We start from the raw sequence: 115,343 nt of genomic DNA, 5'->3' as shown, positions 1-115,343 counted from the left end.
CTCGCCGACCGCGACCGGCGCGCCGCCCTCGCCGAACTCCGCGAGACCGCCGCCGTGCGCGCCCCCCGGCAGGAACAGCTCACCCGTGAGGACCTCCGGACGCTGCACCGGCACGGGGTGGCGATCGGCAACCACAGCGCCGGTCACCCCTGCCTGGACACCTGCGACGACGACACCGTCCGCGACGAGGTCGCCCGCGCCCACGACGCGCTCACCGGCTGGCTGGACGGCGAACCGCCGACCGCCTTCGCCTACCCCAACGGCAACGTCGACCCGCGGGCCGAGGCCGAACTCCGGCGGCTCGGCTACCGCGTCGGCTTCCTCTTCGACCACCGGCAGGACCGGCTGCTCCCGCCGAACCCGCTGCGGATCAGCCGCCTGCGGGTCAACTCCACCACCGGCCGGGACCGTTTCGACACCATCCTCTCCGGCCTCCACCCGGCCGTGCACCGCCTCCGCGGCGGCGCCTGAGCGAGACCCCGGCCGGGACGCCGCGCAAGGCCCCGTGGAAGGGGCGGCAGACCGGTACCCACCGGCCCCCGTCCGTTCCCGGCGGCCGCGGGGCGGCCACCCGGTCTTTTGTTGTCGCCATGACATGGAATCCACAGCGCGCCGCCGCCTCCTCGCCAACCCGGCGCGCACCGAAGCCCCGTGCGCCCGGTCGGCTTGTGCCGAACGCCGCCACCAGCCGTCCGGATTCCGGGAGAATACGGACCGGCCCGCGACCGGCCGCCGGCCGGCGGTGCACCGGGGGCGGGAGAAACCTGGGGGCAGGAGACGTGGGGGCAGGAGACGTGGGGACGACGCACACGGATGCGGCGGGATCGCTGTCGGCCGTCCCGGGGCCGTCCGGGGTGGGGGCGGTGCCGGTCCGCTACCGGACGGCCGCGCTCCCGCCGGACGTCGTCGACGGCTGGCGGGAGCTGGCGGCGGGCGAGCCCGGCGGATCGTGGTTCACCACGCCGGAGTGGGCGCTCGCCTGGTGGGAGACGGTCGGCGCCCGCGAGGGCTCGGGGGCGGACGCGGGCGAGATCGTGGTCTGGCGGGAGCCGGACGGCCGGGTCTCGGCGGTCGTCCCGCTGCTGCGGACCACCCGGCGGCTCCACCCGCGGGCACCGGTCGCCGTCCCGTGCCTGACGCTGCTCGGCTCCGGCCCGGGCGCCGCCGACCACTGCGGGTTCGCCGTCGCCCCGGAGCGCCGGGCCGAGGTGGCGGACTGGCTGGTCCGGCGCGGCCGGCGCGCCACCCTGCTGCTCGCCGACCTCGACCCGGACCAGACCGACCTGCTGCCGCCGGGCGCGGTGGAGATCGGGCGCACCCCCTGCCCGCGCGCCGATCTGACCGCGGGGCCCGACGCGCTGGGATCACGCCAGTTCCGCGCCGACCTGCGCCGCTACGGCCGGAAGCTGGCCGCCGAAGGGATCACCTTCCGGTGGGTGCCGCCGGCCATCGCGGACGCCGAACTGACCGAACGGTTCGAGCTGTTGAAGGCGGCGGTGCGGCTGCACCGGCTGCGCCGGGCCGCGCTCGGCAAGCCCACCACCTTCGACGAGGCCCGGGCCCCGCTGCACGCCCGGGTGATCGAGCGGGCCGCCGCGACCGGCCGGGGCGAGGGCCCGGCCTTCCTGGTCGCCGAGCGTGAGGGCGCGGTGGTCGGCGTGCTCTACGGCTTCCAGTGGCGGGACGCCTTCGCCTACTACCAGATCGGCTGGGACCAGGCCTGGGCGCCGCTGCGGCTCGGCACGGCGGTGATCGCCGAGGCCGTCCGGGCCGCCGCCGGGCAGCGGCTGACCACCTTCGACTTCCTGCGCGGCACCGAGACGTACAAGTACCGCTTCGACGCGGTCGACCGGGAGGACGTCTCCTGGCTGGTGCCGCACGGCGCCTCGGGTGCCCTGCTCGGCCTCAAGTACCGGGCGAAGGCGGCCCGCCGGAGCTGACGTTCCGCCGGCTCGACCGGCTCGGTCAGGCCCGTCGGGGTCGGCCGGACGGGGAGGCCGCTCAGTACCGGCCCTTCAGCCAGTCGGCGAAGGCGTCCAGGGCGGGGGCCGGGTCGCGCCGGCCGAGGCCGATCCGGAACCGGTCGGCGGGGGTGGGGGTCAGCTCGGAGCGGTAGATCGAGGCGGGCAGCAGCAGGACGCCGGCCTCCTCGACCAGCCCCGTGCAGAACGCCTCGACGCCGTCCGGCCCGAGGTAGCGCGGGTACGCGACGCAGCCGCCGTCCGGGGCCCGCCACTCGAAGAGGTCCTCGAAGCGGGCGAAGAACTCGTCGAACAGCGGGAGGTTGGCCTCGATGACGGCCCGGTTGCGGGTCAGGATCCGCTCGCGGGCGTTGATCGCGATCCGGGCCAGGACCTCGCTGGGGGCGGAGTTGCAGATCGTGGTGTAGTGCTTGGCGCGCTCCAGCCGGGAGCGCAACTCCCGGTCACGGCAGGCGATCCAGCCGATCCGCAGACCGGGCAGGCCGAGCGACTTGGAGGTGACGTTGAGCGAGAGTCCGCGCTCGGAGAGGTCGGCGGCCTGCGGCAGCGTACGGGCCCGGTCGCGCTCCAGGCCCCGGTAGACCTCGTCGCTGAAGAGGTGGATGCCGCGCTCGTCGCAGAGTTCGGACAGCCGGACGAAGTCGGCGGCGTCGATGACCTTCCCGGTCGGGTTGTTGGGGAAGTTGACGGAGACCACGCGCGTGTTGGGGCGCAGCGCGGCGGTGAGTTCGTCGAGGTCGAGCGCCCAGTCCCGGGCGGGGTCGAGGGCGACGCCGGTGACCTCGCAGAGGGAGAGCGGGATGGTCTCCGCGGACTGGTAGTTGGGGGTGAGGACGACGGCGTGGTCGTCGGGGCCGAGCAGGACCTGCATGGCGAGGTTGAGCGCTTCCTGGGCGCCGCCGAAGCAGATGACGTCGTCGGCGTCCACCCGGTCGTACATGCCGGCGACGGCCCGGCGGAGCGCGGGGTCGCCGAAGGTCTCGGTGTAGCCGAGGGTGAGGGTCTCCCAGGCGTGCCTGTCCTCGGGGCCCGCCAGGGCGAGGAGTTCGGACATCGTCATGGTCTGCGCGTCGGAGGCGGTGAGGTGGTGGCGGGCGGTGAACTCCCAGCGGGAGAAGTAGGTTTCCAGTCGGAAGTCGGGCAGCTTGGTCATCTCTCGGTCCTCGGTGCTCGGTTCTTCGGTGCGCGGACCGGGGCGGTCGCGGGGGCGGGGGCGGGGGCGGCCGGTGCCGCGGCGACCCCGGCGGTGTCGGGGGCAGGGGCGGGGGCCGGGGCGGGCCCGTCGCGGAGTTCGGCGAGCAGGGTGTAGACGGTGGACCGCGAGACCTTGAGCGCGGTGGCGACGGCCGGCACCGCGCGGCGGACGGCGAGCACCCCGGCCTGGTCGAGTTCGCGGAGCACGGCGAGCCGGTCGTCGCGGCCGAGCCGGTCCGGCGGGCGGCCGTGGGCGCGGACGTAGCCGCCGATGACGTCGTTCATCCGCTCGGTCCAGTCGTGCTCGAAGAGCGGTTCGGGGCGCGGTGCGGTGGGGGCGGCGAACCCGGCCAGCAGGGCGGCGGCGTGTTCGAGCGGACCGCGGTCGAGGTTGACGCAGAGGACGGCGGCGGGGTGTCCGTCCCCGTCGCGGAGCACCGCGCTGACCGAGGAGAGCCGGCGGCCGTCGGGGAGCAGCTTCGGGTAGGGGCCGTAGACGTCGGGGGCGGCCTGGTCCAGGGCGTCGAGTTCGCCGAGCAGGGACGGGTCACCGGGGCCGCGACCGCCCATCGGGTTCCAGATCGCGAGCACCTCGTCCCGGACGGCGTCGTGCAGCACGACCTCGGCGTACGGCCCGAGCAGCAGGGCCACCGCCTGGCAGGCGGGCGCCCAGGTGCGGGCGAGCTGGTCGGGGCTCTCTGCGGTCATGTCCGGACTGTACGTCCAGCCTGGACGTTTCGTCCAGCACACACACTCGGCGCGGCCCGGCCCGGGGCGGGGCGGGGCGGGGCGGCCCGGCGCGGCCGGGAACGACGACGGGCCCGCCCCGGGCAGGGGCGGGCCCGTCACCGGAGGATCAGTCGCAGGTGATCGCCAGGAGGGAGGACCGGCAGGTGCGGCCGGCCGCGTCGTTGGCGGGGACGGTGTCGACCGGGGCGCCGGCCGTGCGGGTGGTGGTGACGGTGAAGGTCCGGCCGAGGTTGAGCAGGCTGACCTGGACGGTGAAGTGCCGTGTGACGGAGGCGCCGACGGCCAGCGGCTGGGCCGAGGCGCAGGTGAGCTTGCCGGCCGCGATCGTGCAGTCGGTGCTGGAGGAGGTCATGCCGGTGGGCAGGGTCGCGGTCACCGTGGCGGCCGTCACCTGGCCGGGGCCGTTGTTGGTGAGGGTCACGGTGTAGTCGACCCGGCCGCCGAGCAGGCCGGGCACCGGTGTGGCGGCGAGCGCGACGGCGAGGTCGGCGGTGGGCGCGGTGTACTCGAAGCGGTCGGCGGCCACGGCCGCGCTGGTGCCGCCCGGCGTGGTCACCCGGACGTCCACGGGCCCGGCGGCGGCCGCGGCGGGCGCGGTGGCCGTGCAGGCGGTGTCGGTGCAGGAGAACGAGGCGGCGTTCCCGGCGGCGCCGAAGCTGACGGCGGTGGCGCCCGCCAGGTCGGTGCCGGTGACGGTGACGACCGTGCCGCCGGCCTGCGGGCCGCTCGCCGGGCTGATCGCGGTCACCGCCGGCACCGGCAGCGGGAAGCCGAGGACGGTCACCGTGTCGGCGCCGAAGTCGGCGAGGTAGCCGCGGCGGCCGTCGGGGGCGAGTGCCAGGGTGAAGGGGTTCGCCCCGACCGGGACGGTGGCGGTCACGGCGCCGCTCGCGGCGTCCAGCACGCTGAGCGTGGAGTCGGCGTAGTTCGAGGCGTACGCGTACCGGCCGTCCGGGGCGACCGCGACGGAGTACGGGTTGGCGCCGACCTGCACGGTCGCGGTGACCGCCTCGGTGGCGGTGGACAGCACGCTCACGGTGGAGTCGCCGCCGTTGGCGGTCCAGAGCCGGGAGCCGTCCGGGGCGAGCGCCAGCCCGAAGACGCCGTGGCCGACGGGGATCGTGGCGCTCACCGTGTCGGTGGCGGTGTCGATGACGTCGACCTGCTGGGCGCCCGAGGCGGCGACGTAGACGTGCGCGCCGTCGGGCGCGACGGCCACCCCGTGCGGCTCGGCGCCGACCTGCACGGTCGCGACGACGGTGTTGGTGGCGGTGGACAGCACGCTCACCGTGCCGTCGCCGGCGTTGCTGACGTACGCGCGGGCGCCGTCGGGGGCGACGGCGACCCCGAAGGCGCCGGCGCCGGCCGCGACGGTGGCGGTCACCGCGCCGGTCGCGGTGTCCACCACGCTGACCGTGCCGTCGAGGTGGTGGGTGAGGTAGGCGTGCCCGCCGTCCGGCGCGAAGGCGACCGCGTAGGAGCCGGTGCCGGCGGTGAAGGTGCCGGCCACCGCGCCGCTGGCGGTGTCCAGGACCGTCACGGCGCCGCTGCTCTGGCTGGTCACGTAGGCCCGCCCGCCCCCCGGGGCGAACGCGACGCCCGCCGGGTAGGGCGCGACGGCGACGGTGGCCGTCACGGCCGGCGGCGGTGCGGCCGCGGCGGCGGCGCCGGGCTGGGCCAGCAGGGCCGCCGTGGCCGCACCGGTGACCGTCACGGCCGTCACGGCCGTCCGGAAGCGGCGCGGGGCTGGGCGTTGTCTCACGGGAAGTCTCCAGACTCGTCGAATCGGTGCGCGTGACGGCGGTGCCGACCGGAGTGGTGCCGGTGGTGGCGGTGCCCGTCACGGCAGCGCTCGTCACTGCGGTGCCGGACGGGCCGCCCGACGGGCGGCCCGGGGGGACGTCCGGACCGCCCGAAGCGTAGAAGGCCGACTGACTGAGTGTCAGGAGATGACCATGATTGTCTTGAAGTATTCAAACCCGGTCAGCCGGTCGTCACCCGAACCTTCAACCGCGGCCCGGCACCGGGGCGACGGCCTCGACGAAGCCGCGCAGGTCGGCGAGGTAGCCGTCGGCGTAGACCGAGCGCGGCGCGGCCACGGCGGTGAGCAGACCGCGCAGCGAGCCGTCCTCGGCGTACGGGTGGGCGATCCCGTGGGTGGCGCCCGGATACTGCCGGACGGTCAACTGCCCCGGCGCGGCGATCAGCCGGCGGTAGCCGGCCTCGGTGTCGGCGATGTCGACGTTGCGGTCCCGCCCGCCGAGGGCCAGGAACACCGGCACCTTGAGCGCGGCCAGGTCGGCGGTGGCGTCGGAGGTGTGGTTCCGCTGGATGAACCGCCAGCGGTCCGCCGTGATGCCGTCGAGGTCGCCGCCGAGCAGGGCGCGCGCCCGCTCGTACGGGGTGCCCTTGCGCAGCTGTTCGTTGACCCGCTCGCGGCGGGCGAGCGCGGCGTCGATCCGGTCCTGCGGGGCGTGCTCGTCGGCCAGGTCGGCGAGCAGGTTGTAGCGGCCCTGCTGGAGCCAGTTGACCGCGGTGCCGACGGCGATCACGAAACGGACCCCGGGCACCCGGGCGGCCACCTCGGGCATCACCCACCCCGCCTGACTGGCACCCCAGAGACCGATCCGTCCCGGGTCGATGCCGGGCCGGGCCGTGGCCCAGGCGATGGCGGCGGCGGCCTCGGCGGCGCGGTCGTCCATGCTCTGGTCGAGCCAGTTCCCGGGGGCGCCGCCGACGCCGGGCTTGTTCCAGGAGAGCGAGGCGTAGCCGGCCCGGGCCAGGGACTCCCAGATCGGCCGGTAGAAGGTGTCGTGGGTGGCGTCGACCGGGCCGTCCCCGTGGACGAAGACCACCAGTCCGTACGGCCCGGCGCCGCCCTCGGGCCGGGCCAGCACGCCGTCCAGCGGCTGGGCGCCACCGGTGATGGTGACCCGTTCCTCGCGCAGGTCGTAGCTGTTCTGGTAGGCGACCCAGCCGCCCGCCCCGCAGGCCGGCAGGACCAGCGCGAGCAGCGCGCCGAGCACCCACCGGAGCCGTCGGCGAGGTGTTCGCGGTGAGGTACGAGGTGTTCGCGGTGCCGTCCGAGGTGTTCGCGGTGCCGTGCGCAGTGCCATGCGATTCCCCCTTGATCTATCGTTTTCGAAACTCTCGTATGAAGTTCGATAGTTTGGAGCGTACTACACTCGCCGGAGGGCACCAGCCGGCCCGCGGACACCGGAGAGGAACGGCAGCGATGACGGAGGAGGAACGGCCCGAGGTCGCCACCCGGACCCTGGTCGAGGGCATGGTCCGCGCGGACGGCACCGTCGACGCGGGCGAGCTCTACGCCGTGGCGGGCGAACTCGGCATGACCGACCAGCAGGTACGGCTCTGCATCAAACGGATGGCCGCCGACGGGCTGCTCGTCCAGGAAGGCCGCGGCAGGCGCGCCGTCCTGCGCGAGACCGAGCAGGCCAGGCGGTCCGCCGAACCCGAGGTGGACTTCGTCCGCCACATGTACGCCCAGGACGCCGGACTCGCCCCCTGGGACGGGCGGTGGCACCTCGCCGCCTTCGCCGTCCCCGAGTCCGCCCGCACCGCGCGCGACGCCCTGCGCGAGACCCTGGTCCGGCTCGGCGGCGCCGCCGTCCAGGGCGGGGTGTACGCCGCCGCCAACGCCTGGGAGCCGTACGTCGAGGCCGAGGCCGAACGGCTCGGCGTCCGGGACTGCGTCACCCTGCTCACCACCACCGACCTGCGGATCGCCGGCGAGAGCGACCCGCTCGCCCTGGCCCGCCGGCTCTGGCCGCTCGACGAACTCGCCGACGGCCACCGGCGCCTGGCCGCCGTCGCCGCCGACCGGCTGGCCCGGCTCACCGCCCCGGCGACCGCGCCCACCCGCATCGAGCGCCTCGCCATCGCCCTGGAGCTCGCCGCCGAGTTCACCCGCGCCACCACCGCCGACCCGCTGCTGCCCCCCGAACTCCTCCCCCGCCCCTGGCCCGGCGCCGAGGCCCGCGCCCTCACCGCCGACTGCTGGCGCCTGCTGCGCCGCACCGAGCACGAGGACACCGCGGCCGGGCACCGCTTCTTCCAGCGCTACGACGAGGTCATGGCCGAGATCACCGGCGAGACCAGGGGCTCCTGACCCGCCGCCACGCGCCGGGCCGACGCCGCGTCAGCGGCCCGGCGTGCGGGACGGCGGCGGCGGGCAGTTCCCCGTGCGGCCCGGCGTGCGGGACCGCTGACGCGGTCAGCCCCCGTGCGGCCCGGCCGGAGCCGCGCCGCCGCCGCTCACCACCCGTCCAGCAGCGCGCCCAGGCGTGCCGCCGACCGGGCGCCCCGGGCCTCCGGTGTGTCGGCGGCGTCCGCCCCGCCGCCGGGCCCGGGACCGCCCCGCACCCCACGCGTGCGGTGCGCGGCGGCCAGGTCGTGGACCCGGCCGGTGAGGGATGCGGCGACGGCGGTGTAGCGCTCCGGGTCCGTGTGGAACGCGAAGGCGGCGGCAGGCAGCAGGACGCCGGCGGTCGGAGGTACCGACGCGGGCATCGGCGACCGCCGCAACAGCGCACCGGCCGCCGCGCGGACCTGGGCGTCCACGGTCGCGGGGAAGAGGCCGAGCAGGGTGCCGCCGCCCAGCGCGGCCAACGGGGCGGACAGCAGGGCGCGGACGGTGGGCCGCAGCCCCTCGGGCGCCGGAGCGCCGCCCGACCTCCCGGCGTGCCCGGCCCAGTGGGCGCGCAGTTCCCCGGCCGCGTCCTCGTTCCCCGCCGCCGCCAGGGTGTCGGCCACCAGCGCCACCCGGACCCGGGGGGTGGGGTAGCGCGGGCTCGGCGGCCCCTCCGGGGTGAGGGCCACGAACTCCGCGAGCGTGAAGGCGAATCCGGAGCCGCCGCACAGGGTGCCGTACAGGTCGGCGAACACCTCCGGCAGCAGGTCGGCCCACCACTGCGGGTCATCCGTCTCCAGGCGCAGCACCCCGGTCAGCTCGTCCGTGAGCCGGAACGCGTCCAGGACGCAGTGACCGACCTCGTGGGCGGCCAGCACGGCCTCCGGCAGGTGCCGGGACTGGACGAAGGGCAGGCCCACCACCGGCACCGGCAGCGCGCGCAGCAACTCGCCCACCTTCGCCTCCCGACCCTCGGGCATCAGCCGCGGGAGCGCGAACGGGACGGCGTGCGGGGTGAGGTGCACCAGCGGCGGCTCCACCGGGAGGACGTCCGCGCCCGGCACCGACCGGGCCGCGGTGAGCGCGGGGAGGTAGCAGGACCAGACGAAGTCGTCCGCCAGCCGGAGGAAGTCGCCGACCGACCGGTCGTGGCGCTGCGTCAGCGCGTCCCGCATCCGGCACCACACTTCCTGCAGGAGGCCCAACTCGGCATCGGCCCGCCGGCCTTCCCCCTCCCGCACCCGGCCCAGCAGCGGGCGCAGCGCGGCGTCGACGGCCCGGACCTGGCTGTGGTGCTGCGGGAAGTCGGCGCCGGGGTCGGAGCCGTCACCGCCGCCGTCCTGCGCGCCGGCCCCGGCGGTGAGGGAGAGCCAGTGGTCGAGATCGGCGGCGAGCCCGTCGGCGCGCGCCCGCAGGGCCGCCCGCCTGCGCTGCTCAGCGACGCTCATGGCCGGGTCCCTGCGGTGGACGCGCGGGGGCGACCGGTGCGGACCGCGGCGGTCACGGCGGACAGGTCGGTCACGGCGGGCGGGTCGGTCACGGCAGCGTCCAGAGCGGCAGCAGGAGGTCGGTGGGCAGCGCGCTGAACAGGGCGGGGAGCGCGATGGTCGGCGGGCCGGGAGGCCGTAGCTGCTCCCGTACCAGTTCCCTGACGGCCGCGGCGGGGTGCACTCCGGTGACGAGCCCGTGGACGAACTGCCGCCGGGCCCGCTCGCTGTCGGCGGGGCGCCGCAGGAACGGGCCGATGGCCAGGACCGCGGTGTAGTCCCCCCGGGCGAGCACCTCCGCGGCGAACAGGTTGCGCCAGACGAGCTGGCGCATCGCCTCGTCGTGCGATCCGGGGTCGAGTGCCTCAAGGACGAGGACGGCCTGGGGAGGCGGCTGCCGTCCGAGGAACTCCGCGAGTCCCGCCGCGTCGCTCTCGCCCCGGGAATCCCAGCGGGCTCTCAGCTCGGCCCCCGACTCGATGAAGGTTCCCTGCAGGTGGACGAGCTGCGGGCCGATCGCATGGTCGTCGGAGCGCAGCCTGCGGGTCGGGTCCGCGACCCGGACGTACCGTTCTCCCTCGTAGAGCGGCAGCAGCGGCTGCATGGGCGCCCGGCTTCCGGTGTGTTCCCAGGAGCCTTCGGAGCGGGTCCTGGCGAGGACCCCGACCCGGACGGTGGAGGCGGGTCGGCGCCACAGGCCCGCCACGAACTGCCGGGGGCCGAGAGGCAGCGGCTCGCCGGGGAGCGCGTCCCGCCGGTGGCCGAGCAGGACCGCCCGGAGCCGGTCCAGCGCGGCCTGCTCCACCCGGCGCTCGCGCGGCCCCCGGTAGACGTAGCACCGGTCGGGCCGGAGCGCGAGCTCCGCCGTGGTGCCGGCGACGGCGGCCTCCCACGGGGCGGCGAGCAGGGTGCGCTCGTCCGCCGCGGCCTCCAGGCGGAGATCGCGGACCTCGCCGGGCACGGTCAGGCCGGCCAGTGCCCGGCGCACCAGGGTGCCGGCCTCCTCCGCCCAGGTCCGGACGTCGGACGACAGGGCCGCCTGGAGTCCGTCCGGGCTTCGCAGCCATTCGCCCGCGCGGGCTTCCGTCCGGTCCACGCCCACCCGGGCGCCGGGCCCCGTGGACACCAGGAGTTCGGCCCCGAAGTGGGGCGGCGCGGTCACGAACCGGCCCTCGACGGAGAGCACGAGGACGTGTTCCCGCCACTCGACGGCCGCCGCGTCGGTCCGGGGGTTGCCGGCCGAGGGGACGAACGCGGGCTCCGGGTCCAGGCCCAGCTCCTGGTACAGGCGGTCGGCGAACCCGACGAACAGGTCGATCTCGGTGTCGGAGGCGCCCCTGCGGATCTCCGTCCTGGCTGCCAGACCGGCGCATCGGGCCTTGGTGACACTGGGGGCGCGGTACTCCAGCAGGGCCCAGGCCCGGGTGACCGTCCGCCGGGCCACGTCGTCCCGCCCCCAGCGGAGCGCCCGCAGCGTCTGGTGGGTGAGGACCACGGCCGCCGCCTCGGGGGCGGCGGGGTAGGCCGAGGCCAGGTCGTCGGGGAGGTCCGGCGGGAGCGGCTCGATGTCGGTCGGGTCGGCGTCGAGCAGGTCGGCCGCTTCGAGGTCGAGGCAGTGCAGCCAGACCGCGCCCTCGGTCCGGGCCAGCACCCTCGCGCAGTCCCGGGCCAGCCGGACCGCCTCGTGGGGCCGGTCGAGCACGCGCAGAAGTTCGGCGAAGGTCAGTCCGAGGGCCGCCGTGTCGGGGTCGGCCGTCCACTCCGGCTCCGGCCGGCAGAGACCGGTCAGCCGGTCCGCGGTGGCCGCGGAGACGTTGAGCGGCCGACGCACGTCACGAAGGCGTTCCAGTGCCACGAGACGGGCCTCCGGCAGCCCCACCGGACCGAGCGCGTCGAGGAGTTCGCGCACCAGGTGCTCGTCCAGGGCGGGGCCCGCGACCACCAGCGCACCGAGCAGCCAGGACACCCGCTCGACCGGCGGCGCGGCCGACCTCGCCGCGGACTGCGGCCGGGTCAGCTGCCACGACGCGGCCTCGGACCACCAGGCGAGCTCGGCGAGGAGCGGGGCCGGGAGGTCGGGGGTGACGCCGTGCGGGGTGGGGCCCGCCAGCCGCAGCGCGCGGTGGATCAGCTCCGAGGCCTCGTGGCGGCTCCCACCGGCGATGACCAGCGCTCGCGCGGTCCGGGCCAGGAGGATCATCAACTCGTACTCGGAGGCGTCGCTCTCGCTCATGGCGTGCCGGAGCGGGAGTACCGCCTCGCCCGGCGCCCGCAGCGCGGCGTACGCCTCGCCGCGCGCCACCAGGGCCCGGTGGCGGTCCGCCCGGTCGCCCTCGTAGCGGTAGCCGCCGTCCAACGGGCCGCCCTCTGCGAGGACGAGACCGGGCCGGTGGAGCCGGAGCGCTGCCACGGCGGCCGACCCGGCCGTCCGGACACGCTGTTCGGGGTCGAGGTCGCCGTGGGCGGTCAGCACCGCTTCGGGGTGGCCGACGGCGAGGAGCAGCCGCAGGTACAGCCCAGGTTCGGTCCGCACGTCCAGCCGCGGCAGCCAGGCGGCCGCGTGGCCGACCCAGCCGGCGTCCAGCAGGCGCTCCACCGCCTCGACCGACCGCTCCGTCAGGGGGCCGTGGCCCGGCGTCGAGAGCCGGTCCGCCAGTTCGAAGGAGTCCTGGGCCCGGTCGCCGTCCCCCTGCGCCAGCAACGCGGCGCCGGTGACGTACAGCATCCGCACCGCCTCGCCGCGGTTCTCGGACCTCTGGTGCCGCTCGGCGCGCGCAAGCCGGGCCAAGGCCTCCTCGGCCCGGCCGAGCCGGACCAGCAGGGTGGCCGCGGAGACTTCCGCCACACCCATCGGTTCGGAGTACGGCAGCTCCGCCAGCAGGCCGGCGGCCTCGTCCAGCCGGGCGAGCCCGCGCTCCTGCTCGGCCCGGTCGGCGGCGTCCTCGGCGTGCCGGCCGAGCAGCAGCAGGGCTCCGACCCGGACGGCCGGGGGGACGTCCACCTCTTCCAGCAGCTCCGGGGACACCAGCCACTCCGCCAGTTCCAGCAGTTGCGGATCCCACTCCGCGGGGCCGCCCGGACCGAGCAGGAGGGCCCAGGCCGCGGCGCCGTCCTGCGGGTCCGCCGAGAACCGGTGGTAGAACTCCTCCAGCTTCCAGTGCTGCCAGCGGTGCGGCTCCTCCTCCGCCCGCCGGGCGAAGTACTCGGCGAGGTCGCGGTCGAGCAGCCTGAACACCTCGTGGTCGGCGAGCAGGCGGCGCAGCGGGCGGCGGACCGTCCGGTCCAGCACCAGGGCGTCCGGGTCGTCCGGGTCCCGGTCGACCCAGACGGCGTCGCCGGCGTACCGGGTGAGGGCCGCCCAGAGCGCGGGGAGCTCCCCTCCCTCGTCGGTGAAGCCCGGCACGGCCCGCAGGAAGATCGGGATGTGCAGTTCCTCGCGGTCGTCCAGCCCGGGGTCGTCCGCCGTGCCGCTCCCCCGGATGCCCAGGCGGAGGTGCGGGAGCATCACCTCCTCGACCACCCGCAGGGTGAGCCGCCGGGGGATCACCCCGTACCGGAGCAGCCAGCGGATCCGGTCGTCGTGGACCCGTTCCAGGACGCGGTCGATCGCGTAGAGCAGCCCGGGTCCCGAGGAGGCGCGGATCTGCTCGGCGGTGAGGTCGGCCGCCAGGTCGGCGAAGAGGGCGAGGGTGTACGGCAGGCCGTCGCTGCTCTCGACGACGGCCCGGCGAAGTTCCGGGTCGGCGACCTCGCGCACCTCGCGCAGGTACGCGTCGGCCTCCTGCGGGTCGAAGAGTTCCAGCCGCACCGGGACGGCGGGCAGCGGCAGGGCCTGCGCCAGGTCGTACCGGCCGGAGAGGACGATCCGCAGCCCGGGGGCCTCCAGGGCGCCGGACAGCACCTCCGCCAGGTCGCGGAGCTCCCCGCCGTCGCGGAGGAGGACCTCCTCCAGGGTGTCCAGGACCAGGACGGCCCGGGTGTCCCGGCGTCGGAGGGCCTCGGCGAGGACGGCAACGAAACGTCGCCGGATCGAGGCCCCCCGGTGTCCCAGGGCGGCACGCCCGGCGAGGCGCTCGGCGGCCTCCGGGCTGCGGTTCCTCGGGAGTGCCGCCAGGTCCTCGGCGTGCTCGTGGAGGAGTTCGTCGAACGGCGCGCCGGGGAGCTGCTCGTTCAGCTGTGCGGCGGCCTCCAGCAGGAGCAGTCCCGGGTGGGCGATCGCCAGGGCCGGGTCGCAGTGGTCGAAGTCCAGGTGGGCGCAGGGCACCGGGACCGGGCGATCCTGGCAGTGCCTGGCCATGAACCAGCGCAGCAGCATGGACTTGCCCGAGCCTCCGGTGGCGTGGATCCGCACGGCGGCCGGGCCGTCCTCCGCCAGCAGGGCCCGCAGCGGCCGTTCGGCGTCCTCGCGGCCGTAGTAGCCGGCGGACCGGTGGTACGCGGGCCGCCAGAGGGCGCGCGAGCGGACCCGGACGCGGGCCTCGGCGACCGTCAGGCCGAGCGGTACCGGGAGGAGCGGGGCGACCTGCGGGTCCGTGACGGCGTTCACGAGGTCCTGGCAGTAGGCCAGGTCGAGCTTCCGGTCGGCAGCGCCGAAGGCGGCGCGGAAGTCGCCCGGATCGAGCTCCCCCGCGATCGCGAGCTGTCGCAGGTAACCGGGTTCGTCGTCGGCTCCGGCGTAGTGGAGGGCCAGTGCCGATGCGAGCCGCCGGAGCGGATCGGGGGCCCGCCCGCTCGGCGGTTCACCGTGCCACCAGTCGTCCCAGCAGGCGAAGCGGAGCAGTTCGGCGATCCGGTGGTGCCCGGGCCGGGCGGCGTGTTCGAGCAGGCCGTGGCCGAGCAGGTCGGAGATCGCCACTGCGGCGCCACCGGTGAGGACCGTGCGGTACAGCTCGCCGGTGAAGTCGGGGACGACGCTGCAGTTCCGCAGGACGGCGCGCCATTCGGCGCTGATCCCGTCCAGGAGGACGCGCTCCAGCGGATCGCCCTGCCCGATCCGCTCGCCGAGTCCGTCGAACGAGGGCCGCCGATCGGTCATCGGGACCTCCGCCGCAGTCCGTAGATCTTCATTCCGTCGCGGAGCAGGCCGGGAGTCAGGCCTTGACGGCCGGCCAGGATCTCCATGATCACGTGCCAGTCGTGGTGGTCGTCCGCCGCCAGACCGCGCGCCCGGCCGTAGTCGCCGACCACGTCCTTGACCACGTCGGCCGCGAACGGGCCGAGCGGGATCGTCCGGGCGGTGTCGCGCAGCGGGTACGGCACCAGCTCCGACTCCTTCTCGTTCACGATCAGGACCACCCTGGCACGGGTCCCCGCCCGGACCGCCAGCGGTTCGATCAGGTGCGGGACGATCAGCTGCGGGACGGCCAGCCGTTCCAGTTCGCCGAGCCCGGCCAGGGCGAGGACCAGCCCGGACTCCTCGCCGAGCTCGTGCAGGGTGTCGGCGAGGCTGCGCAGTGCGGTGAACCGGCGGTCGGGGACGTGGCCGACGCTGTTCCCGGGCACGGTCTCCTGCCAGACGCGATCGGTCCCCAGGGACAGCCAGGGCCGCTCGTCGTCGGTCGTCCAGCGCTCGTGCAACTGCGCAAGCCGGTGTTCGAGCAGCAGGAGGTGGGGGCTCTGCGGGTGGTCCTCGCGCAGTTGCCGGACGATCACGCCGACCAGGTCCAGCCAGGTCGCGGTCCGGCCGAGTGCCCGCAGGTCGATCCAGAGCGTCACGGCACCGTTGCGGTGCCAGGTGTGCAGGGCGGACCGGACGAGGGTCGCCTTCCCGGTCGCCGGCCCGCCGGTGACGACGGTGACCGGTGCGGCCGGGCCCGTCGGCGCGAAGCCGTCGAAGAGCCGGCGCCGTTCGCCGACCCGGTCGACGGCGTGCCGCAGGTTCCACCTCGCGTCGGCGAAGCGGGCGTCGGCCTCCGCGGCGCTCCGCAGTGCGGCGGAGCGTTCGAGGGCCGCGGCGGGATCCGCCCGGACCGCGAGCAGCGGCCTGGCCCAGTCCGCCCGGTCCACGCGGGCCAGGAGCAGCGCGTGGCGGGCGGACCGCACGGCGAGGTCGACGGCCTCACCCCGGCCGAGGGCGGCGTAGAACTCCCCGGAGAACCGGCAGGCGGCCTCCGACTCGATGCTGCCGCTGATGGCGACCACGGCCGCCGCGCCCCCGTGCAGGAGGGCGGCCCGCAGCGGCTCGGCCGCCTGCCCTCCGGTGTCGCAGGCGTTGAGCACGACCAGGCGGGGCCGGTGGGCGGCGAGGAAGGCGCCGACGACGGGTGCGGTGATCTGCCAGGGCTCGCTCCGGGGCGGGCGGATCGTCAGCACACCCTGCTCCCCTCCCTCCCGCTGCTGGTGGCCGATGAAGTGCAGGACGTGCGGTGTCGTGCTCCTCAGCGCCGCGGCGAGTTCCTCGGAGGTGGGGGTGCGCACCACCTCGACGTGCCACTCGCCGACGCTGTCCCCGAGGCCGGCCCTGATCCGCCCGATCTCCTGGTCCGCCCTGATCATCGGATCCGTCTCGCCCACCACGACCAGTACGCGCAACGGTAGGTGCAGGGCGCGGAGCTCACAGGCGGCGAGGACGGACTTCGGCCGCTCGATCCGGGCGAAGGTGAGCCCCGGCCCCCCGCCGACGCAGAGCGAGGCGTCGTCCTCGGCGTCGGCGACCAGCTCCCAGGGCAGCGCACGGAGTCGCTGCGGCCGCACGTCCAGCAGGGCCAGGGCGGCGCGGCCCTCCGTGTGAAACCGCCGCACCTGGTCGATCCAGGGCCCGAAGAGGCCGGTCTTCTCCAGGGCTCGCCGCAACAGGCCCGCGACGGTCCGTACGTCCTCGACCAGCGGTGTGTCGGCCGCGAACACGTCCTGGCAGCAGAGCAGTTCCTCGGGAGGCAGGAAGTCCCCCGTGAACGCCCGGCCCTGGTGGAGCGAGCCGGGCAGGCCGCTCCCGTGGTCGGGGCCGACGGCGAGGAGGGTCGGATGGCCGCCGTCGGCCTCCGGTTCACCGATCCGGATCAGTGTCGTGAAGGGCGGGAGCCACCCCAGGGTGTCGGCGTCCACCTGGCTCAGCCGGCCCGCCGCTCCTGCAGCGCCCGCGCGAACTGCTCCAGTTCGACCATGCTCCACGATCTCGGTGCCGCCGCGGCCGGCCGGGCGCCTTGGGCTCCCCTCGGCAACTCGGCCCCCTGCCCGTCCGTGCCGCCGCGTTCGGCGTCGGCGCCGAGCGAGATGGCGGTCAGCAGCCCGTTCAGGATCTCGGTGTCGCCGCGCGCGGCCTCGGCCGCCGCGCCCTGCCGGCCGGCCTCGGCGCGCGCGGCCGCCGCTTCGTCCCGGGCCGCGTTCAGTGCGCCGCGCTGCACCGTCCCGCCGAACGCCAGTCCGGCGGCGGCGAAGACGATGGCCTCCAGCCCGGCGAAGAGGAACACCAGGCGGTCCCAGTTGGCGTCGCCGCGCTTCATGGCGAGGAAGACCATCATCGCCGTGTAACCGGCGAGCACCACGCAGATCAGGGCGTAGATCGTCCGGTGGATCGGCGGCGAGTCGGCGGAGGCCCGCGAACCGGCCGGCTCGCCCGGGCCCCCGTCCTGCCCCGGGCCCTGACCCTGCCCCGGGCTCTGGTCCCGCCCCGGCGCGGCCCTGCCCTCCCCGGCCCCGGCCTCCGTGTTCGGCATTCCGCGCACCCCTCTGTCCGCACAGGATCGTCCGGCGCTCCACTGCCCCCGCGCCGACGGTGAGGCGAGTATGCCAGAAACGGCCCGCCTCTCGATCTCCGCTGCCCACACGGTGAATTGGTGCGTCGTCAGTTCGATTCGCCAGGTGCGCCGGCGTCCGCTCCGCCCTCCCGCCGACGGTGCGTCGACCCCTCCCCGTCCAGACCGCCGCCGGGTTCCGCCGCAGGGTCCCGGCGGCGGAACTCGGCCGGGCCGCAGCCGTGGTGCTCACGGAACCGGCGGGTCAGGTGGGGGTGGTCGGTGAAGCCGGCGGCGGCCGCGATCTCGGCGAGCGGCAGCCGGGTCCGGCGGACCAGGTGGCCGGCGACATCCAGCCGGACCGCCGCCAGCTCGGCCTGGAAGGTCGTCCCGACCCGGGCGAAGGAGCGCTGGAGGGTTCGCGGTGCGACGCCCACGGCGGCGGCCAGCGCGGCGAGCCGCCAGCCGGCCGCCGGCTCCCGGGCGATCAGCTCACGCGCCGCGCCCACCAGGGCGTCGGCGGGCGGCGCGGCAGGCGGCCGCCGCGCGGGGACCGGCGACCGGCCGGGCGCGGGCGGGTCGGCGGCGGGCGACTCGTCCCAGCGCAGCCGCCAGCCCCGGACGGCGGGCGCCGCCCCCGGCCGCCAGGGCGCGTCGGGCGGCAGGACGGCCCCGCCGGGGGCGAGCAGCGCCACCTCGACCGGCCGCCCGGCCACGGCCGTCACGGCAGCGGTGTGCACGGCGCAGACGAACACGCTCTCGACCGGTACCGGATCCCGTCCCAGATAAGGAAGATGACGGACCGTCAGCACGCCTCGCCCGAGGGTCGCGCGGGTGCGGTGACCGGCATGGAGCCAGGGCTCGACCGGCCGTGAGCGGGCGACCAGTGCGGCCACGTCGGGCACCGTCATCAGTGCGCGCAGCAGCGGGTCACGGGGCTGTTCGAAGAGCAGTCGCCCGGCGTCCGACACGGCCTCGCGACCGCGGCCGAAGAGCGCGCCGAGCAGTTCCCGGTGCACGCCCTCGGGCACCGGCGCGCCCTCGGCGAGCAGCCGGCGGACCGTCCGTGCGGCCGGTCCGAGCGGCCCGGTCCCGTGCCGGAGCAGTGCGGTGAGCGCGGCGCCGGCCAGCTCCGGGTGGACGGTCCGCGCCATCTCGCGTACGGCGGTGGACACGGCGCGATGCTACCGGCGGCCGCGCCGGACCGGCGGGGTGGTGGTGGCGCGCTGGTACAAGCAGGCGCCCGTCTCCGGCGCCAGGCTGGCCGCCATGGACGTGAACGGAAAGCGCATCCTCGTCACCGGCGGCACCAGCGGGGTCGGCCTCGCCCTGACCGAGGCCCTCACCGCCGCCGGGGCCCTGGTGGTGACCTGCGGACGGCGGGCGGACCGGCCGGGAGCCGCCCTCAGGTCGTTCACCGCCGACCTCGCGGTGGCGGGCGAGGCGGTCCGGGTGGTGGACCTCGCCGCCGGGTTCCTCGGCGGACTGGACGTCGTGGTGGCCAACGCGGGCGTGCAGCACCTGATCGACCTGACCCGGGGCCCGGACCCCGAGGTGCTGGCCCTGGCCGAGCAGGAGCTCGCGGTCAACCTGCGGTCGGTGGTCGAGCTGGCCGCCGCGAGCTGGCCCCACCTCACGGGGGCCGCCGGACGGGCCGCCGAAACGGGCACCGGACGGGATTCCGGGCGGAGTTCCGGGCAGGCCGCCCGCCGTACGGGCGGGGTCGCCGTCGGCGGCCCGTCCGGCGGCCCCGGTCACGGGACCGCGTTCGTCGCCGTGACCTCGGGACTGGCGTACGCGCCCAAGAAGTCGGCGCCGGTCTACTGCGCGACCAAGGCCGCCGTGCACACCCTGGTCCGGTCGCTGCGCTACCGGGCCGAGGACGAGACGCCGTGGCTCCGGGTGCAGGAGGTGGTGCTGCCGCTGGTGGACACGCCGATGACGGCGGGCCGTGAAGGCGCCGCCCGGAAGATCCCGCCGGCCGACGCCGCCCGGGCGATCGTGCGCGGACTGGAGCGCGGCCGGCCGGTGGTCGCGGTCGGTGTCTCACGGACGCTGCTGGCACTGCTGCGGGTGCACCCGGGCACGGCGTACCGGATCCTGCGGAACAGCTGAGTCGAGCACACCGGACCGGTGTGGCCCCGCGGCCTCGCGGCCCCGCGGTCCGGTGTGCCGGGCAGTCCGCGGTCAGCGGTCAGCGGTCGGCCGGTTCAGCGCTTGACCGCCACGCCGCCGTACATCGCGATGTTCTCGTCCCGCACCGGCGCGGCGTCCGGGTCGGGGTTCCAGTGGTGGACCAGCGTGACACCGGGGTCGAGCAGGTCGTAGCCGTCGAAGAAGGCGAGGGTCTCGGCCCGGTCCCGGATCTGCAGCGGGATGCCCCGGGCGTTGTACTCCCGGCCGACGCCGCCGACGCCCACCGGGTCGGTGTCGCCGGTGAAGACGGTCAGGGCGAGGAAGCTGCCGGGGGCGAGTTCGTCCATCAGCCGCCGGACGATGCCCTGCGGGTCGTCCTCGTCCAGCACGAAGTGCACGATCGCGATCAGCGAGAGCGCCACCGGCTGGGAGAGGTCGAGCACCTCGCGCAGTCGCGGCGAGCCCAGGATCGAGTCGACGTCGCGCAGGTCGGCGTCCAGGTAGGCGGTGCGGCCCTCCGGGGTGCTGGACATCAGGGCGCGGGCGTGGGTCAGCACGATCGGGTCGTTGTCGACGTAGACGACCCGCGACTCCGGGGCGACGCCCTGGGCTATCTCGTGCACGTTGGGCGAGGTGGGGATGCCCGTCCCGATGTCGAGGAACTGCCGCACGCCGTGCTTCTCGGCCAGGTGACGGACCGCGCGCTCCATGAAGGTGCGGGTCGTCCGCATCGAGACCGGCAGGGCCGGCCAGGCCTTGACCGAGGCGTGGGCGGCGACCCGGTCCGGTTCGAAGTTGGTCTTGCCGCCGATGAGGTAGTCGTACACCCGGGCCGAGTGCGGGACGTCCATCCGCAGGTCGACCCCCGTCCAGTCGGACTGCTCCCCGCCCCGGTCACCTGAAACCCAGTCAGCGCGCGACATCCTCGCCCTCCCCTAACCCCGTTGTCGGTACAGTGTCACCCGGGCCCGCCCCGGCCATCGGCCTGGGCGGCGGACCCATGGTGCGCATGGTAACCGTAACCCGGGGGCGGCGTCGGCGAGTTCCACGCCCCCACCACGCCCCCGCCGCACCCCCTCCGCGCCCCTGCCGCACCCCGCCGGCCCGGACCGCACCGCCGTCCGCACCGGCCCCACGCCACCCGGAAGCCCGCCCGCACCCTGCCCGCACCACTGCCCGAGCGGGCAGCGCAGACAGCAGGCGGCGGGCGGCGCGGGCGGCGGGCGACGCGGGGCCGCGCCGCACCCCGCGTGCAGAAAATTGGAGTCCTGCAGTCGCATTCGCTAGCCTTTCGAACGTGAGGCTGACCAAGAGCACCGACATCGCCCTCCGCATCGCCATGCGGCTGGCTGTCCTCGACGAGGAGGCCAATCCGACCACCCGCGAGGTGGCCGAGGCGGTGGGCGTGCCCTACACCCACGCCGCCAAGGTGGTCAGCCGACTGCAGCACCTCGGCGTGGTGGAGGCGCGGCGCGGCCGGGGCGGGGGCCTGACCCTCACCACGGCCGGCCGGACCGGCTCCCTCGGGCTGCTGCTGCGCGAACTGGAAGGGGTGGGCGACGTGGTCGGCTGCGAGGACGAGCCGCCCTGCCCGCTGCGCGCGGCCTGCCGCCTGCGCGGGGTGCTGCGCACCGCACAGGAGGCGTTCTTCGCGACCCTCGATCCGCTCTCGATCGGCGACCTGGTGGCCGCCCCGACCGGGCCGGTCCTGCTCGGCCTCACCCGCAGACCCGCCGACTGACACCCCGCCCCACCTCGCCCCACCCCCGCGCCCCCGCACCCCTGCGGGACCCCGCACCACACGGCACCATCCCCGCCCGCGCATCCGCACGGGCAAAAATACGACTCTCAGATACCAATTTGGAGCGCCCCAGATGCTGTCCGCCAAGTCCGCCGAGGTCGTCGAAGCCACCCTGCCCGTCGTGGGCGGTGCGATCGGCTCCATCACCCCGCTCTTCTACGACAGGATGTTCGCCGCCCACCCGGAGCTGCTCCGCGACCTCTTCAACCGCGGCAACCAGGCCAACGGCAGCCAGCGGCAGGCACTGGCCGGCTCGATAGCCGCCTTCGCCTCCGCGCTGATCGCCGACCCCGACGGCCGCCCGGACGCCCTGCTCGCCCGGATCGCGCACAAGCACGTCTCGGTCGGCATCACGAACGACCAGTACCGGATCGTCCACGAGCACCTGTTCGCCGCCATCGTCGAGGTCCTCGGCGAGGCCGTCACCCCCGAGGTCGCCGCCGCCTGGGACGAGGTGTACTGGCTGATGGCCAACGGGCTGATCGCCGTCGAGGACCGGCTGCGCGCCGAGGCGGCCGCCGCCCAGCAGGGCGACCCGGCCGACCTCTGGCGCCCGTACACGGTGATCGCCCGCTACCAGGAGACGGACGACGTCACCACCTACCTGGTCCGCCCGGCCGACGGCCGCCCGCTGCCGCCCTCCCGGCCCGGCCAGTACGTCTCGGTGCGCGCCGAACTGCCGGACGGCGCACGGCAGATCCGCCAGTACAGCCTCTCCGGCGCCCCGGACGGCGCGCTCCAGTTCAGCGTCAAGCGCGCCACCGCCGACCGTCCGGACGCGCCCGCCGGCGAGGTCTCCAACCACCTGCACGACCACCTGAGCGCCGGGGACGTCCTCGACGTCGCGCCGCCGTTCGGCGATGTCGCGCTCGCCGACGGCGACGGCCCGGTGCTGCTCGCCTCGGCCGGCATCGGCAACACCCCGATGACCGCCATGCTGGCCCACCTCGCCGCCACCGGCTCCACCCGCCGGGTGGTCACCGTCCACGGCGACCGCGACCAGCTCTCGCACGCCTTCCGGGCCGACCTCGCCCAGCTCACCGCCAAGCTCCCGGCCGCCGAAGCCCACGTCTTCTACGAGCGGCCGCTCGGCGACTGGCCGGTCGACCGCACCGGCCTGGTCGACCTCTCGACGGTCGCGGTCCCGGCCGGGACCACCGCCTACCTGTGCGGGCCGCTGCCCTTCCTGCGCGCGGTGCGGGCGCAGCTGCTGGCGGCGGGCGTGGCGGCCGCCGACATCCACTACGAGGTGTTCGGCCCGGACCTCTGGCTCGGCCAGGACGCCTGAGCCCCGACCGCCCTCCGAACGCCCGACCACCGACACCCCGACACCCCGCCCCTCGCCGCCGCCCCGCACCGCCGACCGCGGCGGCGTGGTGCCCTGCCGCCCGGCCGGCCCGCTCGGTACGATCACCGACGGGCCGGCCGGGCCGGTGCCGGGCCGGCCGGGCCGGTCACCGGACCGGGCGCCGAGGTGACACCGGGGCACCACCAGGGCGCCACCGGGCGTCGTCGACCGAGGGCACGGGGAGGACCGTTGCGCGTCGCACTGTTCGCCACCTGCGTCAACGACGCGCTGTACCCGTCCACCGCGATCGCCACCGTGCGGCTGCTGGAACGGCTCGGCGTCGACGTCGACTTCCCCGCCGGGCAGAGCTGTTGCGGCCAGCCGCAGTACAACACCGGCTACCGGCGGGCCTGCGAGCCGCTGGTACGGCGCACGGCCCGGACGTTCGCCGGCTACGACCACGTGGTGACGCCCTCCGGCTCGTGCGTGGCGATGGTCCGCGACGCCTACCCCCGGATCGCCGCCCGCTCCGGACCCGAACTGGCCCGGGCCGTCGACGGGTTGACCCCCCGGGTGTACGAGCTGACCGAGTTCCTCACCGATGTGCTCGGCGTCGACGACGTCGGCGCCTGGTTCCCGCACACCGTGACCTACCACCCCTCCTGCCACGGACTGCGGCTGCTCGGCCTCGGCGAGCGGCCCCTGCGGCTGCTCCGGGCCGTCCGAGGCCTGGAACTGGTCGAACTGCCCGGCGCCGAGGAGTGCTGCGGCTTCGGCGGGACGTTCGCGGTGAAGAACCCCGCGGTCTCGGCGGCGATGGCCGCCGACAAGGTCCGCAGCGCCCTGTCCACCGGCGCCGAGGTGCTCTGCGGCGGCGACAACTCCTGCCTCCTGCACCTCGGTGGGACACTGCGCCGCCAGGACGCGCCGCTCCGCCCGCTGCACCTCGCCGAGATCCTCGCCAGCACCGAGGCCGAACCGTGGCGGGCGGCATGAGCACCTTCCTCGGCATGCCCGCCGTGCCCGCCCGGCTGCCCGCCTTCCCGGAGGCCGCCGCCGCTGCCACGGCCGACGAGCGGCTGCGCGCCAACCTCCGGCACGCCACCCGCACCATCCGGGAGAAGCGGGCCCGCGCGGTCGCCGAACTCGCCGACTGGGCCGAACTGCGAGCCGCCGCCAAGGCCGTCAAGGACCACACACTGCGCCATCTCGACCGCTACCTCGTCCAGTTGGAGCAGGCGGTGACGGCCGCCGGCGGCACCGTCCACTGGGCCGCCGACGCCGACGAGGCCAACCGGATCGTCACCGCGCTGGTCCGGGCGACCGGTGAGCAGGAGGTGGTCAAGGTGAAGTCGATGGCCACCCAGGAGATCGGCCTCAACGAGGCCCTGGCCGCCGCCGGGATCACCGCGTACGAGACCGATCTCGCCGAGCTGATCGTGCAGTTGGGCGAGGACCGCCCCTCCCACATCCTGGTCCCGGCGATCCACCGCAACCGCGGCGAGATCCGCGGGATCTTCGCCGACCGGATGGCCGACTGGGGCCGGCCCGCCCCCGAGGGGCTCACCGACGCGCCCGCCGAACTCGCCGAGGCGGCCCGCCTGCACCTGCGCGAGAAGTTCCTCCGCGCCCGGGTCGCCGTCTCCGGCGCCAACTTCATGGTCGCCGAGACCGGCACCCTGGTGGTCGTGGAGTCCGAGGGCAACGGCCGGATGTGCCTCACCCTGCCGCGGACCCTGATCTCGGTGGTCGGCATCGAGAAGGTGGTGCCGACCTGGCGGGACCTGGAGGTCTTCCTCCAACTGCTGCCCCGCTCCTCCACCGCCGAACGGATGAACCCGTACACCTCGTTCTGGACCGGCGTGGGGACCGGCACCCACGGGGGCAGCACCCGCGGGGGCGGCGAAGGGGACGGCGGGGGCGCCGGGCCGGACGACGGCGACGGCCCGTCCGAGTTCCACCTCGTCCTGCTCGACAACGGGCGGACGACCGCGCTCGCCGACCGGACCGGCCGCCAGGCGCTGCGCTGCATCCGCTGCTCGGCCTGCCTCAACGTCTGCCCGGTGTACGAGCGGGCCGGCGGGCACGCCTACGGCTCGGTCTACCCGGGACCGATCGGAGCCATCCTGACCCCGCAACTGCGCGGCATCACCACCGACTTGGACGCCTCCCTGCCGTACGCCTCGTCGCTCTGCGGCGCCTGCTACGAGGTCTGCCCGGTGGCCATCGACATCCCTGAGGTCCTGGTCCACCTGCGCGAGAAGGTCACCGGCCGACGCGGGCACCGGCTGGAGCGCGCCGCCATGGCCGCCGCCACGTACGTCCTCGACCACCCGGCCCTGCTCCGGACCGCCGAACGGGCCGCCGCCCGGACCCGCCGGCTCCACCCGCGCCGGCTCCCCGGCCCCGGCCGCGCCTGGACGGACACCCGCGACCTGCCGGCCGTCCCGCCCGAACCGTTCCGCGACTGGTGGCGGAGGAACCGCACATGAACGAGCAACCGTCCGGCAGTTCAAGGGAGTCGATCCTGTCCAGGATCCGCGCCGCGGTCCGCGACGACACCCGCCCGGCGACCGAGGCACCCGTCCCCCGTGACTACCTCCGCAGCCACGTCCCCCCGGACGACCAGGACGCGCTGCTCGACCTGCTCCACCACAACCTGGCCGACTACCGCGCCCTGGTCCACCGCTGCACCGTCGACCGCCTGCCCGAGGTGATCGGCGGCCTGCTCGACGCCCGGGGCGCCCGGACCGTGGCCGTCCCACCCGGCCTCCCGCCCGAGTGGACCTCCGCCGCCCGGGCCCGACCCCTGCCGGACGGCGGCGCGGAGGGAGCCCTCACCGCCGCCCGGCTGGACACCGTCGACAGCGTGGTGACCGGCTGCGCGCTGGCCATCGCCGAGACCGGCACGCTCGTCCTGGACGCCGGACCGGGCCAGGGCCGGCGGCTGCTCAGCCTCGTCCCGGACCACCACGTCTGCGTCGTGCTGGCACCCGGGCAGGTCGTCGCCTCCGTCCCGCTCGCCCTCCCCCGGCTCGACCCCGTCCGCCCGCAGACCTGGATCTCCGGCCCGTCCGCCACCAGCGACATCGAGCTGAGCCGGGTGGAGGGCGTCCACGGCCCGCGCACCCTGGAGGTGGTCCTGGCCACTCCGCGGTGACGGCCCGGGCTCACCGGACGTCGCGCGCGGAGGTCCCCCTCTCCTCCAGGTTCCAGGCGACGACCCGTCGCGGGTGGACGCGGATGATGTCCCGGCTGAAGAAGTCGGGTGCCACCGGGGGCACGTCCACCGTCAGCGTCTCGGCGCGTCCCCTGATCTCGACGCCGCGCCCCCACCCGCGGGCGACCGGGTCGTCGGCCGGGGCCATGTCGTCCACCAGCACGGCGACGTCGGGGCGGGCCTGCGCGTTCCGGTACTTCCGGCTGTCGGCCATGTCGGGCCCGCCGATGTCGATGGTGCCGTCGCCGTTGAGCCGGAAGCCCACCGGACGGACCTGAGGGTCTCCGTCGGGGCCGATGGTGGCCAGGCGGGCCAGCGGCTGGGCGGCCAGGTACTCGAATTCCCGCTCGGTGAAGATCATGCGGCCGACCCTAGGACCTCAAGCGCGGTTGAGGTCAAGGCCGCCGCCGGCCGGCTCCGGGGCGGGTGCCGGACCGCCGGGCCGGGCCGGGCTACGCAGCCCGGCCCGACCCGTCCTGGCCCGTCCCGGCCCCGGCGGCGTCCCCGTTCAGGCCTGGCGCAGCTCCAGGGTGCAGCACTTGGGACCGCCGCCGCCCTTGAGCAGCTCGGAGACGTCCACCGGCACCGGCTCGTACCCGTGCTCGGCCAGCCGGGCGGCCAGCGCCTTGGCCGCCTCCGGCAGCAGTACCCGCCGGCCGTCCGAGACGGCGTTCAGCCCGAACACCTCGGCGTCGGCCCGGTCCGCGAGGATCGCGTCCGGGTAGAGGCTGCGCAGCAGCGCCTGACTGTCCGGGGTGAAGGCGTCCGGGTAGTACATGACCTGGTCGTCGTCGAGGACGGCGAGCGCGGTGTCCAGGTGGTAGAAGCGCGGGTCGACCAGGGTCAGGCTGAGCACCTGCACGCCGAAGAGGGCCCGGACCTCGGCGTGCGCGGCCGGGTCGGTGCGGAAGCCCGTGCCGGCCAGCACCCGGCGGCCGGCCACCAGGTGGTCGCCCTCGCCCTCGTTGACGTGCCCGGCCCGCCGCACCTCGCGGTAGCCGCCGGCCTGGAACCACGCCTCGTGGGCGTCGGACTCGCCGGCCCGCTCGGGGTGCCGGAAGGTGGCGACCAGCGCCCGGCCGCCGAGCACGGTCGCCCCGTTGGCGGTGTAGACCATGTCGGGCAGGCCGGGCAGCGGCTCGATCAGCTCGACGGTGTGGCCGAGCCGCTGGTAGAGCGCGCGGAGCCGCTCCCACTGGAGGACCGCGAGGGCGGTGTCGGTGGGCTGCGACGGGTCCATCCAGGGGTTGATCACGTAGTCGACGGTGAAGTACGTCGGCCGGCACATCAGGTAGCGCCGCGGCCTCGCGGCGCGCTCCGGGGTTCGGTTCGGCATGCGGCGACCTCCGCCGTCCGGGGATGAGGGTTCGGGATGCTCGGTACGCGGTGCGGGTGCACGGTGCTCGGTGCTCGGTACGCGGTAGGCGGTAGGCGGTACGGGTGCTCGGTACGCGGTGCGGGGTGCAGGTGCTCGGTGCGGGGCGCTCGGCGCCCGGTGCGGATGGTGGCTGCCGGAGGCGCCGTTCGGCGAGGCGCGCGGTGCGCACCCGCGGTCCAGAGGGCGGCTGCCCGGGCAGCCCCGTTGGCACACCCGCGCGGGCGCTCCGGGCGACGCAACCCCCCGCGCACCCGGCGCGTCCCCCGGCGCGTCCTCCGGCGCACGGGGAGCGCACGTGCCCTGCTCCGCCGGACGCGGTGCGGCCCCTCCGACGGGCCCGGCCGGGCGGCCGGGCCCGTCCGGGACCGCCACGGCGGGCCGGAGTCCGGAAGGGGGACGCGGTCCCGCGACCTCCGCAACCGGGCGCTCCCGCCCGCGCGCTGACCGGACGTCAAGGGGGTCCCCGATCACCCGACGGACCCGTCCGCCACCCCTCACCCGCCCTCGGACGGGCACGCGGACCGTACGTGGCCGATCTCACGTGCCGCAACCGCCCACCTACGGTGGCGTAGGTCACTTGAGACAGTGAACTATCTCTTTCATGCCGAACCTCCAGGAGACTCTTGACCTCAGTTCGTACGTGGCCCTCGGGGACAGCTTCACCGAAGGCCTGAACGACCCCGGCGTCGGCGGTGCCTTCGCCGGCTGGGCCGACCGGCTCGCCGGCCTGCTCGCCGACGGGCGTCCGCCGGGCGGCTTCCAATACGCCAACCTCGCGGTGCGCGGCCGACTGCTCGACCAGATCGTGGCCGAGCAGGTGCCGCAGGTCCGGCGCATCCGGCCTGACCTGGTCACCTTCTGCGCCGGCGGCAACGACATCCTGCGCCCCGGCAGCGACCCGGACGAGGTGGCCGAGCGGTTCGAGGCCGCCGTGGTCCAACTCGCCGAGGCGGCGGGCACCGTACTCATCTGCACCGGCTTCGACACCCGGGGGGTGCCGCTGCTGAAGCACCTCCGCGGCAAGATCGCCACCTACAACAGCCACATGCGGGCCGTCGCCGACCGGCAGGGCTGCAAGGTGGCGGACCTCTGGTCGCTCCGCGCCGTCCAGGACCGCCGCGCCTGGAGCGAGGACCGCCTGCACCTCTCCCCGGAGGGCCACCAGCGGGTCGCCCTGCTGGCCGCCCGTTCGCTGGGCCTGCGCACCGAGCAGGACCCGGAGGCCCCGTGGCCGACCGTGCCCGTCCTCTCCCCCGCCGAGCAGCGCCGGGAGAACCTGCAGTGGGCCCGCGAGTACCTGATCCCCTGGGTCGGCCGCCGCCTGCGCGGCGAGTCCTCCGGGGACCACGTCGAGGCCAAGCGGCCCGAGCTGATGCCCCTCTGACGACTCGTCAGGCGACCGGCCCCGCCTGCCGGGCCGCCGGGGGAACCCCTCTGCGGCCCGGGGCCGTCGGAACCGCCGACGGCCCCGAGCCGGCGCCCGTCCCACGTCCCCGGGCGCTCAGGCCCGTCGGCCGGCCGGCCCGGCCACCCTCGCCGCCGCCCTCGCCGCCGCCCGCGCCGCCGCCCGAGCCCTCGCCCGAGCCCTCGCCCAGGCGTGTACGAGGGCGGCCACGCCTGCGCCGACCAGGTACCAGACCAGGTCCGGCGCGTTGAAGGTGGACCCGAGCACCAGCCGGGCGAGCGCACTACGGCGGGCCAGGTCGTCCGGGACGCCGGTGAGCTGGAACAGTTCGACGGCCCAGCTCAGCCCGGCCGCCCAGGCCGCGACCGCCGCCGGGCGCAGCCGCGGGGCGAGGAACACCACCAGCGCGTACACCAGCACCGTGTACAGCGCGTCCCCCGCGTACTTGGCTGCCTCACCGCCGGCCACGGCCCGCACCCCCAGCCCGGCCGCCACCGTCACCACCGCCGCCGCCCCTGCCCACGCGCGCACGGCGCCCCACCCTCGAAGATCATCCATCCCGGTACCCTAGTCCGACGGCCGGGGGGCTCCGCGAACGCCGCCGCCCGGGTCCAGGACACGCGGGACACGCAGGACACGAGGGACGGGACGGCCACCGCATGGGAACCACCGCACGGGAGCTCAACCGCTCCACGCTCGCCCGGCAGTTGCTGCTGCGGCGGGAGCCGCTCGACGCCGTCGAGGGAGTGCGGCGCGTGGTCGCGCTCCAGGCCCAGCAGGCCGCGTCGCCCTACCTCGCGCTGTGGAACCGGCTCACCGGCTTCGACCCGGCCGACCTCGACGCCGCCTTCACCGGCCGCAGCGTCGTCAAGTCCACCCTGATGCGGATCACCCTGCACGCCGTCCACGCCGACGACCACCGGGCCTTCCGCGAGGCGGTGGATCCGACGCTGCGCGCCTCCAGGCTCGGCGACCGCTTCACCGCGTCGGGGCTGACCGCCGAGGACGCCGCCGTGCTGGTCCCGGAACTCCTGGCCTTCACCGACCTGCCCCGGACCGGCCCGGAGTGCGAGGCGTGGCTGGAGCAGCGGCTGGGCGCCCCGCCGCAGCCCGGAGCGTGGTGGGGGCTGCGGCACCTCACGCCGCTGCTGCACGCCCCGACCGCACACCCGTGGTCGTTCGGCCACCGCCCCTCGTACGTCGCTCCCCCGGTCCGGCCGGCGCTCGCCGACCCGGAGGCGGCCGCGGCCTCCCTGCAGACGCTCGTCCGGCGCTACCTCGAAGGGTTCGGACCGGCCTCGGTGGCGGACGTCGCCCAGTTCGCGCTGGTCCAGCGGTCCAGGGCCAGGACGGCCCTCCAGGCGATGGCCGGTGGGCTGGTGCGGTCGGAGGGGCCGGACGGCGAGGAACTGTTCGACGTCCCCGGGGCGCCGCGCCCGGACGGGGACACGCCGGCACCGCCCCGGCTGATGGCCATGTGGGACAGCGTCCTGCTGGCCTACTCCGACCGCAGCCGGATCATCCCGCCCGAGTACCGCACGCTCGTCATCCGCAGGAACGGCGACGTGCTGCCGACCGTGCTGGTCGACGGGTACGTCGCCGGCGTGTGGCGCCCGGCCGGAGGGGGGATCGAGGTGAGCGCCTTCCACGAACTGCCGGACGACGTCTGGGAGGGACTCGCCGCCGAGGCCCGGTCGCTGACGGCGTTCCTCGCCGACCGCGAGCCCGCCGTCTACCGCCGTTACGACAACTGGTGGAGCAAGCTCCCGGACGTCGGCGCCCGGCTGCTCCCCGGAGGATGAGACGGCGGGCCGGACCTGCCGTCCCACCGGCCCCGTGGGCACCCGCACCACCGCGGCCACCGGGTTCGAGTTCGTCGACCTGCGCGACGTCCTGGACGCCATCGACGACGGAGCCGGCCGGCCGGCGGGCCGGCGGGCGGGCGGGCGGCGCCAGGGAGGACGGCCCCGCCCCCGCCGACCTGCGCCGACCCGCACCGGCTCCGGCCGTCCTCCGCGCGGCACCCCGGAACCAACTCCTCCCCGCCCCGCGTCCCTCCCTCCCGGCGGGTCGCGGCTGCGGCCCGGTAGCCTGCTGGCCGGTCCGCGTGGGACCGGGTCCGCGCGGGTCGCGGGCGGGAACGACGGAGAACAGGGCGGGGCACAGTGACACAGCTGACCGATGCGGTGAACGGGTCCGGCGTGCCGGCGGACGGGACGGACGCCGGGCGGGGCCACGGCCGGCGGTTCACCGTCGAGGGCTTCGCGCCGCGCCAGGACGGCCGGTCCCGCGACCGCGGCAAGGAGCTGCGCACCCGCACCCCGCGCGAGCGGCACTCCGAGTTCGCCCCCTCCGACGACCGCCCGAGCGCCGTCGAGGCGATCGAGGCCTCCAACGCCGGCCGCCTCGGCGACCTGGTGCCGATCCGGCTCGGCCGGATGGCCGCCACCCCGTTCGCCTTCCTGCGCGGCTCGGCGGGCCTGATGGCCGCCGACCTCGCGGCCACCCCCACCAGCGGGATAGCCGCCCAGCTGTGCGGTGACGCGCACGCCGCCAACTTCGGCCTGTACGGCGACGCCCGCGGCCACCTGGTGATGGACATCAACGACTTCGACGAGACCGTCCCCGGCCCGTGGGAGTGGGACCTCAAGCGCCTCGCCACCAGCCTGGTGCTGGCCGGCCGCGAGGTCGGCGCGGACGAGACGACCGCCCGCAAGGCCGCGTTCGACGCGGCGGGCGCGTACCGCCGGACCATGCGCACGCTCGCCAAGCTGCCCGCGCTGGACGCCTGGAACGCCGTCGCCGACGAGCAGCTCGTCCCGTTCGCCCAGGCGCACGACCTCGCCGAGGTCCTGGAGCGGGTGGGCGCCAAGGCGCTCGGCAACACCAGCGCGCGCTTCGCAGCCAAGTCCACCGTCCGGACGGAGGACGGCGGCCTGCGGTTCACGGCGGCGCCCCCGGTGCTCAGCGAGGTGCCGGACGCCACGGCCACCGCCGTCGCCACCGCGCTCGGCCCGTACGTGCGGACGGTGCCGGCCGAACTGCACCCGCTGCTCTCCCGCTACCGGGTGCAGGACGTGGCGTTCCGGGTGGTGGGCACCGGCAGTGTCGGCACCCGCTCGTACGTGGTGCTGCTGACCGACCACCGCGACCAGCCGCTGGTGCTCCAGGTGAAGGAGGCGCGGCCGTCCGTGCTGCTGCCCCACCTGGCCCGCGCGGGCTACCCGGTGACGGCGCCGGACAGCCACGAGGGCCGCCGGGTGGTGCTCGGCCAGAAGCGCATGCAGGTCGTCAGCGACACCCTGCTCGGCTGGACCACCGTCGACGGGCTCCCCTACCAGGTGCGGCAGTTCCGCAACCGCAAGGGCAGCGTGGACCCGGCGGCGCTGCTGCCCGCCCAGCTGGACGACTACGCCCGGATCACCGGCGCCCTGCTGGCCCGGGCCCACGCGCACACCGCGGACCCCGGCCTGATCAGCGGCTACTGCGGCAAGAACGAGGTGCTGGACGAGGCGGTCGCCGCGTTCGCAGTGGCGTACGCGGACCGCACCGAGGCGGACCACGCCGAGCTGGTCACGGCGATACGGGCCGGCCGCCTCCAGGCCGAGCACGGGGTCTGACCATCCCCCGCGCCCGCTCCCCGCGCCCCGCGCGCTCCTGCTCCCGGACCCGCTCCTGACCCTGCTCCCGGACCCGCTCCGCCGACCGTCGGGCCGTCAGACCCGCCGGCCGGCGGGGTCCAGGAAGGGCGCGACCGCGGCGACGAACTCCGCCGGCCTGGTCCGGTGCACCAGGTGCCCGGCCTCGACGGTGACCAGCCGCGCGTCCGCGAGCAGCCGGACCAGCTCCGCGATCCGGTCCTGGGGGACGTGGCTGGCCGGTCCGCCGGCCACCACCAGGGTGGGGGCGGTGATCGCCGTCATCCGCTCCAGCCAGCGCGGGTCCGGCCGGTCGATCCGGCCCTTGACCGCCTTCACCACCGCCCAGTCGAAGTCGACCGGACCGGCCGGCGCGTCGGCCACCGGGGTCGCCGGGCGCGGGTACGGGGCCGGGACGTCCTCCAGCACGAGCCGGGCGACCCGCTCGGGCTGCTCCTGGGCGACCAGGTAGGCGACCACGCCGCCCATCGAGTGGCCGAGCAGGTCGACCCGCTCCAGCCCCAGCGCGTCCAGGAAGGCGAGCACGTCGTCGCGCATCGACTCCAGGTCGTAGCGGCCCGGCCGGCCGCTGTCGCCGTGGCCGCGCAGGTCGAGCGCGAATACGCGGTGGTGCGGGGCGAGGCCCGGCAGGACGTCGTCCCAGTCGGCGGCCCGCTCGCCGAGCGCGTGCAGCAGCACCAGCGGCGGTCCGTCGACCGGGCCGCTCTCCCCGTAGGCGAGGGAGAGTTCCGGCAGTTCGACGATCCGGTGAGCAGTCATGCCGATCACCGTACGACTCCCCCGCCCACCGCGGCCGGGCGTTCGCCCAGCGCTCAAACCCCCGGCGCCGGACCGGACGCCGAGCCCACCTCCGGCCCCCGGCCCGCCGCCCCGGCCGCCCCGCTCGCCCCCTCCGCCGGACCGCCGGACCGCGCAGCACCGGCCTCCGCCTCGCCGCCCCGCGCCTCGCCGTCCTTCGCCTCCCCGTCCTTCACCTCGCCGTTCCTCACCTCGCCGTTCCTCACCTCGCCGGCCTTCACCTCGCCGGCCCGCGCCGTCGCCCGCCCCGCGAGCACCGACGCCAGCACCGCCAGCCCGGCCAACGCCGCACACACCGCGGTCGCCCACGCGTACGCGGCCCGGTGCCCGCCGCCCCCGCCCGTCGCCCGCAGGTAGACGCCGGAGAGCGCGGAGATGCCGACCGCGGCCGCGATCCGCTGCGCCATCTGCAGGATCGCCCCGCTCACCCCGGCCGCCTCGGCCGGCGCGTGGCGCAGCACGTACGCCTGGTTGGTCGCCGTCATCACCCCGACCGCCGCGCCGCCCAGCAGCTGGAGCAGCGCGAGCAGCCACGGCAGCGAGCCGGTCGGCGCCCAGTGCGCGACCAGACCGCTGGCCAGCATCACCAGCGCCGATCCGGTCATCCCGGCGGTGACGGTGCGCCGGCCGAACCGCTGCACCACCCGCCAGGCGAACGCCGAGGCGAACCCCATGGCGACCGCCGAGGGCAGCGAGACCAGGGCCGCGCCCATCGGCGACAGCCCGAGGCCGTCCTGCAGGAACATCGTCAGCACCAGCCCGGCCGCCAGCGAGGAGCCGAACTGGGCCATCGCCACCGCCGTACCGAGCGCGTACGGCGCCGAGCGGGTCAGCGCCGGGTGGATCAGCGGGTGGCCGCCGGCCCGGGCGTAGCGACGCTGCCACCAGGCCAGCGCGCCGAGCAGCAGCACGGCCGCGGCGGCGAACGCCAGTCCGCCGGTCCAGCCGGGCGGCTGGACGAACGGCAGCATCAGCGCGAGGGTCAGCGCCGCGACCAGCAGCAGCCCGACCAGGTCGAGGTCGGCGTGCCGGGCGCTGGGGCGCGGGCGGGGCAGGTAGCGGGCGGCCAGCAGTACGGTGGCCAGCCCGAACGGGACGTTGAGCAGGAAGGTCAGCCGCCAGCCGTACTCCGGCCCGACGGCGGCCAGCACCGCGCCGCCGACGGGCGGGCCGAGCGCGAAGGCGAGCCCGCCGGTGACGGCGTACAGGCCGAGCGCGCGGGCCCGCAGCTGACCGCCGAACACGTCCTGGAGGGTGCCGATCATCTGCGAGTTGACCAGTCCCGCGCCCGCGCCCTGGAGCAGCCGGGCGGCGACCAGCAGCCACGGCTCGGTGGCGGTCGCGGAGAGCAGGCTGGCGACGGTGAACAGGGCGAGTCCGGAGACGAAGAACCACTTGCGGCCCTTGACGTCGCCGAGCCGCCCGCCCGGTATCAGCGCCAGCCCGAAGGCGAGGGAGTAGCCGGCGACGATCCACTGCAGGTGGGCGGGCTGGGCGTGCAGCGACTCGCGCAGTGCGGGGATCGAGGTGTTGAGCACCGACTGGTCGAGCAGGGTGGTGAACCCGCCCGCGACGCAGACCAGCAGCACGCGCCGGCCTGCCGCGTCGAACCGCTCCTTGACCGGGGGCGCGGGTATCGCGCCGTCGGCGGTCGTCGTCATGGGACGACCACCACCAGCACGTACCGGGCGTCCGCCGGGCCGGGGCAGCGGAAGCGGGTGGTCTCGGCGACGAACCGCAGGCAGTCGCCGGCCTCCATCGGCTGGGCCTCCCCGTCGACGGTCAGCTCCAACCGGCCCTCCAGCAGCCAGAGATGGTGCTCCAGGCCGGGCACCGAGGGCCGGTCGTAGGCGATGTCGGCGCCGGCCGGCAGCCGTCCCTCCACGATCTCGGCGCGCAGCGAGCCGTGCGGTGGCGAGACCGAGCGCCGGACGAAGCCGGTCGCCTCGTCCCGCCAGACCAGCTGGTCCTCGCCGCGCACCAGGCGGGCGGGCGCCGACTCCACCTCGGCGAGCAGGCGCGACATGGTCCGCCCGTACACGGCGCAGAGCCGCCCGAGCAGTGCCGCCGTCGGGCTGACCTCCGCCCGTTCGACCCGCGACAGCGTCGACCGGCTGACGTCCGCCCGCCGCGCCAGCTCCTCCAGCGTCCACCCGCGTTCGACCCGCAACTCGGCCAGCCGCTCCGCCAGCCGCTCGTCGGCGGCCGTCTCGATTCCCATATCCGTGATGCTATCCCGGATCCGGGACGCGGCCGAGGGGTCCCGGAGCGGCCCGGTGCCGAGGCCGCCGGGCAGCGCCACCGCACCGGCCCGGGCGGGTGGCGTACGCCCCGCGGCGGACCGGTGGGCGGGGCCCGTGGTCCCCGGCCCGTACGCCCAGGGGTGCACTGACGTGCCGTCAGTCTCGTTCTGTGCGTGGACGACCTCCCCGGGCCGCGGATGGTCCCCTGGAAGCACCCCGGGAAACCCCCGGAACCCTCCACGGGACAGGAGCTCCTTCGTGAACGAGCAGCACGCACCGCACCGGTCGTCCTCCCTCCGCCGACCGGGCGGGCGGCGCCGGACGGCGGTGGCCGCCGTCGTGGGCGCACTGGCGATAGGTGCGCTGGCGCCCTCCGCGGCCTTCGCCGCCGGCCCGTCGGCCGCGGACGACCCCGGCTCCACCTCGGTCTCGGGCTCCGCACGGCGGCCGGACGCCGTCCAGAAGAGCCTCGACTCCCTGGTGCGGGACTTCGGGCTGCCCGCGGCGCTGGCCTCCGTCACCGGCCGGGACGGCCGGACCCGCAACTACACGGCCGGGGTCGGCGATCTCGCCTCCCGGACGAAGGTGCCGGTGGACGGCCAGGTGCGGGTCGGCAGCAACACCAAGGCCTTCACCGCCGTGGTCGTGCTGCAGCTGGTCGGCGAGGGCAGGGTGGCGCTCGACGAGCACGTCGACACCTACCTGCCCGGTCTGCTCCGCGGGGACGGCATCGACGGGCGGAACATCACCGTCCGCGAGCTCCTCCAGCACACCAGCGGCCTGCCCAACTACACCGAGTACATCGAGGGCGACCGGCTGGACCGGTACTACGAGCCGCGTGACCTCCTCGACCTCGCGCTCGCCCGCAAGGCCGACTTCGCCCCGGGCACCGGCTGGAAGTACAGCAACACCGGCTACCTGGTCGCCGGGCTGATCATCCAGAAGATCACCGGCCGGCCGGTGGGCGAGGAGATCACCCGCCGCGTCATCGACCGGATCGGCCTGCGGCACACCTACTTCCCCACCCCCGGGGACACCACCGTGCACGAGGCCCACCCCAAGGGCTACGACCGGCTGACGCCCGGCGGCCCGCTCACCGACGTCACGGGCCAGGACATGTCCTGGGGCTGGGCGGCGGGGGCGCTGGTCTCCACCAACACCGACCTCAACCGGTTCTACTCGGCACTGCTGGGGGGCGACCTGATCGGCCCGGACCTGCTCGCCCTGATGCGCACGACCGTCCCCGCCGACTACCTCGGCGAGGGCGCCCGGTACGGGCTGGGCCTGGCCAGCTACCCGCTGTCGTGCGGCGGCCTGTACTGGGGCCACGGCGGCACCCTCCCCGGCTACGTGACCCGCGGGGGCGTCACCGAGGACGGCCGGGCCGTCAACATCGCGGTGACGACGGTGCCGGCGGTCGAGGCCAAGCCGCGCATCACCGCGGACGTGGACGCGGCGCTCTGCAAGTAGGCCGCCGGGGCGGGGCGGTGGAAGCGGACGGCTCCGCCGCCCCGGCCGGTGGTACCGGTGGGCGGCCGTGGCGGTGGCGGCGGTGGTGTCAGTGGCGCCAGTGGCGCCAGTGGCGCCAGTGGCACGGTGGACCGCCGGGCTAGTGGCACCTCGGCCGACCTGGCCTTCAGCCTCACCGGCCGCCGATCATATGATGTCCGCGACCACGGGCCGGACGGCCCACGCGGACCACGGGGGATCAGAATGTTCGGCATCATCAGACCGTGTCGGCACCGGCTGTCCGAACGGCTGCAGGCCACCTGGATGGCCCACCTCTGCGGGCTCTGCCTCGCCCTGCGGGACGACCACGGGCAACTGGCCCGGACCGCCACCAACTACGACGGCCTGATCATCTCGGTGCTGGTCGAGGCACAGGCCGCCGCCGACGACACCGGCGGCCGTCGGACGGCCGGCCCGTGCCCGCTGCGCGGCATGCGGACCGCGTCGGTGGCCAAGGGCGAGGGCGCCCGGCTGGCCGCCGCCGTCTCGCTGGCCCTCGCCTCGGTGAAGATCCGCGACCACGTGGAGGACCGGGACGGCGTCTTCGCCCGCCGCCCGGTCGCCGCCGGGGCCCGCGCGGTGACCCGGCGCTGGGACCGACAGAGCGCCGGAAGCGCCTCGGTGGTCGGATTCGACACCGCCGTCCTCCTCGACGCGGCCGCCCGCCAGGCCGAGCTGGAGCGCGGGCTGCCGGCCGGCGGGTCCGTCCTGCTGGTCACCGAGCCCACCGAGAGCGCCACTGCCGCCGCCTTCGCGCACACCGCCGTCCTGGCCGGCCGGCCCGGCAACGCCGCACCGCTGGCCGAGGCCGGGCGGCTGTTCGGCCGGCTGGCGCACCTGCTGGACGCCGCCGAGGACCAGGCCGCCGACACCGCGAGCGGCGCCTGGAACCCGCTCACCGCCACCGGCACCGACCGCGCCGAGGCCGAACGCCTCTGCCGCGACGCCGTGCACGGCATCCGCCTCGCGCTGCGCGAGGTCGAACTGACCGACCGCACGCTGGTGCACATCCTGCTCGCCCACGAGACCGAGCGCGCCGTCGAGCGGGTCTTCGGCCCGGCCGCCCACACCGCCGCCTGCCGCACCAGGGCCGGTGCCGGGACCGGCAGCGGCAGCGGTGCAGGCACCCGCACCGCCTCGCCCCTCGCCGCCAACCCGTACCAGACGCCGCCCCGCCACGACCCGAACCACGCCCCACCGCAGGAGCCCGGCGCACCGGTCCCGCCCTGGATACCGCAGGGCCCGGGCTTCACCCCGCCCGGCGCCCCGCCGCCGAACCGCCGCAACCTGCTGGCCGGCTGCGCCATGTGGGCCCTGATGGCCTGCACCTGCCAGCTGCTCTGCTGCGAGCACGAGGACCCGTTCTCCCGCGAGCGCCGCGAGGGCTGGTGCCACCAGTGCGACTGCTCCAACTGCGGTGACTGCTGCGACTGCTGCCAGTGCTGCGGGGAGAACAGCGGCTGCTGCTCGGACTGCGGCTGCGACGGGTGCGACTGCGGCTGCAACTGCTGAGCTCCGGGCGCCCGGAACCCGCCGCCCCCCACCACAGGTGGACCCGGCACCGGCCCTCCGGCGTACGGGCGGCCGCGCCGGGTCCGCCTCCCGGCGTAGCCGCCGTCCCCCGGTGGAGCGACGTGCCACCCGGGCGCACGGATCTAACGTGGCGTCATGTCCAAGACCACGCGGTGGCGTTCCGCCGCCATGCTCGGCCTTCCCGTCGCCCTGCTGCTGACCCTCGCCGGGCCGGCCGCCGCGGCGGCACCCTCTCCCCCGGCTCCCTCCGCCGGCTCCGACTCCGGTTCCGGTTCCGACTCCGCCGCCGACTCCGATTCGGGCACGGTCGCCGGCTCCGGCTCCGGTTCCGGTTCCGACTCCAGCTCCGGCAACGCCTCGCGGGCCACCCGCGCACCCCGGGTCCCCGCCCCGACCTCCCACCTGCCGGTCGGGGCCACCACCGTCCACCTGGTGGACGAGAGCCGACCCGACCCGTGGCGGGCCGGCACGCCGTCACGCGAGCTGATGGTCACCGTCCGGCACCCGGCCCGATCCGCCCACGGCAGCCACCCGCCCTACCTGTCACCGGAGTTGTCCCAAGCCCTGTACCCGGACCTGTTCGACGCGAGCACCGTGCGGACCAACGCCCTGGCCGACGCGCGGCCCGTTCCCGGGCGCCTGCCCCTGGTCGTGCTCTCCCCCGGCTTCGGCATGAGCCGCACCTCGCTCACCGCCCTGTCCGAGGACCTCGCCTCCCGCGGCTACGCCGTCGCCACCGTCGACCACACCTACGAGACCGCGGTGCAGTTCCCCGACGGCCGGATCGAGCCGTGCCTGATCTGCGGCGACCCCGAGGACCCGTGGGCCTTCGGGGTGGGGGTCTCCCGCAGCCGGGCCCTCGACCTCCGCTTCGTCATCGACCGGTTCACCGCCCCCGGCGGCGGTCCGGTGCCCGGCCTCACCGTCGACCGGAAGCGGATCGGCGCCGCCGGCCACTCGATCGGCGGGGCCGGCGCCCTGGAGGCGATGCGCCAGGACGACCGGATCCGGGCCGCGGCCAACCTCGACGGCACCGTCTTCGTCCCGCCCGCGGACGACTCCCGGCCGGTCCTGCTGCTCGGCGCCCAGCTCGGCGGCTCGCCCGAGTCCACGGCCAACTGGGAGGACTCCTGGAACCGGCTCGGCGGCTGGCGGCGCTGGCTGGACCTGCCCGAGGGCGGGCACCTCTCGTTCTCCGACGCCAACTGGGAGATCGACGCGTTCGGGGTGCGCGACCGGCTGCCGCCCAAGGTCGTCCGGACCGACTTCGGCACGATCCGCGGCACCCGCGCCCTGGCCGCCACCCGCGCCTACCTCGGCGCGTTCTTCGACCGGCACCTGCGCGGCCGGCCGAGCCACCTGCTCGACGGACCGTCGCGCGCCTACCCCGAGGTCCGCTTCGTGAAGTAGCCGCCCTCGCCGGGCCGTCCGGCCGGTGCCGCACCCGGAGCCGGTCCGGCGGCGCCGGCCCCCGCCGGCTCCCACCGCTCCTCCCGGGCGTGCTCCGGCCCGCGTACCCAGAGCGGCAGCACCTCGGCCCCGCGGGTGCGGGCGCCGCCGCCGTCAGGCATCCCGGGCCGCCGCTCCGCCGCCCGCCGCGTGCCGGTCGGCCGCCAGCGAGTCCTCCAGCCGGGCCAGCAGCACCCGGAACCGGTCGGCGTCCTCGGCCGTCATCCGGCCCTCGGCCAGGGCCCGCACGCCCTGGTCCCCCGTCGTTCCCTCGTTCATGCCCCGACGTTAGGCGACGGCGATCAACGCGCGATAAACACCCGCCACACGTGCCACACCCGCAGTCGGCGCGGGCGGGCGGCCGGCCCCCGCCGACCGCGCCGGCCCGTTTCAGGCCCCTGGCGCGTCAGCCCTCGCCCGCGCCCGTATCCTCGCCCGCGCCCTCGCCCCGGCTCGCCGGGATCAGCACCACCGGCAGGTGCCGGTGCCCGTTGGAGATGAACGACTCCACCGGCGTCAGGTCCGCCCCCGCCGCCAGCGCCAGGTCCGGGAACCGTTCGAACAGCGCCGGCAGTGCGATCTGCGCCTCCATCCGGGCGAGCGGCGCGCCCAGGCAGAAGTGCGCGCCGTGCCCGAAGGCCACGTGGTCCTTGTTCGCGCGCCGCAGGTCGAAGACACCGGCGTCGGCGCCGTGCACCTCGGGGTCCCGCCCGGCGGCGGCGAGCGCGGCCAGGATCGGCTCGCCCCGGCGGATCAGCACCTCACCCGCGCGGACGTCCTCCACCGCGTAGCGCAGCGGCAGGTTGGCCACGGGGGACTGCACCCGCAGGGTCTCCTCGATCACGTCGTTCCACCCCGCCTGGCCGGACCTGACCAGCTCCAGCTGCGCGGGGTGGGTCAGCAGCAGGTGGACGGCGTTGTCCAGCAGGTTGACCGTGGTCTCGTGCCCGGCACTGAGGACCAGCAACAGGGTGTCCAGCAGCTCCTGTTCGGTGAGCGAGCCGCCGTCCCCCTCCGCGTCACGGGCGGCGATCAGCCCGCTGGTCAGGTCGTCGGCCGGCTGCTTGCGCTTGATCGCGACCAGCTCGGAGAGGATCTCGTACACCCGCTCGCCGTTGGCGTGGGCGGCCTCGGGGGTGATGGTGGTGTCGAAGAAGCCGTCCACGCACCTCCGCAGACCCTCGTGCAGGTGGTCCGGCACCCCGAAGAGCTCGCAGATCACCTGGATCGGCACCGGATAGGCGTAGCCCTCGCGCAGGTCGACGGCCCGTCCGGGCTCGGCGACGGCGGCCAGGTCGTCGAGCAGTCCGGTGATGATCGCCTCGACGCGCGGACGCAGTGCCTCGGTGCGCCGGGCGGTGAAGGCGCCGGCCACCAGGCGGCGCAGCCGTCGGTGCTCCGCGCCGTACGCGGTGAACATGCTCTCGACGGCGACCCAGAGCATCAGCGGCCAGTCGGCGGGTATCCCACCCTCCGCGAAGGTGGTCCAGTGCTGCCGGGCGCTCTTGGAGACGTTCGGATCGGCCAGCAGCTGCTTGAGAAGCTGCTGGCTGCCCACCGACCACACGGCGACGCCGCCGGGGAGCTCCACCTGCGCCACCGGGCCGTCCCGGTGGACCCGGCGGGCCTCGCCGTGGATGTCACGGCCGCTCTGATCGAGCCGGACGGGACAGCGATCGCGTTCCATGGGCGGCCTCCTGAGGCGTCGTCAGGCGCTGCGGGCGGTGCGGCCGGAGCCGCGCCCGGGGCCCCGGATGCACCCCGGGGCGGCCTGGTCAGCTTGACACCCGGCCCGTCGGCCCGACAAGGACGCCCACCCGCCGCCGGCCGGTGACGGGAGGCAGGGGGCGGGAGGCAGGAGGCGGGGGCAGGAGGGTGGCGGTGACGGGGGCGGCTGCGGCGGTCACGCCGCCCGGCGCCCGGCTCAGGCCCGGCCGAGCACCCGGTCGACGGTGATCTCGACGACCACCCGGTCCGGGTTCACCCTCGGCTCGCGGTACCGCTCGGCGTACCGGCGCTCCGCCTCGGCCACCTCCGCCGGCTCGTCGCGGACCACGGCCACGCCCTCCAGCGTCGACCAGCGGGCCCGGTCCACCTGGCAGACCGCCACCCGCATGCCGGCCGCCCCGGCCGCCAACACGTTCTGCACCTTCCGGCTGGTCCGGCTGCTGATCACCCGGGCGATCCCCGCCTCCGGCTCGTACGTCACCCCCACCGGCACCACGTGCGGCGACCCGTCGGGCCGCAGGGTGGTCAGTGTGGAGATGTGCCGCTCCCGCCAGAAGGCGAGGAAGGCGTCGTCGAGCGCGTGCGGATCATGGGCCATGCCCGCGATCGTACGTCGCGGGGCCCGGCGGCCGGTGCGCCGGGCCCTGCGTGCGGGACCGCCTCGGTGCCTGCGGGAACCGCGGTGCACCGGGCGGACCGCCCGGTACCCGCGGACCGCCTCAGTGCCCGCGGGCGATCCACTCCGGGAGGGCCGGGGCCTCGGCGCCGATGGTCGTCGGGTCGCCGTGGCCGGTCCGGACCACGGTCTCCCCGGGCAGCGTCAGCAGCCGCTCCCGGATCGAGTCGATGATGGTCGGGAAGTGCGAGAACGACCGGCCCGTGGCACCCGGACCACCGTGGAAGAGGGTGTCCCCGGTGAACACCGTGCCCAGGCCGGGGGCGTGGAGGCAGACCGCGCCCGGGGCGTGGCCGGGCGTGTGGAGGACGGTGAGCGTGGTGCCCGCCACCTCGATCCGCTGCCCGTCGGCGAGTTCGCCGTCCGGGAGGCGGTCGGGGTGGGTCAGCTTCCACAGCGGCAGGTCGTCCGGGTGCAGCAGGATCGGCGCGCCGGTGCGCTCGGCGAGCGCGGGGGCGGCGTCGATGTGGTCGTTGTGCGCGTGGGTGGAGACGATGGCGAGCAGCCGTCGCCCGCCGAGCGCCGCCTCGATGGCCGCGGCGTCGTGGGCCGCGTCGATCACCACGGCCTCGTCGTCGTCGCCGACGATCCAGACGTTGTTCTCCACCTGCCAGCTGCCGCCGTCGAGTTCGAAGGTGCCGGCGGTGATCAGCCGGTCGATCCGGGCCGGGCCGCTCACAGGACCACCACCGAACGGAGCACGTCACCGTGGTGCATGCGCTCGAACGCCTGCTCCACCGCGTCGAGTTCGATGGTCTCGGTGACGAACGCGCCCAGGTCCAGGCGGCCCTGGAGGTAGAGGTCGATCAGCATCGGGAAGTCCCGCGAGGGCAGGCAGTCCCCGTACCAGGAGGACTTCAGCGCGCCGCCCCGGCCGAACACGTCCAGCAGCGGCAGTTCCAGCTGCATCTCCGGCGTCGGCACGCCGACCAGGACGACCGTGCCGGCCAGGTCCCGGGCGTAGAAGGCCTGCCGGTACGTCTCGGGCCGGCCGACGGCCTCGACGACCACGTCCGCGCCGTGGCCGCCGGTGAGCTCGCGGATCGCCTCGACCGGGTCGGTGTTCTTCGAGTTGACGGTGTGGGTGGCACCGAGCTTCTCGGCGGTGGCGAGCTTGCGGTCGTCGATGTCCACCGCGATGATCTTCCCCGCGCCGGCCAGCCGCGAACCGAGCACGGCCGCGCCGCCGACGCCGCCGCAGCCGATGACCGCGACGGTGTCGCCCCGGCCGACGTTGCCGGTGTTGATCGCGGCACCGATGCCCGCCATCACGCCGCAGCCGAGCAGGCCCGCGACGGCCGGCTCGGCGGCCGGGTCCACCTTGGTGCACTGGCCGGCGGCGACCAGGGTCTTCTCGGCGAACGCGCCGATGCCCAGGGCCGGCGACAGCTCGGTGCCGTCCAGCAGGGTCATCCGCTGCTTGGCGTTGTGGGTGTTGAAACAGTACTGGGCCCGTCCGCGCTTGCAGGCGCGGCACTGGCCGCAGACCGCGCGCCAGTTGAGGATCACGAAGTCGCCGGGCTCGACCTCGGAGACGCCCTCGCCGACCGACTCGACGATGCCCGCCGCCTCGTGGCCCAGCAGGAACGGGAACTCGTCGTTGATACCGCCCTCGCGGTAGTGCAGATCGGTGTGGCAGACGCCGCAGGCCTGGATCCGCACCACCGCCTCACCCGGCCCGGGGTCGGGGACGACGATCGTCGTCACCTCGACGGGCGCGCCCTTGGCGCGCGCGATGACTGCCTTGACCTGCTGGGCCATCCGAATTCCACCTCCGTCGGCCGGTGCGACTCTGCAACCGGCTTGACCTGCGTCGAACGAGTCAGACGACTCGCCCACGAAGCGTATCGTCCGGCCCGGCGGCGTTCCGGGGAACGGCCCTGGTGATCCGGCTCACCGCGGCCGGGGGCCATCCGCGGACCGTCCGGGGGCCGTCCGGGGGCCGTCCCGGAGCGGCCGACCGGGGAACGCCGGGCGAGGACCGGCAGCGGCCCGCCGCGGGGGGGCGCGTGCCCGCCTCCGAGCGCCCGTCACCACGCTCTCGGCGCCCCGGCGTTGGCTGGAATCATCGCTGACTGTGGCCCGTCGCCCACGTACGGTCGAACCGACCCCGGCCACCCGGCACACCGTCACCCGCCACGCCGTCACCCTCCCGTCGCCCCGTCACCCGCGCCCCGCCGTCGATCCCCCGTCGCCCGAGCACCACTGCCACCCGAGCACCGCCGTCACCCGCACCGCCCGGATCCACCCCCCGTCCGGCCGCCGCACCGCGGCCACCGCCCTGGAGTCTGGAGTACGGATGTCCGCCGAGAACAGTGCCACCCGTGCCGGCACCGGCACCGCCCCGAACCCCGGAACCGCGGCGGCCCTGCTGCCGCCCCTGCACTGCCTGCGCCTGCTCGCGCCCGGCCCGCCCAGGCTGGCCGCGCTGCCCACCGGCACCCCGGTCTGGCTGATCAGCCGGCACGCCGACGTCCGGCAGGTGCTCACCGACCAGCGCCTGGGACGGTCCACGCTCTACGCGCCCGACGCCCCGCCGGTCTCCCGCACCCCGAACCTGCTCGACGACCCGTCCAGCATGCTCAACATCGACGGCGCCGAGCACCAGCGGCTGCGCCGCACCGTGCAGCGCGCCTTCACCCCGCGCGCGATAGCCCGCTGGCGGCCGTGGGTGGCCTCGGTGATCGAGGGCCTGCTCAACGAGCTGATCGACCAGGGCTCGCCCGCCGACATCGTCGCCGGCTACACCCGTCCGCTGCCGGTCGCCGTGATCAGCCGTCTGATGGGCCTGGACGGCCTCGACGGCAAGCGCCTCGTGCACTGGAGCGACCACGCCCTCTCCACCTCCGCCTACTCGGCGGAGGCGATCCGGACCGCCATGGCCGAGTTCGCCGGCTTCGGCGCCGAACTCATCGCCGAACGCCGCGCCGCGCCCGGGGACGACCTGGTGAGCGGCCTGCTCGCGGCCGCCGCCGAGACCCCCGGGATCACCGAGGAGCAGCTGGTCTCGCTGGTGATCGGCCTCGTGGTGGCCGGCCACGAGACCACCATGACCTCCCTCGGCAACGCCGTCGTCTACCTGCTCGGCGACGGCCGGGACGCCTGGGGGCAGCTCGCCTCGGACGAGCGGAGCGCGGCCGCCGCCACCGAACAGCTGCTGCGCGCCGTCCCGCTCGGGGACGCCGACGTCCTGCCCGGCCTGCTGCGGCGGGCCGTCGAGGACGTGGAGGTCGGCGGCGTGCTGATCCCCGCCGGCAGCGTGGTCGCCGCCAGCACCGACGCCGCCAACACCGATCCCGAGGTGTTCACCGGTGACCTGCTGACCGAGCTGTTCTCCCCGCTCGCCGGGCCGATGCTCACCTTCGGCGCCGGTCCGCACCACTGCCTGGGCGCCTGGCTGGCCCGGATGGAGCTGGAGCTGGCCCTGCACCGGCTGGCCCGTCGGCTCCCGGCCCTGCGGCTCACCGAGCCGGCGGGCGCCATCGACTGGCGGCGCGGTCTGCTGACCCGCAGCCCGCAGAGCCTCCAGGTCTCCTGGTGACGGCCGCCGGTCGTCCGGGCACCGGGCCGGACGTGCGGACGGTCGCAGCCCCGGACGCCGCCCCCGACGTCGCCCCCAACGTCGGCCACGGGGTCGGCCGCGGGGTCGCCCCCGACGTCGCCGGAGAGGTCGCTGCGGCGGCCGACCCCATGGTGGTGGTCCGGGTGAACCGGGACCGGTGCATCGGCTCGGCCATGTGCGCGCACACCGCGCCCGGCTCCCTGGCGCTCGGCGCCGACGGCGTCGCCCAGCCGCTCAACGGGCCGTTCGCGGACACCGACGGCGGCCTCGCCGGGGCGTTCGCCACCGAGTTCGCCGGGGAGTTCGCCGGCGACCTGCCCGAGGGCCTCGACGGCGAGCCGCTGACGCCGGAGCTGACCGAGGCGGTCGACTTCTGCCCGGTGGAGGCGCTCACCCTGTACGCCGCCCGCGACGGCCGCCGGATCAGCACGCCGGAGTGAACCCCGGTGGCCGGCCGGTCACCGCCGTCGGCGCCCCCGTCCAGGAGGGCGCCGACGGCGGCACGGCCGGCACCGGGCCGCCCGCGTCGCCGGGCTGCCCCGCGTCACCCGGCCGACCGCCTCACCGGACCGAGCGCGTCACCCGGCCGAGCCCCTCACCCTGCCGAGCGCGTCACCCGGCCGACCGCAGCGCCTCCCGGATCTCGGAAGCCGGGTCGCCCTCGTGGTACGGACGCTCACTCACCTCGATGTGGTCCAGGAACTCCTGGTACCGCAGCGCACACGCGAGGTGGTGGAGCGGGCCGACCAGCTCCAGCGCCCGCTCCGGATCGCACCCGGGGACCTGCGCCCGCCACGCACCCGCCCACTCCCGGGCCACCTGCGCCCAGCGCTCCTCGTCCACGAACGGGCGCGGCCGCCACCCGTCCATGGCCGGGTGGCCCAGGCAGGCGTCGGCGTAGTCGATGACCACCGGGTCCCCGCCGTCGGAGCGCCAGTTGCCGGGGTGGAAGTCGCCGTGGACGACGGTCTCCGGCAGCCCGCAGGCGGCCAGCTCCCCGACCAGGGCGGGCAGCCGGGCGGCCAGCGACCGGGCGGCGGCGAGCTCGTCGGCCGACAGGTCCGACTCGGTCCCCAGCCGGTCCAGCAGCCCGCCGACCGCGGCCGCGAGCGCGCGCGGGGTCCGGTCGCGCAGGCCGGCCGCGGCGGCCCGGCCGTCGGCCGCGAGCGCCGCCTGGGCGCCGACCAGCCGGGACACCGCGCCGGTCACCTCTTCCTCCGAGGGGCCCCAGCAGTCCTTCCCGGGCACCTCGTCCAGGAGCAGCCGCCCGGCGTCGGGGTCGGCGGCGAGCACCGACGGCACCAGGGCCGGGTCCGCGGCTCCGAACAGGGCGATCACGTCCGCCTCGCGGGCGTTGAACGCCGGGTTGATCACCTTCAGCCAGGCCGGCCCGGCGGCGGTCGGGAAGCGGAACAGCCCGGACAGGTTCCACGTCCGGACCTGCTCGGCCCGGCCGGTGGCCGGGCGCCCGGCCGCGGCCAGCTCCCGCTCCGCCCAGTCGACCGCCTCGCGCAGCCCGGACGCGGTGGCCCAGCCCGCCCGCCGCTCGGCCGGACCGAGCAGCGCGGCGACCTCGGGGACGGCCTGACGCGGCACCAGTCCGGCCGGCCGCTCCAGCGCCTCCGCGTGGTAGACGGTGTGCCCGCCGCTGCCGCCCTCCCCACCGGTCACCTCGGCGAGCCGGACCACCACCACGGGCGCGCCGACCTCCGCCGTGACCCGCTCGACCACCGGCCCGACCGACGACCACCACCCCTCGTCCAGCTCGAAGGGCCCCACCGGCCCCAGGTAGTCGTCGCCGTGGGTGAGATGGACGCCGACCGTCCGACCATTCGTTCGCATCCGGGGATGTTCCCGCAGTTCACCCGCCCCCGCGACCGAATTACCGGCCGGTCCGCCGGGCCGCCGGGCCGCCCCACCGTGCCGCCCGGGCCTGTACGGATCATGGCCGGTTCTCCGGGTGCGGGGCAGACGGAACGGGAACGGCTCCCTACGCTACCCAGCCATGCGCATACCCAACTCCGCGACGAAACGCGTCGGCGTCGTCGCCGCACTCACCCTGTTCCTCAGCCTGATGGGCTTCGGCGGGCAGGCGTCCGCCACGCCCACCGTCCCGCCGCCGCACTTCGCCCTGAGCGTCGACCACACCACCGTGACACCGGGCCAGGTCGCCACGCTGACCGCGACCTTCACCAACCCGCAGGCCACTCCCGTGCAGTTCCTCTACGCGTGGCTGCCCATGGTCGAGGTCGGACCCCAGCCCGCACCCGGTGCCCGGGCGGAGTTCACCGGGTGTTCCGGCGACGTGAGCTGGTGCGACTACGCGAGCAGCCGGGTCCTCCTCAACCTGACCTCGCCGCAGGTGCCGATCGATCCGGGGACCAGCCGGACCATCACCCTGTCGTTCCGGTACCCCGCCACCTCCGACTGCACCGTCCACCCCGTCGTCGACTTCGCCCCGCACTACTTCCACTACGAGTACGCCCAGGGCACGCTGAGCTACGACGGCGCGGAGGTCCCGGCCCCGGCCGTCACCACCACCCTGGTCTGCCCGCCGACCCTGTAGGACCGCGACCGCGCCTCCCCGGCCGCCGTCCCGGCAGCGCCCGCCCGGTCGGCACCGCTTCCACCCGCGCGCCCGTCGCCCCACCGTCCACCACCGTCGCCCCCTTCCCGACCAGGGGGGCGGCCCGAAGCCGGTCCGCGCCTCCCCGTTTTGCCACCGCTCCCACCCTCGTGTTCGGATGCCGGGCATGACCGCCCCCGCCGACCGCCCGACCTGCCCCTGCGTGCTCTGCACCGCGGCGGAGCACGACGACGCCGTCCTCCGGGGCCGCCGGCGGCCGGGCCTCCGGTGGCCGGGGCGCTCGCGCGCGGCACGCGTCCCCCGCCACTGGCGGCACGTCGCGGCGGGCGTCCGGGCCCGCGGCCACCAGGTGGTCGGCATCGGCGGCGGTGGCGACGTACCGGACTGGGCGTTCACCGTGGGGCTCTGGCACACCCACCGCCTCCCGGAGGTGGCGATGTTCGGCCTGTCCACGCACGACCGGATGCACTGGGTGGACGAAGCCGCGGCACGGCTCCGCGACGGTGCCCCCGCCGCCCCGGACAGCCGGCTGACGAGTGTGCTGGAAGGCCACCCGCTCCTCCTCAAGCCCGTGGACCCGAGTTGGCACCGGCCGCTGCTGGGTACGGCGGGCGGCTTCTACCGTCGCGCGCCCTTCCCCGTCCTCCAGCTGGTCTGGCCCGACCGGACCGGCCGTTGGCCGTGGGACCCGGCGGCCACCCCCGGCTGCCGGGCGCAGCCCCGCCTCTGGCTGCCGGTCGGCGACCACCCGCAGGGCGTCTGGACGGCCGAGGCCACCGGGACCACCGGAACCACCGGGACCGCCGAGGCCGCAGCAGCCACCACCGCCGCAGCGGCCGGAGGCGCCCCGGGAGCGGCCGGCGGCCGACCCGTCTAGCCGATCGCCACCCCCGTGCCCGACACCCGGACCCGGGTGTCCTCCTCGCGCAGCTCGACGCGGAGCACGCCCGGGCGGCCCAGATCCTCGCCCTGGTGCAGCGTGAGCACCACCGGGGCGGTGACGGCGCCGAGTTCGCGCAGGTAGGCGCCGAAGGCGGCGGCCGCCGCGCCCGTCGCCGGGTCCTCGACCACGCCGCCGACCGGGAACGGGTCCCGGACGTGGAAGACGTCCGGGCCGGCCCGCCAGACCAGTTGGACGGTGGTCAGGTCACGCGCGGTCATGTAGGCGGCCAGGCCGTCGAAGTCGTACTCCAGGCGGGCCAGCCGGTCGCGGGTGGCGGCCGCCAGCACCAGGTGCCGGGCGCCCGCGTAGGCGATCCGGGCCGGCAGGGCGGCGTCCAGGTCCTCGGGCGACCAGCCGAGCAGGGCGAGCGCCTCGGCGACGTCCGCCGCACCCGCCTCCTCGACGTACGGCTCGACACTGGTGAGGGTGGCGCGCAGCGTGCCGTCCGCGCCCTTGTCCACCGCGACCGGGACCTCGCCGGCCGCGGTGCGGAAGACGTACCGCCCCGGGCCGACCCGCTCGGCGAGCGCGACGGCGGAGGCGACGGTGGCGTGGCCGCAGAACGGCACCTCCGCCAGCGGGCTGAAGTAGCGCACGCTGTAGGAGCCTTCGGAGCCGGCGTCCGTGCCCCGCACCAGGAAGGCGGTCTCGGAGTAGCCCACCTCGGCGGCGATGGCGAGCATCCGCTCGGCGGACAGGCCGGTGGCGTCGAGCACCACGCCCGCCGGGTTGCCGCCCGCCGGGTCGGTGGCGAAGGCGGCGTACCGGAGGATCTCGGGTTCAGGGGCCGTCGGGGACACGGCAGCGTCACTGTTCATGATCACTCGAACGCGGCCGGTCGGCCGCCTGTTCCCGTTCCGTTCCGTTCCGGTGTCCGGTGGTGCACCGGGCGCCGCACGCCCCCTGTTCCCCCGTCACGCCCCGCACGGCCCGGACGCCCCGCGTGCCCCGGACACCCCGCGTGCCCCGTGTGCCCCGCACGGCCGGACACCCCCGGAGCCGGACGGAGCCGGAAGGGGCCGGACCGAGCGGCCTCACCGCAGCACCGCCTCCAGCAGGTCGGTCCCGAGCCGGGCACTGCCCGCCAGATCGAGCTGGTACAGCATGTACCGCCCCCGCCGCCGGGTGATCAGCAGCCCGGCCTTGCGGAGCACCGCCAGGTGCCGGGACACCTCGGGCGCGCTGAGCTGCCAGGCCGCCGCCAGCTCGCCGGTGGTGTGCGGGCCGCGCGCGATGGTCCGGGCGAGCCGCAGCCGGACAGGGTGGGCGAGCGCCTCCAGCCGCTGCTGGACCACGGCCAGCGAGACGGGCTCGGGCACCCCGGCCTCGGCCACGGGGTACTGCACCACCGGCCGCCACCCCGTCGCGTGGACCACCACCAGGTGCGGCCGGCCGAACGCGGTCGGGATGAAGGTGACGCCACCCGCGGGGGCCCCGTACGTGGTGTTGTCCTGCAGCTTGTCGACGACGATCTGGCGCCGCCCCCCGCCGGAGTCCTCCAGCACCACCGAGGCGGAGACCGCCGCCAGCGCCTCGGCGGCGCCGTGCCGCATCAGCAGGTCGGTCTTCCGCCGGGCGTCGGCCGCGAGTTCCGGCAGCACCCGCCGCCAGGCCTCGGCGAAGAACGCCTCCTCGCAGTCCTCCAGCATCCGCCGGACCAGCGCGCGCACCGCCGGCGGGTCGCTCAGCAGCCGGTCGGCGAACTCGGCCTGGCGGGGACCGCGCGCCAGCGCGAGCTCACGGGCCCGCTCCTGCGCCACCGGGTCGGTGAGCGGCGAGGTGATCCGGTGGGCGAGGCGGGACGCCCCGCAGGTCAGCACCAGCGCGGCCCGGACGTAGTGCTCGTCCTCGATCCGGTCGACGGCGTCCAGTTCCTCGGCGAGGGTGGCGCCGGGCAGGCCGGGGACGAGGAAGTCGGCGCGCGAGGAGCGCCAGAGGAAGTCCGCCTCGGTCAGCCGCTCGGCGAGTCCGGGCGGAACGGAGGCCGTCGTGGAGGCCGCCCAGCCGTGCAGCGCGGGGTGGTGCGCCGGCTCGCCGAGGACGTGCAGCATCGCACTCAGCTCGGCCAGCGGCGAGGGGGTGAAGAGGAGGCGCTCGTCGGGCAGGGCGGCGATGTCGATGGTCAGGCTCACGCCGACGATCCTGCCACCCGCCCGCGAGCGGCCCAGCGTCGATTGACGGTAGTCGTCAATCGACGTGCCCGCGGGCGGGGCACGGGCGCACGGTACCGGCCATGACCCCACCTCAGAACCCGGCCCCGAGCCCGACCGACACCCTCGACACCTCCGACATCCCCGGCACCCTCGACACCCTGACCGCCGCCGGTACCCGGACCACCGACGCGACCGCCACCGGCACCGCGACCGCCACCGCCACCGCGCCGGTGAAGTCCCCCGCCGGACCCGCCGCCCTGCTCGGCCTGCTCACCGCCGCCGGCGGCCGCCGCTACGCCGCCGCCCTGCTGGTCGACGCCCTCGGCACCGGCCTGCTCCGCCCGTTCCTCCTGCTCTACGGCATCGGCGTGCTGGCCCTGGACGCCGGCGCGGCCGGCCTGGCGATGTCGGCCGGCATGGTCGCCGGCCTGCTGGTCCTGCCGCTCACCGGCCGCTGGATCGACCGGGGTGCCCGCAGCCTCCCGGCGGCTGCCACCCTGCTGGTCCGGGCGGCCGGCGCGGTGACGCTGCTGCTGTCCGACGGCGTGGCCGGGTTCACGGCGGCCGCCGTGCTGCTCGGCATCGGCAGCCAGTCCTGGCCGACCACCCACGCCGCCGTGGTCTCGACGCTCACCGAGGGCCGCACCCGGGACGCCGCGCTGGCGGCCGGACGGACGCTGCGCAACGCCGGGCTGGGCGCGGGTGCGCTGCTCGCCACCCTGGCGGTCGCCGGCGGTTCCGGCACGATCCGGCTGCTCGCCGGGGTGACCGCCGCCGCCTGCCTGGTCGCGGCGGTCCTGGTCCACTCCCTGCGGGTGAGCACGCCCCGGACGCCCGCCACCGCCGACGCGCCGGGAACCACCGCGCCGGGCACCGACGGCTCCCCCGTCGAACGGGCCACGAAGAGCCCCGAGCTGCGGCGGATCACCCTGCTGAGCGTCGCCAACCTCCCGTACTCCTTCTCCTTCGACGTCCTGGAGGTGGCGCTGCCCGCCCTGCTGGTGCTGCACCTGCACGCCTCCCCGGCCTGGTCGTCCGGGGTGTTCGTGGGCAACACCGTGCTGGTGATCACGCTCCAGCTGGCCGTGGTGCTCCGCCTCGCCGACCGCTCCCGGCGCGCCGTGCTGGCGGCGGGCGGGGCCGCCCTCGCCGTCTCCTACCTGGGGTTCTGGGCGGCCGGAGCGCTCGGCGGTACGGCCGGCGCCGCCACCGTGGCGGCCGTCTCGGTGCTCTTCACCCTCGGCGAGATCCTCTACTCCGGGTCGGGGACGGCCCTGGTGGCCGCCACGGCGCCGCCGCAGCAGCTCGGCCGGGCGCTGGCCCGCTGGGAGCTGTCGATGGGTGTCGGCCGGGCGCTGGCCCCGGCCGCCCTGACCGCCCTGCTGGCCGTGGGCCCGGGCGCCCTCTGGGCCGTCCTCGCCGCCACCACCCTGCTCGCCGCAGCGGCCGTCACCCGCCTCGCCCCGACGGGGTGACCGGCCAGGCGCCCCGCCAGGTGACCGCCGGAGCGGCCGGTCCGGTGGCCGATCCGGCGAGCGACCGGTCCGGTGGCCGATCCGGCGAGCGACCGCGCTGGCGGGCGGCACCCAGGTGCACCCGGGACACCCCACCGGACCGGCCGCAGCCCGCCCGCACCCCACCGCAGCCCGCCCGCGCCCCACCGAACCCGACCGAACCAGACCGAACCCGACGAAGCCCACCGAAGCCGCCACCCGACCGGTGTGATGATCACCCGTATGGCGCTCACCCCCTACCAGCAACAGCTCCGCGACCGCGTCCTCGCCCCGCCGGTCGTCCCCCCGCCCCGCCCTGGCGGCAGTCCGGGCCCGGCCTGATCGCGGTGGGCGGACTGCTCGGCATCGGCCTCGCCACCCACCCCGCCACCGGGGACGACCTGGTCCTGGTGGTCTCCAGCACCGGACACGGCCTCCTCGACGCGAAGACCGGCACCCGGCTCGCCCGCGCGTACGACCCGGACGAGGACCCGGACGGCCCGGACCTCGCCTGCCCCGGCCTCGGACCGGCCTCGGACCGGCCTCGGACCGGTCGCGGACGTCCGTCCGTGCACAGAACCGTCCACGACCACCGGGACGTCCGCCCGCACCCCGGACCCGCGTCCCGGACCGGCGCCCCGGGTCCGCCCTTCCCCTCTCCGCCCGGGAACGCGCGGCAGCGGGGTCCCTCCCCGGCCCGTCCCGGGGTGCGGGCGGGCGTCCGGTCGCCGATGCTGGGCGGCGACGCGTGTACGCACTCCGTGCAGGACGGCGCGCCCGGTCGCGAGGAAGGACACCCCGCATGAGCGCCCTCGAATTCGAGGTCATCGACAGCCCCGACAGCTCACTGAACAAGACCTCCGTGCTGGTGACCGGCCCCAGCGACGCGCTCCTGGTGGACGCCGGATTCACCAGGACCGACGGGCGCCGGCTGGCCGAGCGGGTGAGGGCCAGCGGCAAGCGGCTCACCACGGTGTTCGTCAGCCACGGCGACCCGGACTTCTACTTCGGCGCCCAGGAGGTGCAGGACGTCTTCCCCCAGGCCCGGTTCCTGGCCACCGCGTCCACTGTCGAGCACATCCAGGAGACCTTCGACGCCAAGCTCAAGGCCTGGGCGCACCTGGGCCCCGAACTGCCCACCCGGCTGGTCCGCCCCGAGGTCCTGCACGGCGACGACCTGGTCTTCGAGGGGCACCGGTTCGAGCTGCGCGGCGCCGACTTCCACCTGCCGGACCGGCACTACCTCTGGCAGCACCACCACCGCACGGTGCTCGGCGGGGTCCTGCTCTTCCAGGGCCTGCACGTGTGGACGGCGGACACCCCGACCCCGGAGCAGCGGGCGGCCTGGATCGGTCTGCTGGACGACATGGCGGCGTTGGAACCGGAGTTCGTGGTGGCCGGCCACCGCACGGCGGGCGCGCCCACCGACACCGGCCCGATCGACCACACGCGCGACTACCTGCGGGCCTTCGAGACGGAGGTCGGCCGGGCGCCGGACGCGGCCTCCGCCAAGGAGGCGCTGGAGCGGCGCTTCCCGGACCTCGGCATGACCTTGGCCGTCGACCTCGGGACGAAGGTCGCCAAGGGCGAGATGACCTGGGGCTGAGCGGCGATGATCGAGATCCCGAGGTCGACCGCCGCGTTCGCCGAGTCCGACGCGCCTGCCGACGTGGTCCGCCGCCAGTACCTGGCCTCGGCGCGCGGCGACCTGGCCGCGTTGCGGGCCACCCTCGCCGACGACGTCGAGTGGACGGAGATGGCGGGGTTCCCGCTGGCCGGCACGTACCGGACGCCGAAGGGCGTCACCAGCGGGGTGATGGAGCGGCTGGCCGCCGACTGGGAGGGCTGGACGGCGCACGACGACCGCTACGTGGTGGACGGTGAGGACGTGGTGGTGCTGGCCCGCTACACGGCCGTCCACAAGTCGACCCGCCGCCCGCTGGCCGTCCGGGTGGCGCACCACTTCACCGTGCGCGGCGGCCGGATCGTCCGCTTCGAGCAGTTCACCGACACCGCCCTGGTCCGCGACGCGATGTCGCCTTGACGCCGTACCGCTGCACCGCCGTATCGCTTTGACGCCATGTCGTCGTGACACGCGATGTCGCCGTACCCCGTACCCCGTACCGCCGTACCGCCATGTCGTCTTGGCGGTACGACGCCGTTCCGGAATGCCGGTCCCGTGGGGCGCCGCCGCCGATCCGCGGCGGCGCCGGTGCATGTCAGCAGGTCACCGCCCGGTACCGCCCCACCCTCGCGTCACCCGTTCGGGGGAGCCCGCGCGGCGCGCCCGAGTGCGGTCTCGACAGCCCCGCCGGGCGACGGCAGGCTGTCCGTGATTCCGGCCGGAGAGCGAGGAGTTCATCATGAGCACGGACAGCACTGGCGGTACGGGCAACGTCGCGGGCGGCACCGCGGGCGGTACGGGTGGGGCCGACGGCGGGACGGACCGTCCATACGTCATCGTCGGCGCCTCCCTCGGCGGTGCGAAGGCCGCCCAGGCACTGCGCGAGGCCGGCTACCGGGGCGGCATCGTCCTGATCGGCGACGAGCACGAGCGCCCGTACGAGCGGCCGCCCCTGTCCAAGGGCTACCTGCTCGGGAAGAGCGCGCGGGAGAAGATCTACGTCCATCCGCCGCAGTGGTACGCGGAGCACGACGTGACCCTGCGGCTGGGCACGGCGGTGACCGCGGTCGACCCGTCCGCGCACACCGTGACGCTGGCCGACGGCAGCCGGGTGGAGTACGCGAAGCTGCTGCTGACCACCGGTTCGGTGCCGCGCCGGCTGCCGGTGCCCGGGGCCGACCTGGACGGCGTGCTCTACCTGCGCCGGGTCGAGGACAGCGACCGGATCCGGGCGGCCTTCCGGTCCGGCGGGCGGATCGCGGTGATCGGGGCCGGCTGGATCGGCCTGGAGACCGCGGCCGCGGCCCGGGCGGCGGGCGCCGAGGTGACCGTGCTGGAGGCCGCCGCGCTGCCGCTGCTCCGGGTGCTGGGCCGCGAGGTGGCGCAGGTCTTCGCCGACCTGCACCGCGACCACGGGGTGGACCTCCGGTTCGACGTCGAGGTCGCGGAACTGACCGGCGAGGGCGGCAAGGTGACGGGGGTCCGGCTGGCGGACGGCACGACGGTGGCGGCGGACGCCGTCGTGGTCGGCATCGGCATCACCCCGGACACCGGGCTCGCCGAGGCGGCCGGGCTGGAGGTCGAGAACGGCGTCAAGACCGACGAGCACCTGCGGACCTCGGACCCGGACGTCTTCGCGGCCGGCGACGTCGCCAACGCCTACCACCCGCAGCTCGGCCGGCACATCCGGGTCGAGCACTGGGCCAACGCGGTCAACCAACCGCAGACGGCGGCGCGGGCGATGCTCGGCGAGGACGCCGTCTACGACCGGGTCCCGTACTTCTTCTCGGACCAGTACGACCTGGGGATGGAGTACGTCGGGTACGTGGAGCCGGGCGGCTACGACCAGGTGGTGTTCCGGGGCGACCCGGCCACCCGCGAGTTCATCGCCTTCTGGCTGGCCGACGGGCGGGTGCTGGCGGGCATGAACGTGAACATCTGGGACGTCACCGACCCGATCCGCACGCTGATCCGCTCCGGGCGGGTGGTGGACACCAAGGCACTGGCCGACCCGGAGGTGCCGCTCGGCGACGTCTGACGGCGCGAACCGAAAGGCCCGCCCCGGAACCGGGTTCCGGGGCGGGCCGTCGCCGTCGGCCCACCGCGCGTCGGCACCGCCGTGCCGGCGCGGGGCGGCCGCGCGGGGCCGGGCTCCGTCACCGCACCAGGCGACGGGCCGCAAGCGCCACGCGTCAGGCGACCGGCGGGAACGCCTCGGCGTCGGGCTTCAGCAGCTGGCCGGGCGCGGGCGCCTTCTGGTTCACCAGGTAGTCGGTGACCAGCTTGCCGAGCTCCTTGCTTCGGCCGACCGCGCAGTGCTCGACGACATCGACCGAGACCAGCACGGCGTTGCCGAGCTGGCGCTGCATCCGCTGCGAGAACGTGTAGTTGGTCGCCGGGTCGTAGAGGTTGCCGATCACCATGACCGGGGTGGAGGTCCGGCGGTTCCACGGGCCGGTGAAGCGCTCGGCGTCACGCGCCGGGGCGGGCCAGCTGGCGCAGGTCGGGCCGTCGAAGGCCTGGTAGCGGCCGAAGGTCGGGGACTCCTTCTCCCAGGCCCGGGCGTAGTTGACGAACAGCCGCGGGTTGGACGGGTACAGCTTGTCCTGGCAGTTGACGCCGTAGTAGGAGTCGTCCGCGGAGTACGGGGTCTCCGGCAGGGCCTCGCGCAGGGCGTTCGGGACGGTCACCGCGAGCACGTTGGCCGCCTCGGAGGGGGCCGCGGCGGCGGAGGCCGCCAGGCTGTTCGCGGCGGGCGCCCGGAGCACGTCGTCCATGGCCTGGAGCGACTGGGCGAGCGGCGCCTGGAGGCGCTGCGCGTAGAGCGCGCTGGCCACCTGGCTGGTGAAGCTGGACAGCGTCACCTTGCTGCCGTTCGGGAGGGTGACCGGGCTGGTGCGCAGGTGGTCGCGGATCGCGTCGAACTTGGCACGGGTGTCGCCGGCGCCGAAGGCGCAGCGCGGGGCGCCCGCCGTCTGGCAGCGCTTGAGGAACTCGTCCAGGGCGACCTCGAACCCGGCGGCGCGCTGCTTGTCGTACTCCACGCCGTCGCGCATGCGCAGGTCGGGGTCGACGTTGCCGTCGACGATCACCGCGCGGACCTTGCTCGGGTACATGCCGGCGTAGGTGGCGCCGATCAGGGTGCCGTAGGAGAACCCGGCGAAGGTCAGCTTCGCGTCGCCGACGGCCCGGCGCATCCGGTCGAGGTCGCGGACGACGTTGATGGTGGACATGTGCTCGATCAGCGGGCCCGCGTTGCGGGAGCAGGCGTCGCTGTAGTCCTCGGTGGCGTCGATGGTCTCGTTTATCTCGGACCTGGTGACGGGCACGCCGACCATCCGGTCGTTGACGGCGGCGGCCTCCTCGTCGGTGGTGAAGCACTTGAGCGGGTTGCTCCTGGCGACCCCGCGCGGGTCGAATCCGACCAGGTCGAAACGGTCCTGCACGTCCTTGCCGAACCGGGTGGTGGTCGCCCAGAGGTAGCCGCTGCCGCCCGGGCCGCCGGGGTTGAGGAACAGCGAGCCGATCCGCTTGGCGGGGTCGCTCGCCCGTCGCCGCATCATGGCGATGCCGGTGGTCTCACCGTTCGGGCGGTCGTAGTCGAGCGGCACCTGGTAGACGGCGCAGTCGTAGATCTTCGGGTCCGGCTGCGTCGGGTCGGGGTTGCACGGCTTCCAGTCGACCGGTGCCACCTTGGCCTCGGCGGCCGGGCCGGGATCCGGGGCGGCCACGGCCGCGGCTGCGCTGCCGGCGACGAGGGCGAGGGCACTGGCGACCGCCAGTGCCGCGCTGGTGATACGGGACACGAAACCTCCTCAGGTTCTACAAACCCGCACAGCCTGTCAGCCCTCGGTCAACAGGGGAAGACCATGGAAGGCAGGAGATTCTTGCGAGAAGCGGTCGACGCGGCGTCAATCTCGGTACAGATCGGAAGATTGACGGGAAATCACGCGGCCTTGGCCGAACGGCACTCCCCTGAGGCGGCCTGGCGGACCCGGCCGCCGTGCTCGCCCTTCACGGCGGGTTCCCGTATCGGCGCGAGGCTTGACGACCCGGCGACGGCGCGGACCTCGCACGCCGGCAGCGGCGGCACCGCCGGCACCGGTGACGGCGCCGGCACCGGCCGGCCGGCCGGCGTCCCGGGCCACCGGCCGACGCGCCGCTCAGCGCGTCCCGGCCGGGACCGCCGGGACCGCCGGGACCGCCTCCGAGGCTGCCTCCGGGACCCCCACCGGAACCCCCACCGGAACCGCTACCGGGATCGCTACCGGAACCGCCGCCGGGCTTGCCGCCCGCCACGGACGGTCCCGCTCCGCCCAGCGCACGGCCGGGCCCATCGCACAGCCGGCCGCCAGGAAGAGCCCGCCGAGCAGCAGCCAGCCCGGCACGCCCCAGTCCAGCAGCAGCGCCGTCAGCAGCAGCGGGCCGGCCGTACGGGCCGCCGCCACGCCCGTGCCGAAGAAGCCCTGGTACTGGCCGAGCCGGTCGGCCGGGGCCAGGTCGAAGCCGATCTGCCAGGACCCGGCCGACTGCTTCATCTCGCCGAGCACCTGGAGCGCCGCGGCCGCCACCAGCAGCGCCGCCATCGCCCAGACCGGGACGTCGGCGGCCGACAGCGCGAACACCGCGCAGGAGGCGAGCAGTACCGCGCCCGCCTGGCGGACGGCGCGCGAAGCCGACCGGAGTCCGGTGACGGCCCGCGCCGTCCGGACCTGGAAGAGCGTCACACCGACCGTGTTGAGCACGAAGAGCGCCGAGCCGAGCCAGCCGAGCTGCGGCGCCCGCTCGGCGATCCAGAGCGGGACGACCAGGCTCAGCAACGGCATCCGCAGCAGCAGCACGGTGTTGACCAGCGTCACCACGGCGTACCGGCGGTCGGCCAGCACCGCGAACCCGTGCCCGTCACCGCCCGCCCGTCCGGCCGTCGGCGTCACCTCCGGCAGGCGGAGCAGCACCAGCCCCGCCGCCAGGAAGCCCAGCGCGGTGAGCGCGAACGCGGCGAGGAACGCCGTCCGGGTGCCGACGGCGAGCGCGACGCCGCCCAGCGCGGCGCCCACCGCCAGCCCGGCGTTCAGGGTGGACTGGAGCCGGGCGAGCGCGCCGGTCCGCTCCGCCACGGGAACGAGGCCGCCGACCAGCGCCTGCCGGGCGGCGCCGAGCCCCGACTGCGCCGTCGCGTAGAGGCAGACCGCGGCGAGGAACGGCACGAAGGAGCGCACGGCCAGGAAGGAGGCCACCACGGCGGCGGTGGCGAACGCGAGCACCGCCGCGGTGCCGCGCGGACCGCGCCGGTCGGCGAGGTGGCCGAGCGGCACGCCCGCCAGCGACCCGATGCCCCAGGCCACCGCGAGCCCGAGGCCCAGCCGGGTCGGCGAGAGGCCGACGATCCGGGTGAAGTACAGCGCCGAGCTGGTGTAGTAGGCACCGTCGCCGATCGCACTGACCAACTGGGCTACGGCGAGGGTTCGTTGGGCTCCGGCGGCCGAACGCGGGCGAGGCTTCACGATGCTCCTGGAGTGGGCGGTCCCGATCTACGGCTCCACGCTAGGGCGGGTGCGGACCATCTGACAGCGCCAATAACCACCGGGTTCCCTGGGCCACTTGGGCACCGCCGCACTTCTCCACCGCGCTTCTCCGCTGGCCTCTACGCGCTTCTCCGCCGGACCTCCCCGCGCAGCCGTCCGACGGATCCCGCACCGAGCGCCCGTGCTCCCCGGGCACGCCGGGCACCCCGACGCGTCGAGGCGCGTCGAGGCGCGACACCGCACCGCACGCGCCGCCCCACCCGACCGAGCGCCCGTTCCGCTCCACCGCCCGCCCCCGCCCCCCGCCGCCGGAGCGGGGGCGGTACCGCGCGGCCCGCACCCGCGCCCGCCCCGGGAACGCGCGTGCGCCCCCGCCCTGGCATCACCCGGACGGCGGTACCACCCGCCACCCCCGGTATGCCGGGCGCCGTCCGTGCCCGCCCCATCCGAGATCCGCACAGTTGTCCGATCCGGACCGAAGTGCCCGTGTTGACCGGCCAGTAGGGCGCTCCTATGCTCATCCGCGTTCGCGAACGTGAACACGACCAGTCCCGTCCGACCCCGCGGACGCCGTTACCCGTTCGCGCACCCGAACACCGTCCGGCACCGGGGCCGGGGCCCTCGAAGACCCGCCCCGCCGGAGCCGTCACCGGCTCGAAGGGCTCCTCCCATCAGCACCTCCATCGCACCCCCGGACGGCACCGCCGACCCCACCGGCACCCACCTCACCGGCACCGTTCACCCCGCGGGCGCCACCGCCCCCGCCGAGCAGCGGTCCGAGCCGACCGGCCGCCGCCGCTTCCTCACCTACCTGCTCGCCGCGCCCACCCTCACCGTCGCCGCCCGGGCCGGCCTCGACGCCGCCGCGCCGACCACCGCCCAGGCCGCCGTCCACGCCGCCGCCCGCGCCGCGGCCCCCGCCTCCGAAACGTCCGCCGCCCCCTCGCAGTTGCTCGGCCTGCCCGGCATCCCGGACATCCTCGACCTCGGCGACGCCCTGCTCGTGGCCGGCCTGCCCACCGCCCACCTCCTGGTCCTGGAGATCACCGCCGCCGGGCGTGCCGTGCTCCACCTCCCCCGCCTGGAGGTCGGCCAGGGCCTCACCACCACGGTCGCCATGCTGGTCGCGGAGGAGCTCGACGCCCGCCTCGGCGACGTCGACATCCCGCTCTCCGACGGTCGCCCCGACCTGCTGTTCAACCAGCTCACCGGCGCCTCCAACTCGGTCCGCACGCTCTACGACCCGGTCCGCGCCGCGGCCGCGGCCGCCCGCGCGCGACTGGTCACCGCCGCCGCCCGCCGCTGGTCGCTGCCGGCCGGCACGCTGCGCACCGCCGACTCCGCCGTACTCGCCCCCGACGGCCGCCGCGCCGGCTACGGCGAACTCGCCGCCGCTGCCGCCGCCATCGCCGTCCCCGCGGTGCCCGCCACGCCCAAGCCCGCCGACCAGCGGCGTCTGGTGGGCCGCCCCACCGGCCGGATCGACGCCCGCGACATCGTCACCGGCCGCGCCAAGTACGCCGGCGACCTCGCCGTTCCCGGCGCGGTGCCCACCGTGGTCGCCCGCCCCACCACCATCAACGGCACCCTCGCCTCCCTCGACGCCTCCGCCGCCCGCGGCATGCCCGGCGTGCTCGGCGTGGTGACCGTCCCGAGCGGCGTCGCCGTGCTCGCCGAGACCTTCGACCAGGCGCTCAAGGCCCGCGACGCGCTGCGGACCTCCTGGCACCCCGGCCCGGTCGCCGCGCTCTCCGACGCCGACATCCGGTCCAGGCTCCGCGCCGCGCACGCGCCGTTCCTCATCCCACCGCTGCTCACCCAGTACGTGGACGGCGAGTTCGACTTCGCCTTCGTCAACCACGCGCCGATGGAGGTGCTGACGGCCGTCGCCGACGTCCGGCCGCACCGCGCCGAGATCTGGTTCGCCTCGCAGACCCCGGTCGTCGCCCAGCAGACCATCGCCGCCGAACTCGGCCTGCCGCAGGACGCCGTAACCGTCCACATGGTGCGCGGCGGCGGCTCCTTCGGCCGGCGGCTCTTCTTCGACGCCGCGCTGGAGGCCGCCCTGATCTCCCGCGCCGCCGGCCGCCCGGTCAAGCTGATGTGGACCCGCAACGACGACATGCGGCACGGCCGGATGCGCCCCGCCAGCCACCACCGGATCCGCGCCACCTACGGCCTCGGCCAGGTGCTCAGCTACGAGCACCGGGCGGCCACGGTCACGACCGACTTCGGCCACGGCCTCGGCGAGGCGCTCACCGCCGCCGGCTTCCAGCTCTCGGTCGCGGGGCTCTCGCTCGCCCAGGCGTTCTTCCTGCTCAGCGAGAAGAACCCGTACAACGTGGGCATCCCGACCCAGCTGCTCGCCGAGGTCCCGCTGGCGATGCACACCGGCAGCTGGCGGTCCGTCTACTCGGGCACCGTGCGGGTCGCCGACGAGATCATGACGGACGAGCTGGCGCGCCGCTTCGGCCAGGACCCGGTCGCCTTCCGCCGGGCCCGGCTGCGCGACGCCGGCGGCCGGGCCGTCCTCGACAAGGTCGCCCAGGCGGGCCGCTGGGGCCGGGCCATGCCGGCGGGCCAGGCCCAGGGCATCGGCTACCACGACGAGAACGGCGGCCGCGCCGCCTACCTGGTCGAGCTCGACGCCACCGACCCGCGGCAGCCGCGCGTCACCAAGGCCGTGATCGCCGCCGACGTCGGCACCGTCATCAACCCCACCGGCTTGGAGGCGCAGCTGACCGGCGCGCTGATCGACGGCATCTCGGTCGTCCTCCAGGCGGGCAACCACATCGACCACGGCGCGGTCCGCGAGGGCAGCTTCGCCGACTTCCGGTACGCCCGCCAGCGCCACAGCCCGCCGGTGGTGGAGATCCACCTCCTGCCGCCGAGCGGGCCGCCCGGCGGTGCGGGCGAGCTGGGCGTGCCGGCCGCGTCGGCCGCGGTCGCCAACGCCTACGCCCGGGCGACCGGCACCAGCCCGCGGTCCTTCCCCATCGACTTCTGACAACCCGGCCCCCGCCGCCCCTCGTACCGCCCGCGCGTCCCGCGCAACGCCTTCCGCGCCCTCGCCGCCCCACGACCCCGAAGGACACCCGTCCCCCATGTCCAGCCACACCTTCGTCCTCAACGGGCAGCCGGTCACCGTCGAGGCACCGGACGACATGCCGCTGCTCTGGGTCCTGCGCGACAAGCTCGGCGTCACCGGCCCCAAGTACGGCTGCGGCGTCGGCGTCTGCCGCGCCTGCACGAGCCATCTGGACGGCGAGGAGTTCCAGCCCTGCACGGTGGCGGTCAAGGACTGCGCCGGCCGTCGGGTCACCACCATCGAGGGCCTCGCCGACGGCGACGTCCTGCACCCCGTCCAGGAGGCCTGGCTTGAGTGCGACGTCGCCCAGTGCGGCTTCTGCCAGCCCGGGCAGATCATGACCGCCGTCGCCCTGCTCCGCCACACCCCGGCCCCCACCGACGCCGACGTCGACCGGATCCAGAACATCTGCCGCTGCGGCACCTACCCCCGCATCCGCGAGGCCATCAAGCGCGCGGCCGCCCGGACCGCCCCCGGCGCCTGAACCGGAGGCGGACCCCGGGCCCGGGCCGATCCGCAGGACACGCCCTCGGCCGGACGGGCCCTAGCCAGCACCGGTCCAGTCCACCTAGGGTGAAGAGCCGTCAGGATCACCGAACCGAGGGGTGGATGACGATGCTCCGGCGCCGTTCCCTGCTGACCGTCGCAGGCCTGGGCGGCGCTGCGCTCGCCCTGCCCACCGCCCTGCCCACCGCCGTGGCACAGGCCGCACCCGCCGCCCCGCCCGCACCGGCGGCCGGCTCCCCGGCCCCGGTGTCGGCGCCCGCGCCCGCCGCCCGGCCCGGCACGCCACGGCCGATCGACCTGCCCGCGCCGACCGTGCGACGGACGGTCGGGACGGTGTCGCTGCACCTCGTGGACGAGGGCCGGCAGGACCCCTTCGCGCCCGTACCGGGGCCGCGCGAGCTGATGGTGCAGCTCTGGTACCCGGCACTCGGCAGCGGGGGCGCACCGCGCGCCGCGTACACCACGCCCCGGGTGGGGGCGGCCTTCGAGGAGACGCTGCCGGTGGACCCGGGCACCATCGCGGCGCTCCGCCCGACCGCCCGCACCGGGGCGCCCGCGGCACCGGGGCCGCTGCCCCTGCTGCTGCTCGGCCACGGCCGTCAGGGCGGGCGGAGCAACTGCACGGCGCTGGCGGAGGAGTTGGCGGCACACGGCTATCTGGTCGCCTCGATCGACCACACCTACGACGCGGCCGCCGTTGAGTTCCCGGACGGGCGGCTGGTCCGCAGCGTGCTGGAGGCGGACCCGGCCGACTGGGACGCCGCCGAGCGCAAGGAGATCGCCGCCCGGGTCGGCGACCTGCGCTTCGTGGCCACGGAGTTGACCACGGGGCGGACCTCCCGACGGGCCGGACTCCCGCGCGCCGACCGGCGGCGGATCGGCGCCTTCGGCCACTCGATGGGCGGTTCGGCGGCCGCCGAGGCGGTCCGCCAGGACAGCCGGTTCGCGGCGGGCCTCAACCTGGACGGCGGCTTCTTCGGCTCGCCGGTCGCCGACGAGGGCCTGGACCGGCCGTTCCTGCTGCTCACCTCGCTGGCGGACCACGACACCTGGCAGCGCTGGCGCGAGCACCAGCGCGGCTGGGGGCGCCAGTTGCAGCTGCGCGGCGCCGGCCACCTGAGCTTCACCGACCTGCCGCACGCCGCCGGCCCGGGCGGCCTCGCGGACCACCTGCCGACCGACGTCTACGCCGCACTCCTCGGCACCGTCGCCCCGGCGCGGGCCACCGCGGTGTCCCGCGCCTACGTCCTGGCGCACTTCGACCGCTTCCTGGGCGGCCGCCCGTCCGCGCTCCTGGAGGCCCCCTCCCGGCGCTACCCGGAGGTCGCCTTCGTCTGGACCCGCGGCTGACCGGACCGGGCCCGCCCACGGCAGTCACCCACCTGCGCCGGTGGGACCGGACCGACCGGCGGCACTCCGCCGCCGTGGCCTCCTCCATTGCCGTCGGAGGAGGCCACGCCTGCGAGGAAGCTCCGGCAGGCGCCCCGTGCAGGACAGCCGGATGGCGAGCCGGGCCGCTGCACGCTCCGGGGCGGCGGGGGCCGGTCGCCCGCACCCCCGGCGCGCGGGTCTCAGACGGACGCCTCCGGATCCCGCCCGAAGAACGCGACGAGCCGGTCGTACACCGGCGCGCCCTCGTCGACCTTCACCTCCGGGCCGAACGCGTGGTTCTCCTCCTCGCTCCCCCGGTACTCCGGTCGCAGCGCGCCGCGCCCCCAGGCCAGCGACGCCTCGCCGACCTCGTGGTCGAGTCCGGCCGTCGACTGACCGGTCGCCTTCGCCAAGTCCCATGCGTGTACGGCGAATTCGGCGATCTGCTGGTCCAGCGGGAAGCGGGCGGGCAGCTCGCCCATGCCGGGCACCTCGATGACACCGTCGAGGTCGCCGGCCTGCCGCCAGGCGGCCACCAGACGCTCCGCACCGGCCTCGAACCGGTGCAGCCAGTCGTCCTCGACCCGCTCGAAGGACTGCGACCAGTCCGGCGTGCCGCCCTCGGCCCGGACGGTGAACTGCTCCAGGTCGAACAGGAGATGGCTGATCAGCTGACCGACATCCCAGGACCGGCAGACGGTCGGATGACCGGCCTGCTCGGCGCCGGCGCCGTCGATCAGTCCGGCGGTCTGTGCGAGCGCGCGGGCGAGCAGCTCGATCGGGTCTTCCGCTCCGGTCATGACGCACCTCTCGGATCACTCGGAAACCCGTGTGCGGGCGTGCCCACGCGGACGCGCGCCCGCACACGTGGTCGGACGGCCGATCGTAAACGGCACCACTGACAACCGGCCCGGACCAACACCCCGAACCGGCCGCCATCTTGGATATCACCGCCGGCCCCCGACGGCCCCCGGCGGCCCCCTGCGGTCCCCGGCGCCAACCGGCGGTCCCCGGCGATCCACACCGATCCGCCGCGATCGGACATTGATCAGCCGCGATCCGCCGCAATCCCCCGCGATCAGTCGCGATCGGCCATTGATCCGCTCGTCAGACGGCGAAGCCGCCGTCGACCGCGAGCTCGGCGCCCGTGATGTAGCGGCCCTCCTCTCCGGCCAGGTGGGCCACGGTCGCGGCGACGTCGGCCGCCCGGCCGAACGCGCCGAGCGCGGTGAACCCCGCCTGGAACTCGGCGGACGGCCCGTCCGCCGGGTTCATGTCCGTGTCGATCGGGCCCGGGTGGACCACGTTGGCGGTGATCCCGCGCGGGCCGAGCTCACGGGCCAGCGCCTTGGTGAGCCCGATCAGCGCCGACTTGCTGGTCGCGTACAGGCTGCCGCCGGGGAAGGCGTTGCGCTTGGCGATACAGCTGCCGATGGTCACGATCCGGCCGCCCTCGGTCAGGTGCCCGGCGGCGGCCTGGGCGAACAGGAACGGGGCGCGGACGTTGACCTCCAGCACCCGGTCCACGTCGTCCAGACCGATCTCGTCGATCGGGCCGATCACGCCCACCCCGGCGTTGTTGACCAGGATGTCGAGCCGCCCGAACCGTTCGGCGACCGCGGCCACCACGGCCCGCACCTCCTGCGGGTCCGCGCTGTCCGCGCGGACCGCCCAGCCGCGCCGCCCCATCGCGGTGATCTTGGCCGCGACCGCCTCGGCCCGCTCCGCGCTGCCGAGGTAGGTCAGCGCGACGTCCGCGCCGTCCTCGGCCAGCCGGAGCGCGACCGCCTCCCCGATGCCCCGGCTGCCGCCGGTCACCAGGGCCACCTTGCCGTCGAGCTTGGCCAGCACAGTCGTAGTCATATCGTCGGAACTCCTTGCCTCGTTCGTGGACATGACTCGATCCTCCGGCCTCGCCGCCCGAGGATCCGGCGGTATTCAGACGTCGAGTTCAACGTTCAACAACCGACCTCGCGGGTCGGCCCCGAGGGGGCTCGAACGGCAGCCGGACCGGTCGCCCGCCCTCCGGCACCAGCAGGTGCCGCCGCGCCCGGCACCGGGCCCACGGGCATGTCCACGGGCATGTCCGCGGGCAGTCCCTGCCACCCGGCTAGGCGCCGCACGGCGTGCCGTTGATCTTCAGCGAGTGGGTGACGTCGTTGAGCTGGTACGAGCGCAGGTCGTGGATCGAACCTCCGTCGCTCCCCACACACACGTGCCGACCGAAGTAGTTGTCCTTCTGATAGACCCGTGCGGTCCGGCCACTGTTGTTGATCACCGAACTTCCCGCCCCCCGGATGTAGTCCGGCAGATGCCGGACACTCCCGTCGACGGCCCGCTTGACATAGGGCTGACCGACGAAATCGATGTCCGGGTAGATGCACACGAACCCGCGGGGACACGCGATCCTGTCCCGGTGCTGTGCGACGGCCGAACCGTTGCCCGAGGAGGCCTGAGCGGGCGAGGCACCGGTCAGCACCGAGGTCAAGGCCACGGCCGCCCCGGCGAACGCCAACGACGTACGGGCACGCATGCTGCGCATGGGATGTTCCCTTCGGTAGTTCTTCGTGCGGTGGGGTGATGACGCGTCGGATCGAGTCGGCAACGGCCCAGTGGCACACGGCACCGTGCTCTCCGGCAGATCCGGAAGGGCTGCGGAGGGCCTGTCCAGCCGAACCGTTTCCGCATGCGGCCGACCACGCACGTTCACACGCAGGGGCTACCTGCAGGCGCCCCGGTTCGGACTCGCGTTCTCATCGGTATCGGCCGGCCGCTCGATTCACCCACGGGAGTCACCGCCGTAGCCGCACCAGGTGACCTGCCGGCGCACCGCAGGACTCGGCCGCCGCCCGTGCGGCACGGCCGGCACTCCATGCCCGGGTCGCAGCCTTCTGCGAGGACGACGACGACCGTCAGGAGGCGGTCGGCGCCGCGAACAGTGCCCGGACGGTCTCGGTGGCCAGGTTGCGCAGCCAGGTGTGGGCGCGGTCGTCGTCGTAGCGCTGGTGCCACAGCAGGTACAGCGGGACCTCGGGCAGTGGGAGTGGCAGGGGCAGGGTGACCAGGCCGAGCCGTTCCCGGGCGGTGCGGGTGACCGCGTCGGGGAGGGTGACCACGAGGTCGCTGTCGAGGGCGAGTCGCAGGGCGAAGGCGGCGGTGGGCCCGGCGGCGACGACGTGTCGTTCGAGGCCGCGGTGGGCCAGGGCGTCGTCGATCGGGTCGCGCAGGCTCCCGCGTCGCGAAACGGTGAGGTGCTGGGCGGCCGCGTAGCGCTCGATGCCCAGCGGCCCGTCGGTGAGGGGGTGGCCCGGGCGGACGGCGACGGCCAGCCTGTCGCTGCCGACCAGGCGGTGGCGGATGTCGGGGAGCGTCGGAGCGCTGGAGCCGGATTCGAGGTCGACCTCGCCCCGGCGCAGCTCGGCGTCGTCCGTGCCGGGTTCGGCGGGCAGGCGCAGCCGGACGCCGGGCGCCTGGCGTCGGACGGCCGTGATCAGGGCGCTGCCGCAGGCGGCGGTGAGGGTGTCGTGCCAGCGCACGGTGAACACCCGTTCCAGCGAAGCCAGTTCGAGTTCCTGCTGCGCCGAGAGGAGGTGCTGGGCCTGCTGGACGAGGGTGTGGACCTGGGCGCGCATGGCGAGTGCGCGGGTGGTGGGGACCATGCTGCGGCCGGTGCGGACCAGGATCTGGTCGCCGGTGGCCTTGCGGATCCGGCCCAGGGAGCGGCTCATCGCCGGTGCGGTGACGTGCAGGCGGGCTGCGGCGCCGGCGACGCTGCCCTCCTCCAGCAGGGCGTCCAGGGCGGTGAGGAGGTTCAGGTCCAGTTGCATGGCAGTCACTCTACAAGTGCATAGCATGCACTTGTTGTTAATGGCCAGGGGTCCTACCTTCGAAGTGCGGGCGAGAGAGGGACCGCCCGCACACATCGAACCCAGGAGGCCTTCCATGAGCACCGCCATGCCTTTCGCCGCCGACCAGGCGCTGCTGTCCGAGGTGTCCGCCGCGGTGGGGACCGCCGGTCTCACGCTGCGCGAGCGCCACACCCCGCACGCCCGGGGCGTGAGCCTGGACGAGGTCGTCGCCGAGATCCACGCCAACGACGACGCGGTGCTGGAGGTGCTGTTGGAGCCGCTGCTACGGGCCCGGCCCGGATCGCGGTGGGCCGAGGACGAGCTGGCCGGCGGTGCGCTCCCGCCCGGGGAGTGGTGGGTCGTCGACCCGGCCGAGGGCAACATCAACCACGTGCACGGCATGGACGACTGGTCCGTGACCGCCACCCTGGTCCGCGACAACCGGCCGGTGCTCACCGTCGTCCACCTGCCGCTGACCGGCGACACCTACACCGCGGTGGCCGGCGGCGGTGCCCGTCTCAACGACCGGCCCCTGAAGGTGTCCGCCAAGACCGACCTGGGCGCCGCGCTCGTCGGCACCGGCCAGGCCCGGCCCGGGGAGGACGAGCGCACCTTCCGGCGGATCGGCGACTCGGTCACCGCCCTGCTGGTCAACGGCCTCGTCGTGCGAGTCTCCGTCCCCGCCACGATGCAGCTCATCCACGTCGCCGCCGGACGCATGGACGCGTTCTGGCAGTTCTCCGACGTCCGCTCCGGTCTGGTCGCGGGCGCCCTGCTGGTCTCCGAGGCCGGCGGCACCGTCACCGACCTGGCGGGCGAGCCCTGGCACACGGGCAGCCGCGACTTCCTGGCCGCCGCCCCCGGCATCCACACCGCCGCCCGCGAGGTCCTCGCGCCGATCGCCTGAGCGGGCGCCTCCGCTCCACCCACCCCGAGACCGCAAGGAGCACCACCTCGTGACCACCATCGGCATCCTGGGCGCCGGCCGCGTCGGCACCGACCTCGCCCGCAAGCTCTCCGCGGCCGGACACCGCGTCACCCTCGGCGCCCGGAACCCGGACGAAGCCGCGGCCCCTGCCGCCTCCCCGCACGTCGCGCTCGCCGACCACCGCACCACCGCCCGCACGGCGGACGTGGTGATCAACGCGACACCCGGCCACACCTCCCTGGAGCGCCTGGCCGGCCTGCGCGCCGAGCTCGCCGGGAAGATCCTGGTCGACGTCTCCAACGCCACCCACGACGCCGCGGACGGCCTGCCCGGCGACCTCTGCTACCCCGGCGGCAGCCTCGCCGAGCAACTCCAGGCAGCCCTCCCCGACACCCACGTGGTCAAGACCCTCAACACCATGCTGTTCACGGTGATGACCGCCCCCGAAACCCTGGCCACCCCGCCGACCGCGTACCTCTCGGGCGACGACCAGCACGCCAAACGGACCGTCACCGGCCTGCTCGGCGACCTGGGCTGGCAGCCCGGATGGATCGAGGACCTCGGCGGCATCACCACGGCCCGGGCCACCGAAGCCATGATCCTCGTCGTGCCCCACGTCCTGCGCCGGGACGGCTTCAAGCCCTTCGCCGTCTCCCTCGTCCGCTGAGCCGCCGAGGCCGGGTGACGACACAACACCCCGTCTCTGCCGCCGAAACTCCCACCCTGTGCCTGACCGGCGCAAACGCGGCCCACACCCGGCACGCCGGACCGACACGCCGGTGCCCACCGATCCGCCGATCCACCGATCCACCGACACGCCGAACGGCCGCCCCGGGTAGGGGCGGCCGTTCAGGGATCCGGAACCGTGTCGCGCCGGCCGCCGCCGGACCGCCACACCCCGCGGGCGGCCCCGGACGGGAGCGGCCGCCCGGGGCCGGCGCGGAACGGGACGACGGAGAGCCGGACCGACGCGGAGCGGATTCCGGCGGAGAGCGGATTCCGGGCCCTGCGCACGGAGCCGCACCTCACTCCGGCAGTCGGACCCGAGCGGTCGGTTCCCGAGGGTCGGCCCGGGACGGCCGGGGTCGGAGCGCCGGAGCACGACCCTTCGCGGCACGGCCTGTCAGGAAGTGATCCGTCACGCGACGGGCCCCGTCAGGACACGGGCTTTCGGGAGGGGGTGCGGGCACTCAGGGCGTGGGCTTTCAGAACACGGGCCGTCAGGGTCGGACGGCCCGGGACTCAGACCGTCAGGGTCTGGCCCGGGAAGATCAGGTTCGGGTTGCCGCCGATCGCCCGGGCGTTCTTGGCGTGCAGGCTCGCGGTCGCGGTGCCGAACTTGGCCGCGATGCCGCTCAGCGTGTCACCGCTCTTGACGGTGTAGCTGCCGCCGGCGGTGTTCTTCTCGGAGGCGGCGGGCTTGGCCGGCTTCGCGGCCTCCTGGGCCGGGGCCTTCCGGGGCTGCGGCTTCTGGCTCTGGCCCTGGTCCTGCGCCGGCTGCTGCTTGGCGGCCGGCTTGGCCGGCTGCTCCTTCGCCGGCTGCTGCGCCTTGGGCGCCGGCGCGGTGGTGTCGACGGCGGCCGGTGCGCCGCCCCTGGCGAGACCCGCCTTGGCCGAGCAGACGGGCCAGGCGCCCGGGCCCTGCGAGGCGAGGACCTTCTCGGCGACGGCGATCTGCTGCGCCCTGGTCGCCTGGCTGGCCTGCGAGGCGTACGCGGTGCCGCCGTACGCCTTCCAGGTCGAGGGGGTGAACTGCAGTCCGCCGTAGAAGCCGTTCCCGGTGCTGATGCTCCAGTTCCCGCCGCTCTCGCACTGGGCGACGGAGTCCCAGGCCGAGACGGGTGCGGCGGAGGCCGAGGTGGCCGTGACGAGGCCGGCCACCGGCAGGGCCGCGACGGCGGCTCCGGCCACGACAGCCATCCGGACACGGTTGCGCTTGGTGGCGCCGGTGCTCGCGGTGGTGGTGCTGTCGGCGGTGGTGGCAGCGGCGGTCTCGTGACGGGGATCCATGGAAGTCCTCTCGACAAGCCCCGGGCAGGCATGCGGAACCAGACCCCTGCCGGGGCCGGTCACCGCTCCCTCGCTCGATGGGCGGCCGCGCACGTGTCCGACGTGCCGTGCCGCCCCGGCCACCTCCGCTCGCCGTCGGCCTGTTCGAGCCGGCCGGATCGGCGGGCACGGCCCTCGCGCCGGGGGTCAGTCGGCGGGCCGTGCATCGGGGTGAACCCGGGTGGTGCTCGTTGCACCGCCAATGAAGCTACGGGCGCTACCGGGCCGCTTCAAGCAGTTCTTGGACGCCGCAGGTCAGTTGACTGTTACCGGCGGTATTGATCATGAAACCGCCTCCGATTCGACCGACTTTGACCGGATTTCCAGGCCCAAACGATCGATTTCCGTGCCCTCGCTCACATCGGACGGACCGCGGGGCCGCCCGCGTCGTCCACCCTGAGCCACCATCAGCCGACGCTCCGTCACCACCGTCATCGGAGTTCCCGGTTCCGCGCCCCGCCGACGTGGCGTTCACCACCACCACTACTGAACGTCACCAAAAAGCCACTCAGATCACCGCAGGCGATCAGTCCGTACCGAGACGAAACGATCCGTCAGAAGCCTTCCGCGAAGCGCCCACAGGGCCTCCGGCGCCCGCCGGACCCCACGGCCGCCCCCGCCCGTCAGTGCCCGCCGTCCAGACCCGCGTCCCGGGCCAGCAGTGCCGCCTGCACCCGGTTCTCGCACCCCAGCTTGGCGAGGATCCGGCTGACGTAGGTCTTCACCGTCGCCTCGCTCATGTGGATCCGGGCGCCGGCGTCCGCGTTGGAGAGCCCCTCCCCCAGGAGTGCCAGCACCTCCAGCTCGCGCCCGGTCAGCACCTCCAGCCGCCGCCGGGCGTCCGCCCCGCGCGCCGCCCCCGGGCCGGAGCGCTCGGCCGCCAGCGAGTCCACGATGTGGCGGGTGGCGGCCGGGGAGAGGAAGGCGTGTCCGGTGGCGGCGGCACGGACCGCCTGGATCAGCTCGGCCGGAGCGGTGTCCTTCAGCAGGAAGCCGGCACCACCGTCGCTCACGGCGCGCAGCACGTTGTCCCGCTCCCCGAAGGTCGTGAGGATCAGCGCCCGCGCGCCGGGCGCGCTCCTCGGCAGCTCGGCGAGCGCCGTGAGCCCGTCCATCACCGGCATCTGGATGTCCAGCAGGACGACGTCGACCCGGTGCGCGCGGGCGAGCTCCAGGGCCTGCCGGCCGTCGGACGCCTCGGCCACCACGTCGATGTCGTCGGCGGAGGACAGGATCATCCTGATCCCGGCCCGGATGAGCGGCTCGTCGTCGGCGACGAGGACTCGGATCACTGCTGGTCATCCCCTTGAACTGGTCCTGACGGCGCTGCACTGGACCCCCCGGTGCTGCCGGGGACCATCCTCACACCTCCGCGCGCCCCCGGCCGGACCGGGTGGCACCGCCGGAACGCGCCCGCACCACGCGAACACGCCCGCGCCGTCCGAACGGGCCCGCACCACCGAACGCCCACTCCCGCCGCAACGGGCGGCGCCGACGGCGCCCGCGTCAGAGCGACACCTGGTAGTGCTGCTTCTCCACCAGCACGCCGTCCTTGAAGCAGAACCGGACGACGTTGTCGCCGCGCCAGCCCTCGTCGTCGCTGTCCGCGATGAAGTAGCGGCAGGACGATCCGGCCGGCGGGGTGGGACCGCCGCGCTCCAGGTCCTTGGTGAAGAAGGGGTTGCCCGGCGGCAGCCCGCGCTTCACGTCCGCCTCGGCCGAGCCCACCTGCACCGAGTCGAACTGCGGCGGCCGCACGGTCGACTCGTCGGTGGCCCGCACGAAGGCGACGACCCCCCAGACCAGCAGGGCGAGCACGGCCAGCACCACCACGGCCCCGCCGATCGCGCAGCCGATCGCCGGGCTGCGCCGCCGGGGCGGAGCGGCCTCGACCGGCGGAAGGCCGTCCAGCGCCCATTCCGGCACCTCACCGGGCACGCCCGGCCCGCCGTCACCGGCTCCGCCGGATCCGCCGGCCGCGCCCCCGGCGCCCTCCGCGCCCCCGTAGGGCAGCACGGCGGCCAGCCGGAACCCGGCGTCGGCCGTCGGCCCGGCGTGCACCATGCCCCCGACCAGCCGGGCCCGCTCGCGCAGGCCGGTCAGCCCCTGCCCGCCGCTCACCACCGGGGTGGCGGCACCGGCACGCACGCCCACCGGCTCCGGTGCCCCCGGGTTCACCACCTCCACCACCAGCGCGTCCGGCTCGTACCGGAGCGCGACACTGATCGGCGCACCCGGGGCGTGCTTGTGCGCGTTGGTGAGCGCCTCCTGGACGGTCCGGTACGCCGCGTGCCCGACGGACGCGGCGAGGGTCCGGCGCTCACCGTCCTGGACGAAGGAGACCACCGTCCCGGCGGCCCGCGAGGAGTCGACCAGCCGCTCGATCCCGTCCACGCCGCCGGTCCCGCCACCGCCGGCCCCCGCACCGGCGCCCGCTCCGGCCGGGACCGCGGTCGACTCGTCGTGCAGCACGCCGACCACCTCGCGCAGCTCCCGCATCGCGGCGACGGCGGCCAGCCGGAGCACGCCCACCGCCTCGCGCTGCCGGTCGGTCAGGGTCCGGTCGACCTCCAGCGCACCGGAGTGGACGGAGATCAGGGCGAGCTGGTGGCCCAGGCTGTCGTGCATGTCCTGGGCGATCCGGTGCCGCTCGCGCAGCCTCGCCTGGTGGGCGACCATCGCGCGCTCGCGCAGCAGCTGCCCGTTGCGCTCGCGCAGCGCGTCCATCAGGGCCCGGCGCTGCGCCCGGTACCGGCCCCAGAGCGCGGGCAGCACGGTGAGCAGCAGGAAGCCGCCCAGTGAGAGGCCGACCACCAGCTTGACCGGCGCGTGGCCGAGGTCCTTCACCACACCGCTGGCGCTCATCAGCACGAAGGCCGCGCCGAACGAACCGGCCAGCACGCCGACCCTGGTCACCCGGGCCCCGGCCGACCAGCCGGCGCAGACCAGCAGCGGCAGCGGACCGCCGCACCAGCCGGAGGCCGCCGAGGTCAGTACCAGAACGGTGGCGGGCAGGCCTCGGCGCAGGAGGAAGAGGACGGCGACGAACGGGCCGACGAAGAGGCCGAGGCCGGTCCTGCTGATCACCTCGATCAGGACGGCGAGGCCGCCGAGCAGGACCGCGCCGATCCCCTCGCGCATCACCGTCCCGAGCCGCCAGGGCCCGGGCAGCGCCGTTCGTACCGCCTTCGACCAGGCTCTTGCTATGACGTCCACCCAGCGAGGCTAACGAATCGGACGGCGTGACCGCCGCCACCCTTCGTCGTCGTCCGGGCCGACGAAAGTCGCGCGCCGCGCGCTCACGCCCCGGCGCGACCGGCCACCGACCCGCCCCGCACGCGTCCCTCGCTCCTCCCACTGCGCCCCTGCACACCCGCACCCCTACATCCCCGCGCCCCCGCGCGCCCGCTACGGTCCCGCCGCACCGGCCACCGGCCACCCGCCACCCGAGCCGCCGAACACCGCGACCTCACCGGCACACCCGGCACACCCGGCACCGGGCGGCCGCCTCACCGGTACGCGGTGAGCAGCAGCGCCACGTCGTCCACCCGGTGCGTCGAGCCCACCTCGTGCAGCAGCCGCTCCGCGAGCCGGTCCAGGCCCGCGGCCCCGTCGTCGTCCGGCCCCGCCGCCGCGCCGCCGCTCGCGAGGGCGACGCGCAGCCGGTCCACGCCCTCGTCGATCGCCGCCGCCGGGTCCTCGACCAGCCCGTCCGTGTACAGCGCGAGCAGCGAGCCCGGAGCCAGCCGCAGCTCGCTGACCGGGTACTCGGCCCGGTGGTCGACGCCGAGCAGCGGCCCGCCCGGCACGTACAGGGCCTCGGTACGCCCGTCCGGGTGGCGCAGCACCGGCGGCAGGTGGCCGGCCCGGGCGACGAGCGCGCTGCCGTCGGCGGGGGTGAGCCGGACGAGGCAGCAGCTGGCGAGCAGGCCGGGATCGAGGTCGAGCAGCAGCTGGTTGGTGCGGGCCAGGACCTCGTCCGGCGGGTGGCCGACGGTGGCGAAGGCCCGGACGGCGCTGCGCAGCTGGCCCATGGTGGCGGCGGCGCCGACGCTGTGCCCCTCGACGTCGCCGATGACCAGGGTCAGGTCCCGGCCGGTGACGATGGCGTCGTACCAGTCGCCGCCGATCTCCATGCCCTGGGTGCCGGGCAGGTAGCGGGCGGCGATCCCGATGCCGTCCAGGCGGGGGAGCCGGTGCGGGAGCAGTGCCTGCTGGAGGCCCCGGGCGAGGGCGAACTCGGCGTCGTAGAGTCGGGCGCGTTCCAGGGCCTGGGCGATGAAGCCGCCGAGCGCGGTGAGCAGGCCGCGTTCCTCCAGGGTGAACGAGCGCGCCTGGTCGAAGCCGAGGATGCAGCTGCCGACCGGGTGGCCGGAGGCGATCAGGGGCAGGAAGGCCCAGGCGCCCATCTCGTCCATCGCGATGCCGGGGTAGGCGGCGGCGAGCTGCTCGACGGACTCGAAGAAGATCGGGGCGCCGGTGCTGAGCGTCTCGGCGCCGGGCACCCGGGCGCCGATCGGGGTGCCCTCGAAGCGGTCGAGGAACCCGTCCGGGTAGCCGCTCTGCGAGACCAGGTGCAGGCGCCTGTCCCGGACGGCGTAGATGGCGAGCTCCTGTCCGCCGAGGGCCGGCAGGATCTCGTCGGCGACCGCCCGGCAGACCTCGCGGACGGTGACGGCCTCGCTCAGCGCGCTGGCGAGCTGCAGCAGGTGGTACATGACGCCGAGGCCGGTCCAGGTGCCGGGCGCGGGCTCGGCAGGCGGTTCGTTCGCGCCCGCCGGGGGCACGGCGGCGACCACCCGGCCGGTGACGCCGTGCGCGTCCGGGTAGAGCGAGAAGGCGAGCCACTGGTCCGGCGGCCGCCGGGCGAGGAAGGCGGTGGGCTGCTGGGAGAGCAGGGAGGCCCGGTAGCGGTTCTCGTACACCGGGTCGGAGAGCCAGGGCAGGACGTTCCACGGGTGGTGGCCGAGCAGGTCCTCGCGGCGGGCCTGGAGCAGCAGCTCGACGCTGTGGTTGGCGTAGGTGATCCGGCCGTCCGGGTCGAGTGAGAAGACGCCGTCGCGCAGCCGCTCCACGGCGGCGGCCGCGGCCGTCCCGGTGCGGGTGTCGAGGACGGCGCCGACCAGGCGGGTGTGCCCGTCGGCGCCGCTTCCCGGCACCCGGGCCCAGAGTTCGACGGGGTACGGGTGGCCGTCCCGGTCCAGCACCCGCAGCCGGGCGGCGAGGACCTTGCCGTGGTCGAGGGCGCCGCGCACGGCGGCCCGGAACTCCGGCAGGTCCCCGGTGGCGATCCGGCCGGCCAGGGTCTCGGCGCGGCCGTCGAAGTCGCCGGGCGCGAGGCCGAAGATCTCGCAGAACTGGTCGTCGGCGGAGACCGCGCCGGTGGCGACGTCCCAGTCGAACAGCCCGACCCGGGTGGTGGGTGCCGACGGCGGTGTCAGTTCCACCACGGTGGTGTCGCCGTTCGGCTCGATCTGCCGTCCCTTGGCCTCCAGCGCGGCCAGTCCGGCGGCCAGCCGGTTGGCGACCGTCCTCAGGTGTCGCCGCGCGCCCTCCGGCACCCCGTCGTCGGAGGCCGGCCAGAGCACGCTGAGCACGCCGAACGTCTCCTCTCCGGCGCGGATCGGCACGCAGGCGGAGGCGAAGTCGTAAGGCAGGCCGACGGCGAGCTGGGGGAAGCGCCGCATCATGTCCTCGGTGTCGGACAGCATGACCGTCCGGCCGGTGCGGTAGCTGACCGCCGCCGGCAGCGGCCCGGCGGCGGCGATCCGCCGGAAGGGGCCGATGATCGACAGCGGCACGCCCGTGATGGCGCAGAGCACCAGCGAGCGGCGGTCGCGCGACCGCAGGTGGACGGTGGCGCCGTAGGCGTCCGAGGTGCCGAGCACCTTCCGCACGGCGGTGGCCAGCAGCGCGTCGCGCTCGGGATCGACCCCGCCCGGCACGGTGCCCGTCGGGTCGGCGGGCCGGTCCGGCGCCGCCGGTTCGGCCCGGAACGCGGCAGCGTGCTCCAGCGGGCGGTGCGGGTCGGATCGCGCGTCCCGGGCACCACCGCCGCTCGGTCGCGGACCGGGCGGGTCCGCCGGCACACCCTGGCGCATCCTCTCTTGCTACGCCGGGCCCCAGGGGCTGTCAAGACGAACCCCACCGGACGCACCCGCATCACGGCCCCCAGCGCGGCCCCGTCCCTGTCCCGTCCCTGCCCCGACGCGGCTCCGTCTCAGCCCCGACGCGGTCCCGGGATGCCCGTCCGTCGCGGCCGCGCCACCATCGTCACCATGACCCGCGACGCCCCCGGCCCGGCCGGTCCGAACGCCCCGGCCGGCCCGACCACCGTGGTCAACCTCAAGGGCCACCGGGACGACCCCGCCTTCGCCGACGTCGTCTACGTCGGCCGGGCGATGCACCGAGGCGGCTGGCACCTCGCCGAATCGCCGCTGCACTGCCCCTGGCGGCCGGGCCCGGACCTCCCCCGCGAGCGGATGCTCACCGAGTACCGCGCCTACCTGCTGGCCCGCCCCGACCTCCTCGCGCTCGTCCGCGAGCTACGCGGCCGCCGCCTCGGCTGCTGGTGCGTGCCCCTCCCCTGCCACGCCCAGGTCATCGCCGACCTCGCCGACCTCGCCAACCAGGCCGACCTCGCCAACCAGGCCGACCACGGAGCCCCCGGCACCCCCTCCTGAGCCGCCCGGACCGCCGAACCGCTCGGAGCACCCCGAGTCCGAGCGCCCCGGGTCAGAGCGCCCCGAGGTCGACCTCCACCGGGAACGGCACCGCCGCCTTCACCACGCCCGCGAACACCTCGCCCTCCCGGTACACCCGCGCGGCCGGGTCCAGCACATGCGTGTAGACGACGGGAATCCCTCCCGTCACCTGCTCGACCCGCCAGTAGAACGTGATCCCCGCCTTGGCGTACTGGTCCGTCTCGACCACCCGGTCGGTGGTCTCCGACCCCGGCGAGACGACCTCGACGACCAGCAGCAGGTGCTCCGGTCTGCTGGGTGTGGTGTCGATGGTGTCGGCCCGGTACACGACCACGTCCGGGCGCCGGTTGTCGAGCGGAACGTCCTGGAGCCGGACGTCGAAGTCGGTGTCGGCGTTCCACTCGGTGCCGCCGGCCGCGTCCAACGCGTTCGCCAGGAGCCTGGCCAACCGGTTGTGCCGTTCGGAGGCGCTCGGGCTCACGACCACCATCCCGTCCACGATCTCGATGCCCGCGCACTGTTCCTCGGACCACGAGTCGTACTCCTCGCCGGTGATCTGCCGGTGCATCCACGCGGGGGCGATCATCTCGGCGGTCACGGCGTACCTCCCCGGAGCCGGTGGGCGGAGCTGTCACTGGGAGCAACAGCCTACTGTCACCGGCCGACGGGTCGGGCCGAGCGGTTTCGATATCCTCCGTGGACAGTGCAGCGCAGCTGCTGCCCCGGGGGAAACGAGTACCGCACCATGCCGTCCGCGCCGTCCGAGCGTTCCGAGAGCGACCAGAACGAGCCCGCCGGGGCGTCCTGGCAGTGGGACGGTGACGGTGGCGGGGCCGACGGTGCGGCGGTGGACGTGGTCAGCGGCGGGGGCGGCGAGGAGGGCGGTCCGCGGCTGAGCCGGCGGCGGCTGCTGCTGGGTGCCGGGGTGCTGGCGGCGGGTGCCGCGGTGTGGGGGGTGTCGCGTTCGGTGGGGCCGGACCCGGAGCCGCCGAAGCCGCAGCCGCTGCCCACCCGGGTCGCGGGGCCGGAGCCGCTCTGGACGTACCACGGGCCCGTGCCGATGAAGCCCCTGCGGCTGACCGGCACCCCGAACGTGCCGCTCTACCTCACCGCCGACGACCTGCGGATACTCGACCCGGAGACCGGCGCCGTGATCCGTACGCTGCCGCTCCCGGTGGAGAAGGGGGAGCCGGCGGACGGTCCGGTGGTCGTGGGCGCCGGCCGGGTCTTCACCACCTCGCCCGGCCACATCGACGCCCGCACCCTGGTCGGCCCGTTCTCCGACTGGAGCATGCCGCTGCCGGAGGAGCTGGGTGAGCGGGTCACGCTCCTCGGCTGCGACGGGAGCCGGGTCTACGGCCGGGCGGAGAGCCGCCCGTTCACCGTCGGCGGCAAGCTGTTCGCGGTGGACGTCGTCCACCACACACTGGTCTGGTCCCGCCCGGCCGCCGACCGGGGCGAACAGCTGGTCGCCGTGCTCGACTCCGGTGTCGGCCACCTGCTCACCTGGGGCTCGGACCCGACCGCCGGCATCTCCCTGCTGGAGGGCTCCACCGGCCGCCGGCTCTGGGGGGCGGCCGGCAGCGCGGCGTGGGCGGCCGTCGACCAGGAGAACCTGTACGTCCCCGACGGCGCCGCCGGGGTACGGGCGCTGCGGCTCGCCGACGGCGCCCAGCGCTGGTCGGTCCGGCCGGGCCCGGGCGAGGAGTGGCGCGTCCTGCCCCCGGTGAGCGACGGCGATCAGGTCTACGTCCCGCGCGACAGCGGGCTCGTCACCGCGCACCCCGTGGCCACCGGCGAGCAGGTCTGGCGGCACGAGTTGCCGTTCCGCCTGGACCGCCGCAGCCGCCTGGCGTCCGTCGGCACGGACCTGGTCGTCCCCGGTCCGGCCGCCGACGGCGTCCACTTCCTGGAGACCGTCTCCGGCCGGGAGACCCGGGCGTTCGTCGACTCCGGCCCCGGCGTCGACGTCTGGTCGGTCTCCACCTCCGGCAGGAACCTCTACGTCGGCCACGACTCCACCCTGTACGCGCTGGGTGCCGCTCCGCCCGCCCCATGACTGCTGGTCGAGGACGAGCGGCGGCCCGCCCGGCACTCCCCCGCACCCGCCCGGCACTCCCCCGCCCCCACCGCAGGATGACCTCGTGGAGGACCTCGTGCAGATTCACCCGATCTCGCCCGACCGCCTCGCGGAGCTGCTCGCCGACCGGATCGCCGCCCTGCCCGGGGCCGGCGGGCGGTGGCAGCGGGTGGCCGTCGACGGCGCCGCGGCCGCCCGGCCCGGCGCGCTCGCCGACGCCCTGGTCGAACCGCTGCGGCTGCGCGGCCGTCCGGCGCTGCGGGTCCCGGCGGCGGGCTTCCTCCGCCCGGCCTCGGTCCGGCTGGAGTACGGCAAGGAGGACGCGGACGCCTTCCACGACCTCTGGCTCGACGACGGCGCGCTGGCGCGCGAGGTCCTGGACCCGCTGGAGCCCGGTGGCAGCGGACGGGTGCTGCCGTCCCTGCGCGACCCGGTGACCGACCGTTCCACCCGCGCGCCGTACGTCGCGCTGCCGCCCGGCGGGGTGCTGCTGCTGGACGGCGCGCTGCTGCTCGGCCGGTGGCTGCCGCTGGAGCTGACCGTGCACCTGGCGCTCTCCCCGGCGGCGCTGGCCCGCCGCACCCCGCCGGAGGAGCGGTGGACGCTGCCGGCCTTCGCCCGCTACGAGGCCGAGACCGTCCCGGCCGAGGCGGCCGACGTCACCGTCCGGGTCGACGACCCCCGCCACCCGGCCCTGGTCGAACGGCCCTGAGCCGCCGCGACCCTGGCCCAACGCGGTCCTGAGCCGCCGCGGCCCCGAGCCACCGCGGTCCTGACCGGGCCCGGTCCGGACCGGGCACGCGCGCTCCTCGCCGGTCCGCCCCCGCCGCGCGCCACCGCTCACCGCTCACCGGCCGCGCCGCGCACCCACCGGACGGGCCTCCGGGGCCGGGCCGCGCTGGCAGTACGGGCACCAGAACGCCACCCGCTCCTGCGGGGGTGTCCCCTGGGCGGCCGTCAGCACGAGCGTCCCGCAGCGGGCGCAGGGCCGGCCGGCCCGGCCGTAGACCCAGTGCTGGTGGCCGCGCCGGGTGTCCCCGGTGGTGATGTGGCCGGGGCGCAGCTTGTTGGCGTCGAGGAGTTGCCGGGCGCGGTCCACCAGCCGGTCGGGGCCGGTGAGTTCACCGACCGGCGTCCACGGTGTGACACCGGCGAGGTAGCAGAGTTCGTTGGCGTAGACGTTGCCGATCCCGGCCAGGTTGCGCTGGTCGAGGAGGGCTTCGGCGAGCGGTCGGACGGGGTGGGCGAGCAGGCGGCGGACCGCCTCCGCAGGGTCCCAGCCGGGGCCGAGGAGGTCGGGTCCGAGGTGGCCGACGGCGCGCTCCTCGTCGCGGGTGCGGAGCAGTTCGACGACGGGCAGCCGGTAGCCGACGGCGGTGCCGCGTTCGGTGCCGAGGACGGCGCGGATCTGCCAGGCGGGCCCGCCGGCCCAGCGCTCGCCGGGGCGGTAGACCTCCCAGCGCCCGTCCATCCGCAGGTGGGTGTGGAGGGTGAGACCACCCGCCAGGCGGGTGAGCAGGTGCTTGCCGCGCGGGACGACCTCCAGCACCCGGCGGCCGGCCAGGTCGGCGGTGGCGTGGGCGGGCACCCGCAGGTCGGCGGTGGTCAGCAGTTGCCCGGCGAGGGCCTCGTGCAGGCCGGCCGCCGCGCGGTAGACGGAGTCACCTTCTGGCATGCCTCCATCCTCCCTCCGCACGGTGGCCCACCGCACACCCGGCCCCGGCCACCGGGCCCCGGCCTCGGGGACCCGGCCCCTGGCCTTGGGCTCCCGGCCCCCGGCTACGCGCCGGAGCCGGCGCCGGCGTTCGCGGCTGCCCTGTCCCGGACGACGACCACCGGACAGGGCGCGTGCTCGGTGAGGTGGCGGCTGACCGATCCGAGCAGCGCTCCGGAGAATCCGCCGAGGCCGCGGCTGCCGACCACCAGCAGTGCCGCACCGTCGGCCGCCGCCAGCAGCGCCTGCGCGGCGTTGCCGGGCATGACCGACTCGGCGATCCGCACCCCGGGGTCGTCGCCGACGACCCGGACGACGGTCTCCGAGAGTGTCTTCCCGGCCAGTTCCTCGGGGTTGAAGTCGAGGCTCGGCACGCCGGTGCCGACCCAGCCGTAGAAGGCCGGGTACTCCCAGGCCGCGATGGCCTGGACGGAGCCGCCGACCAGCCGGGCGTAGTCGACCGCCCAGCGCAGGGCCTGCTCCGAGGCGGGCGAGCCGTCCACCCCGACGACGATCCGGGGGTTCGCGCTGTTGGCCATGCCGCTGCTCCTTGCTCGACTGCTCTCCCGACTGCACCAGTCGCTGACGCCCCAAACATAGATCAAAGCGGACAAACATCCGCCATTTGCCACGCCGGGAGGCCCTGGAGCTTTCGAACCCTGTGCGATCGCGGCCCATCGCCGAGGAAGTCGAGGCAGGCGAGCGGCCCGGCGACCCGGCCCGCTGCGCCCCGACGCCCCGACGACCCGACGCCCCGACGCCCCGACGGCCCGACGGCCCGCACCGACCCGGCGGGACCGGGCACCGACTCGGGCGGGCCCACCGACCGGACAGGCGCCGGCCGGGCCCGGAACTGGTACTGGCGGGTGCGCGGCGCCGGGGCCACGCACCCGCCAGCGTCTCAGGCGGCGGTCGTCGTCGGACCGTCAGGCCCGGTAGGCGGCCCAGGAGTTGGACATCCTGGCGACCTGGCCGGGGGTGAACTGCGTCATGCAGGAGTCGTACGTGTAGTCCATGAAGTTGTGGATCGGGTCGACCCCGGTGGCGGTGCAGGTGTCACGGCCGGCCGGGCACTGGTAGGCGGCGCTCTTCTCGGCCGGGGTGTCGGAGACGTAGTCGCCCTGGCCGCTGCAGCCGCCCTGGAAGGTGTGGTAGAGCCCGAGCCAGTGGCCGACCTCGTGGGTGGCGGTGTCGCCCTCGTTGTAGTTGGTGGCCGAGCCACCGGGGAACGAGGTGTCGAGGATGACCACGCCGTCGTCGGTCGGGTTGGACCGGTAGGAGCTGGGGAACGTCGCCCAGCCGAGCAGCGACTGGCCGAGCTTGGCGGTGTAGAGGTTGAGGGCGTTGGCCCCGCCCTTGCGCAGCGAGCTCTTCATCGACCGCTCGGCGGAGGAGCCCGGGGTGACGCCGTTGTACCAGGTGGCGTTGTCGGTGTAGTCGGTGGCGACCAGCTGGAACTGGAACTGGCTGGCGGTGTTGCCCGAGCCCTGGCCGCTGTAGGCGGCGTTCAGGACGGCGATCTGCTTGGTGATGGCGGCGGCCGACAGCTTGCCGGTGGTCCCGGAGTGGACGACGTGCACGTACACCGGGATGGTCGTGGTGGCGGCCAGCGTGCCGGGGGCGAGCAGGGCGCTGCCCTGGGACGAGAGGGCCAGCTGCGAGATCCGGGCCTGGAGTTCGGCGTCCATCGCCTTGGCCTGGGCGTCGCTGACGGCGTTGGGCTCCTGGCCGGCGGTGCCGCCCGCGGGCTTGCGGGCGGCGGCGTCCTGGCTCGCGTCGCCGGTGCACTCGGCGGCGGCCGGGGCCTTGGCGGCCGCGGTGGCGGTGGAGAACGCGGAGGGGGCGGCGAACTGGGTGAGCCCGAGGGCGGCGGTGAGGGCGGCCGCGCTGAGGAACCTGCCGGCGGCACGCGAGGGTACGCGAGAGGAACGACGCATCTGCGCTCCTGAGGGGGAGTTGTGGGGGGACGGCGGTTGAGGGGGGCCGCCGAGCCTAGGCTACGCAGGGTCGCGTGTACGCGTCAGACTCGTTCCGGCCTGGAACTTCTGACGACAAATCAGACATAATCCGGAAGTTTGAGCGGTCCGACCCGGCCGCACATCGAGCATTTCCCGTCGCGCGCATGCGCACAGTACCGGCCCCGGACTGTCCGAAAGTTGACGCCCCGCCCGCCCTGCGGAGCGGCGGGGCGGCCCTCGCCGAGACTACGACGCCACGAAGACGATCTCCCGCAGGGCGCGCGCACCGGCCCGGTCGAGTACCACCGCCGACGCACAGCCGGCCGGCGGCTCCCCCGTCCCCGCCAGCCTCAGGCGCAGCCGCCGGCCGGCCTCCCGGTGCCGCGCGAAGGCGTACGCGGAGACGACCTGCCCCCGGGCCTGCTGACCCTCGCGGGCCTCCTCGGCGCTGGCGTCCAGCAGGATCAGGTGCACCCGCCGCCCCTGGCGCGCGGCCTCCCGGACCAGCCACTGCCGGACGTACGGCACCGCCCCGCAGTCGTGCACCGCGAGCGGGCCGCCCGCCAGCACCGCGCGGCGCAGCCGGCGGTAGTGGGCCACCCGGACCACCGGGCGGTAGACCGCGTACGGCAGCCAGCCGGGCACCCGGGCCGCGTACTCCTCACGGACCTGCTGCGAGTCGACCAGCGGGGTGCGGACGCAGCGGCGCATCAGCGTGCTCTTCCCGCTGCCGGGCAGTCCGGAGACCACCAGCAGGTCGCCCGCCGGGTAGTGCAGCGCGGTCGGCCGGCCGCAGCCCTGCCGCAGGTCCTGCAGGCCGCGCGGGCGCAGCGCCGTCCCGGCCGGCTCCGTCGCCGCGCCGCGGCAGGCGGCCCGCGGCACCGGCACCCTGGCCCCGGAATCGCCTGCGGCCGGGGGCACGACCCCGGTCCCGCCGTCCGGTCCGGGGTCGGCCCCGGGGACGGGGTCGCCGCCGGCCCCGGGCTCGGATCCGGCCGGTCCGGACAGGCCCGGCATCCCGAAGACCCTGACGTCCGCCATCGGCTCTCCCCCTGACTCCCCGCCGGCCCGAACGCTCTCCGGCTCCGTCTCCCGAAGAGCCTTCCCCCTTCAAGAGAAAGTAAAGTCTAGTGGTCAGCCCGGGTCCGGGCCGAGTCCTTTACCGCTCCAGGAACGTCACAGAAACGCACCGGGCGCGTCACAGCGACTCCCCCGCGGCGTGTCGCACCGGCCCCGGACGCGGCTCGGCGGCTCCACCCGGGGCACGCATCCTGCCTCCGGGGAGCCGCCGAGCCGCCGTACGGGATCAGCCCAGCTGCGGGGCGACCCGGGAGGCGACCAGCTCCAGGTGGTCCAGGTCGTCCAGGTCCAGGATCTGCAGGTAGACCCGCTGGGTGCCGACCTCGGCGAACCGGCCGATCCGCTCCACCACCTCGTCGGGCGTGCCGGCCAGGCCGTTGGCCTTCAGCTCGTCGACCTCGCGGCCGATCGCCGCGGCCCGGCGGGCCACCTCGGCGTCGTCGCGGCCGACGCAGGCGACCAGGGCGTTGGAGTACACCAGGTCGTCGGCCTTCCGGCCGGCCCGCTCGACGGCCGCGCGGACCCGGCCGAACTGGGCGGCGCTCTCCTCGACGGAGACGAACGGCAGGTTGAACTCGTCGGCGAAGCGGGCGGCCAGCGCCGGCGTGCGGGTCGGCCCCTTGCCGCCGACCAGGACCGGGATCTTCGCCTGGGCCGGCTTCGGCAGCGCGGGCGAGTCGGTCAGCCGGTAGTACTCGCCCTCGAAGTCGAAGGTGTCCCCGAGCCCGGTGCTCCACAGCCCGGTGATGATCGCCAGCTGCTCCTCCAGCCGCCCGAACTTCTCCTTCGGGAAGGGGATGCCGTACGCGCTGTGCTCCTCCTCGTACCAGCCGGCGCCGAGGCCGAACTCGACCCGGCCGCCGCTCATCGCGTCGACCTGGGCGACCTGGATGGCGAGCACGCCGGGCAGCCGGAAGGTGGCGGCGGTCATCAGGGTGCCGAGGCGGATGGTGCTGGTGTCGCGGGCGAGGCCGGCCAGGGTGATCCAGGCGTCGGTCGGGCCGGGCAGGCCGCTGACCCCGCCCATCTTCAGGTAGTGGTCGGAGCGGAAGAAGGCACTGAAGGCACCCAGCTCCTCGGCGGTCCGGGCCACCCGGAGCAGGGTGTCGTAGCTCGCGCCCTGCTGGGGTTCGGTGAAGATTCGAAGATCCATACCGGCCATTCTGGTACAGACCACCCCGTGCTCACGCCCGTTTCACCGTTCCCGCCGGCGGTCGGGCCGGCGAACGCCCGGGGCGGGCCCGGCGAACGCCCGGCGAGCGGCCGGGGGCGGCCGGGAAGCGGGGCTGCGGGTACCGGGCACCGGGCACCGGGGTGGCCAAGGTCTCAGCACGGAACCGCAACGGGCTGCCGCTCCGGCCGCCCCGCTCGCCTACCGTGGACCGATGTTCGCCACACCCGACGAGTCCCACCGGGGTTCCCCCGACGACTCCCCCGCCTCCTCCGACCGCCCGGCCGGCTGTCCGCTGCCCGGGATCGTCGCCGCCTTCACCCCCCGGCTCGCCGAGTTCGCCTTCGAGCCGGGCTTCGTGGCGGCGGTCGACCAGCACGCCGCCGAGGTGCGCGAGCTGCTGTACGCGCAGGGACCGGAGCTGTCGCCCCGGCCCCTGGACCGCGAGGAACTGTCGGACTACGCGCTGGGCTTCCTCGACGCGCTCACCGAGATCGGCTGGCGCGAGCCGGTCGGCTACGACTACGCGGTGTACCGGCTGACGGCGATCTGCTGGCTGGTCCGCCGGCAGGGCCTGCTGACGGCCTGAGCCCGCCGGCGGCCCCGTGGACCCCGGGGCCGCCGGGGTCCCCGGGGCCGCCGGCGGAGCGGCGCGCGGAACACCCCGCACTCCTCGTGGACAGCAGCTCCCCCGCCTGTCGCGCGCGCCCGGAGCCGGCACTGATCTTCCCGGGTGAATCCGGTCGGCCCCGCCCGGCGCGTACAGTTGCGGTCCACGAAACGGACGGCAGGCGGGGCGGTACAGGGTGGGCGGCAACAGGACGGGTGGACACCGGGCGCTGGTCTGGCACGAGCGGCCCGAGCAGCCGGGCGCCGCGGTGCTGGTGCTGCACGGCGGCGCCGAGCACAACCTCACCCGGCCCGGCCTGATCAACCCGCCCGGCCTGCGGATGGCCGGCTTCGTCCGCGCACTGCGCCGCGAGACGGCGGGCGCGGGCGTGGCGATCGGTGCCGTCCGCTACCGCCACCGGGGCTGGAACGGCGAGCGCGCCGACGCCGCCCGGGACGCCCGCGCCGCGCTCGACGACCTCGCCGAGGAGCTCGGCCGGGTGCCGACCGTCCTGGTCGGCCACTCGATGGGCGGCCGCGCCGCCCTGTGCACCGGCGGCCACCCGAACGTCACCGGCATCGTCGCCCTCGCCCCCTGGTGCCCCGCCGAGGACCCCTGCGAGCAGCTCGCCGACCGCGACGTCCTGATGCTGCACGGCGACCGCGACCGGATCACCAAGCCCGCCGACACCCGCGCCTTCGCCGCCCGCAGCCGCGCCGCCGGCGCCCGGGTCTGCGGCTACACCGTCGTCGGCAGCGGCCACGCCCTGCTCCAGCGGGTCGGCGACTGGCACCGCGCCACCGCCCGCCTCTCCGCGGGCCTGCTCCGGCTGCGCGAGCTCCCGCCCGAGGTCACCGCCGCGCTGACGCTGCCGGCCGACTCCACCGCCGCCCTCGACCTCCCGCTCCCCAGCCACCCCCGCGCCGCCGCACCCCGCCGCCCGACCCACCCCCTCCCCACCGACGCCTGACCCTGCCCGGGCCCCTCGCTCCCGCTCCCTGCCACGGGCGGCCCGCCGGCCCGGCAGCCCCTCTCCCCGCACCTCCTCGACCTCACCCGTACCGTCCCAACTCGGACTGGGGGACCGGTATTCTGATGATTCGTCTGACAGATCTTCGGAGGGGACCAGTGGCCGAAACGGTGACGATCGACCTCGGCGACGGCACGGCCGTCCGGGCCGAGGTGATCGGCGAGGTGAACTTCCAGCAGCCGGAAGGAACCTCGGCCGACGGACCCGACTTCGGCGACGCCGGCTTCCGGGACGGCCGCCGGGCGGCACAGCTGGGATCCGCCGTCGCCCTGACGCTGGACCAGGTGCGGAGCACCGTGCAGGGGGTCGGCCGCTGGGCGGCCGAGAGCATCACCCAGGGGGCGGCCGGTTCACCGGACGCCTTCGAGGTCGAGTTCGGCCTCAAGCTGGCGGTCAAGTCCGGCCAGCTCCTCGGCGTCATCGCCGAGGCCGGCAGCGAGGCCGGGCTGACGGTCCGGCTGTCCTGGGACCTCGCCGCGCGCCGCCGGGAGGCGCGGGAGGACGCACCGGCCGCGGGCTCCCCCGCCGCCTCGACCGCACTCCCCGCCGGGACCGACGCCGAGTGACCGGAGCACGACTCGGCCTCGCACCGGTCGAGGCCCTGCGAAGCTGCGCGGTCATGATCACCGTCGCCGGCGACTTCCGCGGCAGCGGGTTCCTGGTGGCACCCGGCCTGGCCGTCACCGCCGCGCACGTCCTCGACGGGTGGGGCGAACCGGGCTCCCCCGGAAGCCCGGTGACCATCCGGCACGAATCGGGCGACCATCCGGTCGCCGCGCAGGACATCCGCACCGACCCGGTGTCCCGCGGCGAAGGACTCTTCCACCCGTACCCCGACCTCGCGGTCCTGCGCGTCCCCGCCTGGACCGGCCACCCGGTGGCCCCGCTGGCCGGCGCCGACGCGGAGCCGGGCACGGAACTGACCGCCCTGGGGTTCTCCGGCCACACCCCCACGCCGGGGATCGCGCCCGACACGCTCGTGCTGCGCGTCGTCGGCGCCTCGGGCGACTTCGTCCGGGCCAGCGGCGACGGGGTGCGGGACGGCCACAGCGGAAGCATGCTGGTCGGCCCGGACGGCCTGGTCCACGGGGTGCTCAAGGGCAGCCGCTCCTACAAGGACGACCGGGGCGGCTGGTTCACCCCCGCGAGCGCGCTGGCGGCCCTGCTCGGGGTCGCGGGCGCCCTCCCCGCACCCGGCCGTCCTCCGGCCCCACCCGCGCCGAGCGACGCCGAACTGGTGGCCGCCCTGATGGCCTTTCCGGCGACGCGGCGCTCCGACGGGCGCTTCGACCTGCTGGAGAAGATGGGCGACCAGCTGGGGCTGCGGGACTCCTTCGAGGCGGAGGAGCGCAACGACCGCCGCGAGCACCTGACCCGCATCGTCCGCAGCTGCCGGCACTACCGCGACGAACGGGCGGCACTCCGGGCGATGTACACCGCCATGGAGGAACTCGCCCCGCTCGACCAGGCACTCGACGAGCTCCGCCGGGTGATCGGGCGGGCCACCGGGGGCTGGGAGAGCAGGTAGCCCGATGAGTGGAACACCGCGCGGGGAGCGGCCCGCGTGGGCCGGAGCCGACGGCAGACCCGCCGGGCCGGTCCCCGCCGTCCCCGTACCCGCGCCCGGCGGGCCCGTTCCCCCGGAGGCGCCCGTGCCGGGGAACCCGTGGCCCGCGGCGGCCGAGGAACTGCTCGTCGACATCCTGCTGGGCTTCGACCGGATGACCCGCCTCGCGTTCCGGCAGGACGTGCTGGAGACGATGGGACGCTCGGCGAAGACCCCCCGCATCCACACCGAGGTCTGCGAGGACTACCAGCCCCGCAGCCACGTGCGGCACCTGCTCCAGGCCGTCGGCGCCCACCGTGACCGGTCGGCGGCACTGGAGTCCGTGAGCGACGCGCTGCGCGAACTGGCACCGCTGGACGGCTCGCTGCCGTGGCTGGAGCTGACCACCGTCGTGCTGGCACCGGACTCCCCACTGCCCGCCGCGGCCATGCTCGCCGTGATCGAGGAGCTGCGCCGGCTGCCCGCACTGCCGGCCCTCCACGGCCACCTGCCCCGGGACACCGTCGGACTCGGCCTGCTCACCGGGCGGGAGACCCTGCCGGACATCCTGCGGCACCTGATCGACCGCCGGCCCGCCCACGACCCCGGCCCGCTCCTGGGGTTCCTGCGCGCACTCAGCGCCGACCCGGCGGTCGCGCCGCCCGGCGGACTCCCCGCCGTCCAACGCCTCCTCGACCGGCTCGGCGCGCCCCGGCACGCCCCCGTCGCCGCCGCCCCCGACCGCCTGATCGTCCAGAACCGGCTGGAGGAGGAGACCCCGGAGCACGTCGAGAACGGCCGCTACCGCCTCTGTGCCTCGTACTACCGGCAGCCGTTGGCGGGCGGGCCGTTCCGGCGGATCGACAGCCTCGGCTCCGTCGAGACGTTCACCAGGAACGAGCTGGTCGAGGCGGGCAGCGCCCGGCTGACCGCCTGGCCCGCGCTGACCCGTGAACTGCGCCTAGCGGCGGGCGGCGCCACCAGGATCGAGTTCCTGCTGCCGCGCTCCCTGCTCGGACACGCCGCCGACCTCTGGTCCCCCGGAGCGACCCGGCGCCCGCTCGGGCGCAACCACCCGGTCGTGGTCCGCTCACTGGAGCGGTACACCGACTCGTGGCTCCCCGTCGGCCCCTGGCGCGAACGGTGGGGCCACCTGACGGCGCGCGGGGCCGACGACGGCGCCCTCGACCTGATCGGCTGGCCCCCGCTCGACCAGGCACGCGCCGCCGAGCTGCCCGACTGGCTCTCCCGCCGGCCGGAACTCTCCTGCATGGGGCTCGACACCCCCTACGAGGACCTGGACCCCGACGTGCAGCACGCGGTGGACGACGCGATCTACCTCGCCGGCATGCCCGTACTGCTCTGGCACCGGATCGCCGGCGACCCGGCCACCCTGGTCAAGGCCCTCCGCGAGCACGGCCCGGACCGCCTCGCGGAACTGCCCGACACCGTCCACCGGTACCGGCGGGAGGCCCCGGCCGCCGGGCCGGACCCGCTCGGCACCGTCACCCTGCTCTGGGACGACCCGGACTGCGTGGATCCCGAACAGGACAGCCTCTTCCCGGGGATGGTGTGATGACCGGTCAGACGAACCCGATCCGACGACGAGCAGCGAGGCACTAGGAATGTCCGAGGACTGGTGGATCTACCAGGGCACCGGCGAACCCCACGACGGGATCGACGCACTGCCCCAGGCTCCGGCCTGGCGCGCCTTCGGCGACCCGGCCGCCGAACGCGACAGCCTGCCGCTGCCGCCCGAGGACGACCCGGCCGGCATGACGGCCCGCCGGCTCGGCCGGGTGCGCCAGGCGGCGGCCTACCAGGCGGACGAACGGGAGGTGCAGCTCGTCAACCTGGCGCTGCACCTGCGGCGGCCCCTGCTGATCACCGGCAGGCCCGGCGTCGGGAAGTCGACCCTCGCCTACGCGGTCGCCCACGAACTGCGCCTCGGCCCGGTCCTGCGCTGGCCGATCAGCAGCCGCTCCACCCTGCGCGACGGCCAGTACGCCTACGACGCGATCGGACGGCTCCACGAGGCCGGCATCCGCGCGGGCGGCAGGGTCACCCCTGCGAAGGGCAACCGACCGGCGCCCGCCATCGGGCAGTTCCTGCGGCTCGGCCCGCTCGGCACCGCGCTGCTGCCGTGGCGCGCCCCCCGGGTACTGCTGATCGACGAGATCGACAAGAGCGACATCGACCTGCCCAACGACCTGCTGAACGTCTTCGAGGAGGGCGAGTTCGAGATCCCGGAGCTGCGCCGGCTCGGGCCGGGCCCCCAGAAGGTGGCGACGGCCGACCAGGGCCGGACGGCCGTCGTCCACGACGGCCTGGTGCGCTGCGCGGAGTTCCCGCTGGTCGTCCTCACCAGCAACGGCGAGCGGGACTTCCCGGCCGCGCTGCTCCGCCGCTGCGTCCGGCTGGAGATCCAGCCGCCCAGCGCGGAGCGGCTCGCCGCGATGGTCGCCGCCCACCTCGGCGAGGACCCCGGGACCGCGGACGCCCGTACCGGACTGATCACGGAGTTCCTCCGCCGGCAGCGGGAGGACGGCGCCGAACTGGCCAACGACCAGTTGCTGAACGCCCTGCTGATGGCCGAACGCGGGCTGCGGGGCGGCGGACCGGGCGAGGACGTCCTGCACGACGTCCTGCTCCGCCCGCTCAACGAGAGCTGAACCGGCGTGAGCTCGCTGCCGCCGCCTCCTCGGGGGATCCGGGACGCCCTCGCCGACCTGATCCGGTCGCAGGACGGCGGCCCGCACCCGCAGGACCTGGCGGACGCCCTCTGGATGTCCCGGCTCGCCGGGCTCGCCCCGCTGCCCGCGGAGCCCGCCCCGGACGCGCCGCCGGGGCCCGCCTCGCCACCGGCCCCGCGCCCGGCGCCCGGCGCCGACGCGACGTCCGGGGAAACGGCCAACCGGTCGGCCGGTTCCCCGGACGACCCGGACGACCCGAACCGCCGCCCCGACCCCACCACCGCGCTGCACTCCCTCGGCGGCCCCGGGGCGGCGGGTTCGCCCGGCACCGGAGGCGGCCACGTCGTCCGGGTGCCCCAGCCCACCGCGCTCACCGACGGGCTCGCCCTGGCCCGGGCCCTGCGCGCGCTGCGCCGCCCGGCCGACGATCCCGGACGGGGCGTCCTCGACGAGGAGGCCACCGCCGAGGCGACCGCCGAGACGGGCCTCCTCCTGCCGGTCTGGACACCGGCGAAACGGCCGTACTTCTCCGTCGACCTGCTGGTCGACAGCGGTGCCACGATGGCCGTCTGGCACGGCCTGGCCTGCGAGTTGAGCACCCTGCTGGAACGCCACGGCGCCTTCGCGGACGTCCGCTGCTGGGCGCTGGACACCGACCGGCCGGTCCCCTCGCTGAGCCCGTTCCGCCGCCGTCGCCCCGCAGCGCCCGACCGGACCGGGCCCGGCCCGGTCACCCCGGTGCCCGACTGGTCCCGTCCGCTGAAGGACCCCACCGACCGCCGTATCCTGTTCGTCCTCACCGACGGCGTCGGTCCGGCCTGGCACGGGGACGACCTCACGGACTTCCTCGCGCGGGTGTCGACCGGCCGGCCGGTCGCCGCCCTCCAGGTGCTGCCCCGCAGGCTGTGGCACCGCACGGCGCTGCGCACCGCCCCCGTCGAGGCCCGGGCCTCCGTCGCGGGCCGGCCCGTCCCGGTGTTCCGCTCGGACGCCCCCTTGCCCGGCGTCCCCCGGGGAGCGGGCGAGGCGGCCGCCCGGGCCGCGATCCGCTGGCTGCCCGTCCTGGAGGTCGGCGCCGACTGGCTCGCCCCCTGGGCCGACCTCACCGCGGGCCGCACCTCCGGCTGGACCCCGATGCTCGCCGCACCGCTCCGGGGCGTGGCCCGGCCCCGACGGCCGGTCCGGGCCGCCGCCGAGGGGGTCACGGCGGCCGAGCGGGTCGCCCGGTTCCGCGCCGGCGGCTCGCCCACCGCGTACCGGCTGGTCTGCCACCTCGCGGCGGCGCCGCTGAGCCTTCCGGTGATGCGGCTGGTCCAGCGGGCGACGGTGCCGGGATCCGGGCAGACCGACCTCGCGGAGATCTTCGTCTCCGGGCTGATCGAACCGTACGGCGGAGCGGTCGATCCGGCGGCGGACCCGGACGAGCAGGTGTACGACTTCCGTGCCGGGGTGCGTGAGGAACTGCTGACCGAGCTGACCCGCGGCGAGTCCGTCCGGGTCCTGGAGCAGGTGGTCGCCAAGGTGTCGGGGCGGGTCGCCGCGACGTTCGGCGGCGTCCTCGACTTCCGTGCCCTCGCGGCGGCCGGGGAGCCGGACGGCACCGGCCTGCGGCTGCCGGAGCGCAGCCTGCCGTTCGCGGAGGTCGCCGTCGCGGTGCTGGCCGGCGCGGGCGGACAGCACGTCGCCCTGGCACGGAGGCTGGACGCCGCGCTGCGACGGTCCCCCCAGGCGGAAGCGACCGTGGCGGAAGCGACCGTGGCGGGAGCGGACCGGGAGCAGCGGCCCGTGCTCCGCCGGGACCGGCTGAACCCGGTACGACCGGTGGCGAGCCCACCCGACCCGCCGGCCATGATCGGGCGCGAGCGCGAACTCGCGGCCGTCGCAGAGGCCTTCGGCACGGCCGGCGAGGAGCAGGCGCCACTGCGGCCGCCGGTCGCGGGCCACCCCTCCGTGGTCGTCCTCGTCGGCCCCCGGGGCTCGGGCCGGCGCAGGCTCGTCCAGGAGTACGTCCGCCTGCACGGGGAGCACCACTCGTTCACCCACTGGATCAACGCCTCCGGTGACTCGTCCCGCTCCGGCGGATTCGAGCAGCTGTGGGAGGCACTCTCCGCCGCACCCGCCGACGGGACGTTCGACTCCCTGTGGAAGGCCCTGGACCGGCACCGGGACTGGCTGATCGTGCTGGACGGTGTCCCGGGAGCGGCATGGAGCAGACCGGAACCCGATTCCGGCGTCTCCCCCTTCCCGCCCTTCCTCCCGCCGAGCGGCCGGGGCTGTGTCCTCGTCACGACCGACGGGATCGGCCGCTGGCAGCACCCGGCCGCCACCGTCGTCACCCTGGACGAACTCACCGACGACGAGGTCTACCGGGAACTGCGGTCACGGTGGAGCGCGGCCCACGGCTCCCCGACCGATTCGCAGATACGGCAGCTGCAACAGCTGGCGCGGCGGCTTCCGCGCCAGCCCGGCCTGCTCACCCAGTACGACGTGGACGCCGAGCTGGCGGACATCGCAGCCCACAGGGGCAGTCCGACGGCGCCGCCCGGCGACAACACCGTCACAGGCGGCGTGTTCATGTCCGCGATGACCGTGGGTCAGGACATCACCGTCGGGCTCACGCCGTCCGCCGACCCGGCGCTGTCGGCCCTTCCTGCCAGGTCCCGCGTCTTCGTCGGCCGTGCCCGCGAGCTCGACTCCCTGCTCGACGCCCTGACGCCGCTCGCCCCCGGAGATCCTCACGCCCGACAGATCGGCCTGGTCACGGGACTCCCCGGCGTGGGGAAGTCCGAGCTGGTCCTCCAGACCGCCGAATTCCTCCAGGCCCAGGGTTGGTTCCCCGGCGGAACGCTCTACGTCGACCTCGGCGGCGGGAACCGGAGCGATCCCGACCGGATGCCCGAGCAGGTGTTGGACGCGCTGCTCCGGGCACTCGGTGCGCCGGCCGAGCAGATCCCCGCCGCCCTGGAGGACCGCGCCCGCCTCTACCGGGGCATGCTGCACGTACGCGGCGAACGGAGCGGACCGCTCCTGCTCGTGCTGGACAACGCGACCGGAACCCGGCAGGTCGAGCCGCTCCTGCCCGCCGGCGGCCCCCACGCCGTCCTCGTCACGTCCCGCCGCTCACTGGAGATCCACGCCCGCTTCCTCGACCTGGACGTCCTGTCCCCCGACGACTCGGTCGCCCTGCTGCACGAGCGGCTCAGGTTCGCCCGCGGCGCGGCCGACACCCGCATCGCCGACGCCCCCGACCAGGCCCGGGAGCTGGCCCGGTTGTGCGGCGGTCTGCCACTCGCCCTGTCCGTCTGCGCGGGAATCCTGGTCTCCATGCCCACCCGGCCGCTGAGCTCCCTGGTCGAGGACCTCTCCGGAGATCCGTTCGACCTCGACGAGTTCGGCCCCGTCAGGGCGGCCTTCGAACAGTCCTACCGGGAGCTGACGCCCCAACAGGCACGGCTCTTCAGACTGCTCTCCGTACCTCCCCAGCCCGAACTGTCCACCGAGGCCGCTTCCCGCCTCGCCGACACCGACACCCGGACGACGGAACGCCTCCTCGCGGACCTGTCCCGGTCGCACCTGGTCCAGTCCGGCCCGGTCTGGGGCCGCTGGCGCCTCCATGACCTGGTCCGCCTCTACTCCCTCCGGCAGGGCGAGGCCGACGCCGTCGCGGACGACCGCGGCGGCGCCCTCACCCGCCTGCTGGCGTACTACCGGTCCATGGCGGAGGCCGCCACCACGCACCTGGACGACCGGACCACCGCCACGCCGTCGCCCCTCTTCTCCGGCCCCGACCAGGCCCGAGACTGGCTGGAGCGCGAGCGCACCGTTCTGGTGGGCCTGGTCGCCGCGGCCCCGGCACTCGGAGTCTCCGGGGTGCGCGGCGTCTCCGGGGCCGTGATCGGGCTCGCGACGTCCCTCACCACCTTCCTCCTCGGTGGCCGGCACTTCGCCGACCTCGCCACCGTCGCCGGGTCCGTCATCGACGCCCGGCGCCGGCAGCGGGACCACGAGGGGGTGGCCGTCCTTCGCGACCGGCTCGTCCGGGGTCTGCGGGACCTCTTCGCGACCGACACCGTCGACTTCCGGGATGACCCCGGGTACGACCAGGTCATCGACCTGATCAACGCCGCCTCGGCCACTGCCGACCGCACGCCGGACGCCGCCACCCCTCCCGCCCCCGGCGCGGAGGTCGACGGCCGGCTCTACCTGGAGGTCCCCTTCAGTGAGCGGGACGAGGTCAAGCGGGAGCTCGGGGCCCGGTGGGACGCAGCCGCCCGCCTCTGGTGGACCGACCCCGAGAACCGGCCCAGGGCCGCACGATGGCTGCCCCGGCCGGGCACGGACGCCCGGGTACGGCCCGGTGGGGCACCGGGCCCGACGCCGATCCACCTCGCCGTCGAGCTGAAGATCGACGGCCTGTCCCGCCAGGACGCCGCCGGCTTCCGAGATCTGGCGGACGAGATGACCGGAGAGCTGCACGGACTGCTGTTCGACATCGTGAACGCGGCCGGCCTCGCCGCGAGGGTGGCCCATCCGCGATCAAGCTTCGGAGCCGACCTCCTGATCACACTCCCATCGGCGGAGGATCCGGTCGCGGCCGTCGGCGTCGTCATGGCCGAGCTGTCGTCGGAGCTGACGCAGGCCCACCTCACGGCGCCCAACCGGCCGCGCCCACTGGTCGGCGTCAGCGTCTTCTCGGGCCCCGTCCCCGACCGGATGCCCGGGGCGGGCGATGTGGGGTCACTCCTCGACCTGACCCTGTTGCTCGGCCGGACGGAGGAGCCCCTCGCGGTCCTCGCGGTGTCCGGTCCGGTCCTGCAACTGATCCGGGCCCGGGCCGGCGAGCGGTGGAGCACCGACTTCGTCCCCGCCACCACGCCGTCCGAGTCGGGGCCTCGGGAAGGCGATCCGGTCTACCTCTACACCGGGGACGCGCCGCTCCCGGCCCTGGCCCGGGCCCTGACCCGGGCCGAAGAGGAGGGCGACGGCACCGACCCGCTGTGACCGTCAGCGGGTCGACCCCGCGGCGGGCCGCCGCGCTCACGGCGGTCAGGCGAGGCGCTTGAGGAGTTCGGCGGCGAGGGGGGCCGCGGAGGCGGGGTTCTGGCCGGTGACCAGGTTGCGGTCGACGACCACGTGCGGGGCCCACGGCTCGCCCACCTGGACGAGGACGCCGGCCTCGGTGAGGCGGTCCTGGAGCAGCCACTTCGCCCGGTCGGCGAAGCCGGCCTGGGTCTCCTCGGCGTTGGTGAACGCGGCGACCCGGTAGCCGGCGAAGGCGTTGGCGCCGTCCGCCGTCGCCGCCAGCAGCGCGGCCGGGCCGTGGCAGACCACGCCGAGCGGCTTGCCCGACGCCAGGGCGTCGGCCAGCAGCCGCCCGGAGGCCGCGTCGACGGCGAGGTCCTCCATCGGGCCGTGGCCGCCCGGGTAGAACACGGCGTCGTAGTCGTCCAGGCGGACGTCCTCCAGCCGGACCGGCCGCTGCAGGCCGGCGAACCCGGCGAGCGTGGCGGCGACGCGGTCGGCGCCCTCCTGGCCGCCGTTGACCTCGGGGGCCAGGCTGCCCCGGTCCACCGTCGGGACGACGCCGCCCGGGGTGGCGACGACCACCTCGTGGCCGGCCGCCGCGAACGCCTCGTACGGGGCCGCGGCCTCCTCCGCCCAGTAGCCGGTGGGGTGCTTGGTGCCGTCGGCCAGCGTCCAGTGGTCGGCGCCGGTCATCACGAAGAGGATCTTCGACATCGGGTTGCTCCGAAGGGGTTCAGAAGGGATTTCCGAGAGGGACGGGGTGAGGCTCCGCGGCTGCCGACGCACCGGTCCCGGACCGTCCGTGCGGCGACGGGCCGTCAGCGCGGCGACGGGCCGTCAGCGCGGCGACGGAACCGACAGTAGGACGGCGCTCCGCGCGGGACCAATGGAGAAGCCGATGTCCGGTATCGGGATCCCGATGGCCGTCCGGAACGGACCGGCCCGCCGGTCCCCGGCAGCGGTCCCCGCCAGCGATCCCCGACAGCCGCCCCGGCAGCGGTCCCCGGACCGGCCCGATGCCCGGCTCCGTGACCTGCTCCCGCGCGAGCTCCTCGGGCGGCGTGGCACTCGGCACCCACCCGCGGGACGGCCTCCCCGGGCGGGCGTCCCCGCCGGGGAGCGGGCCGGGGGCGGACGCCAGGGCCCCCGGCCCGGCCGGAGCCGCGCCGGGGGCCCTGGCCGGTCCGGTGTCAGCCCGTGCAGGTGGCGGCGGGCTCCTCGTGCAGGAAGCCGTACTTGAGGAGGGAGGACACGTAGTACGGGTCCGTCCCCAGCTCGGCCGGCTTCAGCGCGGCGTCCTCCTTCAGCCACTGCTGGATGCCGTCGCCGGGCTGGGCGAACGCGGACGCGATGCGCCCCTGCAGGACCTTGAAGTCCTTCAGCACCAGGTAGCAGTGGTAGCTGTTCTGGTAGTTGCCCTGCGCGTCCGGGACCTCGTTGAGGCTGTCCGGCGGGATGGCCCGCTTGGCGAAGGCGGTGCCGGCCGTGGACAGGTAGCGCCCGCCGGGGGATCCGAAGCGGTCGAGCTTCGTGTCCTTCGCCACCGTCGCCACGGTCCGGTCGATCGTGCCGTTGACGTCCCGGAACCCGTCCTCCGCCGGGTACTTCCAGTCCAGGCCGTCGCGGTACCAGGACAGGAACTGCTGGGGCGTCAGCCCGCCGAAGCGGTCGTAGCCGTTGAGCAGCTTGCCGACCGAGCCGGAGGGCAGGGTCTTGGGGCCCAGCTCCCTGAAGCCGCAGTAGAACTTCGACTTGTCGACGTCGGTGGGACGGTACTGCTCCCGCGGGCAGTCCGTGGGGTCCGCCTCCACGGCGGCCACACTCTGGGTGGCGGCCGCGCCGGTCACCAGCAGGGCGGCCGCCATCGAGAGGGCGGCGAAGGTTCGGGAACGCATGGAGTGATTCCTCCGGGTGGTGGTCGGAGACCGCCGGCCGACACGGGCGTGCGGAACGGCTTTGTCAGCACCGGAAGTTACACATCACGCGACATCACTTCGTGAACGAAACGCCCCCGTTCCCCCCGTTCACCCGTTCGGCAGCCCGGCCGGTGGGGCTCGGCGATCCGGCCGGCGGGGCTCGGCGATCCGGCCGCCCACAGGCCTCAGGGACGGCCGGCGACCAACGCGGCGAGGACGCGCCGGGTCTTGTTCTCCGGGTTCGCGGAGACCGTCACGCCCCGGTCCCGCACCGCCGATTCGAGCGTCCGCTGCTTGCGCGCGACCCGGCCCTCGAACTCCTCGGCCTTCTCGTCGTCCTTGGGCTTGACCCGGAGCGAGACTTCGAGGAAGTCGAGGCCGCCGACCGACCACCGCTCCAGGTCGGCCTCAAGGCCGTCGAGCGGCACGTCGTCGAACTTCGTCGAGTCGACCGGGCCGAGCGCGACGAGTCCGGTGGCGCGCACGCCGGGCGCGCACTCCCGCAGGAACTCCCGCTGCCGGGCGCCGAGCGCCGCGGCGGCATCGGCCGCGGGCGCCACGGCACCCAGGAGCGCCCCCTGCGGATGCCCGCTCGTCGCGGAGGCGGCGAGCACCCGGCGGTCGCCCGACCGGTCCTCCTCGATCCGGTACTCGAACGACTCCTCGTCGAAGGGGCGGATGAACGGCCCGCCCAACTGCTCCTCGGTACACGGGCGGAGCTTGACGGTCAGCTCGTCCGGGGTGTCGCCGCTCCGGAACCGCACGATCACCCCGGCCACCAGCAGGGGCAGTCGGCCGTCGGCGACCCCTTCGCGGTCCTCGGCGAACCAGATGAGCCGCTTGCGGGTGCCGCCCTGCGGCTCGCCCAGCGCCGCCAGGGCGCCCGCGACGCCGCCGTCGACATTGACCTTGATCTCGACCGGAAGGATCATCGCGCCACCTCTTCCGCGTACGCACAGTGCTTGCCGCGCACCGAATCCGCGTCCGTTTCCAGCATATCCGCGCGGCTGCGGGACGTCCCGGACGGGCCGGGGTCCCCGGCGGGCCGTGCGGCACCGGCGCGAGTAGCGTGCTGAACGGGGAGGCAACGGCGCAAGGAGACCCATGTCCGACGCCATCGTCATCGGAGCCGGCCCCAACGGGCTGGTGGCCGCCACAGTCCTCGCCGACGCCGGCTGGCAGGTCGACGTCCTGGAGGGCGGACCGGAACCGGGCGGCGCCGTCCGCAGCGACCGGGGTGTCCACCCCGGCTACGTCCACGACGTGTTCAGCTCCTTCTACCCCCTCGCCGTGGCCTCGCCGGCCATCGCCGCGCTGGACCTCGGCGCGCACGGCCTGCGCTGGAGCCACGCACCCACCGTGCTGGCCCACCCGCTGCCCGACGGGCGCTGCGCCACGCTGCACCGCGGCGCGGCGACGACGTGTGCCGGCCTGGAGAGCGCCTTCGGCCGGGCGGACGCCGAGGCGTGGCGGCGGCTCTCACGGCTCTGGGACGACCTGGACCCCCATCTCCTGCGCACGCTGTTCACGCCGTTCCCGCCGGTCCGGGCGGGTGTTGCGACGGCCGCCCGGATGCGGGCCGCGGGCGGACTGCGGGCGCTGCGGTTCATGACCCTTCCGGTGCGCCGGCTGGCGCAGGAGGAGTTCACCGAACCGGGCGCCGCCCTGCTGCTCACCGGGTGCGCCCTGCACGCCGACCTGCTGCCCGAGGGCGTCGGCAGCGCGGCCTTCGGCTGGCTGATGGCGATGCTCGGCCAGCAGGTCGGCTGGCCCGTCCCGGTCGGCGGCGCCGCCGCCCTGACGGCCGCGCTGGTGCGACGACTGGAGTCCTCGGGCGGCAGGGTGCACTGCGGTGCCCCGGTGGTGGAGGTGGTCGTTCGCGGCGGCCGTGCACTGGGGGTCCGTACCGCCGACGGCCAGGCGTACCGGGCCCGCCGCGCCGTCCTCGCCGACGTCGCCGCCCCCGCCCTGTACGGCTCCCTGGTCGGATGGGAGCACCTGCCGCCCTCGATGCGCGCGGACCTCCGCCGCTTCCAGTGGGACTTCTCCACCGTCAAGGTCGACTGGGCGCTGAGCGGCGCCGTCCCGTGGGCGGCACCCGCGGCGGCGGGTGCCGGGACGGTGCACCTGGGCGCCGGCCTGGACGAGATGAGCGACTACGCCCTGCAACTGACCACGGGCCGCCTGCCGCGCCACCCGTTCGCGCTGCTCGGGCAGATGACGACGGCCGATCCCGTCCGGTCCCCGGCGGGGACCGAGTCCGCCTGGGCCTACACCCACGTCCCCCGGGCGATCAAGGAGGACCTGGGGCCCGACGGCATCACCGGCAGCTGGGACCTGCGGGAGGCGGAGGCGATGGCAGCCCGGATCGAGGAGCAGGTCGAACGCTTCGCCCCCGGGTTCAGGGACCGGATCGTCGCCCGACGCATCCTCACCCCGCCGATGCTGCAGGAGCGCGACCCCAACCTGGTCGGCGGCGCGATCAACGGTGGCACCGCCGCCCCGCACCAGCAGCTCGTCTTCCGCCCCGTACCGGGCACGGGGCGACCCGAGACGCCGGTGGCGGGGCTCTACCTGGCCTCGTCGTCCGCCCACCCGGGAGGCGGAGTCCACGGGGCCTGCGGGGCCAACGCCGCCCGCGCGGCCCTGCGCTCGCAGCGGCTCCTGGCCGGCCGCGTCCTCGCGCCGGGGCTGGCCGCGGCGCAGCGGCTGCTGTCGGGCCCCCGCGAGCGCCACGACTGACGATCGCCGGAGCGGGCGGACCGGGCCCGCGCCCCGGCGGCCCGACAACGTGCGGGGAGAACACCGAGGAGGAGGAGTCTCATGGCACGGCGCCAGCAGTTCATCGCCTGTCCACCGGAAGCCGTCTGGGACGTCCTGGCCGACGGCCACAGCTACGCCGAGTGGGTCGTCGGGACCCAGGACATCCAGCACGTCGACCCCGGCTGGCCGGCCGTCGGTGCCGCGCTGCGCTACCGGGCCGGCATCGGTCCGCTCACCCTCGACGACCGGTGCGTGGTCCGGATCTGCGAGCCCGGCACCCGTCTGGAGCTGGAGGCGACGGCCGCGCCCTTCGGCGCCGCCCGCATCGCGTTCCTCCTGGTCCCCTGGGGCGACAACACCCTGGTCCTCCTCGACGAGCACCCGTTGACCGGCCCCGGTGCGCGCCTGCAGGGACCGCCCAGCGAGCTGGTGCTGCATCTGCGCAACCGCCGGCTGCTCGGCAACCTGGCCCGGGTGGCGGTCAGGGAGCGCCGGCAGGCCGCCGAAGCCGGGTCCGGCCGGCCCGGCGGGTGAGCGGCGACCGCCCTCCGCGCGGACCGGCCGTGCGTCCGGACCGCGTGGGTCCCGGGCCGGGAAGGCACCGCCGGACCGGGACGTGTTAGGGCCGGGGCCGCCCGGGTACGCGCGAAGGAGCGGGGGCGGACAGGGTCCGGCCGAGGCCGGCCGTGAACGGCTGAAGGGATCGCCACCATGTTGCTCCTGGGAATACTGCTCATCGCGGCGGCCGGTGCGTTCACCGGTCTGCTGATCGCGGACAACCTCTCCGGCGGGCCGGAGTACCAGGTCACCGTCCTGGGGAACGACCTGGTGGCCCTGAACACCCTGGCCGTCTTCCTGTCCGGTGTGGCACTCGCGCTGCTCTTCTGCCTCGGTCTGGCACTGGTCGGCCTGTCCCGACGGGCCCACCGCCGGAGCCGGCCCGCTGCCGCCGACCGCAGGGCGCACACGCGGGACCACCCGGCTCCCGCGGCCGCCGCCGCGCCGGTGCAGCCCGCGGCGCCGTACGGCGGCACACCGCCCGGCACCACACACTCCGGGACCGCTCCCGCCGACTCCACGACCACCGGCTCCGTGCCTGCGGGAACCGCTCCGCCCGGCGCCGCGCCTTCCCGGACCGCGCCGTACGAACCCGCCGAGCCGGCCGCGGGAAGGGCGACCCCAGGCGGGCCGGCCCCCGCCGACCAGGACGGCGGCACCACCTCCGGGGAGCCGTCCGAGCCCGGACACGGCGGCCGGGTCCGTCACCTCTTCGGGCACTGACCCGACGCCGCTCCCCCGCCCTCTCCCGGACCCTCCCGACCGCCCGTCGCGAGGGCCCGGCCGACGATCGCTCCGCCGTACACGGTGTATCCCACGCCGATCAGCCAGGACTGGACCACCAGGACCGTCCCCACAGCGCCGTAGGAGACGGCGTTGGAGACGAGCAACGGGGCGAACACCAGCCGTGAGAAGAAGCGCAGCCCGGCCAGGGCGGCCATGGTCGCCACCGCCCCCGGCAGGAGCCGGAGCCACCCCACCCGCGACCCGAGGAGCAGGTGCTGCAGCCACCAGAAGAACAGGATCCCGCCGAACAGGGTGGTGGCGACGCGCAGGCCCGGCTGCGCGTCGCTGTCGCGCCAGGGCGTGCCTGCCCACGCCGCGCCGACGATGTACGCGGTGAGGCCCGCCAGGCCGAGTGCCTGCCGCCACGCGGCGTGCCAGGGACCCCGGTCGAGCTTCCAGATCCGCTCGTAGGCGGCCTGGACGGACGCGAGGAGGGAGACCCCGAAGACGGCCAGTGCGGCGACGCTGATGCCGGTGGTGGTGCTCAGGATCTGGCCCCGGGAGGCGAAGAGGTCCCGGGTCGCCCGTGAGCCCTCGCCGGTGAGCCCGAGTCCGTCGGTGATCCAGTCCGTGATGCCGCCGCCGCCGCTGCCCGAGGCGGCGGCGATCACCACCAGGAGCGGCACCAGGGTGACGAAGAAGAGGGCAGCGAAGGCCAGCGACCGCTGGAGGAGCTCGACGTTCCGGCCCTGCTGCCGGACCTGCCGGGCGACGGCCACGGGCCGGCGCCACCAGCGTGCGGGGCCGTCCCTCGCAGGACGTCCACCCGCACCGGCACGGGCACCGTCGTCCACGGCAACCTCCACGGAGTCGCCCCCGTATGCCGGTGTACCACAGGGGCCGACCGTCCGACCGCTCCGCCCGCGGCGGTGACTGCCCCGCTCCGTGGCGTCAGCCCTGCGGGAGGTCGATCTCGACCCAGACCGCCTTGCCCGGACGGCCGACGAGCGGGCGGTGTCCCCACCGGCTGGCCAGCAGCGCGACGGTGTGCAGCCCGTGGCCGCCGGCGCGCCCGGGTGCGTGCGGCACCCGCGGACGGGGCGGCTCCTCCGTGGCGTCCAACACCTCGACGCGGAGGGTCCGCGCGGTGACGGAGAGCACCAGTTCGTCCGGTCCTCCGGCGTGCTGGCAGGCGTTGGTGGCGAGTTCGGAGACGAGCAGCAGCACGTCGTCGGCCCGTTCCTGCCGGTCACGGTCGGTGGTGGGCAGCCAGCCCCAGTCCTCCAGGGCGGACCGGGTGTGGTCCCGGCAGCGTCCGACCGCGCCGGGGGCGACGGTCAGGGCCACTCTGCGGATCTGGCCAGTGGCCGGCATCCCGGACAGGACCGGCCCGCTCGTGGTCCGGTACTCACTGGCGCTCATCTGTCCTCACCCTTAAGGCCGACCGGGGCCGGGCAGTGTGGCCGGCCGTCGGTTCCTTGTGCCCCGCAGCCCGCCGGAAACACCGGTCCGCCGTGCGCCGGGCGCGTCGCCGGTGGACGGCGGCCGGTGCCGTGCGGAGCGCCGTCGCGTGCGGCGGGTGTCATCGGGCGAGGGCGGAACCGAGGTCCGATCGGATGTCGAACACGGTTTCCGCCCCGGTGAGCCGGAAGACCCTGACGACCGCGGGCTGCAGACCCGCGAGGACGAGCGCGACGTCTGCCCGTTCCGCCTCAGCGCGGGTGTTGAGCAGCAGGTTGAGCCCGCTGGAGTCGCAGAAGGAGAGGCCCCGGCAGTCGACGACGACCCGGTCGTCCGCCTCCCCGACCGCCTCGCGGAGCCGCGCCCGCAGGAGTGCCGCGCTGTCGTGGTCCAGCTCGCCGACGGGCGACACGACGACGGCGCCGTCCTCCCTGCGCAGCTCGACCCTCAGCCGCACGGCGAGCGGCCCTCCGCCGAACTGGCGCGGGGTCGTGGTCGGGTCGGGGGCGCTGTCGGGCATCGCTCTCCTTCGGCGGGGTGGCCGGCACCGCCCGCACGACCGTACGGCGGTGTACGCGCGCAATGTACGCCGCGCGGCGGAACCAGTCGAGCGGCGCCGCAATGCTGTGCAGAAAGCGTGAAGACCGGGGGTTGTGTGGCGAAGGCAGGCCTGTTCGGGCCGAAGCGGGGCACGTGGGTCGTGTCGTCCCGGCGAACGAACCGCCGGCAGAGGAGAGAGCATGCCGACCGTCGTGTCCCGCCCTTCGACCGCTGCCCGCGCCCAGGGCCCCTCGGCCTGCGGCACAGCCGGACCCGTCGCGACCGGCGACGAGATGACCCGTGACGAGGTGACCCGTGACGAGGTGGCCGGCGACGTGGTGACCTCCCCGGCCGACCTCGCCCGGGTCGCCGGGCGCCTGGGGATCGCGGCGACCGACCCGTCGGCCGTGTGCCCGGCCGACGCCCGCGAGCTGTCCAGGGTGCTGTTCGCCCGCCTGCGCGCCGCCGAGGAGGGCACCGCCGAGTACTCGTACGTGCGCGGCACCCTGGTCGAACTGAACACGGCGCTGGTCAAGTTCTCGGCGAGCCGGTTCAGCCACCGCAGGGAGCCGGTCGAGGACATCGTCCAGGTCGGCACGATCGGCCTCATCAAGGCCATCGACCGCTTCGACCCGTCCTTCGATGTCGAGTTCTCCACGTTCGCACTGCCCACCATCAGCGGGGAGATCAAGCGGTTCTTCCGAGACACCGGCTGGATGGTGCACGTCCCGCGCCGCCTGCAGGAGCTGCGTCTGACGCTGGCCCGGACCAGCGACGAGATGGAGCAGCTGCTGGACCGGGCGCCCACCCCCGGCGAGTTGGCCGCCCACCTGGACCTGACCGAGGACGAGGTGCGCGAGGGCCTGCTCGCCTCCCGGGCGCAGAGCGCCGCCTCGCTCGACGCCCCTGCCCTCGGGAGCGGCCGGTCGGACGGCCCCTCGGACGGCGGTGACCCGCTTGGCGACCGGGTCGCGAAGGAGGAGGACGCGTACGAGACCGTGCTCTGCCTGGAGACCCTCAGGCCGCTCATCGCCGCACTGCCCGAGCGCGACCGCACCATCCTCTCGCTGCGGTTCGGCGCCGAGTTGACCCAGCTGGAGATAGGCCGCCGGCTGGGCGTCTCGCAGATGCACGTGTCCCGGCTGCTCACCCGCGTCCTGGCCGGACTCCGGGCCGAGCTGCTGGCCGAATCCTGAACGCAGGGGCCCGAACACCGGGGCCCGGCCTCGCTGTCACCCTCCGAACCACTCCCGCCACCGGGGTGGGATCCGTCACTTTCCGCCGGTGCTACGGGGTTCGCACCCGGCGGAGCGCTTGCGGTAGCGTCCCGAACGGTACGCACGTTACGGACGGAACGGACGGGCGCCCGGCACGACTTCGGTACGGCCCCCGGCCGGACCTGCGGCCGCACCGGGTGTCGACGGTGGCGGGCCCGCGGCCCGGCGCTCTACGAGGAAGGCAGCGTCCCGATGGTCGGCACGACGAAGCCCCAGGCACAGCGCTCCCCGGGCGGCGGCACGGCCCAGGTCGGCGAACCGGACCTGCGGCGCCTCCTGGCCGGGCTGACAGCCGTACGCGACGGTGACTTCGGCACCCGCCTGCCCGACGACGCGGACGGCCTGCTGGGCGAGATCGCCACCGTGTTCAACGGCATGGTCGACCAGCTCTCCCTGTTCACCTCCGAGGTCACCAGGGTCGCGCGGGAGGTCGGCACCGAGGGCTGGCTCGGCGGCCAGGCCGAGGTGCCCGCCGTGTCCGGGACCTGGAAGGACCTGACCGACTCCGTCAACGCGATGGCCGGCAACCTCACCAGCCAGGTCCGCGACATCGCCCAGGTCGCCACCGCCGTCGCCAAGGGCGACCTCTCGCAGAAGATCACCGTCACCGCGCGCGGCGAGATCCTGGAGCTCAAGGAGACCATCAACACGATGGTCGACCAGCTCTCCTCCTTCGCCGACGAGGTGACCCGGGTGGCCCGCGAGGTCGGCACCGAGGGCAACCTCGGCGGCCAGGCGGACGTGCGCGACGTGTCCGGGACGTGGCGGGACCTCACCGAGTCGGTCAACGTCATGGCCGACAACCTGACCGCGCAGGTCCGCTCCATCGCCCAGGTCACCACCGCGGTCGCCCAGGGCGACCTCTCGCAGAAGATCCGGGTCGACGCGCGCGGCGAGATCCTGGAGCTCAAGGAGACCATCAACACGATGGTCGACCAGCTCTCCTCCTTCGCCGACGAGGTGACCCGGGTGGCCCGCGAGGTCGGCACCGAGGGCAACCTCGGCGGCCAGGCCACCGTCCGGGGCACGTCCGGCACCTGGAAGGACCTCACCGACAACGTCAACGTGATGGCCTCCAACCTCACCGGCCAGGTCCGCTCCATCGCCCAGGTGGCCACCGCCGTCGCCAAGGGCGACCTCTCGCAGAAGATCAACGTGGAGGCCGAGGGCGAGGTCGCCGCGCTGGCCGGCGTCATCAACACGATGGTCGACACGCTGTCGGCCTTCGCAGCCGAGGTCACCCGGGTGGCCCGCGAGGTCGGCACCGAGGGCACGCTCGGCGGTCAGGCCCGGGTCCCGAACGTGGCGGGCACCTGGAAGGACCTCACCGACAACGTCAACTTCATGGCCCACAACCTCACCAGCCAGGTCCGCAACATCGCCCAGGTCACCACGGCGGTCGCGCAGGGCGACCTCACCCGCAAGATCGACGTCGACGCGCGCGGCGAGATCCTCGAACTCAAGACCACCATCAACACCATGGTCGACCAGCTGAGCGCCTTCGCCGCCGAGGTCACCCGGGTGGCGCGGGAGGTCGGCAGTGAGGGCCGGCTCGGCGGCCAGGCCGAGGTCGAGGGTGTCTCCGGCACCTGGAAGCGGCTCACGGAGAACGTCAACGAGCTCGCCGGCAACCTCACCCGGCAGGTCCGGGCGATCGCCGAGGTGTCCGGCGCGGTCGCCGAGGGGGACCTCACCCGCTCGATCACCGTGGACGCCTCCGGTGAGGTCGCCGACCTCAAGGACAACATCAACTTCATGGTGGAGTCGCTGCGCGAGACCACCCGGGCCAGCGAGGAACAGGACTGGCTCAAGTCCAACCTCGCCCGGATCTCCGGCCTGATGCAGGGCCGGCGCGACCTCGCCGTCGTCGCCGAGCTGATCATGGACGAGCTCACCCCGCTGGTGTCCGCCCAGTACGGAGCCTTCTACCTCGCCGAGGACACCGGCGACACGACCTTCCTCAACCTGATCGGCTCCTACGCCTTCCCGCCCGGCTCCACCCCCACCCGCTTCAGGCTCGGCGAGTCGTTCGTCGGCCAGGCCGCGCGCAGCCGGCGCACGATCGCCGTCGACTCCCTGCCGCCGGGCTACGTGACCATCTCCTCCGGCCTGGGCCGGGCCGAACCGATGTCGCTGATCGTGCTGCCCATCGTGGTCGAGGGCCAGGTGCTGGGCGTCATCGAGCTCGCCTCCGTACTGGCCTTCACCTCGGTGCACCGGGCCTTCCTGGAGCAGCTGATGGAGACCATCGGCGTCAACGTCAACACCATCGTCGCCAACGCCCGCACCGACGAGCTGCTCGGCGAGTCCCAGCGCCTCACCTCCGAACTCCAGGCCCGCTCGGAGGAGTTGCAGGCCCGGCAGGAGGAACTTCAGTCCTCCAACGCGGAACTGGAGGAGAAGGCGACGCTCCTCGCGGCACAGAACCGGGACATCGAGACCAAGAACCTGGAGATCGAACAGGCCCGCCAGGAGCTGGAGGACCGCGCACACCAGCTGTCGCTGGCCTCCAGCTACAAGTCGGAGTTCCTGGCCAACATGAGCCACGAGCTGCGCACCCCGCTCAACAGCCTGCTCATCCTCGCCCAGCTGCTGGCGCAGAACCCGACCAGGAACCTGACCGCCAAGCAGGTCGAGTACGCGGGCATCATCCACTCCGCGGGCTCCGACCTGCTGCAGCTGATCAACGACATCCTCGACCTGTCCAAGGTCGAGGCCGGGAAGATGGACATCACCCCGGAACGGATCCCGCTGCGCAAGCTGCTCGACTACGTCGAGGCCACCTTCCGGCCGCTGACGAGCCAGAAGAGCCTGCGGTTCACGGTCGAGACCGCGCCGGCGATGCCGGCGGAGCTGCTGACCGACGACTACCGCCTGCGGCAGGTGCTGCGCAACCTGCTGTCCAACGCGGTCAAGTTCACCGAGAAGGGCGGCGTGGAGCTGCGGATCGAGGTCGCGGACCAGGCCCGGGTGCCGGAGGCGGCCCGCCGCGACGACGGTCCGGTGATCGCCTTCCACGTCGTGGACACCGGGATCGGGATCGAACCGCAGCACCTGGAGAGCGTGTTCGGGGCCTTCCAGCAGGCGGACGGAACGACCAGCCGCAAGTACGGCGGCACCGGCCTCGGCCTGTCGATCAGCCGGGAGATCGCCTTCCTCCTCGGCGGTGCGATCACCGCGGACAGCGTGCCGGGCCAGGGCAGCACCTTCACCCTGTACCTGCCCGCCGCCCGGACCGACTTCGTCGAACTGAACGCCCAGAACCCGCGCACGGCGCCGGAGGGCGGCAGCGGCGAGGCGGCCGGCACGGCGGGCCGGGACGAGGCGCCGGCGCCCGCCGCGGTCCCGGAAGCGGTCCAGCCCAAGCGGCTGCTCGTCATCGAGGAGCGGCCGCGCGGCCTGCTGTCGCTGGTCGCGGAGAGCGCCGTCGCCGACCTGGCGGGCTCCTCGGACCTCGGGGACCCGCGCACGGCGGTGGAGGTCACCGGCACGGTGAGCGCCCACGAGGCCGCGGCGACACTGGCCGCCACCCCGTGCCACTGCGTGGTGCTGGAACTCGACCTGCCCGGTGGAGCGGCCCTGGACTTCCTGGAGGAGATGGCCCGGGACGCCGCCCTGCACGGCGTCCCGGTCCTGGCGCACAACAACCGCCGCCTGGGCGCCGAGCAGGAGCGGCTCCTGCAGCAGCGGGCCGCCCGGCAGCCACTCGAACTCCTCTCCAGCCTCGACGAGTTGCGCGAACGCATCGCCCTGCACCTGAGCGCGGACCAGCCCGGCGACGTACTGCCGCTGGTCCGCACCGAGGATCCGGCCGTCGCGCCGGCCCAGCACGTCGACGGCTCGCTCGCGGGGCGCACGGTGCTGGTCGTCGACGACGACGACCGCAACCTCTACGCGCTCACCGGGATCCTGGAACTGCACGGCATGCGGGTGCTGCAGGCCGAGAACGGACGCGCGGCGATCGAGGCCCTCACCGGGCACCGCGGCATCGACCTGATCCTGATGGACGTGATGATGCCGGAGATGGACGGCTACGCCGCCACCGCCGCGATCCGTGCGATGCCCGAGCACGCGGACCTGCCGATCATCGCCGTGACCGCCAAGGCGATGGTCGGCGACCGGGAGAAGAGCCTCGCCTCGGGTGCCACCGACTACGTCACCAAGCCGGTCGACGCACTCGACCTGCTCGCCCGCATCGAGCAGTGGCTGCGACAGTAGCGTCCACCCGTGGCCGCCGTGCCGCACCGGCCCCGGCCCCCGGTGCGGTGCGGCACGGCACGGCACGACGGCGCGTGGCACCACCGTTGCACCGCACCGCCGCCGCACCACCGTCCACCGCGCACCGCGCACCGCGCACCGCGATGCTCCGCCGTGCACCGCGACACCGAACGACGCCCACGCCGGTCGAGGAGGTACCGATGCACGACTCCCAGCAGCCCCGGGACGCAGGGAGGCAGCCGTCCCCGGGACCCCGGCGCGGCCCTGCCACCGGATCCGGAACCGCCGGGGCGGCCCCCTCGGTCGTGTCCCCTCGCGAACCGGCGGACCCGCCCGGCGACTCGACGCCCCCGCAGACCGGCGGGGGCGCGGTGGGCCGGCTGACGTCGACCGTCGACCGGCTGCGCCGCGAGCTCACCCGGGCCCACGCGCAGGCGGACGGCCGGGCGCTGGTCGAACTCGCGAAGGGCATCCTGGTGGAACGCCTGGGTGTCTCCCCCGCCGAGGCCGGCCGCCAGCTCGACACGCTGGCCGACCAGTCGACGCTCTCCGTGCTGGAACTGGCGGCCGACCTCGTCAACCAGGCCTCGCACGACCGGATCGCCGATGTCGCCCGCGAGTTCGTGGCCTCCGCGGGCGAGCCGTCCGTCGGGGTCCGGCTGCGCAGCGCCGAGACGGGGATGCTGGGCGCCTCCGACGTCCAGGCGGTGGCCCAGTCGGTGCTGGAGCAGGCGTTGCGCCCGCTCGGGGCCCAGGCGGTGGCGATCTGGGCGGCCAACTCCGACCAGTCCCTGACCCTGGCCGGCAGCGCCGGATTCGCCGACGAGGAGGCGATGCGCTGGCGCCACGTCCCGCCCGGCGTACCCGTCCCCGCGCGCCGCGCGCTGACCGAACGGGCCACCGCCTCCTACGAGTCACTCGCTGCGGCGGGGCTCCCCTCGATCGGGCAGCGGGAGTTCGGCGGCGGGCGGCTGGCGGTGCCGGCCGGAGCGGGCGGGCGGATCACCGGTGTCCTGGAGGTCTGCTGGAGCGGCGGCCTGCCCACGCCGTCACAGTCACTGCAGCGGCAGTTCGAGGCCCTGGCCGAGCTGTGCGCCACCGCCCTGGACTCCCGGCCCGCCAACGGGAGCGGTGCCGGCGTCGACCCGCAGACGGCCGACCTGCTGGAGCTGGTCCACGGCCTGCACGACCCCTGCCTGGTCATGCAACCGGACACGGACGCGGCCGGCCGGACGGCCGACTACCTCATCAAGCACGTCAATCCGAGCTTCGAGGACTTCGCCGGCCGCCCGCGCAGCGCCGTCCTCGGCGCCCGGCTGCTGGAGGCCTACCCGCTCGCCGCCGAACCGGGCGGCCTCTTCGAGAAGATCGAGTACGTGCTGGCGACGGGCGAATCGTTCCGCTCGGCGGGGATGAACCTCTCCGCGCTGGTCGACGGTGTCCCGCTGACCACCCGGGCCAGCGTCAGCATCACCCGGTGCGGGACCAGCGCCGTCGTCATCTGGCGCACCGAGGACGGTGCCGCCCGCGTCGCCAGCCTGCTGCAGCACGCCCAGCGCCTCGGCCGCATCGGCGGGTTCGAGGAGAACCTGCACACCGGTGAGATCGCCTGGAACGACACCCTGTTCGACCTCCACGGCCTGCCGCCCCAGGCCGAACCCATCCCCCTCGACCACCTGGCCGCCCACGCGCACCCCGACGACGAGCACACCATCGGCCGGTTCCTGCGCACCCTGCTGCACCACCAGCGGCCCGCGTCCACCGCCTTCCGCCTCCAGCGGGCCGACGGCATCGCCCGGCACATCAGGGTCGTCGCCGAGCCCGTCCTCGACGCCGACTCCCGCATCACCGCCGTCCGCGGCGCCTACCAGGACGTCTCCGCCCAGCACTGGACCGAGGTCGCGCTCGCCGCCACCCGCGACCAGCTCGCCCACACCGAACAGCAGGCGGCCGAACGCAACCGGCTCGCCCTGCAGCTGCAGCACGCCATCATGCCGCCGAGCCGGGGCCCGCTGGAACTCCACGACCTGCGGGTCGGGGTGCGCTACCGGCCCGCCGAGAAGGACCACCTCGTCGGCGGCGACTGGTACGACGCCCTCGCCCTGCCGACCGGCCGGGTACTCCTGTGCGTCGGCGACGTCGCCGGGCACGGCATCGAGGCCGCCACCGGCATGGTCGCCCTGCGCAACGCCCTGCGCGGCCTGGCCGCCACCGGAGCCGGTCCGGGCCAACTGCTCGGCTGGCTCAACACCGTGACCCACCACCTGACCGACAACGTCACCGCGACGACCATCTGCGCCCTCTACGAACCCCGGACCCGCAACCTGCGCTGGGCCAGGGCGGGCCACCTTCCCCCCATCCTGCTGCGCGACGGGCGCGCCACCGAACTGCCCACCGTCTCCGGGGTCCTGCTGGGCGCGATCGACCAGGCCGACTACGAGGAGGGCGAGATCCGGCTGCAGGCCGGCGACACCCTCATGATGTACACCGACGGCCTGATCGAACGCCGGGACCGCTCCCTGGAGGACTCGCTCGACGACCTGCTGACCACCGCCGGGAAGTCCCACGGCCTCACGGAGCTCGAACGCCGGCTCGACCACCTCCTGCGGTACAGCAGCTCCGACACCGACGACGACACCTGCCTGATCGGGGTCACGGTCTGCTGAACCACCCCCGCCCCGTCCCGCGTCTCCGTCCGGCCCACGCCCGAAGCCGTGCGGCCCACGCCGTCCGAGGCCGGACCGGGCCTCGCCTCAGTCGCGCGGGCGCCAACGGACCTGCAGGCGCTTGAGGCCGTTCTGGAAGTTGGACACCAGCCGGTCGGGCGCCGTACCGGGAACCGGCTCCAGTCCGGGCAGTTCGGCGAGGACGTGGCGCAGCATCGCCCGCATCTGAAGGCGCGCCAGCTGGGCTCCGACGCAGAAGTGCGGCCCGTGGCCGAAGCTGACGTGGTCGTTCGGGGTGCGGGTGATGTCGAAACGGTCCGGATCCGGGAAGACGCCCTCGTCCCGGTTGGCGGAGGCGTGGTAGACGACCACCTTGTCGCCGCGCCGGATCCGTCGGCCGCCCAGCTCGACGTCCCGGGTCGCGGTGCGCCGGAAGTCCACCACCGGCGGCCAGTAGCGCAGCATCTCCTCGACCGCCGAGGCGATCAACTCCGGTCGCTCCAGCAGCAGTCGACGCTGCTCGGGGTGGGCGAGCAGTGAGTGCAGCCCTCCCGGCAGGGCGTTGCGGACCGTCTCGTTGCCCGCGACCGCGAACAGGAAGAACATGGTCTCGAACTCCTCGGCGCCGAGCCCGCCCTCCCGCATCCGGGCCAACAGGCTTCCGGGGCGCGGTTGTTCGGCGAGCGCGTGGGCGTAGGCGAACATGTCGGCGAGGGCCGCCCGCGAACGCGGGTTGACGGGGCGGCCGTCGGGCGCCGTCCGGGTGGTGGGACGGTGGGCGAGCGCGGCCCGGCCGAGGCCGGTGAGCGCGGCCGGGTCGGCGGTGCCGGCGTGGGCGCGGTCGGCGTCCTGGTAGCCGATCACCCGGTCCGCCCAGTCCTGCAGCAGCCGGCGGTCCTGCTCCGGCACGCCCATGATCCGGGCCAGCGTCCGCACCGGGAGGTCGGCGACGAGCCGGACGACGTCCGCCTCGCCCCGCGACCGGACCTCGCGGACGGCGTCCGCCGCGTGCCGCTCGATGCCGGCCGCCAACTCGCCCAGGGCGCGCGGGGTGAAGGCGGCTGCGACGATGCGGCGCAGCCGGGAGTGGTCGGGCGGGTCGAGGTTGAGCATCATCGTCCGGGCGAAGTCGAGGTCCGCGGCGGAATCCGGGTCCCGGATCTGCGTGGCGCCCAGGTTCGAGGAGAACACCTCGGGGCTGCGGAGCACGTGCTTGACGTCGGCGTGCCGCAGCACCGCCCAGTAGCCGGGCCCCGGCGGCCACTCCCCCACCGCCGGTTCCTCGACCCACCACACGGGCGCGGCCGCCCGCAGCTCCCGGAGCAGCTCGTACGGCACACCGTCGGCGTAGGTCCCGGGGAGGAAGATCCGGTTCACACGTGCCTGGTCGGGGATCACACCGACCGACCGTACGGTAGCCCCGGGCGGTGCGCCAGGACGCCGCGGGAGCCGGACCGGAGCGGACCGGGGCCAGGCGAAGCCCAGCGGACGGCGCCGGGCGGCTGTGCCACAGTGGCGTGCGGCCCGGATCCGGACGGCCCGCACAAACGCACGAACACACAAACGCACGAACGCACGGGGCACGGGGGACGGGGATGACGAGTTCGGCGAACCACGACGCGGTGCTGCGGTGGCGGGAGGAACAGGTGGTGCGCCTGCTCGGCTGGCTCGCGGACCTGATGCCGCCGCACGTCCGGGCGAACGCCCCGGCCGAGCTGGGCCCGGAGGCGTTCCCCGACCACGCTCGGGAACCGGTCGTGGGGGGGGGGGGGGGGGGGGGGGGGGGGCGCGCGGGGCGCGGCGGGGGGGGGGGGGGGGGGGCGGCCGCGCGGGGCTCGGGGGGGCGGGGCGGGCGGGGGGGGGGGGGGGC

General features: G+C 75.4%; 92 protein-coding genes (1 of these 92 running past the window's edge). 45 read left to right on the top strand and 47 right to left on the bottom strand.

Going from position 1 to position 115,343, the window contains the following annotated elements:
- Both AC067J_RS32310 and AC067J_RS32305 read left to right on the top strand, forming a co-directional pair.
- Window positions 1-471 carry the end of a polysaccharide deacetylase family protein gene (locus AC067J_RS32310; protein ID WP_478305275.1) on the top strand. Its footprint begins 582 nt before the window's first position, so the window shows 471 of its 1,053 coding nt (coding positions 583-1,053); its start codon lies beyond the left edge, outside the window; the stop codon is at window positions 469-471.
- Between the two features lie 323 nt (window positions 472-794).
- Window positions 795-1,940, top strand: a complete 1,146-nt coding sequence (locus AC067J_RS32305) for a GNAT family N-acetyltransferase (protein WP_478305273.1) — start codon at window positions 795-797, stop codon at window positions 1,938-1,940.
- Between the two features lie 61 nt (window positions 1,941-2,001).
- On the opposite strand, the gene AC067J_RS32300 is transcribed toward AC067J_RS32305, so the two are convergent.
- From AC067J_RS32300 to AC067J_RS32285, 4 genes are all read right to left on the bottom strand, one after another.
- Window positions 2,002-3,135 (bottom strand): aminotransferase class I/II-fold pyridoxal phosphate-dependent enzyme, encoded by a 1,134-nt coding sequence (locus AC067J_RS32300; RefSeq protein WP_478305272.1) that lies wholly within the window; start codon window positions 3,133-3,135, stop codon window positions 2,002-2,004.
- The gene (locus AC067J_RS32295; RefSeq protein ID WP_478305271.1) at window positions 3,132-3,884 is read right to left on the bottom strand and encodes a helix-turn-helix transcriptional regulator; all 753 of its coding nucleotides are present in this window, start codon (window positions 3,882-3,884) and stop codon (window positions 3,132-3,134) included. Before AC067J_RS32295 ends, AC067J_RS32300 begins: the two co-directional genes overlap by 4 nt.
- A 148-nt stretch (window positions 3,885-4,032) precedes the next feature.
- Window positions 4,033-5,688, bottom strand: a complete 1,656-nt coding sequence (locus AC067J_RS32290; protein WP_478305269.1) for a beta-propeller fold lactonase family protein — start codon at window positions 5,686-5,688, stop codon at window positions 4,033-4,035.
- A 244-nt stretch (window positions 5,689-5,932) separates the two neighbouring features.
- Entirely contained in the window at window positions 5,933-6,952 is a 1,020-nt protein-coding gene (locus AC067J_RS32285; protein ID WP_478305267.1) for an alpha/beta hydrolase family protein, read from the bottom strand.
- Window positions 6,953-7,161: 209 nt separating this feature from the next.
- Between AC067J_RS32285 and AC067J_RS32280 the strand changes: the two genes are divergently transcribed.
- Window positions 7,162-8,055 carry a PaaX family transcriptional regulator C-terminal domain-containing protein gene (locus AC067J_RS32280; RefSeq protein WP_478305266.1) on the top strand — a complete coding sequence of 298 codons (894 nt, stop codon included), beginning with the start codon at window positions 7,162-7,164 and terminating at the stop codon, window positions 8,053-8,055.
- A gap of 146 nt (window positions 8,056-8,201) precedes the next feature.
- Here AC067J_RS32280 and AC067J_RS32275 read toward each other — a convergent pair whose 3' ends face one another.
- The 5 genes from AC067J_RS32275 to AC067J_RS32255 all read right to left on the bottom strand — a co-directional run bounded on the left by AC067J_RS32275 (window position 8,202) and on the right by AC067J_RS32255 (window position 18,411).
- The gene (locus AC067J_RS32275; RefSeq protein ID WP_478305264.1) at window positions 8,202-9,524 is read right to left on the bottom strand and encodes a hypothetical protein; all 1,323 of its coding nucleotides are present in this window, start codon (window positions 9,522-9,524) and stop codon (window positions 8,202-8,204) included.
- 88 nt (window positions 9,525-9,612) lie between these two features.
- Window positions 9,613-14,598 (bottom strand): hypothetical protein, encoded by a 4,986-nt coding sequence (locus AC067J_RS32270; protein WP_478305262.1) that lies wholly within the window; start codon window positions 14,596-14,598, stop codon window positions 9,613-9,615.
- Window positions 14,595-16,607: a CHAT domain-containing protein gene (locus AC067J_RS32265; RefSeq protein ID WP_478305260.1), complete on the bottom strand. Its 2,013-nt coding sequence runs from the start codon at window positions 16,605-16,607 to the stop codon at window positions 14,595-14,597. Before AC067J_RS32265 ends, AC067J_RS32270 begins: the two co-directional genes overlap by 4 nt.
- A gap of 5 nt (window positions 16,608-16,612) precedes the next feature.
- Window positions 16,613-17,218 carry a hypothetical protein gene (locus AC067J_RS32260; RefSeq protein ID WP_478305258.1) on the bottom strand — a complete coding sequence of 202 codons (606 nt, stop codon included), beginning with the start codon at window positions 17,216-17,218 and terminating at the stop codon, window positions 16,613-16,615.
- 128 nt (window positions 17,219-17,346) lie between these two features.
- On the bottom strand, window positions 17,347-18,411 hold the full coding sequence (locus tag AC067J_RS32255) for a helix-turn-helix domain-containing protein (protein WP_478305256.1): 1,065 nt from the start codon (window positions 18,409-18,411) through the stop codon (window positions 17,347-17,349).
- On the opposite strand from AC067J_RS32255, the gene AC067J_RS32250 reads away from it, so the two are divergent.
- Window positions 18,404-19,351, top strand: coding sequence for an SDR family NAD(P)-dependent oxidoreductase (locus tag AC067J_RS32250; protein ID WP_478305254.1), 948 nt, complete (start codon window positions 18,404-18,406; stop codon window positions 19,349-19,351). The genes AC067J_RS32255 and AC067J_RS32250 overlap by 8 nt on opposite strands.
- A gap of 95 nt (window positions 19,352-19,446) precedes the next feature.
- Here AC067J_RS32250 and AC067J_RS32245 read toward each other — a convergent pair whose 3' ends face one another.
- Window positions 19,447-20,295 (bottom strand): SAM-dependent methyltransferase, encoded by an 849-nt coding sequence (locus tag AC067J_RS32245; RefSeq protein ID WP_478305252.1) that lies wholly within the window; start codon window positions 20,293-20,295, stop codon window positions 19,447-19,449.
- 374 nt (window positions 20,296-20,669) lie between these two features.
- Here AC067J_RS32245 and AC067J_RS32240 point away from each other — a divergent pair, with 374 nt between their 5' ends.
- The 5 genes from AC067J_RS32240 to AC067J_RS32220 all read left to right on the top strand — a co-directional run bounded on the left by AC067J_RS32240 (window position 20,670) and on the right by AC067J_RS32220 (window position 25,621).
- Window positions 20,670-21,113, top strand: coding sequence for an RrF2 family transcriptional regulator (locus AC067J_RS32240; protein ID WP_478305250.1), 444 nt, complete (start codon window positions 20,670-20,672; stop codon window positions 21,111-21,113).
- 133 nt (window positions 21,114-21,246) lie between these two features.
- Window positions 21,247-22,461, top strand: coding sequence for a globin domain-containing protein (locus AC067J_RS32235; protein ID WP_478305248.1), 1,215 nt, complete (start codon window positions 21,247-21,249; stop codon window positions 22,459-22,461).
- A gap of 249 nt (window positions 22,462-22,710) precedes the next feature.
- Window positions 22,711-23,457, top strand: a complete 747-nt coding sequence (locus AC067J_RS32230) for a (Fe-S)-binding protein (RefSeq protein ID WP_478305246.1) — start codon at window positions 22,711-22,713, stop codon at window positions 23,455-23,457.
- The gene (locus AC067J_RS32225) at window positions 23,454-24,953 is read left to right on the top strand and encodes a lactate utilization protein B (RefSeq protein WP_478305245.1); all 1,500 of its coding nucleotides are present in this window, start codon (window positions 23,454-23,456) and stop codon (window positions 24,951-24,953) included. The genes AC067J_RS32230 and AC067J_RS32225 overlap by 4 nt, the downstream gene beginning before the upstream one ends.
- Complete coding sequence (locus tag AC067J_RS32220; protein ID WP_478305243.1) at window positions 24,950-25,621, top strand: LutC/YkgG family protein; 672 nt, start codon at window positions 24,950-24,952, stop codon at window positions 25,619-25,621. The genes AC067J_RS32225 and AC067J_RS32220 overlap by 4 nt, the downstream gene beginning before the upstream one ends.
- Window positions 25,622-25,631: 10 nt before the next feature.
- Here the strand turns inward: AC067J_RS32220 and AC067J_RS32215 are convergent, their stop codons facing one another.
- Both AC067J_RS32215 and ddaH read right to left on the bottom strand, forming a co-directional pair.
- The gene (locus tag AC067J_RS32215; RefSeq protein WP_478305241.1) at window positions 25,632-26,042 is read right to left on the bottom strand and encodes a PPOX class F420-dependent oxidoreductase; all 411 of its coding nucleotides are present in this window, start codon (window positions 26,040-26,042) and stop codon (window positions 25,632-25,634) included.
- 147 nt (window positions 26,043-26,189) lie between these two features.
- Window positions 26,190-27,017 (bottom strand): dimethylargininase, encoded by an 828-nt coding sequence (ddaH, locus tag AC067J_RS32210; RefSeq protein WP_478305240.1) that lies wholly within the window; start codon window positions 27,015-27,017, stop codon window positions 26,190-26,192.
- Window positions 27,018-27,660: 643 nt separating this feature from the next.
- Here ddaH and AC067J_RS32205 point away from each other — a divergent pair.
- Complete coding sequence (locus AC067J_RS32205; RefSeq protein WP_478305238.1) at window positions 27,661-28,443, top strand: SGNH/GDSL hydrolase family protein; 783 nt, start codon at window positions 27,661-27,663, stop codon at window positions 28,441-28,443.
- Window positions 28,444-28,560: 117 nt separating this feature from the next.
- On the opposite strand, the gene AC067J_RS32200 is transcribed toward AC067J_RS32205, so the two are convergent.
- Window positions 28,561-29,022 carry a ribosomal maturation YjgA family protein gene (locus AC067J_RS32200; protein WP_478305236.1) on the bottom strand — a complete coding sequence of 154 codons (462 nt, stop codon included), beginning with the start codon at window positions 29,020-29,022 and terminating at the stop codon, window positions 28,561-28,563.
- Between the two features lie 101 nt (window positions 29,023-29,123).
- Here AC067J_RS32200 and AC067J_RS32195 point away from each other — a divergent pair, with 101 nt between their 5' ends.
- Both AC067J_RS32195 and AC067J_RS32190 read left to right on the top strand, forming a co-directional pair.
- The gene (locus AC067J_RS32195; RefSeq protein WP_478305234.1) at window positions 29,124-30,266 is read left to right on the top strand and encodes a winged helix DNA-binding domain-containing protein; all 1,143 of its coding nucleotides are present in this window, start codon (window positions 29,124-29,126) and stop codon (window positions 30,264-30,266) included.
- Window positions 30,267-30,638: 372 nt separating this feature from the next.
- On the top strand, window positions 30,639-32,084 hold the full coding sequence (locus tag AC067J_RS32190; protein WP_478305322.1) for a DUF2252 domain-containing protein: 1,446 nt from the start codon (window positions 30,639-30,641) through the stop codon (window positions 32,082-32,084).
- A gap of 96 nt (window positions 32,085-32,180) precedes the next feature.
- On the opposite strand, the gene AC067J_RS32185 is transcribed toward AC067J_RS32190, so the two are convergent.
- The 3 genes from AC067J_RS32185 to AC067J_RS32175 are packed head-to-tail and all read right to left on the bottom strand — an operon-like array spanning window position 32,181 to window position 35,142.
- A complete protein-coding gene (locus AC067J_RS32185; protein WP_478305232.1) occupies window positions 32,181-32,882 on the bottom strand; it encodes an alpha/beta fold hydrolase in 702 nt (233 codons plus the stop codon).
- A gap of 53 nt (window positions 32,883-32,935) precedes the next feature.
- On the bottom strand, window positions 32,936-34,582 hold the full coding sequence (locus AC067J_RS32180) for an MFS transporter (RefSeq protein WP_478305230.1): 1,647 nt from the start codon (window positions 34,580-34,582) through the stop codon (window positions 32,936-32,938).
- The gene (locus AC067J_RS32175; RefSeq protein ID WP_478305228.1) at window positions 34,579-35,142 is read right to left on the bottom strand and encodes a helix-turn-helix domain-containing protein; all 564 of its coding nucleotides are present in this window, start codon (window positions 35,140-35,142) and stop codon (window positions 34,579-34,581) included. The genes AC067J_RS32180 and AC067J_RS32175 overlap by 4 nt, the downstream gene beginning before the upstream one ends.
- Before the next feature lie 280 nt (window positions 35,143-35,422).
- On the opposite strand from AC067J_RS32175, the gene AC067J_RS32170 reads away from it, so the two are divergent.
- From AC067J_RS32170 to AC067J_RS32160, 3 genes are all read left to right on the top strand, one after another.
- Window positions 35,423-36,634: a serine hydrolase domain-containing protein gene (locus AC067J_RS32170; RefSeq protein WP_478305226.1), complete on the top strand. Its 1,212-nt coding sequence runs from the start codon at window positions 35,423-35,425 to the stop codon at window positions 36,632-36,634.
- A gap of 243 nt (window positions 36,635-36,877) precedes the next feature.
- Window positions 36,878-38,185: a DUF5685 family protein gene (locus AC067J_RS32165; protein WP_478305224.1), complete on the top strand. Its 1,308-nt coding sequence runs from the start codon at window positions 36,878-36,880 to the stop codon at window positions 38,183-38,185.
- 156 nt (window positions 38,186-38,341) lie between these two features.
- A complete protein-coding gene (locus AC067J_RS32160; RefSeq protein ID WP_478305222.1) occupies window positions 38,342-39,616 on the top strand; it encodes an alpha/beta hydrolase family protein in 1,275 nt (424 codons plus the stop codon).
- A 153-nt stretch (window positions 39,617-39,769) separates the two neighbouring features.
- Here the strand turns inward: AC067J_RS32160 and AC067J_RS32155 are convergent, their stop codons facing one another.
- The 5 genes from AC067J_RS32155 to AC067J_RS32135 all read right to left on the bottom strand — a co-directional run bounded on the left by AC067J_RS32155 (window position 39,770) and on the right by AC067J_RS32135 (window position 43,820).
- Window positions 39,770-39,934: a hypothetical protein gene (locus AC067J_RS32155; protein ID WP_478305220.1), complete on the bottom strand. Its 165-nt coding sequence runs from the start codon at window positions 39,932-39,934 to the stop codon at window positions 39,770-39,772.
- A gap of 127 nt (window positions 39,935-40,061) precedes the next feature.
- Window positions 40,062-41,342 carry a cytochrome P450 family protein gene (locus AC067J_RS32150; RefSeq protein ID WP_478305218.1) on the bottom strand — a complete coding sequence of 427 codons (1,281 nt, stop codon included), beginning with the start codon at window positions 41,340-41,342 and terminating at the stop codon, window positions 40,062-40,064.
- A 237-nt stretch (window positions 41,343-41,579) separates the two neighbouring features.
- A complete protein-coding gene (locus AC067J_RS32145) occupies window positions 41,580-41,981 on the bottom strand; it encodes a pyridoxamine 5'-phosphate oxidase family protein (protein ID WP_478305216.1) in 402 nt (133 codons plus the stop codon).
- A 121-nt stretch (window positions 41,982-42,102) separates the two neighbouring features.
- Window positions 42,103-42,738 carry an MBL fold metallo-hydrolase gene (locus AC067J_RS32140; RefSeq protein ID WP_478305214.1) on the bottom strand — a complete coding sequence of 212 codons (636 nt, stop codon included), beginning with the start codon at window positions 42,736-42,738 and terminating at the stop codon, window positions 42,103-42,105.
- Window positions 42,735-43,820, bottom strand: coding sequence for an S-(hydroxymethyl)mycothiol dehydrogenase (locus tag AC067J_RS32135; protein ID WP_478305212.1), 1,086 nt, complete (start codon window positions 43,818-43,820; stop codon window positions 42,735-42,737). Before AC067J_RS32135 ends, AC067J_RS32140 begins: the two co-directional genes overlap by 4 nt.
- Window positions 43,821-44,136: 316 nt before the next feature.
- On the opposite strand from AC067J_RS32135, the gene AC067J_RS32130 reads away from it, so the two are divergent.
- Both AC067J_RS32130 and AC067J_RS32125 read left to right on the top strand, forming a co-directional pair.
- Window positions 44,137-45,600, top strand: coding sequence for a cytochrome P450 (locus AC067J_RS32130; protein ID WP_478305210.1), 1,464 nt, complete (start codon window positions 44,137-44,139; stop codon window positions 45,598-45,600).
- A complete protein-coding gene (locus AC067J_RS32125; protein ID WP_478305208.1) occupies window positions 45,597-46,061 on the top strand; it encodes a ferredoxin in 465 nt (154 codons plus the stop codon). Before AC067J_RS32130 ends, AC067J_RS32125 begins: the two co-directional genes overlap by 4 nt.
- A 172-nt stretch (window positions 46,062-46,233) precedes the next feature.
- Here AC067J_RS32125 and AC067J_RS32120 read toward each other — a convergent pair whose 3' ends face one another.
- Entirely contained in the window at window positions 46,234-47,463 is a 1,230-nt protein-coding gene (locus AC067J_RS32120) for an aminoglycoside phosphotransferase family protein (RefSeq protein WP_478305206.1), read from the bottom strand.
- A gap of 163 nt (window positions 47,464-47,626) precedes the next feature.
- Here AC067J_RS32120 and AC067J_RS32115 point away from each other — a divergent pair, with 163 nt between their 5' ends.
- On the top strand, window positions 47,627-48,187 hold the full coding sequence (locus AC067J_RS32115) for a hypothetical protein (protein WP_478305204.1): 561 nt from the start codon (window positions 47,627-47,629) through the stop codon (window positions 48,185-48,187).
- Between the two features lie 187 nt (window positions 48,188-48,374).
- A complete protein-coding gene (locus AC067J_RS32110) occupies window positions 48,375-49,085 on the top strand; it encodes a DUF4262 domain-containing protein (protein WP_478305202.1) in 711 nt (236 codons plus the stop codon).
- On the opposite strand, the gene AC067J_RS32105 is transcribed toward AC067J_RS32110, so the two are convergent.
- Both AC067J_RS32105 and AC067J_RS32100 read right to left on the bottom strand, forming a co-directional pair.
- Window positions 49,082-49,969 carry a PhzF family phenazine biosynthesis protein gene (locus tag AC067J_RS32105; protein ID WP_478305200.1) on the bottom strand — a complete coding sequence of 296 codons (888 nt, stop codon included), beginning with the start codon at window positions 49,967-49,969 and terminating at the stop codon, window positions 49,082-49,084. The two genes, AC067J_RS32110 and AC067J_RS32105, sit on opposite strands and share 4 nt — an antisense overlap.
- Before the next feature lie 216 nt (window positions 49,970-50,185).
- Window positions 50,186-51,283, bottom strand: coding sequence for a DUF5937 family protein (locus tag AC067J_RS32100; RefSeq protein WP_478305199.1), 1,098 nt, complete (start codon window positions 51,281-51,283; stop codon window positions 50,186-50,188).
- 101 nt (window positions 51,284-51,384) lie between these two features.
- Between AC067J_RS32100 and AC067J_RS32095 the strand changes: the two genes are divergently transcribed.
- From AC067J_RS32095 to AC067J_RS32075, 5 genes are all read left to right on the top strand, one after another.
- A complete protein-coding gene (locus tag AC067J_RS32095; RefSeq protein ID WP_478305198.1) occupies window positions 51,385-52,779 on the top strand; it encodes an MFS transporter in 1,395 nt (464 codons plus the stop codon).
- Window positions 52,780-53,144: 365 nt separating this feature from the next.
- Window positions 53,145-53,603: a hypothetical protein gene (locus AC067J_RS32090; protein ID WP_478305196.1), complete on the top strand. Its 459-nt coding sequence runs from the start codon at window positions 53,145-53,147 to the stop codon at window positions 53,601-53,603.
- Complete coding sequence (locus AC067J_RS32085; protein ID WP_478305194.1) at window positions 53,600-54,403, top strand: MBL fold metallo-hydrolase; 804 nt, start codon at window positions 53,600-53,602, stop codon at window positions 54,401-54,403. Before AC067J_RS32090 ends, AC067J_RS32085 begins: the two co-directional genes overlap by 4 nt.
- 6 nt (window positions 54,404-54,409) lie before the next feature.
- Complete coding sequence (locus tag AC067J_RS32080) at window positions 54,410-54,841, top strand: nuclear transport factor 2 family protein (RefSeq protein WP_478305192.1); 432 nt, start codon at window positions 54,410-54,412, stop codon at window positions 54,839-54,841.
- Window positions 54,842-55,160: 319 nt separating this feature from the next.
- Window positions 55,161-56,459, top strand: a complete 1,299-nt coding sequence (locus AC067J_RS32075) for an NAD(P)/FAD-dependent oxidoreductase (RefSeq protein ID WP_478305190.1) — start codon at window positions 55,161-55,163, stop codon at window positions 56,457-56,459.
- A gap of 154 nt (window positions 56,460-56,613) precedes the next feature.
- Here AC067J_RS32075 and AC067J_RS32070 read toward each other — a convergent pair whose 3' ends face one another.
- Window positions 56,614-58,227 carry an alpha/beta fold hydrolase gene (locus tag AC067J_RS32070; RefSeq protein ID WP_478305188.1) on the bottom strand — a complete coding sequence of 538 codons (1,614 nt, stop codon included), beginning with the start codon at window positions 58,225-58,227 and terminating at the stop codon, window positions 56,614-56,616.
- A gap of 357 nt (window positions 58,228-58,584) precedes the next feature.
- Complete coding sequence (locus AC067J_RS32065; protein WP_478305320.1) at window positions 58,585-59,928, bottom strand: MFS transporter; 1,344 nt, start codon at window positions 59,926-59,928, stop codon at window positions 58,585-58,587.
- A 553-nt stretch (window positions 59,929-60,481) separates the two neighbouring features.
- On the opposite strand from AC067J_RS32065, the gene AC067J_RS32060 reads away from it, so the two are divergent.
- The 3 genes from AC067J_RS32060 to AC067J_RS32050 all read left to right on the top strand — a co-directional run bounded on the left by AC067J_RS32060 (window position 60,482) and on the right by AC067J_RS32050 (window position 64,891).
- A complete protein-coding gene (locus tag AC067J_RS32060) occupies window positions 60,482-62,953 on the top strand; it encodes a molybdopterin cofactor-binding domain-containing protein (protein ID WP_478305186.1) in 2,472 nt (823 codons plus the stop codon).
- 97 nt (window positions 62,954-63,050) lie between these two features.
- Window positions 63,051-63,518, top strand: a complete 468-nt coding sequence (locus tag AC067J_RS32055; RefSeq protein ID WP_478305184.1) for a (2Fe-2S)-binding protein — start codon at window positions 63,051-63,053, stop codon at window positions 63,516-63,518.
- Window positions 63,519-63,643: 125 nt separating this feature from the next.
- On the top strand, window positions 63,644-64,891 hold the full coding sequence (locus tag AC067J_RS32050) for an alpha/beta hydrolase family protein (protein ID WP_478305182.1): 1,248 nt from the start codon (window positions 63,644-63,646) through the stop codon (window positions 64,889-64,891).
- 221 nt (window positions 64,892-65,112) lie between these two features.
- On the opposite strand, the gene AC067J_RS32045 is transcribed toward AC067J_RS32050, so the two are convergent.
- The 4 genes from AC067J_RS32045 to AC067J_RS32030 all read right to left on the bottom strand — a co-directional run bounded on the left by AC067J_RS32045 (window position 65,113) and on the right by AC067J_RS32030 (window position 68,739).
- Window positions 65,113-65,712, bottom strand: a complete 600-nt coding sequence (locus AC067J_RS32045; protein ID WP_478305180.1) for a TIGR03086 family metal-binding protein — start codon at window positions 65,710-65,712, stop codon at window positions 65,113-65,115.
- Between the two features lie 307 nt (window positions 65,713-66,019).
- The gene (locus AC067J_RS32040) at window positions 66,020-66,775 is read right to left on the bottom strand and encodes an SDR family NAD(P)-dependent oxidoreductase (protein WP_478305178.1); all 756 of its coding nucleotides are present in this window, start codon (window positions 66,773-66,775) and stop codon (window positions 66,020-66,022) included.
- A gap of 247 nt (window positions 66,776-67,022) precedes the next feature.
- Window positions 67,023-67,454: a peptidase inhibitor family I36 protein gene (locus AC067J_RS32035; protein ID WP_478305176.1), complete on the bottom strand. Its 432-nt coding sequence runs from the start codon at window positions 67,452-67,454 to the stop codon at window positions 67,023-67,025.
- A 370-nt stretch (window positions 67,455-67,824) separates the two neighbouring features.
- Entirely contained in the window at window positions 67,825-68,739 is a 915-nt protein-coding gene (locus tag AC067J_RS32030) for a LysR family transcriptional regulator (RefSeq protein WP_478305175.1), read from the bottom strand.
- Between the two features lie 115 nt (window positions 68,740-68,854).
- Between AC067J_RS32030 and AC067J_RS32025 the strand changes: the two genes are divergently transcribed.
- Both AC067J_RS32025 and AC067J_RS32020 read left to right on the top strand, forming a co-directional pair.
- A complete protein-coding gene (locus tag AC067J_RS32025; protein ID WP_478305173.1) occupies window positions 68,855-69,667 on the top strand; it encodes an inositol monophosphatase family protein in 813 nt (270 codons plus the stop codon).
- 49 nt (window positions 69,668-69,716) lie between these two features.
- A complete protein-coding gene (locus tag AC067J_RS32020) occupies window positions 69,717-70,355 on the top strand; it encodes an NADPH-dependent F420 reductase (RefSeq protein WP_478305171.1) in 639 nt (212 codons plus the stop codon).
- A 575-nt stretch (window positions 70,356-70,930) separates the two neighbouring features.
- Here AC067J_RS32020 and AC067J_RS32015 read toward each other — a convergent pair.
- From AC067J_RS32015 to AC067J_RS32000, 4 genes are all read right to left on the bottom strand, one after another.
- On the bottom strand, window positions 70,931-71,698 hold the full coding sequence (locus tag AC067J_RS32015; RefSeq protein ID WP_478305169.1) for a transglycosylase family protein: 768 nt from the start codon (window positions 71,696-71,698) through the stop codon (window positions 70,931-70,933).
- A gap of 662 nt (window positions 71,699-72,360) precedes the next feature.
- Window positions 72,361-73,029: a response regulator gene (locus tag AC067J_RS32010; protein ID WP_478305168.1), complete on the bottom strand. Its 669-nt coding sequence runs from the start codon at window positions 73,027-73,029 to the stop codon at window positions 72,361-72,363.
- 214 nt (window positions 73,030-73,243) lie between these two features.
- Window positions 73,244-74,953, bottom strand: a complete 1,710-nt coding sequence (locus tag AC067J_RS32005) for a sensor histidine kinase (RefSeq protein ID WP_478305166.1) — start codon at window positions 74,951-74,953, stop codon at window positions 73,244-73,246.
- 293 nt (window positions 74,954-75,246) lie between these two features.
- A complete protein-coding gene (locus AC067J_RS32000) occupies window positions 75,247-77,838 on the bottom strand; it encodes a SpoIIE family protein phosphatase (RefSeq protein ID WP_478305164.1) in 2,592 nt (863 codons plus the stop codon).
- A 177-nt stretch (window positions 77,839-78,015) separates the two neighbouring features.
- On the opposite strand from AC067J_RS32000, the gene AC067J_RS31995 reads away from it, so the two are divergent.
- Window positions 78,016-78,420, top strand: a complete 405-nt coding sequence (locus AC067J_RS31995) for a DUF4326 domain-containing protein (RefSeq protein ID WP_478305162.1) — start codon at window positions 78,016-78,018, stop codon at window positions 78,418-78,420.
- 52 nt (window positions 78,421-78,472) lie between these two features.
- Here the strand turns inward: AC067J_RS31995 and AC067J_RS31990 are convergent, their stop codons facing one another.
- Complete coding sequence (locus AC067J_RS31990; protein WP_478305160.1) at window positions 78,473-79,039, bottom strand: Uma2 family endonuclease; 567 nt, start codon at window positions 79,037-79,039, stop codon at window positions 78,473-78,475.
- Between the two features lie 147 nt (window positions 79,040-79,186).
- Here AC067J_RS31990 and AC067J_RS31985 point away from each other — a divergent pair, with 147 nt between their 5' ends.
- Together AC067J_RS31985 and AC067J_RS31980 are read left to right on the top strand one after the other, a co-directional pair.
- A complete protein-coding gene (locus AC067J_RS31985; RefSeq protein WP_478305159.1) occupies window positions 79,187-80,500 on the top strand; it encodes an outer membrane protein assembly factor BamB family protein in 1,314 nt (437 codons plus the stop codon).
- A gap of 97 nt (window positions 80,501-80,597) precedes the next feature.
- Window positions 80,598-81,233, top strand: coding sequence for a nucleoside/nucleotide kinase family protein (locus AC067J_RS31980; RefSeq protein WP_478305157.1), 636 nt, complete (start codon window positions 80,598-80,600; stop codon window positions 81,231-81,233).
- A gap of 135 nt (window positions 81,234-81,368) precedes the next feature.
- Here the strand turns inward: AC067J_RS31980 and AC067J_RS31975 are convergent, their stop codons facing one another.
- The 5 genes from AC067J_RS31975 to AC067J_RS31955 form a co-directional block, all read right to left on the bottom strand.
- Window positions 81,369-82,196: a DNA-formamidopyrimidine glycosylase family protein gene (locus tag AC067J_RS31975; RefSeq protein WP_478305156.1), complete on the bottom strand. Its 828-nt coding sequence runs from the start codon at window positions 82,194-82,196 to the stop codon at window positions 81,369-81,371.
- A gap of 104 nt (window positions 82,197-82,300) precedes the next feature.
- Window positions 82,301-82,774: a universal stress protein gene (locus AC067J_RS31970; RefSeq protein ID WP_478305154.1), complete on the bottom strand. Its 474-nt coding sequence runs from the start codon at window positions 82,772-82,774 to the stop codon at window positions 82,301-82,303.
- A gap of 387 nt (window positions 82,775-83,161) precedes the next feature.
- The gene (locus AC067J_RS31965; protein WP_478305152.1) at window positions 83,162-84,172 is read right to left on the bottom strand and encodes a zinc metalloprotease; all 1,011 of its coding nucleotides are present in this window, start codon (window positions 84,170-84,172) and stop codon (window positions 83,162-83,164) included.
- Between the two features lie 267 nt (window positions 84,173-84,439).
- Complete coding sequence (locus tag AC067J_RS31960; protein ID WP_478305150.1) at window positions 84,440-85,234, bottom strand: AAA family ATPase; 795 nt, start codon at window positions 85,232-85,234, stop codon at window positions 84,440-84,442.
- A 265-nt stretch (window positions 85,235-85,499) separates the two neighbouring features.
- On the bottom strand, window positions 85,500-86,426 hold the full coding sequence (locus AC067J_RS31955; protein WP_478305148.1) for an LLM class F420-dependent oxidoreductase: 927 nt from the start codon (window positions 86,424-86,426) through the stop codon (window positions 85,500-85,502).
- Between the two features lie 232 nt (window positions 86,427-86,658).
- Between AC067J_RS31955 and AC067J_RS31950 the strand changes: the two genes are divergently transcribed.
- From AC067J_RS31950 to AC067J_RS31920, 7 genes are all read left to right on the top strand, one after another.
- Complete coding sequence (locus tag AC067J_RS31950) at window positions 86,659-87,033, top strand: DUF6401 family natural product biosynthesis protein (RefSeq protein WP_478305147.1); 375 nt, start codon at window positions 86,659-86,661, stop codon at window positions 87,031-87,033.
- Between the two features lie 217 nt (window positions 87,034-87,250).
- On the top strand, window positions 87,251-88,024 hold the full coding sequence (locus tag AC067J_RS31945; protein ID WP_478305145.1) for a serine aminopeptidase domain-containing protein: 774 nt from the start codon (window positions 87,251-87,253) through the stop codon (window positions 88,022-88,024).
- Between the two features lie 158 nt (window positions 88,025-88,182).
- On the top strand, window positions 88,183-88,650 hold the full coding sequence (locus tag AC067J_RS31940; RefSeq protein ID WP_478305143.1) for a CU044_2847 family protein: 468 nt from the start codon (window positions 88,183-88,185) through the stop codon (window positions 88,648-88,650).
- Window positions 88,647-89,612: a trypsin-like peptidase domain-containing protein gene (locus AC067J_RS31935; protein ID WP_478305141.1), complete on the top strand. Its 966-nt coding sequence runs from the start codon at window positions 88,647-88,649 to the stop codon at window positions 89,610-89,612. The genes AC067J_RS31940 and AC067J_RS31935 overlap by 4 nt, the downstream gene beginning before the upstream one ends.
- 124 nt (window positions 89,613-89,736) lie before the next feature.
- Window positions 89,737-91,206, top strand: a complete 1,470-nt coding sequence (locus AC067J_RS31930; RefSeq protein WP_478305139.1) for a VMAP-C domain-containing protein — start codon at window positions 89,737-89,739, stop codon at window positions 91,204-91,206.
- Window positions 91,207-91,255: 49 nt separating this feature from the next.
- Window positions 91,256-92,302, top strand: a complete 1,047-nt coding sequence (locus AC067J_RS31925; RefSeq protein ID WP_478305137.1) for an AAA family ATPase — start codon at window positions 91,256-91,258, stop codon at window positions 92,300-92,302.
- Between the two features lie 6 nt (window positions 92,303-92,308).
- Entirely contained in the window at window positions 92,309-97,324 is a 5,016-nt protein-coding gene (locus AC067J_RS31920; protein ID WP_478305135.1) for an SAV_2336 N-terminal domain-related protein, read from the top strand.
- Between the two features lie 45 nt (window positions 97,325-97,369).
- Here AC067J_RS31920 and AC067J_RS31915 read toward each other — a convergent pair whose 3' ends face one another.
- The 3 genes from AC067J_RS31915 to AC067J_RS31905 all read right to left on the bottom strand — a co-directional run bounded on the left by AC067J_RS31915 (window position 97,370) and on the right by AC067J_RS31905 (window position 100,196).
- Complete coding sequence (locus AC067J_RS31915; RefSeq protein WP_478305133.1) at window positions 97,370-98,062, bottom strand: type 1 glutamine amidotransferase domain-containing protein; 693 nt, start codon at window positions 98,060-98,062, stop codon at window positions 97,370-97,372.
- A gap of 476 nt (window positions 98,063-98,538) precedes the next feature.
- Entirely contained in the window at window positions 98,539-99,243 is a 705-nt protein-coding gene (locus tag AC067J_RS31910; RefSeq protein WP_478305131.1) for a TNT domain-containing protein, read from the bottom strand.
- A 206-nt stretch (window positions 99,244-99,449) separates the two neighbouring features.
- Window positions 99,450-100,196 carry a hypothetical protein gene (locus tag AC067J_RS31905; protein WP_478305129.1) on the bottom strand — a complete coding sequence of 249 codons (747 nt, stop codon included), beginning with the start codon at window positions 100,194-100,196 and terminating at the stop codon, window positions 99,450-99,452.
- 172 nt (window positions 100,197-100,368) lie between these two features.
- Here AC067J_RS31905 and AC067J_RS31900 point away from each other — a divergent pair, with 172 nt between their 5' ends.
- The 3 genes from AC067J_RS31900 (at window position 100,369) to AC067J_RS31890 (ending at window position 103,308) form a co-directional block, all read left to right on the top strand.
- A complete protein-coding gene (locus AC067J_RS31900; RefSeq protein WP_478305128.1) occupies window positions 100,369-102,006 on the top strand; it encodes a phytoene desaturase family protein in 1,638 nt (545 codons plus the stop codon).
- A gap of 81 nt (window positions 102,007-102,087) precedes the next feature.
- The gene (locus AC067J_RS31895) at window positions 102,088-102,561 is read left to right on the top strand and encodes an SRPBCC family protein (RefSeq protein ID WP_478305126.1); all 474 of its coding nucleotides are present in this window, start codon (window positions 102,088-102,090) and stop codon (window positions 102,559-102,561) included.
- 177 nt (window positions 102,562-102,738) lie between these two features.
- The gene (locus AC067J_RS31890) at window positions 102,739-103,308 is read left to right on the top strand and encodes a hypothetical protein (RefSeq protein WP_478305124.1); all 570 of its coding nucleotides are present in this window, start codon (window positions 102,739-102,741) and stop codon (window positions 103,306-103,308) included.
- Here the strand turns inward: AC067J_RS31890 and AC067J_RS31885 are convergent.
- From AC067J_RS31885 to AC067J_RS31875, 3 genes are all read right to left on the bottom strand, one after another.
- On the bottom strand, window positions 103,290-104,090 hold the full coding sequence (locus tag AC067J_RS31885; RefSeq protein WP_478305122.1) for a ribonuclease BN: 801 nt from the start codon (window positions 104,088-104,090) through the stop codon (window positions 103,290-103,292). The two genes, AC067J_RS31890 and AC067J_RS31885, sit on opposite strands and share 19 nt — an antisense overlap.
- A gap of 172 nt (window positions 104,091-104,262) precedes the next feature.
- Window positions 104,263-104,733 carry an ATP-binding protein gene (locus tag AC067J_RS31880; RefSeq protein ID WP_478305120.1) on the bottom strand — a complete coding sequence of 157 codons (471 nt, stop codon included), beginning with the start codon at window positions 104,731-104,733 and terminating at the stop codon, window positions 104,263-104,265.
- Between the two features lie 160 nt (window positions 104,734-104,893).
- Window positions 104,894-105,292 (bottom strand): STAS domain-containing protein, encoded by a 399-nt coding sequence (locus tag AC067J_RS31875; RefSeq protein WP_478305118.1) that lies wholly within the window; start codon window positions 105,290-105,292, stop codon window positions 104,894-104,896.
- 220 nt (window positions 105,293-105,512) lie between these two features.
- Here AC067J_RS31875 and AC067J_RS31870 point away from each other — a divergent pair, with 220 nt between their 5' ends.
- The 3 genes from AC067J_RS31870 (at window position 105,513) to AC067J_RS31860 (ending at window position 113,473) form a co-directional block, all read left to right on the top strand.
- Window positions 105,513-106,508, top strand: coding sequence for a SigB/SigF/SigG family RNA polymerase sigma factor (locus tag AC067J_RS31870; protein WP_478305116.1), 996 nt, complete (start codon window positions 105,513-105,515; stop codon window positions 106,506-106,508).
- Window positions 106,509-106,781: 273 nt separating this feature from the next.
- Window positions 106,782-110,807: a HAMP domain-containing protein gene (locus tag AC067J_RS31865; protein ID WP_478305114.1), complete on the top strand. Its 4,026-nt coding sequence runs from the start codon at window positions 106,782-106,784 to the stop codon at window positions 110,805-110,807.
- Window positions 110,808-111,007: 200 nt separating this feature from the next.
- A complete protein-coding gene (locus AC067J_RS31860; RefSeq protein ID WP_478305112.1) occupies window positions 111,008-113,473 on the top strand; it encodes a SpoIIE family protein phosphatase in 2,466 nt (821 codons plus the stop codon).
- 87 nt (window positions 113,474-113,560) lie between these two features.
- Here AC067J_RS31860 and AC067J_RS31855 read toward each other — a convergent pair whose 3' ends face one another.
- The gene (locus AC067J_RS31855; RefSeq protein ID WP_478305110.1) at window positions 113,561-114,871 is read right to left on the bottom strand and encodes a cytochrome P450; all 1,311 of its coding nucleotides are present in this window, start codon (window positions 114,869-114,871) and stop codon (window positions 113,561-113,563) included.
- Window positions 114,872-115,343 lie beyond the last annotated feature (472 nt).

This window comes from Kitasatospora sp. NPDC042419 (assembly GCF_056437345.1).
The sequence above is the reverse complement of the archived record's forward strand: the minus strand, read 5'-3'. Positions and strand labels throughout refer to the sequence as shown.

What these genes read in the sequence shown, in the direction of transcription:
- AC067J_RS32300 (WP_478305272.1), bottom strand. Translation starts at nt 3,135, where the DNA reads ATGACCAAGCTGCCCGACTTCCGACTGGAAACCTACTTCTCCCGCTGG.
- AC067J_RS32295 (WP_478305271.1), bottom strand. Translation starts at nt 3,884, where the DNA reads ATGACCGCAGAGAGCCCCGACCAGCTCGCCCGCACCTGGGCGCCCGCC.
- AC067J_RS32280 (WP_478305266.1), top strand. Translation starts at nt 7,162, where the DNA reads ATGACGGAGGAGGAACGGCCCGAGGTCGCCACCCGGACCCTGGTCGAG.
- AC067J_RS32275 (WP_478305264.1), bottom strand. Translation starts at nt 9,524, where the DNA reads ATGAGCGTCGCTGAGCAGCGCAGGCGGGCGGCCCTGCGGGCGCGCGCC.
- AC067J_RS32270 (WP_478305262.1), bottom strand. Translation starts at nt 14,598, where the DNA reads ATGACCGATCGGCGGCCCTCGTTCGACGGACTCGGCGAGCGGATCGGG.
- AC067J_RS32260 (WP_478305258.1), bottom strand. Translation starts at nt 17,218, where the DNA reads ATGCCGAACACGGAGGCCGGGGCCGGGGAGGGCAGGGCCGCGCCGGGG.
- AC067J_RS32245 (WP_478305252.1), bottom strand. Translation starts at nt 20,295, where the DNA reads ATGTCGCGCGCTGACTGGGTTTCAGGTGACCGGGGCGGGGAGCAGTCC.
- AC067J_RS32235 (WP_478305248.1), top strand. Translation starts at nt 21,247, where the DNA reads ATGCTGTCCGCCAAGTCCGCCGAGGTCGTCGAAGCCACCCTGCCCGTC.
- AC067J_RS32225 (WP_478305245.1), top strand. Translation starts at nt 23,454, where the DNA reads ATGAGCACCTTCCTCGGCATGCCCGCCGTGCCCGCCCGGCTGCCCGCC.
- AC067J_RS32220 (WP_478305243.1), top strand. Translation starts at nt 24,950, where the DNA reads ATGAACGAGCAACCGTCCGGCAGTTCAAGGGAGTCGATCCTGTCCAGG.
- AC067J_RS32215 (WP_478305241.1), bottom strand. Translation starts at nt 26,042, where the DNA reads ATGATCTTCACCGAGCGGGAATTCGAGTACCTGGCCGCCCAGCCGCTG.
- ddaH (WP_478305240.1), bottom strand. Translation starts at nt 27,017, where the DNA reads ATGCCGAACCGAACCCCGGAGCGCGCCGCGAGGCCGCGGCGCTACCTG.
- AC067J_RS32205 (WP_478305238.1), top strand. Translation starts at nt 27,661, where the DNA reads ATGCCGAACCTCCAGGAGACTCTTGACCTCAGTTCGTACGTGGCCCTC.
- AC067J_RS32200 (WP_478305236.1), bottom strand. Translation starts at nt 29,022, where the DNA reads ATGGATGATCTTCGAGGGTGGGGCGCCGTGCGCGCGTGGGCAGGGGCG.
- AC067J_RS32195 (WP_478305234.1), top strand. Translation starts at nt 29,124, where the DNA reads ATGGGAACCACCGCACGGGAGCTCAACCGCTCCACGCTCGCCCGGCAG.
- AC067J_RS32185 (WP_478305232.1), bottom strand. Translation starts at nt 32,882, where the DNA reads ATGACTGCTCACCGGATCGTCGAACTGCCGGAACTCTCCCTCGCCTAC.
- AC067J_RS32180 (WP_478305230.1), bottom strand. Translation starts at nt 34,582, where the DNA reads ATGACGACGACCGCCGACGGCGCGATACCCGCGCCCCCGGTCAAGGAG.
- AC067J_RS32175 (WP_478305228.1), bottom strand. Translation starts at nt 35,142, where the DNA reads ATGGGAATCGAGACGGCCGCCGACGAGCGGCTGGCGGAGCGGCTGGCC.
- AC067J_RS32165 (WP_478305224.1), top strand. Translation starts at nt 36,878, where the DNA reads ATGTTCGGCATCATCAGACCGTGTCGGCACCGGCTGTCCGAACGGCTG.
- AC067J_RS32160 (WP_478305222.1), top strand. Translation starts at nt 38,342, where the DNA reads ATGTCCAAGACCACGCGGTGGCGTTCCGCCGCCATGCTCGGCCTTCCC.
- AC067J_RS32155 (WP_478305220.1), bottom strand. Translation starts at nt 39,934, where the DNA reads ATGAACGAGGGAACGACGGGGGACCAGGGCGTGCGGGCCCTGGCCGAG.
- AC067J_RS32150 (WP_478305218.1), bottom strand. Translation starts at nt 41,342, where the DNA reads ATGGAACGCGATCGCTGTCCCGTCCGGCTCGATCAGAGCGGCCGTGAC.
- AC067J_RS32145 (WP_478305216.1), bottom strand. Translation starts at nt 41,981, where the DNA reads ATGGCCCATGATCCGCACGCGCTCGACGACGCCTTCCTCGCCTTCTGG.
- AC067J_RS32135 (WP_478305212.1), bottom strand. Translation starts at nt 43,820, where the DNA reads ATGGCCCAGCAGGTCAAGGCAGTCATCGCGCGCGCCAAGGGCGCGCCC.
- AC067J_RS32120 (WP_478305206.1), bottom strand. Translation starts at nt 47,463, where the DNA reads ATGCGAACGAATGGTCGGACGGTCGGCGTCCATCTCACCCACGGCGAC.
- AC067J_RS32115 (WP_478305204.1), top strand. Translation starts at nt 47,627, where the DNA reads ATGCGCATACCCAACTCCGCGACGAAACGCGTCGGCGTCGTCGCCGCA.
- AC067J_RS32110 (WP_478305202.1), top strand. Translation starts at nt 48,375, where the DNA reads ATGACCGCCCCCGCCGACCGCCCGACCTGCCCCTGCGTGCTCTGCACC.
- AC067J_RS32105 (WP_478305200.1), bottom strand. Translation starts at nt 49,969, where the DNA reads ATGAACAGTGACGCTGCCGTGTCCCCGACGGCCCCTGAACCCGAGATC.
- AC067J_RS32095 (WP_478305198.1), top strand. Translation starts at nt 51,385, where the DNA reads ATGACCCCACCTCAGAACCCGGCCCCGAGCCCGACCGACACCCTCGAC.
- AC067J_RS32085 (WP_478305194.1), top strand. Translation starts at nt 53,600, where the DNA reads ATGAGCGCCCTCGAATTCGAGGTCATCGACAGCCCCGACAGCTCACTG.
- AC067J_RS32080 (WP_478305192.1), top strand. Translation starts at nt 54,410, where the DNA reads ATGATCGAGATCCCGAGGTCGACCGCCGCGTTCGCCGAGTCCGACGCG.
- AC067J_RS32075 (WP_478305190.1), top strand. Translation starts at nt 55,161, where the DNA reads ATGAGCACGGACAGCACTGGCGGTACGGGCAACGTCGCGGGCGGCACC.
- AC067J_RS32055 (WP_478305184.1), top strand. Translation starts at nt 63,051, where the DNA reads ATGTCCAGCCACACCTTCGTCCTCAACGGGCAGCCGGTCACCGTCGAG.
- AC067J_RS32050 (WP_478305182.1), top strand. Translation starts at nt 63,644, where the DNA reads ATGACGATGCTCCGGCGCCGTTCCCTGCTGACCGTCGCAGGCCTGGGC.
- AC067J_RS32045 (WP_478305180.1), bottom strand. Translation starts at nt 65,712, where the DNA reads ATGACCGGAGCGGAAGACCCGATCGAGCTGCTCGCCCGCGCGCTCGCA.
- AC067J_RS32040 (WP_478305178.1), bottom strand. Translation starts at nt 66,775, where the DNA reads ATGACTACGACTGTGCTGGCCAAGCTCGACGGCAAGGTGGCCCTGGTG.
- AC067J_RS32035 (WP_478305176.1), bottom strand. Translation starts at nt 67,454, where the DNA reads ATGCGCAGCATGCGTGCCCGTACGTCGTTGGCGTTCGCCGGGGCGGCC.
- AC067J_RS32030 (WP_478305175.1), bottom strand. Translation starts at nt 68,739, where the DNA reads ATGCAACTGGACCTGAACCTCCTCACCGCCCTGGACGCCCTGCTGGAG.
- AC067J_RS32025 (WP_478305173.1), top strand. Translation starts at nt 68,855, where the DNA reads ATGAGCACCGCCATGCCTTTCGCCGCCGACCAGGCGCTGCTGTCCGAG.
- AC067J_RS32015 (WP_478305169.1), bottom strand. Translation starts at nt 71,698, where the DNA reads ATGGATCCCCGTCACGAGACCGCCGCTGCCACCACCGCCGACAGCACC.
- AC067J_RS32000 (WP_478305164.1), bottom strand. Translation starts at nt 77,838, where the DNA reads ATGCGCCAGGGTGTGCCGGCGGACCCGCCCGGTCCGCGACCGAGCGGC.
- AC067J_RS31995 (WP_478305162.1), top strand. Translation starts at nt 78,016, where the DNA reads ATGACCCGCGACGCCCCCGGCCCGGCCGGTCCGAACGCCCCGGCCGGC.
- AC067J_RS31985 (WP_478305159.1), top strand. Translation starts at nt 79,187, where the DNA reads ATGCCGTCCGCGCCGTCCGAGCGTTCCGAGAGCGACCAGAACGAGCCC.
- AC067J_RS31975 (WP_478305156.1), bottom strand. Translation starts at nt 82,196, where the DNA reads ATGCCAGAAGGTGACTCCGTCTACCGCGCGGCGGCCGGCCTGCACGAG.
- AC067J_RS31970 (WP_478305154.1), bottom strand. Translation starts at nt 82,774, where the DNA reads ATGGCCAACAGCGCGAACCCCCGGATCGTCGTCGGGGTGGACGGCTCG.
- AC067J_RS31965 (WP_478305152.1), bottom strand. Translation starts at nt 84,172, where the DNA reads ATGCGTCGTTCCTCTCGCGTACCCTCGCGTGCCGCCGGCAGGTTCCTC.
- AC067J_RS31960 (WP_478305150.1), bottom strand. Translation starts at nt 85,234, where the DNA reads ATGGCGGACGTCAGGGTCTTCGGGATGCCGGGCCTGTCCGGACCGGCC.
- AC067J_RS31955 (WP_478305148.1), bottom strand. Translation starts at nt 86,426, where the DNA reads ATGGATCTTCGAATCTTCACCGAACCCCAGCAGGGCGCGAGCTACGAC.
- AC067J_RS31950 (WP_478305147.1), top strand. Translation starts at nt 86,659, where the DNA reads ATGTTCGCCACACCCGACGAGTCCCACCGGGGTTCCCCCGACGACTCC.
- AC067J_RS31925 (WP_478305137.1), top strand. Translation starts at nt 91,256, where the DNA reads ATGTCCGAGGACTGGTGGATCTACCAGGGCACCGGCGAACCCCACGAC.
- AC067J_RS31915 (WP_478305133.1), bottom strand. Translation starts at nt 98,062, where the DNA reads ATGTCGAAGATCCTCTTCGTGATGACCGGCGCCGACCACTGGACGCTG.
- AC067J_RS31910 (WP_478305131.1), bottom strand. Translation starts at nt 99,243, where the DNA reads ATGCGTTCCCGAACCTTCGCCGCCCTCTCGATGGCGGCCGCCCTGCTG.
- AC067J_RS31905 (WP_478305129.1), bottom strand. Translation starts at nt 100,196, where the DNA reads ATGATCCTTCCGGTCGAGATCAAGGTCAATGTCGACGGCGGCGTCGCG.
- AC067J_RS31900 (WP_478305128.1), top strand. Translation starts at nt 100,369, where the DNA reads ATGTCCGACGCCATCGTCATCGGAGCCGGCCCCAACGGGCTGGTGGCC.
- AC067J_RS31895 (WP_478305126.1), top strand. Translation starts at nt 102,088, where the DNA reads ATGGCACGGCGCCAGCAGTTCATCGCCTGTCCACCGGAAGCCGTCTGG.
- AC067J_RS31890 (WP_478305124.1), top strand. Translation starts at nt 102,739, where the DNA reads ATGTTGCTCCTGGGAATACTGCTCATCGCGGCGGCCGGTGCGTTCACC.
- AC067J_RS31880 (WP_478305120.1), bottom strand. Translation starts at nt 104,733, where the DNA reads ATGAGCGCCAGTGAGTACCGGACCACGAGCGGGCCGGTCCTGTCCGGG.
- AC067J_RS31875 (WP_478305118.1), bottom strand. Translation starts at nt 105,292, where the DNA reads ATGCCCGACAGCGCCCCCGACCCGACCACGACCCCGCGCCAGTTCGGC.
- AC067J_RS31870 (WP_478305116.1), top strand. Translation starts at nt 105,513, where the DNA reads ATGCCGACCGTCGTGTCCCGCCCTTCGACCGCTGCCCGCGCCCAGGGC.
- AC067J_RS31865 (WP_478305114.1), top strand. Translation starts at nt 106,782, where the DNA reads ATGGTCGGCACGACGAAGCCCCAGGCACAGCGCTCCCCGGGCGGCGGC.
- AC067J_RS31860 (WP_478305112.1), top strand. Translation starts at nt 111,008, where the DNA reads ATGCACGACTCCCAGCAGCCCCGGGACGCAGGGAGGCAGCCGTCCCCG.